This window comes from Umezawaea sp. (genome assembly GCF_036375055.1).
Lineage (GTDB): Bacteria > Actinomycetota > Actinomycetes > Mycobacteriales > Pseudonocardiaceae > Umezawaea.
The window spans coordinates 1-92262 of record NZ_DASUSQ010000037.1 but is presented as its reverse complement, the minus strand read 5'-3'; the positions used below and the strand labels follow the sequence as shown (position 1 = coordinate 92262).

The 92262-nt window shown below is 72.1% G+C and carries 94 protein-coding genes, 4 tRNA genes and 1 pseudogene; 48 read left to right on the top strand and 51 right to left on the bottom strand.

Annotated elements, in window-relative coordinates; genetic code table 11:
* Positions 1-392: 392 nt before the first annotated feature.
* The 6 genes from VFZ92_RS11360 to VFZ92_RS11335 form a co-directional block, all read right to left on the bottom strand.
* Complete coding sequence (locus tag VFZ92_RS11360) at positions 393-1970, bottom strand: 4-coumarate--CoA ligase family protein (RefSeq protein ID WP_330875809.1); 1578 nt, start codon at positions 1968-1970, stop codon at positions 393-395.
* Positions 1971-2368: 398 nt separating this feature from the next.
* The gene (locus VFZ92_RS11355) at positions 2369-3229 is read right to left on the bottom strand and encodes a DUF4349 domain-containing protein (RefSeq protein WP_330875808.1); all 861 of its coding nucleotides are present in this window, start codon (positions 3227-3229) and stop codon (positions 2369-2371) included.
* Positions 3230-3309: 80 nt separating this feature from the next.
* Complete coding sequence (locus VFZ92_RS11350; protein WP_330875807.1) at positions 3310-3789, bottom strand: YbjN domain-containing protein; 480 nt, start codon at positions 3787-3789, stop codon at positions 3310-3312.
* The gene (gene mshA, locus VFZ92_RS11345; RefSeq protein WP_330875806.1) at positions 3786-5039 is read right to left on the bottom strand and encodes a D-inositol-3-phosphate glycosyltransferase; all 1254 of its coding nucleotides are present in this window, start codon (positions 5037-5039) and stop codon (positions 3786-3788) included. Before mshA ends, VFZ92_RS11350 begins: the two co-directional genes overlap by 4 nt.
* Positions 5036-5806 carry an alpha/beta fold hydrolase gene (locus tag VFZ92_RS11340; protein ID WP_330875805.1) on the bottom strand — a complete coding sequence of 257 codons (771 nt, stop codon included), beginning with the start codon at positions 5804-5806 and terminating at the stop codon, positions 5036-5038. Before VFZ92_RS11340 ends, mshA begins: the two co-directional genes overlap by 4 nt.
* Positions 5807-6032: 226 nt before the next feature.
* Positions 6033-7172, bottom strand: a complete 1140-nt coding sequence (locus tag VFZ92_RS11335; protein ID WP_330875804.1) for a L,D-transpeptidase — start codon at positions 7170-7172, stop codon at positions 6033-6035.
* Between the two features lie 183 nt (positions 7173-7355).
* Here VFZ92_RS11335 and VFZ92_RS11330 point away from each other — a divergent pair, with 183 nt between their 5' ends.
* A complete protein-coding gene (locus VFZ92_RS11330) occupies positions 7356-8069 on the top strand; it encodes an SDR family NAD(P)-dependent oxidoreductase (protein WP_330875814.1) in 714 nt (237 codons plus the stop codon).
* An 82-nt stretch (positions 8070-8151) separates the two neighbouring features.
* Here the strand turns inward: VFZ92_RS11330 and VFZ92_RS11325 are convergent, their stop codons facing one another.
* On the bottom strand, positions 8152-9132 hold the full coding sequence (locus VFZ92_RS11325) for a hypothetical protein (protein WP_330875803.1): 981 nt from the start codon (positions 9130-9132) through the stop codon (positions 8152-8154).
* Positions 9133-9224: 92 nt separating this feature from the next.
* On the bottom strand, positions 9225-10358 hold the full coding sequence (locus tag VFZ92_RS11320) for a UDP-N-acetylmuramate dehydrogenase (protein WP_330875802.1): 1134 nt from the start codon (positions 10356-10358) through the stop codon (positions 9225-9227).
* Between VFZ92_RS11320 and VFZ92_RS11315 the strand changes: the two genes are divergently transcribed.
* From VFZ92_RS11315 to VFZ92_RS11280, 8 genes are all read left to right on the top strand, one after another.
* Positions 10345-10839 carry a DUF2505 domain-containing protein gene (locus VFZ92_RS11315; RefSeq protein ID WP_330875801.1) on the top strand — a complete coding sequence of 165 codons (495 nt, stop codon included), beginning with the start codon at positions 10345-10347 and terminating at the stop codon, positions 10837-10839. The two genes, VFZ92_RS11320 and VFZ92_RS11315, sit on opposite strands and share 14 nt — an antisense overlap.
* The gene (locus VFZ92_RS11310) at positions 10818-11636 is read left to right on the top strand and encodes a class I SAM-dependent methyltransferase (RefSeq protein ID WP_330875800.1); all 819 of its coding nucleotides are present in this window, start codon (positions 10818-10820) and stop codon (positions 11634-11636) included. Before VFZ92_RS11315 ends, VFZ92_RS11310 begins: the two co-directional genes overlap by 22 nt.
* A 5-nt stretch (positions 11637-11641) precedes the next feature.
* A complete protein-coding gene (locus tag VFZ92_RS11305; protein WP_330875799.1) occupies positions 11642-12376 on the top strand; it encodes a maleylpyruvate isomerase family mycothiol-dependent enzyme in 735 nt (244 codons plus the stop codon).
* A gap of 19 nt (positions 12377-12395) precedes the next feature.
* On the top strand, positions 12396-13271 hold the full coding sequence (gene purU / locus VFZ92_RS11300) for a formyltetrahydrofolate deformylase (RefSeq protein WP_330875798.1): 876 nt from the start codon (positions 12396-12398) through the stop codon (positions 13269-13271).
* A 137-nt stretch (positions 13272-13408) separates the two neighbouring features.
* Positions 13409-14299, top strand: a complete 891-nt coding sequence (locus VFZ92_RS11295) for a hypothetical protein (RefSeq protein ID WP_330875797.1) — start codon at positions 13409-13411, stop codon at positions 14297-14299.
* A gap of 58 nt (positions 14300-14357) precedes the next feature.
* Positions 14358-14510, top strand: coding sequence for a hypothetical protein (locus VFZ92_RS11290; protein WP_330875796.1), 153 nt, complete (start codon positions 14358-14360; stop codon positions 14508-14510).
* A 40-nt stretch (positions 14511-14550) separates the two neighbouring features.
* A complete protein-coding gene (locus VFZ92_RS11285; RefSeq protein ID WP_330875795.1) occupies positions 14551-15630 on the top strand; it encodes a hypothetical protein in 1080 nt (359 codons plus the stop codon).
* Between the two features lie 78 nt (positions 15631-15708).
* Positions 15709-16365, top strand: coding sequence for a M15 family metallopeptidase (locus VFZ92_RS11280; protein WP_330875794.1), 657 nt, complete (start codon positions 15709-15711; stop codon positions 16363-16365).
* Positions 16366-16368: 3 nt separating this feature from the next.
* Here the strand turns inward: VFZ92_RS11280 and VFZ92_RS11275 are convergent, their stop codons facing one another.
* Positions 16369-16932, bottom strand: a complete 564-nt coding sequence (locus tag VFZ92_RS11275; RefSeq protein WP_330875793.1) for a YbaK/EbsC family protein — start codon at positions 16930-16932, stop codon at positions 16369-16371.
* A gap of 71 nt (positions 16933-17003) precedes the next feature.
* Between VFZ92_RS11275 and VFZ92_RS11270 the strand changes: the two genes are divergently transcribed.
* Entirely contained in the window at positions 17004-17762 is a 759-nt protein-coding gene (locus VFZ92_RS11270) for a MerR family transcriptional regulator (RefSeq protein ID WP_330875792.1), read from the top strand.
* Positions 17763-17794: 32 nt separating this feature from the next.
* On the opposite strand, the gene VFZ92_RS11265 is transcribed toward VFZ92_RS11270, so the two are convergent.
* The 5 genes from VFZ92_RS11265 to VFZ92_RS11245 all read right to left on the bottom strand — a co-directional run bounded on the left by VFZ92_RS11265 (position 17795) and on the right by VFZ92_RS11245 (position 20632).
* Complete coding sequence (locus VFZ92_RS11265; protein ID WP_330875791.1) at positions 17795-18343, bottom strand: type 1 glutamine amidotransferase domain-containing protein; 549 nt, start codon at positions 18341-18343, stop codon at positions 17795-17797.
* A 28-nt stretch (positions 18344-18371) separates the two neighbouring features.
* Positions 18372-19076, bottom strand: a complete 705-nt coding sequence (locus VFZ92_RS11260; RefSeq protein WP_330875790.1) for an alpha/beta hydrolase — start codon at positions 19074-19076, stop codon at positions 18372-18374.
* Positions 19073-19393 (bottom strand): DUF2516 family protein, encoded by a 321-nt coding sequence (locus VFZ92_RS11255; RefSeq protein ID WP_414719865.1) that lies wholly within the window; start codon positions 19391-19393, stop codon positions 19073-19075. The genes VFZ92_RS11260 and VFZ92_RS11255 overlap by 4 nt, the downstream gene beginning before the upstream one ends.
* A 142-nt stretch (positions 19394-19535) precedes the next feature.
* The gene (locus VFZ92_RS11250) at positions 19536-20222 is read right to left on the bottom strand and encodes a hypothetical protein (RefSeq protein WP_330875788.1); all 687 of its coding nucleotides are present in this window, start codon (positions 20220-20222) and stop codon (positions 19536-19538) included.
* A gap of 5 nt (positions 20223-20227) precedes the next feature.
* Positions 20228-20632 carry a helix-turn-helix transcriptional regulator gene (locus tag VFZ92_RS11245; protein WP_330875787.1) on the bottom strand — a complete coding sequence of 135 codons (405 nt, stop codon included), beginning with the start codon at positions 20630-20632 and terminating at the stop codon, positions 20228-20230.
* A 125-nt stretch (positions 20633-20757) separates the two neighbouring features.
* Between VFZ92_RS11245 and tgmC the strand changes: the two genes are divergently transcribed.
* A complete protein-coding gene (tgmC, locus tag VFZ92_RS11240; protein WP_330875786.1) occupies positions 20758-21915 on the top strand; it encodes an ATP-grasp peptide maturase system methyltransferase in 1158 nt (385 codons plus the stop codon).
* Here the strand turns inward: tgmC and VFZ92_RS11235 are convergent.
* Positions 21912-22307 carry a zf-TFIIB domain-containing protein gene (locus VFZ92_RS11235; RefSeq protein WP_330875785.1) on the bottom strand — a complete coding sequence of 132 codons (396 nt, stop codon included), beginning with the start codon at positions 22305-22307 and terminating at the stop codon, positions 21912-21914. The two genes, tgmC and VFZ92_RS11235, sit on opposite strands and share 4 nt — an antisense overlap.
* 85 nt (positions 22308-22392) lie before the next feature.
* On the opposite strand from VFZ92_RS11235, the gene VFZ92_RS11230 reads away from it, so the two are divergent.
* Positions 22393-24408, top strand: coding sequence for an NACHT domain-containing protein (locus tag VFZ92_RS11230; RefSeq protein ID WP_330875784.1), 2016 nt, complete (start codon positions 22393-22395; stop codon positions 24406-24408).
* On the opposite strand, the gene VFZ92_RS11225 is transcribed toward VFZ92_RS11230, so the two are convergent.
* The 3 genes from VFZ92_RS11225 to VFZ92_RS11215 are packed head-to-tail and all read right to left on the bottom strand — an operon-like array spanning position 24377 to position 27866.
* Positions 24377-26674, bottom strand: a complete 2298-nt coding sequence (locus tag VFZ92_RS11225; protein WP_330875783.1) for an ABC transporter permease — start codon at positions 26672-26674, stop codon at positions 24377-24379. The genes VFZ92_RS11230 and VFZ92_RS11225 overlap by 32 nt on opposite strands.
* Positions 26671-27345, bottom strand: coding sequence for an ABC transporter ATP-binding protein (locus VFZ92_RS11220; protein WP_330875782.1), 675 nt, complete (start codon positions 27343-27345; stop codon positions 26671-26673). The genes VFZ92_RS11225 and VFZ92_RS11220 overlap by 4 nt, the downstream gene beginning before the upstream one ends.
* Positions 27342-27866 (bottom strand): PadR family transcriptional regulator, encoded by a 525-nt coding sequence (locus VFZ92_RS11215; protein ID WP_330875781.1) that lies wholly within the window; start codon positions 27864-27866, stop codon positions 27342-27344. Before VFZ92_RS11215 ends, VFZ92_RS11220 begins: the two co-directional genes overlap by 4 nt.
* Before the next feature lie 107 nt (positions 27867-27973).
* On the opposite strand from VFZ92_RS11215, the gene VFZ92_RS11210 reads away from it, so the two are divergent.
* The gene (locus VFZ92_RS11210) at positions 27974-28504 is read left to right on the top strand and encodes a CGNR zinc finger domain-containing protein (RefSeq protein WP_330875780.1); all 531 of its coding nucleotides are present in this window, start codon (positions 27974-27976) and stop codon (positions 28502-28504) included.
* Here the strand turns inward: VFZ92_RS11210 and VFZ92_RS11205 are convergent.
* Positions 28501-29754: a DUF445 domain-containing protein gene (locus VFZ92_RS11205; protein ID WP_414719864.1), complete on the bottom strand. Its 1254-nt coding sequence runs from the start codon at positions 29752-29754 to the stop codon at positions 28501-28503. The two genes, VFZ92_RS11210 and VFZ92_RS11205, sit on opposite strands and share 4 nt — an antisense overlap.
* A gap of 29 nt (positions 29755-29783) precedes the next feature.
* Here VFZ92_RS11205 and VFZ92_RS11200 point away from each other — a divergent pair, with 29 nt between their 5' ends.
* The 4 genes from VFZ92_RS11200 to VFZ92_RS11185 all read left to right on the top strand — a co-directional run bounded on the left by VFZ92_RS11200 (position 29784) and on the right by VFZ92_RS11185 (position 34246).
* Positions 29784-30956 (top strand): pyridoxal phosphate-dependent aminotransferase, encoded by a 1173-nt coding sequence (locus VFZ92_RS11200; protein WP_330875779.1) that lies wholly within the window; start codon positions 29784-29786, stop codon positions 30954-30956.
* Between the two features lie 232 nt (positions 30957-31188).
* Positions 31189-31737: a sigma-70 family RNA polymerase sigma factor gene (locus VFZ92_RS11195; RefSeq protein WP_330875778.1), complete on the top strand. Its 549-nt coding sequence runs from the start codon at positions 31189-31191 to the stop codon at positions 31735-31737.
* On the top strand, positions 31734-32180 hold the full coding sequence (locus tag VFZ92_RS11190) for a hypothetical protein (RefSeq protein WP_330875777.1): 447 nt from the start codon (positions 31734-31736) through the stop codon (positions 32178-32180). The genes VFZ92_RS11195 and VFZ92_RS11190 overlap by 4 nt, the downstream gene beginning before the upstream one ends.
* Positions 32177-34246: a CHAT domain-containing protein gene (locus tag VFZ92_RS11185; RefSeq protein WP_330875776.1), complete on the top strand. Its 2070-nt coding sequence runs from the start codon at positions 32177-32179 to the stop codon at positions 34244-34246. Before VFZ92_RS11190 ends, VFZ92_RS11185 begins: the two co-directional genes overlap by 4 nt.
* On the opposite strand, the gene VFZ92_RS11180 is transcribed toward VFZ92_RS11185, so the two are convergent.
* Entirely contained in the window at positions 34224-35354 is a 1131-nt protein-coding gene (locus tag VFZ92_RS11180) for a S8/S53 family peptidase (RefSeq protein ID WP_330875775.1), read from the bottom strand. The two genes, VFZ92_RS11185 and VFZ92_RS11180, sit on opposite strands and share 23 nt — an antisense overlap.
* A 246-nt stretch (positions 35355-35600) precedes the next feature.
* Here VFZ92_RS11180 and VFZ92_RS11175 point away from each other — a divergent pair, with 246 nt between their 5' ends.
* Positions 35601-36518, top strand: a complete 918-nt coding sequence (locus VFZ92_RS11175; RefSeq protein WP_330875774.1) for a hypothetical protein — start codon at positions 35601-35603, stop codon at positions 36516-36518.
* Between the two features lie 386 nt (positions 36519-36904).
* Here the strand turns inward: VFZ92_RS11175 and VFZ92_RS11170 are convergent, their stop codons facing one another.
* Positions 36905-38365, bottom strand: coding sequence for a PLP-dependent aminotransferase family protein (locus VFZ92_RS11170; protein ID WP_330875773.1), 1461 nt, complete (start codon positions 38363-38365; stop codon positions 36905-36907).
* 53 nt (positions 38366-38418) lie between these two features.
* On the opposite strand from VFZ92_RS11170, the gene VFZ92_RS11165 reads away from it, so the two are divergent.
* Positions 38419-39081, top strand: a complete 663-nt coding sequence (locus VFZ92_RS11165; protein WP_414719863.1) for a YczE/YyaS/YitT family protein — start codon at positions 38419-38421, stop codon at positions 39079-39081.
* Here VFZ92_RS11165 and VFZ92_RS11160 read toward each other — a convergent pair.
* Together VFZ92_RS11160 and VFZ92_RS11155 are read right to left on the bottom strand one after the other, a co-directional pair.
* On the bottom strand, positions 39053-39586 hold the full coding sequence (locus tag VFZ92_RS11160; protein WP_330875771.1) for a Clp protease N-terminal domain-containing protein: 534 nt from the start codon (positions 39584-39586) through the stop codon (positions 39053-39055). The two genes, VFZ92_RS11165 and VFZ92_RS11160, sit on opposite strands and share 29 nt — an antisense overlap.
* Entirely contained in the window at positions 39586-39798 is a 213-nt protein-coding gene (locus VFZ92_RS11155) for a helix-turn-helix domain-containing protein (RefSeq protein WP_330875770.1), read from the bottom strand. The genes VFZ92_RS11160 and VFZ92_RS11155 overlap by 1 nt, the downstream gene beginning before the upstream one ends.
* A gap of 62 nt (positions 39799-39860) precedes the next feature.
* Here VFZ92_RS11155 and VFZ92_RS11150 point away from each other — a divergent pair, with 62 nt between their 5' ends.
* Positions 39861-40586 (top strand): protein phosphatase 2C domain-containing protein, encoded by a 726-nt coding sequence (locus VFZ92_RS11150; protein WP_330875769.1) that lies wholly within the window; start codon positions 39861-39863, stop codon positions 40584-40586.
* Between the two features lie 173 nt (positions 40587-40759).
* Here VFZ92_RS11150 and VFZ92_RS11145 read toward each other — a convergent pair.
* From VFZ92_RS11145 to VFZ92_RS11130, 4 genes are all read right to left on the bottom strand, one after another.
* Positions 40760-40833: transfer RNA gene (locus VFZ92_RS11145), tRNA-Phe, on the bottom strand.
* A 31-nt stretch (positions 40834-40864) separates the two neighbouring features.
* Positions 40865-40938 (bottom strand) — tRNA-Asp (locus VFZ92_RS11140).
* A gap of 54 nt (positions 40939-40992) precedes the next feature.
* Positions 40993-41065: transfer RNA gene (locus tag VFZ92_RS11135), tRNA-Glu, on the bottom strand.
* A gap of 189 nt (positions 41066-41254) precedes the next feature.
* Complete coding sequence (locus tag VFZ92_RS11130; protein WP_330875768.1) at positions 41255-41500, bottom strand: hypothetical protein; 246 nt, start codon at positions 41498-41500, stop codon at positions 41255-41257.
* A 151-nt stretch (positions 41501-41651) separates the two neighbouring features.
* Between VFZ92_RS11130 and VFZ92_RS11125 the strand changes: the two genes are divergently transcribed.
* From VFZ92_RS11125 to VFZ92_RS11110, 4 genes are all read left to right on the top strand, one after another.
* The gene (locus VFZ92_RS11125; RefSeq protein ID WP_330875767.1) at positions 41652-41879 is read left to right on the top strand and encodes a hypothetical protein; all 228 of its coding nucleotides are present in this window, start codon (positions 41652-41654) and stop codon (positions 41877-41879) included.
* Positions 41880-42009: 130 nt separating this feature from the next.
* Complete coding sequence (locus VFZ92_RS11120) at positions 42010-42219, top strand: heavy-metal-associated domain-containing protein (RefSeq protein ID WP_330875766.1); 210 nt, start codon at positions 42010-42012, stop codon at positions 42217-42219.
* A gap of 7 nt (positions 42220-42226) precedes the next feature.
* On the top strand, positions 42227-44467 hold the full coding sequence (locus tag VFZ92_RS11115; protein WP_330875765.1) for a heavy metal translocating P-type ATPase: 2241 nt from the start codon (positions 42227-42229) through the stop codon (positions 44465-44467).
* A gap of 210 nt (positions 44468-44677) precedes the next feature.
* Positions 44678-45007 carry a hypothetical protein gene (locus VFZ92_RS11110; protein ID WP_330875764.1) on the top strand — a complete coding sequence of 110 codons (330 nt, stop codon included), beginning with the start codon at positions 44678-44680 and terminating at the stop codon, positions 45005-45007.
* A gap of 84 nt (positions 45008-45091) precedes the next feature.
* Here the strand turns inward: VFZ92_RS11110 and VFZ92_RS11105 are convergent, their stop codons facing one another.
* Positions 45092-45295, bottom strand: coding sequence for a cold-shock protein (locus VFZ92_RS11105; protein ID WP_106186934.1), 204 nt, complete (start codon positions 45293-45295; stop codon positions 45092-45094).
* Between the two features lie 386 nt (positions 45296-45681).
* Here VFZ92_RS11105 and VFZ92_RS11100 point away from each other — a divergent pair, with 386 nt between their 5' ends.
* The gene (locus VFZ92_RS11100) at positions 45682-46857 is read left to right on the top strand and encodes a L,D-transpeptidase (protein WP_330875763.1); all 1176 of its coding nucleotides are present in this window, start codon (positions 45682-45684) and stop codon (positions 46855-46857) included.
* Positions 46858-47007: 150 nt separating this feature from the next.
* Here the strand turns inward: VFZ92_RS11100 and VFZ92_RS11095 are convergent, their stop codons facing one another.
* Positions 47008-47826 carry a glutamate ABC transporter substrate-binding protein gene (locus VFZ92_RS11095; protein WP_330875762.1) on the bottom strand — a complete coding sequence of 273 codons (819 nt, stop codon included), beginning with the start codon at positions 47824-47826 and terminating at the stop codon, positions 47008-47010.
* Between the two features lie 142 nt (positions 47827-47968).
* On the bottom strand, positions 47969-48850 hold the full coding sequence (locus VFZ92_RS11090; protein WP_330875761.1) for an oxygenase MpaB family protein: 882 nt from the start codon (positions 48848-48850) through the stop codon (positions 47969-47971).
* A 52-nt stretch (positions 48851-48902) separates the two neighbouring features.
* Here VFZ92_RS11090 and VFZ92_RS11085 point away from each other — a divergent pair, with 52 nt between their 5' ends.
* Both VFZ92_RS11085 and VFZ92_RS11080 read left to right on the top strand, forming a co-directional pair.
* On the top strand, positions 48903-49313 hold the full coding sequence (locus VFZ92_RS11085) for a PPOX class F420-dependent oxidoreductase (RefSeq protein ID WP_330875760.1): 411 nt from the start codon (positions 48903-48905) through the stop codon (positions 49311-49313).
* Positions 49313-51175, top strand: coding sequence for a hypothetical protein (locus tag VFZ92_RS11080; protein ID WP_330875759.1), 1863 nt, complete (start codon positions 49313-49315; stop codon positions 51173-51175). The genes VFZ92_RS11085 and VFZ92_RS11080 overlap by 1 nt, the downstream gene beginning before the upstream one ends.
* Before the next feature lie 55 nt (positions 51176-51230).
* Here the strand turns inward: VFZ92_RS11080 and VFZ92_RS11075 are convergent, their stop codons facing one another.
* From VFZ92_RS11075 to VFZ92_RS11065, 3 genes are read right to left on the bottom strand one after another with little or no spacing between them, the layout of a single operon-like run.
* On the bottom strand, positions 51231-52370 hold the full coding sequence (locus VFZ92_RS11075; RefSeq protein WP_330875758.1) for a hypothetical protein: 1140 nt from the start codon (positions 52368-52370) through the stop codon (positions 51231-51233).
* 9 nt (positions 52371-52379) lie between these two features.
* Positions 52380-52691 (bottom strand): WXG100 family type VII secretion target, encoded by a 312-nt coding sequence (locus VFZ92_RS11070; RefSeq protein WP_330875757.1) that lies wholly within the window; start codon positions 52689-52691, stop codon positions 52380-52382.
* Positions 52688-53170, bottom strand: a complete 483-nt coding sequence (locus VFZ92_RS11065) for a YbaB/EbfC family nucleoid-associated protein (RefSeq protein WP_330875756.1) — start codon at positions 53168-53170, stop codon at positions 52688-52690. Before VFZ92_RS11065 ends, VFZ92_RS11070 begins: the two co-directional genes overlap by 4 nt.
* A 157-nt stretch (positions 53171-53327) precedes the next feature.
* On the opposite strand from VFZ92_RS11065, the gene VFZ92_RS11060 reads away from it, so the two are divergent.
* Positions 53328-53864, top strand: a complete 537-nt coding sequence (locus VFZ92_RS11060) for a hypothetical protein (protein ID WP_330875755.1) — start codon at positions 53328-53330, stop codon at positions 53862-53864.
* Positions 53865-53947: 83 nt separating this feature from the next.
* On the opposite strand, the gene VFZ92_RS11055 is transcribed toward VFZ92_RS11060, so the two are convergent.
* Genes VFZ92_RS11055 through VFZ92_RS11045 form a run of 3 tightly spaced genes read right to left on the bottom strand, consistent with a single transcriptional unit; the run spans position 53948 to position 61590 of the window.
* A complete protein-coding gene (locus tag VFZ92_RS11055) occupies positions 53948-58819 on the bottom strand; it encodes a DNA repair ATPase (protein WP_330875754.1) in 4872 nt (1623 codons plus the stop codon).
* A 7-nt stretch (positions 58820-58826) separates the two neighbouring features.
* A complete protein-coding gene (locus VFZ92_RS11050) occupies positions 58827-60962 on the bottom strand; it encodes a flotillin family protein (protein ID WP_330875753.1) in 2136 nt (711 codons plus the stop codon).
* Between the two features lie 16 nt (positions 60963-60978).
* A complete protein-coding gene (locus VFZ92_RS11045; RefSeq protein ID WP_330875752.1) occupies positions 60979-61590 on the bottom strand; it encodes a hypothetical protein in 612 nt (203 codons plus the stop codon).
* A 135-nt stretch (positions 61591-61725) separates the two neighbouring features.
* Here VFZ92_RS11045 and VFZ92_RS11040 point away from each other — a divergent pair, with 135 nt between their 5' ends.
* Positions 61726-62706, top strand: coding sequence for a GTP-binding protein (locus VFZ92_RS11040; protein WP_330875751.1), 981 nt, complete (start codon positions 61726-61728; stop codon positions 62704-62706).
* Here VFZ92_RS11040 and VFZ92_RS11035 read toward each other — a convergent pair.
* The gene (locus VFZ92_RS11035; protein ID WP_330875750.1) at positions 62703-63269 is read right to left on the bottom strand and encodes a DUF4232 domain-containing protein; all 567 of its coding nucleotides are present in this window, start codon (positions 63267-63269) and stop codon (positions 62703-62705) included. The genes VFZ92_RS11040 and VFZ92_RS11035 overlap by 4 nt on opposite strands.
* A 331-nt stretch (positions 63270-63600) precedes the next feature.
* Here VFZ92_RS11035 and VFZ92_RS11030 point away from each other — a divergent pair.
* From VFZ92_RS11030 to phoU, 7 genes are all read left to right on the top strand, one after another.
* A tRNA-Lys gene (locus tag VFZ92_RS11030) sits at positions 63601-63673 on the top strand.
* 340 nt (positions 63674-64013) lie between these two features.
* Complete coding sequence (locus VFZ92_RS11025) at positions 64014-64502, top strand: superoxide dismutase (RefSeq protein ID WP_330875749.1); 489 nt, start codon at positions 64014-64016, stop codon at positions 64500-64502.
* 56 nt (positions 64503-64558) lie between these two features.
* Positions 64559-65710: a tRNA dihydrouridine synthase DusB gene (gene dusB / locus VFZ92_RS11020; protein ID WP_330875812.1), complete on the top strand. Its 1152-nt coding sequence runs from the start codon at positions 64559-64561 to the stop codon at positions 65708-65710.
* Positions 65703-66167, top strand: a complete 465-nt coding sequence (locus VFZ92_RS11015; protein WP_330875748.1) for a hypothetical protein — start codon at positions 65703-65705, stop codon at positions 66165-66167. The genes dusB and VFZ92_RS11015 overlap by 8 nt, the downstream gene beginning before the upstream one ends.
* Before the next feature lie 187 nt (positions 66168-66354).
* The gene (locus VFZ92_RS11010; RefSeq protein WP_330875747.1) at positions 66355-67230 is read left to right on the top strand and encodes a GGDEF domain-containing protein; all 876 of its coding nucleotides are present in this window, start codon (positions 66355-66357) and stop codon (positions 67228-67230) included.
* A gap of 326 nt (positions 67231-67556) precedes the next feature.
* A complete protein-coding gene (locus tag VFZ92_RS11005; protein WP_330875746.1) occupies positions 67557-70601 on the top strand; it encodes an LCP family protein in 3045 nt (1014 codons plus the stop codon).
* A gap of 79 nt (positions 70602-70680) precedes the next feature.
* The gene (gene phoU / locus VFZ92_RS11000) at positions 70681-71346 is read left to right on the top strand and encodes a phosphate signaling complex protein PhoU (protein ID WP_330875745.1); all 666 of its coding nucleotides are present in this window, start codon (positions 70681-70683) and stop codon (positions 71344-71346) included.
* A gap of 45 nt (positions 71347-71391) precedes the next feature.
* On the opposite strand, the gene VFZ92_RS10995 is transcribed toward phoU, so the two are convergent.
* The 11 genes from VFZ92_RS10995 to VFZ92_RS10945 all read right to left on the bottom strand — a co-directional run bounded on the left by VFZ92_RS10995 (position 71392) and on the right by VFZ92_RS10945 (position 81096).
* On the bottom strand, positions 71392-72186 hold the full coding sequence (locus VFZ92_RS10995) for an ESX secretion-associated protein EspG (RefSeq protein ID WP_330875744.1): 795 nt from the start codon (positions 72184-72186) through the stop codon (positions 71392-71394).
* Positions 72183-73709 carry a hypothetical protein gene (locus VFZ92_RS10990; RefSeq protein WP_330875743.1) on the bottom strand — a complete coding sequence of 509 codons (1527 nt, stop codon included), beginning with the start codon at positions 73707-73709 and terminating at the stop codon, positions 72183-72185. The genes VFZ92_RS10995 and VFZ92_RS10990 overlap by 4 nt, the downstream gene beginning before the upstream one ends.
* Positions 73710-73721: 12 nt before the next feature.
* Positions 73722-74279: a DUF3558 family protein gene (locus VFZ92_RS10985; RefSeq protein ID WP_330875742.1), complete on the bottom strand. Its 558-nt coding sequence runs from the start codon at positions 74277-74279 to the stop codon at positions 73722-73724.
* Between the two features lie 14 nt (positions 74280-74293).
* Positions 74294-74647, bottom strand: coding sequence for a hypothetical protein (locus VFZ92_RS10980; RefSeq protein ID WP_330875741.1), 354 nt, complete (start codon positions 74645-74647; stop codon positions 74294-74296).
* A gap of 168 nt (positions 74648-74815) precedes the next feature.
* Entirely contained in the window at positions 74816-75592 is a 777-nt protein-coding gene (gene pstB, locus VFZ92_RS10975) for a phosphate ABC transporter ATP-binding protein PstB (protein WP_259626435.1), read from the bottom strand.
* Positions 75593-75609: 17 nt separating this feature from the next.
* Positions 75610-76524 carry a phosphate ABC transporter permease PstA gene (gene pstA / locus VFZ92_RS10970; RefSeq protein ID WP_330875740.1) on the bottom strand — a complete coding sequence of 305 codons (915 nt, stop codon included), beginning with the start codon at positions 76522-76524 and terminating at the stop codon, positions 75610-75612.
* Positions 76521-77585 carry a phosphate ABC transporter permease subunit PstC gene (pstC, locus tag VFZ92_RS10965; protein WP_330875739.1) on the bottom strand — a complete coding sequence of 355 codons (1065 nt, stop codon included), beginning with the start codon at positions 77583-77585 and terminating at the stop codon, positions 76521-76523. The genes pstA and pstC overlap by 4 nt, the downstream gene beginning before the upstream one ends.
* 38 nt (positions 77586-77623) lie before the next feature.
* Positions 77624-78748, bottom strand: a complete 1125-nt coding sequence (pstS, locus tag VFZ92_RS10960; RefSeq protein ID WP_330875738.1) for a phosphate ABC transporter substrate-binding protein PstS — start codon at positions 78746-78748, stop codon at positions 77624-77626.
* Positions 78749-78946: 198 nt separating this feature from the next.
* A complete protein-coding gene (mshD, locus tag VFZ92_RS10955; protein WP_414719862.1) occupies positions 78947-79834 on the bottom strand; it encodes a mycothiol synthase in 888 nt (295 codons plus the stop codon).
* A 144-nt stretch (positions 79835-79978) separates the two neighbouring features.
* On the bottom strand, positions 79979-80743 hold the full coding sequence (locus VFZ92_RS10950) for a response regulator transcription factor (RefSeq protein ID WP_330875737.1): 765 nt from the start codon (positions 80741-80743) through the stop codon (positions 79979-79981).
* A gap of 176 nt (positions 80744-80919) precedes the next feature.
* The gene (locus tag VFZ92_RS10945; RefSeq protein ID WP_330875815.1) at positions 80920-81096 is read right to left on the bottom strand and encodes a hypothetical protein; all 177 of its coding nucleotides are present in this window, start codon (positions 81094-81096) and stop codon (positions 80920-80922) included.
* Between VFZ92_RS10945 and VFZ92_RS10940 the strand changes: the two genes are divergently transcribed.
* The 8 genes from VFZ92_RS10940 to VFZ92_RS10910 all read left to right on the top strand — a co-directional run bounded on the left by VFZ92_RS10940 (position 81031) and on the right by VFZ92_RS10910 (position 85614).
* Complete coding sequence (locus VFZ92_RS10940) at positions 81031-81654, top strand: alpha/beta hydrolase family protein (protein ID WP_330875810.1); 624 nt, start codon at positions 81031-81033, stop codon at positions 81652-81654. The two genes, VFZ92_RS10945 and VFZ92_RS10940, sit on opposite strands and share 66 nt — an antisense overlap.
* A complete protein-coding gene (locus VFZ92_RS10935; RefSeq protein WP_330875736.1) occupies positions 81651-82460 on the top strand; it encodes a DUF2993 domain-containing protein in 810 nt (269 codons plus the stop codon). Before VFZ92_RS10940 ends, VFZ92_RS10935 begins: the two co-directional genes overlap by 4 nt.
* 1 nt (position 82461) lies before the next feature.
* A complete protein-coding gene (locus VFZ92_RS10930; protein ID WP_330875735.1) occupies positions 82462-82905 on the top strand; it encodes a thioredoxin family protein in 444 nt (147 codons plus the stop codon).
* Between the two features lie 66 nt (positions 82906-82971).
* On the top strand, positions 82972-83049 hold the full coding sequence (locus VFZ92_RS42455; RefSeq protein WP_372506909.1) for a putative leader peptide: 78 nt from the start codon (positions 82972-82974) through the stop codon (positions 83047-83049).
* 103 nt (positions 83050-83152) lie between these two features.
* Entirely contained in the window at positions 83153-83587 is a 435-nt protein-coding gene (locus VFZ92_RS10925) for a DUF4395 domain-containing protein (RefSeq protein ID WP_330875734.1), read from the top strand.
* Positions 83588-83618: 31 nt separating this feature from the next.
* On the top strand, positions 83619-84464 hold the full coding sequence (locus tag VFZ92_RS10920; protein ID WP_330875733.1) for a sulfurtransferase: 846 nt from the start codon (positions 83619-83621) through the stop codon (positions 84462-84464).
* Positions 84465-84466: 2 nt separating this feature from the next.
* Positions 84467-84769 (top strand): DUF1416 domain-containing protein, encoded by a 303-nt coding sequence (locus VFZ92_RS10915; protein ID WP_330875732.1) that lies wholly within the window; start codon positions 84467-84469, stop codon positions 84767-84769.
* Between the two features lie 209 nt (positions 84770-84978).
* On the top strand, positions 84979-85614 hold the full coding sequence (locus VFZ92_RS10910; protein WP_330875731.1) for an FABP family protein: 636 nt from the start codon (positions 84979-84981) through the stop codon (positions 85612-85614).
* On the opposite strand, the gene VFZ92_RS10905 is transcribed toward VFZ92_RS10910, so the two are convergent.
* The 3 genes from VFZ92_RS10905 to VFZ92_RS10895 are packed head-to-tail and all read right to left on the bottom strand — an operon-like array spanning position 85611 to position 87806.
* Complete coding sequence (locus VFZ92_RS10905; protein ID WP_330875730.1) at positions 85611-86063, bottom strand: hypothetical protein; 453 nt, start codon at positions 86061-86063, stop codon at positions 85611-85613. The two genes, VFZ92_RS10910 and VFZ92_RS10905, sit on opposite strands and share 4 nt — an antisense overlap.
* A 40-nt stretch (positions 86064-86103) precedes the next feature.
* Positions 86104-86937: an ABC transporter permease gene (locus VFZ92_RS10900; protein ID WP_330875729.1), complete on the bottom strand. Its 834-nt coding sequence runs from the start codon at positions 86935-86937 to the stop codon at positions 86104-86106.
* Positions 86934-87806, bottom strand: coding sequence for an ABC transporter ATP-binding protein (locus tag VFZ92_RS10895; RefSeq protein ID WP_330875728.1), 873 nt, complete (start codon positions 87804-87806; stop codon positions 86934-86936). The genes VFZ92_RS10900 and VFZ92_RS10895 overlap by 4 nt, the downstream gene beginning before the upstream one ends.
* Before the next feature lie 136 nt (positions 87807-87942).
* On the opposite strand from VFZ92_RS10895, the gene VFZ92_RS10890 reads away from it, so the two are divergent.
* The 4 genes and pseudogenes from VFZ92_RS10890 to VFZ92_RS10870 form a co-directional block, all read left to right on the top strand.
* Positions 87943-88857 carry a GbsR/MarR family transcriptional regulator gene (locus VFZ92_RS10890; RefSeq protein WP_330875727.1) on the top strand — a complete coding sequence of 305 codons (915 nt, stop codon included), beginning with the start codon at positions 87943-87945 and terminating at the stop codon, positions 88855-88857.
* A gap of 17 nt (positions 88858-88874) precedes the next feature.
* Positions 88875-89483, top strand: a complete 609-nt coding sequence (pxpB, locus tag VFZ92_RS10885; protein WP_330875726.1) for a 5-oxoprolinase subunit PxpB — start codon at positions 88875-88877, stop codon at positions 89481-89483.
* Positions 89480-90370, top strand: a complete 891-nt coding sequence (locus tag VFZ92_RS10880) for a biotin-dependent carboxyltransferase family protein (RefSeq protein WP_330875725.1) — start codon at positions 89480-89482, stop codon at positions 90368-90370. Before pxpB ends, VFZ92_RS10880 begins: the two co-directional genes overlap by 4 nt.
* Positions 90371-90431: 61 nt before the next feature.
* A pseudogene (locus tag VFZ92_RS10870) lies at positions 90432-92262 on the top strand (glycosyl hydrolase family 18 protein); the annotation flags it as partial.

The window sequence follows — 92262 nt, the reverse complement described above, 5'->3', positions numbered from 1 at the left end:
CACACGCGACCGTGCGCTGGGACTGCCCCCTTGACGCGTGTGGTTGCCCTCGTGGAGGTCGACGAGATGGTGCGAGGACCCGGCACCCGCTGGTACGCAAGGCGTCGACGCATCCCCACCATCTCGGAGACCTGCCGCCCGGCGAGGGCACGCCCTGAAACCGGCAAGGCTCCTTCGGGACCACTTCGACGACTCCGAACACCTGGCCAGCAGCCAGATGAGCAGGTCTGGGCAGCCGCGACCGCTTCACGGGTCACGGACAGGCACCCACGATCTTGCCCCGCGCCACCGCCGCCGAAGAGCACGATGACCGGTCAGGTCCGGCGACCACCGCGCACAGCGAAGAGGCCCCCGGCGACGCGCACCGGGGGCCTCGTCAGGACTGAATCAGGTCAGGAACCAGCCTTCTCGCGCGCCCGGAGGTCCTTGCGGAGGATCTTGCCCGCCGCCGACTTCGGGATCGCCTCGATGAACTCCACGACCCGCACCTTCTTGTGCGGCGCCACGCGTTCCGCGACGAAGCTCATCACGCCCGCGTCGTCGAGGTCGTCCGCGCCCGCCTGGCGGACGACGAAGGCCTTCGGCACCTCCTCGCCCTCGGCGTCGATGACGCCGACCACCGCGGCGTCGGCGATCTGCGGGTGGGTCAGCAGCACGGCTTCCAGTTCAGCGGGCGGGACCTGGTAGCCCTTGTACTTGATCAGCTCCTTGACCCTGTCGACGATGGTCACGATGCCGTCCGCGTCGATGACCGCCACGTCGCCCGTGTGCAGGTAGCCGTCCGCGTCCAGGGTGGCCTCGGTGGCCTCCGGGTTGTTCAGGTAGCCCTTCATCACGTTCGGGCCGCGGCACCAGAGTTCGCCGCGTTCGCCCACGCCCACGTCCTCGCCGGTGGCGGGGTCGACGAAGCGGTTCTCCATGTTCGGGTAGATGACGCCGACGGTGCCCACGGAGATGTCGTCGCGACCCTCGGGGATGGCGTGGCTGACCGGGCTCATCTCGGTCATCCCGTAGCCCTGGAGGACCTTGCAGCCCAGGCGCTTGCGGACCGCGGCGGCGAGGTCGACGTCGAGGGGGGCTGCGCCGGAGAAGATGGTGTCGAGGGCGGACAGGTCGAACTGGTCCACCAGGGGGTGCTTGGCGAGGGCCACGGCGACCGGTGGGGCGATGTAGACGCGGTCGGTGCGGTGCTCGGCGATGATGCGCAGGAACTCGGGCAGGTCGAACCTGGGCATGGTGACGACGGTGGCGCCGACGAAGAGGCCGTTGTTCATCAGGACCTGCATGCCGTAGATGTGGAAGAACGGCAGCACGGCGAGGATGCGGGTGTGGCCGCCGATCCTGATGATCGGGTCGCTCTGCACGATGTTGGCGACCAGGTTGCGGTGCGTGAGCATCACGCCCTTGGCCTTGCCGGTGGTGCCCGAGGAGTACGGCAGGACGGCGAGGTCCTCGGCCGGGTCGATCACGACCTCCGGCACGGGACCGGTGCTCGCCAGCAGGTGCGGCAGGGCCGGGTGGCCCTCGGCGCCGTCGAGCACGACCACCTGGTCGGCGGTGAGGCCGACCTGCTGGGCCGCGGGCCACGCGTTGGGCAGCAGCACGGAGACCGTGAAGAGCATCTTGGCGCCCGCGTCGGCCAGCTGGCTGGCGACCTCGCTGGGGGTGTAGAGCGCGTTGATCGTCGTCGCGGTGGCGCCCGCGCGCAGGATGCCGTGGAAGACGACCGCGTAGTACGGCGTGTTCGGGCTGAGGATGCCCACCACGTCGCCCTTGCCGATCCCCCTCTCGGCGAGCGCGGCGGCGACCCTGTCGATCGCGCCGACGAGCTGCGCGTAGGTCATCTCGGCGCCGGACGTGCCATCGATGAGCGCCACCCGTTCGGAGTGCTCCGCGACGTTCGCGAACAGCAACTCGTGCAAGGAGACGTCCGGTACCACGACGTCGGGGAACGGACTGCGGAAGACCATGCGGCTTGCCTCATTCGATCGGCGGTCGGCGCTGATCGCGTCATCGTGAGTCACACCACAGCCGAGGTCAAGGTGTACCGAGACGTTACGTTCTCAGATCAATAACACTCGAATGGAGTAGTCGTTGACCTTGTGGTGCGCCCGCCCGATCTGCGAAGTTGGCAGTGCCTGCGCGGCTCGGCTCCCACGCACTCCACGAGCCGCGCGGGGAACCTCGCGGTTCGCAATCCCCCCGTCGAACCGCGGCCCGCTGGACTTCCGGGCTCCCCCCGCCCGATGTCCGCTTCAGCGGGGAATCAACGCGGGGTGGTCCGAGTTGTGACTCCCCCTCTCTCCCGGACCGCCCCGCGCTTCCCCCGCGCATTGCTCTGAGTAGCTTTTCCCTCAGAAAACGTGACTCAATTGGATGACGTCGCTGGTGTGATCTTCACCGTGCGGCGCCGTCGGCGGAGCACCCAGAGCACTCCGACGGGCACCACGACGATCGCGAACGGCAGCGCGGCACCGATCACCACGAGCAGCACCCGCAGTGCCTCCAGCAGCGCGTGCCAGCCCGATTCCAACGCGCCGAGGAAGCCCAGCTTCTCCTCGGCGACGGCGGGCGCGGCCCCCTGGCGGATCGACACGGTGATCGTCGACTGGGCCACCTGGCCCTTGAGCGAGTCGTACCGCCGTTGGAGCGACTCCAGGTCGGACTGCCTCTTGGTCAGCTCCCCCTCGATGTCGACGATCTCGGCGGTCGTCGCGGCCCGCTCCAGCAGCACCCGGACGCGGTCCACGCTGGCCCGCTGGGTCGCGAGCCTGGCCTCGACGTCCACGACCTGGTCGGTCACGTCCTCGGACTTCGTCTCGCGCCGCGCGACGGTCGTGCCCTCGACCTCACCGAGGCCCTTGAGCACGGCGTCCATCCGGTCCACCGGCACGCGCAGGGTCACCGAGCCCGAACTCGTCGTGGAGTTCTCCTGACCGACGAACCCGCCCTCGCGCGCGACGAGGTCCTTGACCTTGACCAGTGCCCCGCTCACGTCGTCGCCGCGGAGTTCGACCTGCGCGGTCCGCACCAGCTGCCGGTTCGGCGCGGTGGAGTCCGGCTGCTTCGCCTCGGCGTTCGCGGTGCCCGCGCTGTCCTTCGCGGGCGCCTGGCCCTGCGCGGGAGCCGCCGCCATCTCGGCGGACCCGCCCGAGTCGGAACTCCCCGCGGAGCACCCCGCCAGCGCCACCAAGGCCAGTGCCGCCACTGCCAGTACCCGTCTGCTCATCGTGCGTCCCCTCCCGTAGCCCCGTGGTCAGGGAGTAGACGGAGGGAGCCCGGCGGGCAGTTGCGCCCGCCGGATCACGATCAGGCCTCGTTCACCAGGTGCCGGAAGGCCTGGAGGTTCGCCAGCGACTCGCCGCGCGAGACGCGCCAGTCCCACTCGCGCTGGATCGCGCCCGCGAACCCGATCTCCAGCAGCGTGTTGAAGTCGCCGTCCGCGGCCTCCACGACCTGGCCGAGCACGCGGTCCAGCTCGTCCGGCGTCACGGCGTGCAGGCCCATCCGGCCGACCAGGTAGATGTCGCCCCCGGTGTCGACGGTGTAGTGCACGCCGTAGAGCTTGGCGTTGCGGCGCAGCAGGAACCGGTACACGGCCTCGTGCGCCTCGTCGGGCTTGCGGCAGACGAACGCCTCCACCAGCACGGCGTGGCGGCCGACGACGAGCCAGCAGTTGGTCTGGAGCTTCTTGGTGCCCGGCAGGGTCACGAAGAACTTGCCGGGCTCCTCGTGCTCGTAGGCGAGTTCCCGTTCGTCCAAGGTGGACTGGATGACCTCGTCGATCACCGGTGGACCTCCCGCTGGAACGCGTTGCGCGCATCGGAGTACGCGGCCAACAGCGTGTCGGTCGTGCGTTCCCAGGAGAATCGTCGCGCGTGGCCGACCGCGTTGCCCGCCAGCTCCGCGCGACGGCCGGGGTCGAGGGCCACGTGACCGAGCACCCGAGCCCACTCCGCGGGGTCGTGGCCGTTGACCAGGCACCCGGACACGCCGTGCCGCACGGCCACCGGCAGACCGCCGACGGCCGCCGCGACGACGGGCGTCCCGCACGCCTGCGCCTCCAGCGCGACCAGCCCGAACGACTCGTTGTAGCTCGGCACCGCGACCACGTCCGCCGCCCGGTACAGCTCGGCCAGCCCGTCCCCCGCGAGCGGCGGGAGGAACCGCACCACGTCGTCGATCCCCAGTTCCCCGGCGAGCGACTGGAGAGCCCTCGGCTGCTCCAGCCCGCTCCCGGACGGACCGCCGACCACGAGCACCACCAGCCGGGACCGCAGCGCCGGATCGCGCACGAGCAGCTCGGCCGCCGCGCGCAGCAGCACGTCCGGGGCCTTCAACGGCTGGATGCGCCCGACGAACGCCAGCACCACCTGGTCCGGCCGCAGCCCCAGTGCGGCGCGGGCGGCCCCCCGGTCGCCGGGCGTGAACCGCTCCAGATCGACACCGGGCGGGATCGTCAGCACCTTCTCGGGTGCCGCGTCGTACAGCTTCACCAGCTCGGCGGCCTCGACGTCGGTGTTCGCGACGAGCCGGTCGGCCTCCTCGACCACCTGCTCCTCGCCGATCACCCGCATCCGCGGCTCGGGTGCGTCGCCGTCGGCCAGCGCGGCGTTCTTCACCTTGGCCAGCGTGTGCGCGGTGTGCACCAGCGGCACGCCCCACCGTTCGCGGGCGAGCCAGCCGACCTGGCCGGACAGCCAGTAGTGCGAGTGGATGGCGTCGTAGTAGCCGGGCTCGTGCCGGGCCTCGGCCCGCAGCACGCCCGCCGTGAACGCGCAGAGCTGACCGGGCAGCTCCTCCTTGCCGAGCCCTTCGAACGGCCCGGCGACGACGTGCCGCACCTTGATGCCCGGCGCCATCTGCACGACCGGCGCCAACCCGGACGACGTCGCCCTGGTGAAGATCTCCACCTCGACGCCCTGCGCGGCCATCCGGGTGGCGGTCTGCACGATGTAGACGTTCATCCCGCCCGCGTCCCCGGTGCCGGGCTGCTCCAGCGGCGACGTGTGCACGGAGAGCACCGCGACCCGCTTCACCGAGCCACCTTCCCCACAGCGGCGGCGAACTCGAAGGGCCGCTCCAGGAACGGCAGGTGACCGGTGTCGGGCAGCAGCACCAACTCGGCTCCGGGGATCGTCGCGGCGGTGTACCGGGCGGCCGAGGGCGAGACCACCTCGTCGTCGAGGCCGTGCACCACCACGGCGGGCACGTCCACCGCGGCCAGCACGGCACCGCTCTCCACGTCCCTGGCGAACAACTCGCCCCGCACCCTCGGGGAAACCCCCAGGGCCGCCGCCGTGAGCTCACCGACGACCTCGGACGGCAAGCGCGGCGCCATCCGCGCGCAGAACCGGGCCAACGCCTCGTCATCGGTCAGCGCGGCGGGCAACGCGTCCCGCATCACCGCCCCGACGGCACCACCGGCCCGCCCACGCCCGATCTCGGTGATCGCCCCCACGAAGACCAGCCCGACAACACCGGCGGTGCCGTGGGCCCGCAGGTAGTCGACGACCACCAACCCCCCGTACGACCACCCGACCACCGTCGCGGGCCGCCCGACGTGCGCCAACACGGCGGCCAGGTCCTCAGCCCACACGGCCGACTCGCGGTACCCGTCGACGGGCGCGTCGGACCCGCCGTGCCCACGCAGGTCGACGGCGAAGGTCCGAAAGCCGTCGAGCCCGGCCCAGGCAGCGCCGGACTGGGCCCACCCGTGCACCAGCACCACAGCCGGACCGTCGACCGGACCCGCTTCGTGGACGGCCAGCCGAACACCACCGGGGGCGAGGAGAGTTCTCTGCACGACTGGACCAACACCGGATCCGGTCGAACACTTCCCACCGCCCCGCGGAAGAACCACTACCCCGTCCCGCCAAGTGGACGAGGGGGCGGGAAAACCACGCCCCACCACGACCGCGCCACACCGGCCCCCGGCCCGAACCCGCCCGCACCGCAACCGGGCGCACCGGCCCCCGGCCCGATCCGAGCAGCACTTCCCCCCGGCCACCCCGACCGGGGTGGGCCGCCCACTAGATGGCCGACATCGTCTGCCACTGGGCCCAGGGGATCTGCCAGTCGTACCAGTCGTACTTGGCGGGCAGGGTGGTGATCGACCCGACCACCTCCACGGGGTCCCCGATCATCGCCGTGTCGTAGTAGGCCTTCGCATCGGCCTCCAGCAGGTTGGCGCAACCGTGGGAGGTGTTGTTGCTCCCGATGTTCGCGGCGTTGTCGTTGTTCTCGTGGATGAACTCACCGTGGTTCGAGAACCGCACGGCCCACTTCTTCAGCACGTTCGTGTACCCGTACTGCGGGTTGTCGAAGCTCCACTGCTCGTCCTTCTGCATCACCACGAACGTCCCGTTGGGCGTGGTCAGCTCAGGATCGGCGTCCCGGCCGAAACTGGCCGGGTAGGTCGCCACGGTCTGCCCGTCCCGCTGCACCACCAGCTGGTGCGTGGGCGTGTCGATCTTCACGACCTGGTTCCGGCCGATGGAGAAGTCACTGGTCACGTCCGCCGCACCGTAGGCACCGCCGCCGTAGGCGACACCGTAGAGCTTCGCCTCCACGTGCACCTTGGTGTTCGCGGGCCAGTAGGCCTCGGGCCGGTAGTGCACCTCTTGATCGCCCAACCAGGCCCAGGCGCCCTTGACGCCCTTGTCGTTCGTGACCGTCAGGGCCTTCTGCACGGCCGCCCGGTCGGTGATCGGCGCGTCGAACTTCACCATGATCGGAACGGCGACACCGACCTGCTGGTCGTCGACGGGGAAGAGCGTCCCGCGGACCTGGGCGGCGGGGGCGACGGTGGTGAACGCCCCCTCCAGCTCGACCTTCTTGCCGTCGGTGCCGGTCGCCCTGCCGCTGTAGGTGTAGGCCTTCCCGTACCCGAGCGGCTCGGTCGTGGCCCACGACTTCTTGTCGTCCGCGAGCTTCCCCGCGACGGGGGCGCCCTCGGGGTTGGACACGGCGACCTCGTCGATCGTCCCGTCGGACACGGTGACGTTCACCGGGACGTTCACCGGGACGTCCTTCGCGTCGACGGCGGGCACCGCGGTGAACTTCGCGATCGAGGGCGACTCGGGCGACCCGGCGCCTTCCCGGCTCGGCTTGCCCGCCTCCGTGCTGGAGCAGCCCGCCAGCAGGGCCGCGCCCAGCAGCAACGCGGTCACGGCTCGAAGCTTCGTCCGCACGATCGACCTCCAGAGCCCTCGCTGTTCGTGTTCCCCCACTAGTCAAGGACGTCCCGACGGCGTCCACGTGCCCAACGATCGGGAGTGATGCTCGTCATAGGCGCTGCGCCGGTCGGACCAGCACGGCACGATCGCACCGTGACAAACGACCGTCGAACCGCCGTGGTGACCGGAGCGAGCGCCGGCATCGGGGAAGCGACCGCCCGCAAGCTCGCGGCACAGGGGTTCCACGTGGTGCTCGGAGCCCGCCGACTCGATCTCCTCCAGGGTATCGCGGATGAGCTGGGCGGCACGGCCGTCGAGCTTGACGTGACGGACGCCGACTCCGTCGCCGCCTTCCTCGACCGCGTGCCCGAAGCGAACGTGCTGGTCAACAACGCGGGCGGCGCTCGCGGCATGGCCGGCGTGATCGACTACCCCGAGGACGACTACCGCTGGATGTGGGAGACGAACGTCCTCGGCACCCTCCGGATGACCAAGGGCCTGCTGCCCAAGCTGATCGCCTCCGGCGACGGCCACGTGGTGACCGTCACCTCGATCGCCGCGTTCGAGGTCTACGACAACGGCTCCGGCTACACCTCGGCCAAGCACGCCCAGGCGGCCCTGCACCGGAGCCTCCGCGGCGAGCTGCTGGGCAGGCCGGTCCGGTTCACCGAGATCCTGCCGGGCATGGTCGAGACCGACTTCTCCGTGCTCCGCTTCAAGGGCGACACCGAGCGCGCGGCGGGCGTCTACCAGGGCATGACCCCGCTCACCGCGGACGACGTGGCCGACACGATCGCCTTCGCCGTGACCCGCCCGTCGCACGTGAACCTGGACCAGATCGTCCTGCGCCCGAGGGACCAGGCGAGCGCGACGCGGGTGCACCGCGCCTGATGGTCGCTGCTCCGCGGGCTCCGGCTCGGCCGCCCCCTAGTCGGCAGGCCGGTCTCGCGACCAGGGCAGGTCCACGTCCGAACTAGAACAGCAGGTCGACGTCCAACTGGTCCAGCACGTGGTCGATCGGGTTGGCGAAGCCGATCGAGCCGCTCGGGTTGCCCGCGCAGTAGAGGCCGACGACGTGGTTGGTGTCGTCGAGCAGGACCGCGCCGGAGTCGCCGTGGTCGGCGAAGCGGTGACCGGGCGCGGCCTGCACGCGCACCTGGTCGCGGAGGGTGCGGACGCCGAGGTCGTTGCCGAAGTCGAGCGACACGGAGGCGTCCGTGGACGCCACCACTGCGCCGGTGAGGCCGGTCGTGCGCCCGCGCTTGCGGACGGCCGTGCCGACGACGGCCGCGGCCCGGCCGCGCACCGGCCCCAGGCCGACGACCTCGGCCCGGCAGTCGAGGTGGCTGCTGAGCAGCAGGGTGGCGCCGTCGACCGAACCGGACAGGGCGGCGCGGGCCAGCGTGCCGATGCGGTCGTCCCACGGGTGGCCGCCGTCGACCACGCTCGGGTGCGCCATCAGGTCGCCGACGGCCCACGCGTCGTCCACGCACGCGACGTGGAACGAGGTCAGGGCCATCACCCTGGGCGTCGTCGCGCGGGGCGTCACGAGCGCGCCGAGGGTGCCGACGACCGAGTAGTCACCGGGCACGGCGACGTCCGGCGGCACGAACCGGATCGACCGGCACGGGCCGACGCCGATGCCGCCCACCAGGCACTGGTGGCGCTCGGCGCCGTGGACGCCGTCCGACGACGCCAGCGCGCGGTGCGGCACGAACGAGTCCTCGACCACGTCGGTGGGCACGCCGCTGTACTGGACCGGGATGGCGTAGCGCTGGCTGTGGTGCTTCAGCCCGACGTAGACCACGATCGCCGCGCGCCCGGTCGGCTTGCCGCCGGTGGTCTTCTCGCCGATGTCGACGCCGACCACACCCGGTCGGGCCAGCAGTTCGTCCTCGACGCGTCTTTTGATCGGCCGGATCGCCGCACGCACGTGCTCGCCCAGGTAGGCCATGTCGACCTCCGTGAAGTGCTCACCTCAATGAAACACGCGTGGTGAGGATCTGGTCACGCAAGGTCACCCGTTCGGCCGTCGGCAGGAGAGCGCTAGAACTCGCAGCCCACCAGCACCGGCTCCGGGTGCAGTTCGACGCCGAAGGCCACCCGGACGCCGTCGCGCACCTCCCTGGCGAGTTCCAGCAGGTCCTCGGTGGTGGCGTTCCCGCGGTTGGTCAGCGCGAGCGTGTGCTTGGTGGACAGGCCGACCCGGCCGCCGGGGCCCGCGTAGCCCTTGCCGAACCCGGCCCGCTCGATCAGCCACGCGGCCGACAGCTTCGAGTAGCCCGCCCCGGCCGGGTAGACCGGCACGTCGACGTGCGGACCCATCCGCTCGGCGATCCTGATCAGGGCACCGGCCAGCGTCGAGTCGTCGACCAGCGGGTTCGTGAAGAACGAGCCCGCGCTCCACGTGTCGTGGTCGGCGGGGTCGAGCACCATGCCCTTGCCGCGCCGCAGCTCCAGGACGGCCTGGCGGGCCGCGTCGACCGGCACCCGGTCACCCTGCGCGACCCCGAGGACCCGCGCCAGCTCGGCGTACCGGATCGGCGCCGACAGACCGCCCGCGGTGAGCGCGAACCGGGCGCGCAGCACGACCGCGCGGTCCGTGCCCTTCAGCACGCTCGTGCGGTACGCGAGGCCCAGCGAGTCGGCGGAGCGGTGGTGGACGCTCCCGTCGCGCTTGCGGTCCATCAGGTCGACCGAGGTCAGCACCTGGGCGATCTCGACGCCGTACGCCCCGACGTTCTGCACCGGGGTGGCACCCGCCTGACCGGGAATTCCGGACAGGCACTCCAGCCCGCCGAGACCCTGCGCGACGGCGTCGGCGACGACGTCGTCCCAGTTCTCGCCCGCCTCGACGGTGAACTGCACCAGACCGTCGCCCAGCGGGTCGGCGCGGCGGCCGGTCGTGGCCACCTGCACCGCGGTGCCCGCGAAGCCCGCGTCGGCGACGACGAGGTTCGAGCCGCCGCCGAGCAGCAGCAGCGGCTCACCGGCGGCGTCGGCCGCGCGCACGGCTTCCACGAGGTCGGCGGCGGTGGTGGCCTGCGAGAACGTCGTGGCCGGGCCACCGAGCCGCAACGTGGTGCGCTCGGCGAGCGGCACAGCGGTGCGCGCCTGGGCACTGGACAGCGGGGTGGTCACAACCGTCAACGGTAACCTCCGCGCCATGGCACGCCGCATCGAGCACCACACCACGTCCACGTGGCCCGTGCAGGACGTCTTCCGGGCGCTGGTCGACGAAACGCACCTGCGCGACCGGCTCGCCGTCCTCGGCGGCACCGACGCGCGGCTCGTGTCGTTCAGCTCCGCGGGCGGGAAGACGTCGTACCAGCTCAAGCAGGGCGTGCCCGCCGAACACCTGCCGTCGGTGGCCAAGAGCCTGCTCGGCGGCGACCTGGTGATCCACCGGGCCGAGGTGTGGACCGAGGCGGGCACGACCGGCACGGTCGAGGTGACGCTGAACGGCGTGCCCGGCAGGCTGGACGGCACGATCGTGCTCGCGGAGGACGCGGGCGGCAGCAGGACGACGCTCACCGGCCAGGTCAAGGTCAGCATCCCGCTCATGGGCGGGAAGCTGGAGGCGATGATCGCCGAACAGGTCGCCGCGCTGCTCGACAAGGAAAACGAGTTCACCACCGAATGGCTCGCAAACCGCGGCTAGCCGCAGGCCGGGCGCGCACGCTCGGCCTCCCCACCAGGGGCACCACCAACCCGAACCGGCTGCGGCGGGTCGACCGCTGGATGGTCGGCACGCCGCTGGTCGTCGACGCCCTGACCGCCGCGCCCGACCCGCTCGTGGTCGACCTCGGCTACGGCGCCACCCCCGTGACCACGGTCGAGATGGCAGCGCGGCTGCGGGCCGTGCGCGCCGACGTGCGGGTGCTCGGCCTCGAACTGGACGCCGACCGCGTCGCCGCCGGGGAGGCCGCGGCCGACCCGCCGCGGCTGGAGTTCCGGCGCGGCGGGTTCGAGCTGGCCGGACGGCGACCGGTGCTGCTGCGCGCGTTCAACGTGCTGCGCCAGTACACCGAGGAGCAGGCGAACGAGGCGTGGACGACGATGCTCGGCCGCCTCGCGCCGGGCGGGCTGCTGGTCGAGGGCACGTGCGACGAGATCGGCAGGCGCTGCTCGTGGGTCGCGCTGAACGCCGACGGGCCGCTGACGTTCACGCTCGCCTGCCTGCCCGCCGACCTGGAGACCCCCGGCGACCTCGCCGAGCGGCTGCCCAAGTCGCTGATCCACCGCAACGTCGACGGCGAGCGGGTGCACCGGCTGCTGGCCGAGCTGGACGCGTGCTGGGCGACCGCGGCCCCGTTCGCCCCGTTCGGCCCCCGCGCCCGCTGGGTCGAGGCCGTGCGGCTGCTGGCCGCGCGCGGCTGGCCGGTGCTCGACACCCGGAAGCGCTGGCGGCTCGGGGAGATCACGCTGCCGTGGGACGCGGTCAGCCCCCTAAGGTGATCGGGGTGGAGCACCGCGAGTTCGTCGACCACTACACCGCCCAAGCCCGTGCCCTGCGCGCGGCGGCCGTGGAGGCCGGGCCGTCGGCCCCGGTCGACACCTGTCCCCTGTGGACCGTCCACGACCTCGTCCGGCACATCGCGGGCGTGAACGCGTGGGCGTTGGCCGCGCTGCGGTCCGAGTCCGTCGACCAGCGGCCCGAGTGGCCCGGCGCGCCGGACGAGTGGGACGGCCTGCTGACCTGGTGGGACGAGCGGGTCGTGGAGCTGGCCGACGAGCTGCGCGCCACCGACCCGGCCACGCCGCGGTGGACGCTCGTCGGCGCCGGGACGGCGGGCTCCTGGGCCCGCAGGCAGGCGCACGAGACGGCGATCCACCGGCTGGACGCGGAACACGCGCGGTCGGGTGCCGACGTGCCGCCGCTGCTGTTCACGCCGGAGTTCGCCGCCGACGGGGTCGACGAGTTCCTGACCCGGATGACGGTCATCGCCGCCCGCCGCAGGCCGGTGGAGCGCGCGGGCGTCCTCGTGCTGCACGCCGCCGACGCGGGCCGGGCCTGGGAGGTGCGGCTCACGCCGGGCGAGGCACCCGCCGTCGGCCCGGTCACCGGCTCCGGCACGGACGCCGACGCGACCGTCGCGGGAACGGCCGACTCGCTGTTCCGCGCGGTGTGGGGCAGGCCGAGCGGCGCGGTCGTGACGGGCGACACCGCACTCCTGGACGCACTGCCCAGGGTGTGATCCTGGATACTCCTACCCCGTGCCCCAGCCTGAGCGCCGCTACGTCATCACCTTCGGGTGCCCCGACCGGACGGGCATCGTCGCCCGGATCTCCTCGTTCCTCGCCGACCACGGCGGCTGGATCGTGGAGGCGGCCTACCACACCGACCCGGACACGGGCTGGTTCTTCACGCGCCAGGAGGTGCGGGCGGACTCGCTGCCGTTCGGCGCGACGGAGCTGCGCGCCCGGTTCACCGAGATCGCGCGGGAGCTGGGCGGGACCACGAGCTGGCGGATCACCGACACCGGCGAGCGCAAGCGCGTCGTCATCCTGGTGTCGAAGGAGGGCCACTGCCTCTACGACCTGCTCGGCCGGGTCGCGGCGGGCGAGCTGGACGCCGACGTGGCCGCGGTCATCGGCAACCACGCCGACCTCGCGGGCATCACCAGGGCGCACGGCATCCCGTTCCACCACGTGCCGTTCCCGGCCAACGACCCCCAGGGCAAGCAGGCCGCGTTCGCCCAGCTGCGGCAGCTGGTGGACGCGAACAGGCCGCACGCCGTCGTGCTGGCGAGGTTCATGCAGATCCTGCCGCCCGAGCTGTGCGCCGACTGGATCGGCAAGGCGATCAACATCCACCACAGCTTCCTGCCGTCGTTCGTCGGTGCCCGCCCGTACCACCAGGCGCACCGCCGCGGCGTGAAGCTGGTCGGGGCGACCTGCCACTACGTGACGGCCGACCTGGACGCGGGGCCGATCATCGAGCAGGACGTGATCAGGGTCGACCACGGCGACGCCATCGGCGACATGGTCCGAAAAGGACGGGACGTGGAGAAGGCCGTGCTGGCGCGGGGTTTGCGCTGGCACCTGGAGGACAGGGTGCTGGTGCACGGCAACCAGACCGTCATCTTCTGATGCCCGCGAGCGCACCCCGCGCCGCCTGAAGGCGCAGACCCCGCCGTCCGGCGAAACTCGGGTGAACCGGTCGCCGCCCGGATGCGTGTACGAGTCGCACACCGAATCCCGGCTCGCCACACCACTCGGAGAACCCCATGCCGCGCAAGCACGTCTGGCCCCTCGCCGCCCTCCTCGCGGTCGGGACGATCGCGCTGTCCGCCTGCGGTGGCACCACCGGCGGCACCGCGGCCCCCGCACCGGCCCCCGCCCAGTCGCGGACCGGGGACGCCGAGGACGCGACGCTGCTCTCGGGCACCGCGCGGTCGAACAAGGCGGACGAGAAGGCCGGTGACACGGCCCCGCCGGAGGCCCCGGTCGAGGTCAAGGAGAAGTGGGTCTCGCTGCGCGCCTCCGCGGCGGGCGACCTGGACCCCGTGGTGGTCAACGGTTCCGGGTTCACGCTGTACCGGTTCGACAAGGACTCCGCGGACCCGTCCAGGGCGACCTGCGACGACGAGTGCGCCAAGACGTGGCCGCCCGTGACGGTCGCCAAGGGCGGCAAGGTCTTCATCGCGGGCGTCGAGCAGGCGGACGTCGGCTTCGTGAAGCGCGAAGACGGCCACGTCCAGGTCACGCTGAAGGGCTGGCCGCTCTACCGGTTCGCCAAGGACGTCAACCCCGGTGACACGCTCGGCCAGGGCGTCGGCGGCACGTGGTTCGGCACCACCCCGAACGGCGCGAAGGCGGGCCCGGCGGAGAAGCCCGTCCCGCCGGTCGCCGCGCCCGACGCGAAGCCCGCCCAGTCCGCGACCCTGTTCAGCGGCAAGAACTTCGACGACACCAGCGGCACCAACTTCGCCACCGGCATCGCCACCCCCGGCTGCAACGACCTGCGCGGCGGCTTCCTCTCGCTGACCGTCAGCGGCTCCATGAAGGTCTGGTCCGAGGTCGGCTGCAAGGGCAAGTCGGCGGTCGTGACCGACGACGTGCCGAACCTGGCCGCGCTCGGGTTCCCGTCGGGCGTCAAGTCCGTCTTCCTGGGCTGAGGCACCGCACCGTGAGGGCGCTGGTGGTCGCGGCGGTCTCCGCCGCGCTGCTCGCCGGGTGCTCGCAGGGCGTGCCCGGCCGGGCGAGCAGGACGGCGACGTCGGCCCCGGCGCGGGCGACGCGAAGGGCGAGACCATTCCGTCCGGTTTCGCACGGGTCGAGGGGTTCCTCACCGGCTCGGCCCGGTCCTGCACGACCCGTTACCGCTGACCGGGGGTGATCCCGGTCCGCGCCGCCGTAGGATTCGGCGGTGCGAACCGAGATCAGCGACCTCGACCAGCTGCGCGCGGCGACCGACCTGCGCGGCGCGGTCCTCACCGGCCTCGACCTGACGGGTGAGGACGTCCGGGGGCCGCTCGACGGCGCGCTGTTCCTCGGCTGCCTGCTGTCCCCGGCGTTGCAGCGGCGGGCGGAAGCCGCGGGGGCGCTGACGTTCCCGGCCATCCCGGACGTGCCGTACGACGTGTACCGGACCAGGCTCTACACGCCCGCCGAGCTGTTCGCGGGCTTCGACCCGACGACACCCGCGTCCTACGCCGACACCCCGGACGCGCGGATCTACCGGCACAGCAGGCGCCTCGGGAAGCACCCCGACCCGCTGCACGCGCTGGCCGAACGGCTGCACGACCACGCCATCACCGAGGCCCTGGACGAGGTGCTGACCGGGAAGCCGGTGGCCGTCATGGGCGGCCACGCGCTGGGCCGCGACTCCGCCGGGTACCGCGCGGCCGTCGACCTCGGCGTCGCGCTGGGCCGGGCGGGCCTCACCGTGCTGACCGGCGGCGGGCCGGGCGCGATGGAGGCCGTGCCGCTCGGCGTCCGGCTGGCCGACGGCGGCGACGTGGCCGACGTGCTCGGCCGGATCTCCGCCGCGCCGGGGTTCGGCGGCGACGACGAGAGCATCGGGCGGTGGCTGGCGGCGTTCCCGACCGACCTGCCGTCCGGCCCCGCGCCCCGCACGATCGGCATCCCGACCTGGTTCTACGGCCACGAGCCGCCCAACCCGGCGTGCGAGCTGCACGCGAAGTACTTCGCGAACTCCGTGCGCGAGGAGGGCCTGCTGACCGTCGCCACCGGCGGGATCGTGTACACGCCGGGCAAGGCCGGGACCGTGCAGGAGGTGTTCCAGGACTTCTGCCAGAACTACTACGGGAGCGTGGGCCCGGCCGCCCCCATGGTCTTCCTCGGCAAGGACTTCTGGCTGAACGAGGTGCCCGCCGCCCCGCTGGTGCAGCAGCTCGCCCGCGGGCGCGACGCCGAGCGGTGGATCGTCGTCACCGACGACGTCGAGGAGGCCCTCGCCATGCTCCAGGAGTACCAGGAGGGGTGAACCCGGCCCGACGCGCGGCCGACCACGGGTTCGTCGGTCACAATCACCGTTTTCCCGACGAGCACCGCAGGTGACACCGTGACCGAACTCGTGCTGCTGTCCAACCCCCGCGTGGCCGACCTGCCCGCGCGGGAGTGCGGGGAGCCCCTCGTGGACCTCCGCACGATCGGGGAGCTGGCGCTCGACGACCGCCAGGCCGACCCGGCCGGGGCGTACGTGCACCTCAGGGCCGGGGTGGTGGAGCGGCTGCTCGTCGCGCAGGGGCACCTGCCCGCGGGCGTGCGGCTGCTGGTCGTGGAGGCGTACCGGCCGCTGTGGCTCCAGGAGCGGTACTTCGAGGAGTACGCCGGGGTGCTGCGCTCGGACAACCCGTCGTGGAGCGAGACCGAGGTCCGGGACCAGGCCAGCAGGTACATCTCGCCGCCGGAGATCGCGCCGCACGTCAGCGGGGCAGCCGTCGACCTGACGCTGTGCACCGAGAGCGGCGAGGAGCTGCCGATGGGCACCGAGGTCAACGCGTCACCGGAGGAGAGCGCGAACGCCTGCTACACCGACGCGCCCGACATCCCGCCGACGGCCAGGGACAACCGGCGGCTGCTGGTGCGCGCCCTGCGCACCGCGGGTCTGGTCAACTACCCCACCGAGTGGTGGCACTGGTCCTACGGCGACCGGTACTGGGCCATGCTCACCGGAGCCCCCGCCGCCCTGTACGGCCCGCGGGACCTGCGGCTCTGACGGTCACCCGACCGGTCGCGACAGCCCCTCCACGACCTCGGCACCCGGCAGCTTCACCAGCACGTCGCCGGGCACCAGCAGCTTGCTGCCCCTGATCCCGCTGCCGATCACCAGTTCCGGGGCGGCGGCGACCTCGGGTGACAGCAGGACCGGCCAGTCCTGCGGCACCCCGACGGGCGTGATGCCGCCGTACTCCATGCCGGTCAGCGACACGGCGTCGTCCATCGGCGCGAAGGACGCCCGCCTGGCGTCCAACCGCCGCCGGACCACCCCGTTCACGTCGGCCCGAGCGGTGGCCAGGACCATGCAGGCCGCGTACCGGGTCACGTCCCCGCGCCGCCCGGCGACGACGACGCAGTTCGCGGACGCGGACAGCGGCGACCCGTAGAACGCGCAGAACTCGGCCGTGTCCGCCAGGGCCGGGTCGATCTCCGACACGGCGCACCGGGCGGCGTCGGACGGGTCCAGCGCGCGGAGCGCGGCCGCCACCGGGGCGGCCACCAGGTCGAGGCGGTCGAGGGCGGGTACGGGCGTCAGGGAGCCTGCGATGGTCCACACCCCGACCATCCTGCCAAACGACGCTTGACGTTGACGCAGCGTCAACGCCTACCGTTGGTCGGGCGAGGGAGGACAGGGACATGGCCTGGTCGACCGCCGAGGTCGCACGGATGTCGGGGGTGACGTCGCGAACGCTGCGGCACTACGACGCCATCGGCCTGCTGGTGCCCGCGCGGGTCGGGACCAACGGCTACCGGTTCTACGAGCGCGAGCAGGTGCTCCGGTTGCAGCAGATCCTGCTGCTGCGCGAGCTGGGGCTGGGGCTCGACACCGTCGGGGAGGTGCTCGACGGGAGGCACCGGGCGGTCGACGTGCTGCGCAACCACGAGCGGTGGTTGCGGGCCGAGCAGGAACGGCTGGGGCTGCTGGCCTCCACCGTGGCGAAGACGATCGAGGAGATGGAAGGAGGTGAGAACGTGAAGATGGAGGAGTTGTTCGAGGGGTTCGACGCCGACAAGCAGGCCCGCTACGAGGAGGAGCTCGTCGAGCGCTACGGCGAGGGCGCCAAGGAGCACATCGCCGAGAGCAAGGCGAAGATGCGGTCCTGGGACAAGGCGGAGGTCGACCGGTTCACGGCCGAGTGGAAGGACGTCGCCGAGCGGTACGCGGCGCTGTTCGACGCGGGGGTGGCGGTCGACGCGCCCGAGGCGCTGGAGCTGACCGACCGCCACTACCGCTGGATCTGCCTGAGCTGGACGCCCAACCGGGAGTCCTACACGGGCCTCGGCCGGCTGTACGTGGACGCGCCGGACTTCAAGTCGCAGTTCGACGCGCACGCCGAGGGCTTCGCGGAGTACGTGCGGGACGCCATCGCCGCCTACGCGCGGGCGCGGCTGTAGGGGACGTCACCGGGAGCTGCAGATCCCGGTGATCAGCCGAGGCCGAAGGCCTTGAGCGACTCCCGGTTGAAGTCCTCCAGGTCGCCGGGGTTCCGGCTCGTGACGAGGGTCCAGCCGTTCATCACGCACACCTGGACCTCGACGTCGTCCCAGCTCCCGCCCGCGTTGCGGATGTCGGTCTTGAGGCTGGGGAACGAGGTCAGCATCTTGCCCCGCACGACGTCCGCCTCCACCAGCAGCCACGGACCGTGGCAGATGGCGGCGACGGGCTTGCCCGCGGCCACGTGCTCCTGCACGATCCGCACCGCGTCGGGCTGCATGCGCAGCAGGTCGGAGTTCGCGACCCCGCCGGGGATCACCAGCGCGTCGTAGTCGCCGTCGACGGCGTCGGCGAACGCCACGTCCACGTCGAACGTGTCGGCGGGCGTGAGGTGGTTGTACCCCTGGACGGTGCCGAGCTTCGGGCCCAACAGCCGCGGCACGCCGCCCGCCTTCTCGACGTGCTGCCACGGGTCGGTGAGCTCGATCTGCTCGATGCCCTCGTCGGCCACCAGGAAAGCGATCTTCTTCTGTTCAGCCATGGCCCTCGGTTACCCGAACGACCTGGCCTCACACACGGGTGAAGTCGACCAGCAGCGCCCGGAGTTCACGCCGATGGGTGACGAGCGGCGTGCGCGACGGGTACACCTCCAGCACACCCGCGGGGAACGCGGCGGCCATCGCCTTCGCGACCGGTTCGGGGTGCAGCGGATCGTCCGTCGCGGCCACGACCAGCACCGGGGCGGTCACGCGGGCCAGCACGCCGGGCTCGGCGACGCTCACCTGGCCGGGCATCGCCGCGACGGCCGCGCTGAGCCGCCGGAACGCCGCCGCGCGAGCCTGGAGGTAGGCGCCCGCGTCGACGCCCTCGGGGAGTTCGACCGCGTTGACCAGGTCTTCCACGGTCTGCCGGGGGCGGGGCCGGTCGAGGGTGGCGGGCAGCAGCAGTGCCACCCGCTCGAACGCGTCGGGCCGGGAGGCGAGCAGCGCCACGAGCGCGCCCGCGCCGAGCGAGACGCCGATGGCGCGGGTGGCCCCGACCTCCTGGGCGACGTCCCACAGGTCGCGGGCGATCCGCGGGTACGTCCAGTAGCCGTCGGGCGCGTCGGCGGCACCGCTGTGCGACGGGAGCGTCACGATGACGCGGGTCCCCGGCAGGCCGGAGGCGGGGATGCGGGCTTCACCGGCGGTGGCGCCCAGCCCGTGGACGATCAGCGTGGTCGGCCCGCCGCTGCCGAACGCCTGCCAGCGCAGACCGCTGGGCAGGGGGTTCACCAGCGCGGACCGCGCTGGATCTCGATCAGCTTCGGCCGGACGTCCACCACGTAGATCATCACCGCGACGACGCCCGCCAGCCAGAACATGCCGCCGGGGCTGCTGAGCTGGAAGACCATGAGCACGAACGCGCCACCGCCGGTGATGCCGAGCCACGCGGGCTTGGTCAGCCTCTCGGCGGCCGTGAAGGCGTCGGCGCGCTGCGTCACGGCGTGCGCGAACGCGTACACACCCATGATCAGCGCGGCCCAGCCCACCCCGTAGAGGATCCAGGCATCCAGGTACAGGGGGTTGAACGGTGGCACCCTCGAGAACAACACGGGACCCAGAGTACGTGCCGTATCAAGGCCGCGACGTCGTCGCGGCGGCTCGGCCGCTCCCGGACGGCAGTTCGGGCCCCGATCGTCGTCGAGGCCCGACCTGCCGACGCGGCCTCGCGGCCCACGTGGTGACCCGGTGCTACTTGGTGGTGCTCGGCGACTTGCGGGCCGGGGTCGTGCGGGTGGTGCTCGACGGCTTGGTCGCCGTGACCGCGGGCTTGCGCGGGGCGGTCCGGTTGGCGGCCTTGCGGGTGGTGCTGCGCACCTCGTGCGCCACCTCGCCGCCGACCTCCTCGACCGTCTCGGCGATGGCCTCGCTGACGTCGTCGATGGCGACGGCGGTCTTCTCGCCGACCGAACGGGTGCGGCGGGTGACCTTGCCGAGGACGTCGTCCGCGATCTCGCGGGCGTCGGCGGCGGCGGACTCGGCGCGCTTCTGCGCGGCCTCCACGGCCTCCTCGACCTGAGCGGTGGCCTTCTTGACCTGGGGCTGCGAGCGCAGCTTCTCCAGCGTCGCCTCGCCCTGCTCGGCCAGGTAGCTGTAGAGGTGCAGCGCGGACTGGGTGTAGGCGTCGACCAGCTTGCGCAGTTCGGCGGGCTCCAGCCTCTCGCGGAGACCGGCGACCTCGCCGGGCAGCTCGTCGACCGCGGTCTTCGCGGCCTCGGCGCGCTCGTCGAGCGTGTGCTTGGCCTTGTTCAGGGCCTCGATGACGGCCTTCGTGGCCAGGTCACCGGCGCCGAGAGCGGCGAGCAGCGGGGTGCGCGCGGCGGCGGCGGCCTGCTCGCCCGCCTTGCGCAGCTCTTCCTGGCTGGGGATGTTCGGCATGGAGATCACTCCTCGGGTTCGTTACCGTCCACATCGGACTTCGACTGCTTGGCGGCGTTCTCCCGCCGGAAGGACTCGTAGACGTCGAGCAGCACCTGCTTCTGCCGCTCGGTCAGCTCTGGTGCGGCGGCGATCGCGTCGGCCAACGCGCCGCCCTCCCGCTGTTGCAGGATCCCGGCCTCGACGTAGAGCGCCTCGGCGGAGATCCGCAGCCCCTTCGCGATCTGCTGGAGGATCTCCGCGCTCGGCTTGCGCAGGCCCCGCTCGATCTGGCTGAGGTACGGGTTCGAGACACCGGCGAGCTTCGACAGCTCCCGCAACGAGATCTTCGCGTTGCTGCGCTGCTGCTTGATGTAGTCGCCGATGTCGCGGCCGAGGTCGGCGACCGCCTTGTCGATGGACTTGTCCACGGCGGGGTCTCCTTCCGTCCGGCTCGACAACGACGTTACGCGCGGGTGCTAGCAGTTGCAAGCAGGCTGCTAGCAAAACCCCCGTGGCCTCCGACACACCGGTAAAGTCGGAGGTGGGAGCCCACGTGCACGAGACCGCGAACGACGCGACCGCACTCCGCACCCGCTTGGTCGACGACCTGCTCGCCGACGGCGCGGTGCGCGATCCGCGCTGGGCACGGGCGTTCCGCGAGGTGGACCGGCACGCGTTCCTGCCCCGGTTCTTCCGCCAGCTGACCGACGGCCGGTGGGGTCCGGTCGACGCGGACGACCCCGACTGGCTCCCGCTCGTCTACCGCGACCGCGTGTGCGTGACCCAGCTCGACGGCGACGACGGGGCGTGGCAGCGGGCGGTCGACGAGGGCGCCGTGCACGGGGTGCCCACGTGCTCGTCGAGCATGCCGACGATCATGGCGATCATGCTGGAGGCGCTGCGCGTCCAGCCGGGCCACGACGTGCTGGAGATCGGCGCGGGCACGGGCTACAACGCGGCGCTGCTGTGCCACGTGCTGGGCGCCGAGCACGTGACGACCGTCGACGTCGACCCCGGCGTGCTCGCCAGGGCCCGCGACCACCTGGCCGCGGTGGGCGGCGAACCGACGTGCGTCGTGGGCGACGGCGAGCTCGGGTGCCCCGAACGGGCGCCGTACGACCGGGTGCTCTGCACGTGCGCGGTGTCGCGGATCCCGACCGCGTGGCTCACCCAGACCAAGCCCGGCGGGCTCGTCGTGACGACGCTCAACCGGTCGATCGGCGCGGGCCTGGTGCGGTTGGTGTCGGACGGCCGCGGCGGTGGCCGGGGCCGGGTGCTGGCCGAGGACGGCCGGTTCATGCCGCTGCGCGCCCACGCCCACGGCTGGGCCGCCGACGTGCTGGAGATCGCCCGCGGCGCCCCCGCGGACGAGCGCGGGCGCACGGCGCTGGACCCGGAACTGGTGGTCGACCCCGGCAGCCCGTTCGAGTTCTTCGCGGGCCTCGTGCTCCCGGACGTCGTGGTGGGGCACGGGGACCGGCACCGCGTCCACCTCGCGCACCCCGACGGCTCGTGGGCCCGGCTGCGCACCGGTTCCCCGCGCGTCGAGCAGGGCGGTCCGCGCAGGCTGTGGCAGCTCGCCGAACGGGGCTACCGGCAGTGGCTCGACCTGGGCAGACCGCGCCGGGACCACTTCGCCTTCACCGTCGGCCCCGAGGGGCAGCGGTTCCACCTCGGCGACCTGGACTGGCCGGTCTGCTCACCGGGCTAGTCGAGCAGCTCCTCCAGGAAGCTGCGCCTGCGCGGCGGCGGGTAGTAGCCCGGTTGCTGGTACCCGTACCCCGGAGCGGGGTAGCCGGGCGGCGGCGTACCGGGCGGCGGCTGGTACGGCGGCGGAACCCCCGCGGGCTGCGAGGAGTGCGTGGGCGGCGCGGGCGGCGGCGGAGGCGGTGGAACCGCTGTGGGGTCTGGGTTCTCGTGCGGCAGCGGCAGCGGGATGTGCGCGGGCGGCGGGGCGTCGGCGTAGTGCTCGCGTTCCGCCGCCACGATCTGCTCCAGCTCGCCGCCGTCGAGGAAGACGCCGCGGCAGCGCTCGCACTGCTCGATGTGGACGCCACCCCGGTTGATGGTCCGCATGAGGTCCTGGCACTTGGGACAGATCACCACACGAGCGTACGCAGGAACGACACAGGTGACACGAGCGTGCCCGTGTCGACACCTGGTGTGACGGGTGAGTCATGATGCCGGGGTGTCCAGACTTCGCCAACGCGCTGTGCTCACGGGGTGCGCTCTCGCCGCTCTGCTCACGCTGGTCGGTCTGCTCGTCACGGGAGCGGGTGTCGACCCGCACGTCTGGCTGGGCGGACTGGCGATCGCGTTCCTGGTGTTCCTCGCCGTGCTCGACCCCTGGCTGCACCGCCGCCGCGCCGCGGGCCTCGCGACCGAGCAGAACCTCGACGCCGCGGCGAAAGCGCTCGCGACCGCGCTGCACCTCCAGTGGGCCGAGGAGTGCACGGCGCGCAAGTTGACCGAGCGCGGCGACCTGCTGGACCTGCACTGGACGGCCACCGAGCTGGACGTGAGCGACCGGCCCGCCGCTCCCCCCGGCCACAGCGACGGCGTGGTCGGCGCGTTCGAACGCCAGCCGCACCACCGGATCGTCGTGATCGGCGAACCCGGCAGCGGCAAGAGCACCGTCGCGATGCTGCTGACGATCGGCCTGCTGGACCGCTACCTCGACGGAGCGGTACCGGTGCTGCTGCCGCTCTCGACGTGGGACCCCGCCGTCGAGGACGTGCGGACGTGGATGACGCGCAGGCTCTACGAGGACCACCCCGCGCTGCGCAACACCGAGCTGTACGGCAGCTACGCGGCGGACCTGCTCGTCGAGCAGCGCCGGGTGTTCCCGATCCTGGACGGGCTGGACGAGATCCCGCAGGCACAGCGGGCGGAGGCGGTGCAGCGGATCAACCGGGCGTTCCCGGTGAAGTCGCCGCTGGTGATCACCAGCCGCATCGACGAGTTCGTGGACACCGTGTCGCGGGTCGGCGCGGTGCCCGGCGCGGACGTGGTGGAGCTGCACCCGCTGGACCTGGAGGAGGTCGCCGCCTACCTGCGCGCGGGCGCCGACCCCGTGAAGGCGGCGGGCTGGGAGCCGATCTTCCTGCACCTGCGCGCCGAACCGGAGGGCCACCTGGCGGAGGTGCTGTCGGTGCCGCTGATGGTGTGGCTGGCGAGCACGGTCTACGGCACGGGGGTCGGCGAGCCGTCCGAACTGCTGGACCGCACGAGGTTCGCCGACCAGAAGGCGATCGAGGACCACCTCGCGGACAGCCTGGTGGAGCGGGTGTTCGGCAACGTCGACACGGCGTACCAGGCGCACGCGAGCCAGGCGTGGCCCCGCGACCAAGCCCGGCGCTGGCTGGGGTTCCTGGCGCGGCAGATGCGCGACCAGGGCGTCCGCGAGCTGGGCTGGTGGGACCTGCGGCGGTCGGTCGGCAACGCGTGGCTCGCACTGCTCGGCGCGCTCGCCGTCGGCTCGATCGGCGGGTTCGGCGTCGGCTGGCTGATGGCGTACGCGGGCACCCCCGGCATCGCCCCGTTGACCGGGCTCATCGCGGGCGCCGTGGTCGCGGTCGCCGCGCTGACGGCGTCCAGCAGGGCGTTCCGCGCCAGGACGGCGAAACCGCGCCTCGGCGTGTGGCGCAGCCTGGTCGTGACGAGCGGGACCATCGGCACGGCGACCGGTCTCGTGTTCGGCGCCCTGTACGGGCTGTCCGCGGGGCTGGTGGTCGGGCTCGGTCTGGCGGTGGCGACCGCGCTGCGGTTCGCCACCGCCAGTTCCACCGAGCTGACCCACCCGTCGAGCCCGCAGTGGACCATGGCGCGCGACCGCATGGCCGTGTGGACCGGTTCCCTCGTGCTGGGTGTGGTCTTCGGTGCGGCCGCGGCCATGGTGTTCGGCGTGCACCAGAGCGGCATGATCGGCCTCGGCCTGTCGTCCGGTCTGCTGCTGGGTTTCGCGCTGTCCGTGCTGCACCTGCGCTGGTGGTGGTTCACCGTGGCGCGGATCTGGCTGGCCGCGCGGATGAGGCTGCCGTGGGAGCTGATGGTGTTCCTCGACGACGCCCGCAAGCTCGGCGTGCTGCGCCAGGCCGGTGCCTGCTACCAGTTCCGCCACGCACTGGTGCAGGACCGCCTGGCCGACAAGCCCGTCGCGCGCGGGATCGGGCTCATTCCGCGCGCAACCCCGTCGCGCCGGTAGCCCTCCGCACCGCGGGCAGGGTGCACAGGGTCACGAGCAGCGCCACGCCCACGACCGTCGCGGTCAGCACCCCGATCCCGGTCAGGTCGAGCCCCAGCGGGAGGAGCGACACCCGCTGGTACAGCAGGCCCGTCCCCGACCCGACCGCCACCGCGACCAGGACGGCGAGCCCCAGCGGCACCGCGTTCTGCCACAGCAGCGACCACAGCAGCGTGCTTCGCGGCACCCCTCCGGCCGCGAGCACCGCCAACGGCCGCCGCCGCGTGCGCACCTGCTCCAGCGCGAGGACCAGCAGGCTCGCTCCGGCGAGCACCACCACGAGCAGCGTCCCGGCGAGGAACACCTGCCGCAGCGTCCGGTAGTCCGAGGCCTTGTCCTCCGGGTCGGGGGGAAGGAACGACCTGGTCAGCGAGTGCCGTCCGACCGGTCCGAAAGCGGTGATCGCACGGTCGAGCGCGTCCGGCACGGACGGGTCCAGCACCACTTCGAGACGACCGCGGGTGCCGGTCACGTCGAGCCCGCCGAGCGCGCCGGGGGTGAGGAGGACCTGGTACAGCGAGCCGTTCTGCGAGGCCTCGACGTCGAGCAGCTCGGGAACGGTCCACTGGCCGCTCACCCGCACCTGGGTCGCGAAGTCGAGGACGTCGACGACCTCACCCGCCTCCGGCCCCTCCTCGGAGGTACCGCGGACCCGGAACCCGTCGCCGTCCTGGCACTGGTCGAACCGCGCGATCGAGCGCAGGGACGCGCACGACCCGACGGACACGCCGAACGGCGTGACCGACCCCGCCCGCCGGACGGTGAACTGCCGCACGGCCACGACCGACCGGACGCCCTCGGTCGCGCGGACGTCCTCGGCGATCGCGTCGATGCGAGCGCTCAGGGTTTCGGGTACGTAGGCCATGAACAGGTTGCGCTCCACGTCCGACACGCCCAGCTGCCGATCCCGGACACCGGCCTCCTGGCCGATCATCATCGTCTGGAGCGCGATGCCGCCCGCGAGCACGACGGCGACCCCGCCCACGACCCTGGCGGCCGAGCCGCTGTCCATCTGGAGCCTGCGCACGGCGAGCTGCCACGACGGTGGCCCGCCCCGGAACCGCCCGACCGACCGCTCGACGACCCACGGCAGCACCAGGGGAATCCCCAGCAGCAGCAGGGCGACCGCCGCGAGCGTCAGCTCGGGGTTCCCCCTGAGGGGGTGCTCCAGGAGCGTCTCGGCCTGGACCGCCAGCAGGCCGACGCCCGCGAGGATCGGCGCGAACCGCCACCACAGCCGCCGCCGCGCGGGTGCGGACTGGCGCACCACGCCGAGCGGGTCGACGACGCTGCCGCGCATGGTGACCAGCGCGGTCGCGACCGACAGCACGGGCACGACGACCACCACCAGCAGGGCCAGCAGCGGGTGCGGGGTCAGGTCGCTCGCGAACGTGCTGACCCCGAACAGCTCGACGCGTTCCACGAACCCCCGCAGGCCGAGGAAGGCGCCCGCGCCGAGCACCAGGCCCACGACGGCGCCCGCCAGCGCGTCCCCGGTGGAGATCCTCCGCACCTGGCGGGCGCTCGCGCCGAGCAGCCGCAGCGCCGCCAGCCTGCGTTCGCGTTCCGGACCGGCGAGCCGGGTGCCGATCGTGACGAAGACCAGCACCGGCAGCAGCAGCACGACCGCGCCGATGAGGCCCAGCGCCCAGTACCAGGGGTTGGTGCCGGCCCGCGGGTGCGCGCGATCGAGCCCGAACGAGTAGAACGCGGTCCGGTCGTTCTTCTCGATGGTCGAGTCACCAGCGATGAACAGCAGGTGGTTCGGACCGATCAGGCCCTCCTGGGAGATGGTCCCGACGACCCGCTGCGGGAACCTGGGCCGCAGCAGTTCGCCCTTGGGCGAGGCCAGCAGGTCGGCGAGCGCGGGCGAGACCACGATCTCCCCGTCACCCGGTATCCGTTGCAGACCAGGGGGGATCGGGGCGCGCGGGCCGCCGGGCCAGACGTAGCTGCCCATGATCTCCTCGCGGCCGAAGTTCTCCGGGGCGTAGGCGCGGTAGAGCGGATCCACGCCGGGAGGCCGCTCCTCACCGGGTTGCACCCTGGACGCGTCCTGCCGGGCCTGCCGCTCCCCGAACGCGGTCGGCGCGGAGGCGCCGACGAACAGCACCGCCACACCAACCCCGACGCTGACACCCGTCAGCGCGAGCCGCCGCCACGACGACCGGCCGCCGCCGAACGCGATGCGGACGCCGAGCGCGAGGTCGTTCACCCAGCCCTTCACCCGGCGTGCTCCACGAGGCGGGACCGGCCGTCGCGGACGACGACCTCGCGGTCGGCGTACGCGGCCACGCGCGGTTCGTGGGTGACCAGGACCACGGCGGCGGCGGTCGCGCGGGCGGCGGCGAGGAACAGGGTCATCACGCGTTCGCCGTTGAGCGAGTCGAGCGCGCCGGTCGGCTCGTCGGCGAAGATCACCTTCGGCGAGGTGACCAGCGCGCGGGCGACCGCCACGCGCTGCCCCTGGCCGCCGGACGTCTCGCCGGGCCGTTTCGCGGCGACGTCGGCGACCTCCAGCTCCTCCAGCCACTCGGTCGCGCGGCGCTCGGCGTCCCGCCGCTTGACCCCGGCCAGGCGGAGCGGCAGCGCGACGTTCTCGACGCAGGACAGCTCGGGCACGAGCCTGCCGAACTGGAAGACGAAGCCGAACTCGGTGCGGCGCAGCTCGCTGCGCCTGCCGTCGGACATGGTGCCGAGGTCGACGCCCCGGTAGTGGACCTCGCCCGCGTCGGGGGTCAGGATGCCCGCGAGGCAGTGCAGCAGCGTGGACTTGCCGGAACCCGACGGCCCCATGATCGCGACGATCTCGCCCTGGTCGACGGAGAGGCCCGCGCCCGCGAGCGCGGGGGTGGGGCCGAAGGCCTTGTGCAGGTCGGTGGCGGACAGCAGGGTCATCGGGCGACCCGCTTCCTCAGCTGGTCGAGGCGGGCGGTGGTGAGTTCGAGCCAGCGCAGGTCGGCTTCGAGGTGGAACAGGGCGTAGTCGCAGATGAGCTGGTCGGCGAGGTCTCCCCCGGTCTTGCGGCGGGTCAGCTCGCGCATGGCGTTCAGGTGGGCGGCGCGCTGGGTGTCGAGCACGTCCGCGGCCTCGCGGCCGGACAGCAGCGCCAGCACGACCTTCGTGTACAGCGTGTTCTGGAGGTACGGCTCGGGCTTCTCCGGCGTGACGAGCCACTTCTCGACGTCGGTGACGCCCGCGTCGGTGATCGCGTACCGCTTCCGGTCCGGCCCCGAGCCGGACTCGACGCCCGCTTCCTGGACGAGTCCGTTGCGCAGCAGGCGGGACAGCGTCGTGTACACCTGCCCGTAGTGCAGGGGCCGGTCCTGGCCGAACCGGTCGTCGTAGGCCTTCTTGAGGTCGTACCCGTGGCCGGGGCCGCGTTCGAGCAGACCGAGCAGGGCGTGTCCGAGTGACATGCCGGCGACTATACACACGAGGTATACACACGGTTCATACCCCTGGAAGACAGGTTGGGTCGGGTGGATGGGCCCCTCACGGCCGGGTTGCCGGCTACAGTGGAGAGGTGACTGGTCTGGCAGCCGGCTGGGATCACGCGAGCTTCGCGCACGATCGAGCCGGCGATGCGGAACACGATGTCGAACTGCTGCTCGCCTTCCTCAACACCCGAGACCTCGAACTCGGCACCGACGTGTTGGACGACGCGGCCTCGTGGCGGGCGTGGGTCACCGAAAGAGGACTGGGCCACGTGGACGACCTCGCGAAGGTCCGTTCGGCCCGCGTGGCGCTCCGGTCCGCCCTCGGTGAGCGCGCCGCGGCGAAGCCGTTCTCCGGCACCGTCCGGATCGAGCTGAGCCAGGGCGTGCCGATGATCGCGACCACGGACGCGCTCGGCGCCGTGCTCGCGGCGGCGGCGCGGGTCGCCCTGCTGGGGTCGTGGGAACGGTTGAAGGTGTGCCAGGCGGAGAGCTGCCAAGCCGCGTTCTTCGACCGATCCCGCAACCGCTCCCGGACGTGGTGCTCGATGCAGGTGTGCGGGAACCGCGAGAAGGCGAGGCTCTGGCGCGAGCGCACCAGAGCCCTGAGCGCCTCCTAGGTGACGAGCTGGCCGACGGTGTAGATCACCAGGCCTGCCAGGGCGCCGACGACGGTGCCGTTGATGCGGATGAACTGGAGATCGCGGCCGACCTGCAACTCGATCTTGCGCGAGGTCTCCACGGCGTCCCACCGCTCGACCGTGTCGGTGATCAGGGTGGTGATCTCGGCCCGGTAGTTCGACACGACGTACGCCGCCGCGCCCTCCAGCCAGCCGTCGACCTTCTCGCGCATGGCGTCGTCGTCCGAGAGCCGCCGCCCGAACGACTCCAGGCCTTCACGCACTCGTCTGCGCAGCTCGCTGGACGGGTCCTCGGCGGCGTCGAGCAGCATCTTCTTCGCCGCGCCCCACGCGGACCCGATGAAGTGCTGCACGTCCGGGTGCTCGACGAGCTGGTTCTTGACCAGCTCGGCCCGCTCCATCGTCGCCGGGTCGTGCTGGAGGTCGTGCGCGAACTCGATCATGAACTGGTCGAGCGCCAGCCGCATCGGGTGGTTGAGGTCGGTCTTCACGGCCCAGGCGAAGTTCAGCAGCTCCGTGTACGCCTTGTCGCCCAGCAGCGAGTCGACGAACTTCGGCGACCACGTCGGCGCCCGCTCGGCCACGACCTGCACGACCTTGTCGTGGTTGTCGTGCACCCAGTCGTAGGTCCGGTCGATCACCAGGTCGACGAACCTGTGGTGCGCCCCGTCGGTCAGCACCTGCCCGAGCAGCTTGCCCAGCGGCGGCCCCCACGGCTTGTCGACCAGCCGCCGCACGATCCCCTGGTCGATCACCGCCTGCACGTCCTCGTCGCGCAGCACGGTCACGGCGCCCTTGACGACGTTCGCCAGCTCGGACGTGACCCGCTCGGCGTTGACCGGCTGCACCAGCCACGTCCCGACCCGCCTGCTGATGTCGACCCGACGCAGCTTGTCGCGCACCACGTCCTCGGCCAGGAAGTTCGTGCCGACGAAGTCGCCGAGCGCGTCGCCGAACGTGTCCTTGCGGGTCGGGATGATCGCCGTGTGCGGGATCGGGAGCCCCAGCGGCCTCCGGAACAGCGCCGTCACCGCGAACCAGTCGGCCAGCGCGCCCACCATGCCCGCCTCGGCGGCGGCGCGCACGTAGCTCCACGCGTCCCCGTCGCCCTCCAGGAACAGCGCGACGAGGAACACCACCGTCGCCGCGACGAAGAACCCCGTGGCGACGAGTTTCATCCTGCGCAGGTCTCGCCGCTTGACCTGGTCGGCTGCCGTCAGTTGCTCCACCGCACCATTGTCCGTGAAGATTCGACGTTGTGCGGGTACCAGCGCTAGTCCCCAGATTGCGGCCGTTCACCTCGACGATCTTCGCGGAGATGACGGCCCTGGCCCAACGAACCGGTGCGGTGAACCTGGGCCAGGGTTTCCCGGACACCGACGGCCCGGTGGGCATGCTCGAAGCGGCCAAGGCGGCGATCGACGGCGGCCTCAACCAGTACCCGCCCGGCCCCGGCACACCGGCGCTGCGGCAGGCCGTCGCCGAGCACCGCACCCGGTACGGGACCACCTACGACCCGGACACGGAAGTGCTGGTCACGGTGGGTGCGACCGAGGCCATCGCGGCCACCCTCCTGGCACTGGTGGAGCCGGGTGACGAGGTGGTCCTGTTCGAGCCGTACTACGACTCCTACGCCGCCTCGGTCGCGCTGGCGGGTGCCACCAGGCGCACCGTCGGCCTGATCGAGGACCCGCTGACCGGCCGCTTCGGCCTGGACGTCGCGGGCCTGCGCGAGGCGATCGGCCCGAAGACCAGGGCTGTGCTCGTCAACACACCCCACAACCCGACCGGCACGGTCTTCACCAGGGCGGAACTCCAGGAGGTGGCCGCCCTCTGCGTGGAGCACGACCTGCTGGCCATCACCGACGAGGTCTACGAGCACCTGGTCTTCGACACCCACGAGCACGTCCCGCTGGCCACCCTGCCGGGCATGGCGGACCGCACCGTGACCATCTCCAGCGCGGGCAAGACGTTCAACTGCACCGGCTGGAAGATCGGCTGGGTCTGCTCGACCCCGGAACTGGTGGCGGCCGTCCGCGCCGCGAAGCAGTTCATCACCTTCGTGGGCGGGGCCCCGTTCCAACCAGCCGTCGCCCACGCCCTGCGGCACGAGATGCCCTGGGTGGAAACCCTCCGCACCGACCTGGCGGCCAAGCGCTCCCGCCTCTCCGAGGGCTTGGCGGAAGCGGGCTTCGCGGTCCGCCCGAGCGAGGGCACCTACTTCATCACCGCCGACGTCCGCCCGCTCGGCTTCACCGACGGCGCCGAACTCTGCCGCGCCCTACCGGAACGCATCGGCGTGGCCGGGGTGCCGGTGCAGGTCTTCACCGACCACCCGGAGCAGTGGCAACACCTGGTCAGGTTCGCGTTCTGCAAGAAGGACGAGGTCCTGGACGAGGCACTGCGCCGCCTGCACAAACTGACCAACTAGCGAACCACCACCAGCAGCACCAAGCCCTTCAGCCGACCGGAAGGCGAGCACCCCGCCACCACCCGAGCGGAAGCGAGCACCCCGCCACCACCTGACCGGAAGCACGCAACCAGGGCGACACCCAGACTCCCCCCGCCACCCACCCACCAACTCAGCCACCCAGCCCCACAAAAACACCACACGATCGAGCGAGTATCGGAGCCGAACTGGACCATCGGTCTTCCAACCCGCCATGCACGACCTGACGAACGCCGAACTGGTGTCCCGAGCCAAGCTCCACGACGAATCCGCCTGGCGGGAGATAGTCGGCCGCCACCTCCCCCTCCTCTGGTCCACCGCCAGGTCCGCGGGCCTCCGCGACGCCGACGCCGCCGACGTCTGCCAGTACACGTGGCTCGCCCTGGCCGAGAACCTCCACCACATCCGCACGCCCGCGAAGCTCTCCGGCTGGCTGATCACCACCGCCAGGCACGAGGCGCTGCGCGTCCGCAAGGTCCGGGGCCGGGAACTCCCGGTGGACCTCTGGGGCCCGCCGGAACCGGACTTCCCCAGCCCCGAGGAGCTCGTCCTGGCCGACGAGCAGGCGGTGAAGCTGTGGCGCGCGTTCTCGGGCCTCACCGACCAGTGCCGCGACATCCTCCGCCTGATCGCCTACGCACCCGACCTGACCTACCAGGACGTGGCCGAGGCGCTGGGGATGCCCGTCAACAGCCTGGGCTCGACCCGCAGCCGCTGCCTCGCCGTCCTGCGCCGCCGCGTCGGCGCGGAGGTGGGCGTGTGAGCACCGACCGCGACCTGCTGGACGCCCTGGCGGCCGTCCTGGACCAGGTGGACCCGGTCCCGCCCCACCTCGCCGAGGCCGCGCTGTTCCGACCTCCCGCCGACCTCGTGCCGCTCACCTGGCTCGCCGACTCCGCCGTGGCGACCCCGCCGAACACCCGCGGCGCCGGACCGTCCCGCACCCTCCACCTCGGCCACGAAGGGGACGGCACCACCGTGGACCTCCGCCTGGACACCGTCGACGACCGCGGCGTCCGAGCGCTGGGCCTGGTCCACCCACCGCGGGGAGGCACGGTCCACGTGACGTGGCCGCACGGCGGAACCGCGGGCGACATCGACGACGTCGGCTGGTTCCAGGCCGACCTGCTCCCCACCGGTCCGCTCCGGTTCGTGATCAGCCAACCCGGCCTGCCGGACCTCAGCACCGGCTGGTTCGTCCAGTGACCCTCCACGCCGAGTGCCTGGAGGAGGTGGAACGCGGCCACCTCCCCCGAGCGCGAGCACTGGCCCGCGAAGGCCTGCGGCGAGCGACCACCGACCACGAGCGGGCCCGGTTCCACCTCACCCTGGCCTGGATCGAACTGGACCGGGGCAGGCCGAAGGCCAGCACGAGCCACCTCACCAGGGCGTTCCCCCACCTCCGCGGCAACGACCTGGCCCGCGCGCGCTGCCTCCAGGGACTGCACCTCTGCCAGACCGCCGATCCGGGGTTGGCCGCCGCGCACCTCACCGGGGTCATCCGCGACCTGAAGCGCCACGACGACCCCCGGTGGCTCGCCAACGCCCTGGTGGGCCGCGGCATCGCCCGCGCCCACTCCCTCCGGCTCGCGGAGGCGGACGCCGACTTCACCGCCGCCCGGAGAACGCTGCTCGCCATCGGCGAACCGGACCGGGCCGCGATGTGCCTGCACAACAGGGGTTTCGTGGCGATGGTGGCAGGCGACCTGCCCACCGCGCTGCGCCACTACGAGCAGGCGGCGCACGACGGGCTCACGGTCGCGCACCGCCCGGAAGCGCTGATCGACCGCGCCGAGGCGCTGCTGGCCGCGGGCCTGGTGCGCGAGGCGAGATCCGTGCTCACCCCGGCGATCAGCCTGCTGGACCGGTGCGACCGGGGTTCCCGGCTCCCGGACGCGGTCCTGCTCGCGGCCCGGTGCGCGTTGGCGGACGGCGACCTCCGGCAGGCTCGGGTGCTGGCCGACCAGGTGGGCGGCTGGGTGGCCAGGTCGGTGTCGCTGCGGGCGCGGCTGGCGGCGGGCGAACGCCCGGCGGTCCGGCGCACGGCCACCGAGTGCGACCGCCGGGGCAGGCACGAGGACGCCGCCGAACTCCGCCTCGCCGCGGGCCTCCCGCTCGACGTCCGGCGCGGCACCGCCCGGCTGCGGGCGCTCGGCCTGCTCGACACCGCCCGTCGAGCCTCCACCCGCCGGGAGGCCGCCACGGCGTGCCGGGCGGGCCTCGCCCTCGTCGACCCGACCACCTGGCCGGGCACCGAACTCCGGGACATCGCCCTGCGCCACGCCCTGATGGGCGGCGACGCCAGGTCCGTGCTCCGCTGGACGCGCCGGGTCGCACCCGTCGCCCCCACCACGGAGCACTCCGCCGAACTCAGGCTGGCCAGGGCGAGGGCCGACCACGACCGCGTGGTCGCTCTGGAGCGGGAGATCCGCAGGCGAGCGCTGACCACCCGCCCGACCCCGCCCAGACCCGCCGCGCGCACCACCCGGCTGGCCTTCACCGAGCACGACGGCGTCCTGCACGCCGTCACGGTGGTCGCAGGCCGCGCCCGCCTCCACCGGCTGGCGCCGCTCGACCACCGCACCAGCGCCCTCCGCCTGGCGCTGGAGTCCGGTCGCGACACCGCGGCGGAGCTGGCCGCCGCCGCGCTCGACGCCCTCCTGCCCCCGACCGGCGACGGGCCGATCACCATCACCGGCTCACCGGCTGGCCTCCCGTGGGCCGCCCTCCCGTCCTACCGGGGCCGCCCGTTCTCCCTGGACGGCGCTCCGGCGAGGTCGGGCGCCCCACCGCGCACGGGTGCGTGGATCGCGGGCCCGGAGCTGACCCACGCGACCGAGGAGGTGTCCACCCTGCACCGCGCCCACGGCGGCACGCTGCTCACCGGCCGATCGGCCACGGTGGACGCCGCGCTGCGGGCGATGGACGGCGTCGACGTCGTCCACGTCGCCGCGCACGGCCGGGCGCGAGGATTGTTCTCCTCGCTGCAACTCGCGGACGGCGACTTGCACATCCACGACCTGGCCAGGCTTCGGCGTCCACCGGGGATCGTCGTCCTGTCCTCGTGCGACTCCGGCCTCGCCACCGCGTTCCTCGACCGCGGCGCCGGAGCCGTCATCGCCAGCACCCTGGCCGTCCCGGACGACCGCACCCCCGCGTTCATGACGACCGTCCACGCCGGACTCCGCGCGGGCCTCGACCCGGCCACCGCGCTGGCCGAGGCCCGACTGCTCCACGACGACCGCTCGTTCAGCTGCTCCGGGCCGGGCTGAACTCCTCGGCCGCCACGGCAGCGGCCTCGCGCGGGGTCCGACCGTCGCGGACCAGGCACGCCACGCGGGCCGCGACGCGCGGTGCCGCGAACGACGTGCCGCTCCACCTCGCGAACCCGTACTCCCTGGTCTCCGTGCCCTCGGGCGCCCCGCGCCCCGGCCGCAGCCGCACGTGGCTGCTGACCACGTCCACGCCGGGCGCGACGGCGTCGACCCACGGCCCTCGGTTGGAGAAGGAGGCGTCCGCGCCCACGGCGAGCACGTCCGGCAGCGCGGCGGGCCAGTGGGGGCGGGACGTGCCGCCGTTGCCCGCCGCAGCCACGACGGCGACGTCGGGGAACGCGCTGATCTCGCTGCGCAGCAGCGGCGGGCACTCGTCACCGGCCGTGTGGCAGCCCGCCGTGAGCACGACGACGTGCAGGCGTTCCCCGTGCTCAGCGGCCTGCGCGCGGAGCCGCCGGAGGCCGGTGGCGACGGTGACGTCGTCGGTCAGGCCGAGCGAGGAGAGCACGCGGTGGTGGCGGACGACGACGCCGGGCGCGTGCTGGAGGAGAACACCCGCGACGAACGTGCCGTGCCCGGCCTGGCGGTCCTGGCCCGCGCGACCGTCGGCGTCGAGCACCTCCGGCGAGTGACCCCACTCGAAGAACCAGCGCCTGCCCGCGAACCACGGGTGCGGGTCGAGACCGGTGTCCAGGACGGCGGCGGTGACGTCCCAGCGCTCGTGGCGCGGCGGCCTCGGCGGCTCCGCCCCGACCGGCACCGGCCGGGCGGTGCCGATCATGATCGGGCTGCCGACGTGGACGTTGTTGGGCGCGCAGCCGTGGTCCCGCGCGATCCGGACGCACTGGCCGCGCTCGGCGGGGCGCAGCCGGACGCGCACCACGCCCAGGCCCGCGGCCTCGTCGACCCGGTCGATCCAGCGGCCGATCCGGTCCACCACGCGTGGCAGTTCGTCCGGGAAGACCACGAGTTCGCCCGAACGGACCAAGCACTCGGCGGGGCCGCCCGCGTCGTGCAGGACGAGGTCCGGCCGTTCGGACCGCCACCCGCCGACCAGCTCCTCAAGCGAAGTGACCTGCGCACTTCCCGAAAGTTCGTAGTCCACGGTGGACACCATCGCCGACGCCGGGACAGTCCACAGCGGACAGCGGAACTCATCACCCGAACTCGTGAACAGCGACGGAAAGTGTTCACCCGCCTCAGCGACTACCCGGACAGCCGCACCGCGCAGCCCTTCCGAGTGGTTCCGCCGGATAACGTTCGAAAACGGCGTCACCAGTGCTAGACATAGCACAGTGCCAGCCCCGAAAGCCGGCGGTGTTCGCGGTGACCCGGAACGGTGGTGATTTCCGTGGCAGGAGCAGATGCGGTGCGCAGCACCGGGTCTCTGCTGGTGCGGGCCCTCGCCGTCGGCGGGCTCACGGCGGCGGCCTGGCTGTTCGGCGGCGCCGTCGCCTCCGCCAGTCCGGTCGACCACGTGCCGGACGCGTCGAGCATCTCCGAGTACGTGCACGCGGTCATCGCCGAGCACCACGAGTCCGCTGAGGACACGCAGGCCGAGGTGGCGGGCATCCGCGAGCAGTGGACGGCGACGCTCACGACCGCGCCCGTCGAACTCCAGTCCCTCTCCCCCGTGCGCGTACCGGTGGAGCACGCGCCGGGTGTCGCCAGACCGGAGCAGGAGCACGGGGCGGAGCACGAGCAGGCGGCGGAGCCGGAGGAGGACGAGGAGTTCTCCGGTGGCGTGTCGCTGGTCTACTCGGGCGGCGTCATCAGCAACCACACCGAGCGCTCGGGCACGGTCTCGAACTCGATGCCGGAGGAGCTGTACACGGCGAAGGTCACCGCCAAGGCGGCCGCGAAGCTCGCCGCCGCCACACCTCCGCCGGTGCCGGTCGAGGTGGTCGCCCCCGTGGCGGCCGAGGTGGTCGCCGCCGCCGTCGTCGACGAGGCACCGCGGTGGGACGTCCCCGAGATCCACGTGTCAGCCCCCGTCGCCGAGGTCGAGGACGTCCCGGCGGCGAGCGGCCTGGAGTGGGAGACGCCGCGGCCCGCCGCGCCCACTCCCACGCCCCAGCCCGCTCAGGCCCCGACGGCGCCCACGGCGTCGTCCAGCGCCCACGACAACTCCGGCGGCGCCCGTGGCGGCCTCGCCGTGACGACCGCCCAGACCGCGCTGCACCGGCCGTCCCTGTGGACCGCCGCGCGGCGCGACGACGGTCGAACCCCCGGCAGCGTCCAGGGTCTGCCGAGTTCCTCACCAGACTGACCAGGGCACGAGTGTGCCCTCAGCACGCCCGTTGACCGGTGCTCGTCCCGGTCCCGTGGCCGTATTCCTCCCCTAGTCGCACCCAGGTCGTGCGTGTCCCCGGCGTTCGCGCCGCAGCGACAGCACGTCCGCCCAGGCTTCCCGACCTGCCGACCGCGCCCCAGCAGGTCGGGATGGCCCAGGTGCCGCACTGCCCCGCGACACCAGGGCCTCACCCCGAACCTGCGGTGGGGGACGTTCCGCCCCGAACGTCCCCCACCGCAGGTCCACGGGAACCTCCACCGGCATCCCGGCACATCGAGGGGCTGTGCTGGAAGCCCGGCTGGCAGGCGCCGGTCGGTCCCCGCCGCCGCTGACGCGGCGGGGACCTCGACCCCGGCCCCTCCTCAGGCCACCGGAACGGCCAGGTCGCCGTCCATCGCCGTCGCGGACCCCGCGACCAGCGCGGCCACCGACCCCAGCCGCCGAGCCGCGTCGCGCAGGACGTCCGTCGGCAGCGCGTACGGCAGCCGCAGCCACCGCTCCAGCCCTCCCTGCGCCGCGAACCTCGCCCCCGGCACCAACCGCATCCCGTGGCTCTGCGCCACGACCGCGATCCGCGTGCTGATCGGCGCGTCCAGCTCGCACCACAGGACGAGCCCGCCGGACGGCCGCCGGAACGTCCACCCCCCGCAGTGCTCGCGCAAGCCGTCGACCAGCGCGTCCCGCTGCACGGCCAGCTCGGCGCGGCGGGCGCGCAGCGCGGGCTCGGGGTCGGCGAGCAGCTCGGCCGTCACCAGTTGCTCGAACACCGGCGTGCCGAGGTCGATCGCGGTGCGCGCCGACACGAGCCGGTGCACGACGTCCGGCCGCGCCCGGATCCACCCGATCCGCAGTCCGCCCCAGAGCGACTTGCTCACCGCACCGACGGTCACCACCAGCTCGTCCGCGAAGGCGGCCATCGGCAGCGGCGCGTCGGCCGGGTCGCCGTCCAGGTCGAGGTCGACCAGCGACTCGTCGACGATCACGGGCGTGCGGGCCCGCCTCAGCAGGGCCCCGAGCCTGGCCCGGCCCAGCTCGTCCAACCGGTGCCCGGTCGGGTTGTGGAAGTCCAGCACCAGGTAGGCGACCCGCGGCGCGGCCTGCCGCACCGCGGCCTCGATGCCCGCGAGGTCCCACCCGTCGGGCAGGAGCGGCACCGGCACGGGGATCGCCGAAGCGGATCGGATGGCGTCCAGCGCGTTGGGGTAGCTGGGCTGCTCGACCAGCACGCGGTCGCCGGGTCCGGTGAACAGCCGCAGGGCCAGCCCGATGGCGTGCTGGGCGCCGCTGGTGACGACGATGTGGTCCGGCGAGGTCGGCAAACCCCGTGCGGTGTACCGGTCCGCGATCACCCGCCGCAGGTCGGGCACCCCGTGCTCGTGGTAGCCGTGACCGGCCAGGTGTTCGGGCATCCGCAGCCGCACGGCCTCCATCGCCGCGGCCACGGCGGGCACGGCCGGTGGCGCGGCCCGCGCCAGGTCGATCAGGCCGCGGCTCGACGGCACCAGGTCCGCCACCGGGTTCAGCGCACCGGTCGGCAGCGTGATCCACGAGCCCGCGCCCCGGCGGCTGGCCACGACGCCCTCCTCTCGGAGCTGGTCCAGCGCCGCCGTGACCATCGTCCGGCTCACCGGCAGCACCTCGGCGATCTCGCGCTCGGCGGGCAGCCGGGTGCCCGCGGGCAACTGGCCCTCCAGCACCAGCATCCGGATCCCCGCGGCCAGGTCTGCGGTGCCCTGCCGGACCCCTCTCCGACGCCAGTCGCCCAGCAACTGGGCTAACCGCTGCCCGGATATGCGTCCACCTAGCGGGATTGCCTGGTCCATGAGGCCAATTATTGTCGATTGGCCCTGGAATACAAGGCCAATCAAGCCGCAGGATGGGCCACATGGCCTCCCCTCGTCTCGCCGCGCTCACGTCCGCACCGGTGACGGTCTCCCCCGCTCGCCGCCTGCCCCAGCTGGCCGTCGGCCTCTGGCTCTACGGCGCGTCGATGGCGCTCCAGATCCGCGGTGCGCTCGGCCTGGCCCCGTGGGACGTCCTGCACGAGGGCCTGACCAAGCGCACCGGCCTCAGCTTCGGCACGGTCACGGTCGTCGTCGGAGCCCTGGTCCTGCTCTGCTGGATCCCGCTCAGACAACGTCCCGGCGTCGGCACCGTCGCCAACGTGGTGCTGATCGGCGTGGCCGTCGACGTCACGCTCGCGGTGCTGCCCGCGCCGGTGGAACCGCTCCCGCGGATCGCGCTGCTGACCTCGGGCATCGTCCTCAACGCGCTGGCCGCCGCGATCTACATCGGCGCCCGCCTCGGCCCCGGCCCGAGGGACGGCCTGACCACGGGGTTCTGCGCCCGCACCGGCACCTCGCTCCGGCTGGTGCGCACCGTGATCGAACTGGGGGTGCTGACCGGCGGCTGGCTGCTGGGCGGCACCCTGGGCATCGGCACCGTCCTCTACGCCGTGGCGATCGGCCCGCTCACCCAGGCGTTCCTGCCCCGGCTGACCTGGGTCGAGGTCAGCCCTGAGCCGCGACCAGCTTCCTGACCTCCGCGTAGGTCACCCCGCGAGCCTCCAACACCTCGGCGACGAGCCCACCGCCCGCCAGCAGCGCGAGCACCAGGTGCTCGTTGCCGAGGTAGTGGTGCCCCAGGTCCCTGGCCTCCACGAGGCTGCGCTCCAGCGTCTTCTTCAACGCGGGCTCGAACGGCCGGTGCTCCCCGAACAGCCACCGCTTCCGGCGCGTCTTCGTGGTCGCCAACGCACCCTCGCCCAACGAGCGCTCGATGCTGTCGACGATCTGGTCGACGTCGATCCCGAGCCCGCGCAACGCCGCCGCGTCGGCCTCGCTCAGCCCGCCCTTGCGCCGAGCGGTGCGGAACGCCCCCTCGATCTCCTCGCGCGACAGGTCGAACCCGGCGAGCACCGGCGACCCCAGCAGCGCCAGCAGCATGTGCGTCCGACCGACCTCGGGGACGGACTCGCGCTCCGCCTCCTTCGCCGCGTCGAGCACCGCTCGCCGGGCCTGTTTCGTGAACCGCTCCCCGAGCATCAGCCCCGCCCTCCGTGCTTCTTGTGCACCGCCTGCCGGGTGACCCCCAGCTCAGCCGCGATCTCCTGCCATGACCAACCCCGCACCCGCGCGTTCCGGACCTGAACGGCTTCGAGCTGCTCCAACAACCGCCGCAACGCGCTGACGGCCCGCAACCCGACCCTCGGATCCTGATCACCCGCTGCCGAGGCCAACTCCGTAGCCTTCGTCATGGCGTCAACCTAAGTTGACATTCGGGCCTTTGTCAACCCAGGTTGACGCATACGGTGTTCGAGTGATCCGCACAGCCGAACGCGCCGCACCCGGCCGACCGACGGAGGACCGCGTCTTCACCACCGCCAACGCGGTGGTCGTCCTGGACGGCGTCACCTCGACCAGACCTCCGGACAACAACGGCGCCTGGTACGCCCAGACGCTCGGCGAAGAACTCGTGGACCTGCTGGCGAGCGGCGGCGACCTGGCGGACCTGCTGGCCGCGGCGATCAACCGCGTCACCACCCGCCACGGCCTGGTCCCCGGCGACTCCCCGGCCAGCACCGTGGCCATCGCCAGGTGGACGGGGACCGAGGTCGACACCCTCGTCCTCGCGGACAGCCCGATCATCACCTTCGGCAGGACCACGGAGGTGATCGCCGACACACGCCTGGCGGCGCTGCGTCCCATCACCGCGAGCCGGGTCCCGCTCCTGCGCAACCGCCCGAACGGCTACTGGGTGGCCGAAGCAGACCCGCGAGCGGCTCACCAGGCAAAACGCAAAACCCTGCCCAGGTCGGCCGTGGAAAAAGTGATCATCGCCACCGACGGCGTCTCGTGCGCGGTGGACGACTACCAAATCTTCGACACCTGGCAATCGGTCCTGGACCTCATCACCGAAAAAGGCCCGGAAGCGGTTCTCGACCGCATCAGGGCCGCAGAACTCTCAGACCCGAACCACACCAGGTGGCCGAGAACCAAAACCCACGACGACCAGGCCCTAGCCCTAATCAACTTCACCGAATAAAACAGCAGTGATCAACACCACAAAGAAACCGGCACGCACGAATCACCGCGAACCACCGGGGGTGCGGGGCGAAGTCCTCCCTGCCTCGGGGCCTGGGACGGGAGCCCCAGGGACGCGCAGAATGAGAAATCCCCGCCTGCGATTTCCGCAGACGGGGATTTTTCGATGTCGAATGGCCAGGGGCGGGGTCGAACCGCCGACCTACCGCTTTTCAGGCGGTCGCTCGTACCAACTGAGCTACCTGGCCATGTAGCGGCCGGGATGACCGAACGCTATAGCGACCCAGACGGGACTCGAACCCGCGACCTTCGCCGTGACAGGGCGACGCGCTAACCAACTGCGCCACTGGGCCTTGCTCTCGTGCATTTCGTGCAGTCTAGCTTGTCACTTTTCCTAGCCTAACACGTGCCCCCAACGGGATTCGAACCCGTGCTACCGCCTTGAAAGGGCGGGGTCCTAGGCCGCTAGACGATGGGGACCCTTGCAACTTCCGGCAGCCCTTGTGTGGGCCACCCTCTGTCTCGGGCCCTCCAACCGCTGTCCGTTGGAAGCTCCGTAAGCATAGGACACGAGTGCCCATTACTCCAAAACGGGGGTCCTACTTTAGGTCTGATCTGCGGAAATCGGCTCCGACGGGTGCCGACACACCCGTCGGAGGTCCGCTTCCACTACCGCTGGACGGGCGTGGGCCCTCCGTCCTCGCCCGGCGACAGGCCGAGCATGTCGAGCAGGAGGCGGCAGTCCTCGGCGCCCGTGGCGCCGCGGGCCACCGCCAGCCGTGCTCGGTGGACTTGATCGTCGGAGATCCTCGACGGCTCTCCGGTTCGTTGGGCGGGGACTCCGCCCGCTGCCTGCCGCGACAAACCGTCGTCCTGCGTCCACAGGAACTGGCGGACTTCAAGGGACCCGCTCATGACACCCTCCCCGACTTGAGGTTGGCGCGAGGCTAAGCGACCTCGGTCGGGCACCGCAGCCCCCCGGAGAGTGATTCGCTCGCGACTGAGTGTCACTCCCAGTAGGTGCCCGCGCGGAACCGACCGTGAACGGGCGAGGAAGGATGGACGTATGACTGAGGTGGAGCCGGACCCCGAGTCCGCGTCGAACTCTTCCCCGATGGACCCGCAGGCGATCTTGGCGAGTCTGTCGATGGCGGACATGGAGGCGGATGTCGAAGCCCTGATGAACGACCGGATGAGCAAGCTCGACGAGATGCTGGACGGGCTGGACCAGCTCGTGTCCCGCATCGAGGGCGAGATGGATCTCTTCGAGGGTCGGGTCGACCCTCCACAGTAGACTCACCCGGTCACGCCGAGCGCTCCCCGAGCACCACGGACACCCCCGCAGTGACCAGCCGCACCCTGTTTCAGGGTTACCCCCTGGGGGTATTCTGGTCTCACTGCCCACGATCGAGAGGACAACGGTCATGTCCGTCACCGCCACCTTCACCGTCTCCGGGATGACCTGCGGCCACTGCGTCAGCTCGGTCACCGAGGAGCTCACCGAGCTGGACGGCGTCACCGACGTCTCGGTCGTCCTCGACAGCGGCGCGGTCACCGTGACCAGCGAGCGCGAGCTGGGCCGGGCCGAGGTGGAGGCCGCGGTGACCGAGGCCGGCTACCAGCTGGCGGGCTGATCGAGCCATGACGACCACGGAGTCCAGGCCCCACGACCGCGTCGAGCTGGCCATCGGCGGCATGACGTGCGCGTCCTGCGCGAACCGGATCGAGCGCAAGCTCAACAAGCTCGACGGCGTGACCGCCTCGGTCAACTACGCCACCGGGAGGGCGAGCGTGGCGTTCCCGGCCGGGATGCGCGTCGAGGACCTGGTCTCCACGGTCGAGGCGGCGGGCTACGAGGCCACGCCGCCGAGCCCCGAGCGGACCGAGGGGGCGAGCGGCGAGCACGGCGACGACCTCGGGCTCCGCCTGGCCGTCGCGGTGTTCCTGGGGCTGCCGGTCGTCGTGCTGTCGATGGTCCCGGCGTTCCAGTTCCCGGCGTGGCAGTGGCTTTCGCTCGCGCTGGCGAGCACGGTGGTGTGGGTGTGCGGCTGGCCGTTCCACCGGGCCGCCGCGGTGAACCTGCGCCACGGCGCGAGCACCATGGACACGCTGGTGTCGATGGGCGTGGCCGTGGCCTACCTGTGGTCGGTCCACGCGCTGGTCCTCGGCTCCGCCGGGGTGATCGGCATGGTCCACGAGTTCAGCCTCGTGCCGCGGCCGTCGACCTCCGGTGACGTCTACCTGGAGGTCGCGGTCGGCGTGACCGTGTTCCTGCTGCTGGGCCGCTGGCTCGAAGCGCGGTCCAAGCGCAGCGCGGGCGCCGCCCTGCGGGCGCTGCTCGCGGTGGGGGCCAAGGAGGTCGCGGTCCTGCGGGGCGGCGTCGAGGTGCGGGTCCCCGTGGAGTCGCTGCGGGTGGACGAGCGCTTCGTGGTCCGGCCAGGCGAGCGGATCGCGACGGACGGCGTGGTCGTCGACGGCAGCTCGGCGGTCGACCGCTCGACGGTGACCGGCGAGTCGGTGCCGGTCGAGGTCGGCGCGGGCGACGACGTCGTCGGCGGGACGGTCAACGCGGGCGGCAGGCTGGTCGTGCGGGCCACGAGGGTCGGGGCGGACACCCAGCTGGCCAGGATGGCGTCGCTCGTGGAGCAGGCGCAGACGGGCAAGGCCGAGGTGCAGCGGCTGGCCGACCGCGTCTCGTCGGTGTTCGTGCCGGTGGTGCTGGGCATCGCGCTGGCGACGCTCGCGACCTGGCTGCTGGTCGGGCGGCCGGTCGAGTTCGCGGTCACGGCCGCGGTGGCCGTGCTGGTCATCGCCTGCCCGTGCGCGCTCGGCCTGGCGACGCCGACGGCGCTGCTGGTCGGCACGGGCCGGGGCGCGCAGCTCGGCATCCTGGTGAGGGGCCCCGAGGTGCTGGAGTCGACCCGGCGCGTCGACACCGTCTTGCTGGACAAGACGGGCACCGTGACCACCGGCAAGCTGACGCTGGTCGACGTGGTCCCGGCCGCCGGGGTCGAGCGGGCGGACCTGCTGCGGGTCGCCGGGGCCGCGGAGCACCCGTCGGAGCACCCGGTCGCCGGTGCGATCGTGCGCGGCGCGGGCGCCGAGGTAGGCGAACCGCCCGCCGTCACCGCCTTCCGCAACCGCGAGGGCCTCGGTGTGACGGCGGAGCTGGACGGCCGCGAGGTCGTCGTCGGCAGGCCCCGGCTGCTGGCCGAACTCGGCGTGGAGCTGCCCGAGGACCTGCGGGGAGCCGCGGCGGCGGCGGAACGGGCGGGTCGCACGGTCGTCGCGGTCGCCGTGGACGGCGAGGCGCACGGGCTGCTGGCGGTGACGGACGCGGTGAAGCCGACCAGCGCCGCCGCGGTCCGCGAGCTGCGGGCGCTCGGCCTGCGGCCGGTGCTGCTGACCGGGGACAACGCCGTGGTGGCCGGGGCGGTCGCGGCGGAGGTCGGCATCGACGCGGCGGACGTGGTCGCCGGCGCGCTGCCGTCGGAGAAGGTCGACGCGGTCCGGGAGCTCCAGGCCCGCGGTCGGGTCGTGGCCGTGGTCGGGGACGGCGTCAACGACGCCCCCGCGCTGGCGGCGGCGGACCTGGGCCTGGCGATGGGGACCGGCAGCGACGCGGCGATCGAGGCGGGCGACCTGACGCTGGTGCGCGGGGACCTCCTGGTGGTCGCCGACGCGATCCGGTTGTCCCGCAGGACCCTCGGCATCGTCAAGGGAAATCTTTTCTGGGCGTTCGCCTACAACGTTGCCGGTTTGCCGTTGGCGGCGCTGGGATTGCTGAACCCCATGCTCGCGGGGGCCGCGATGGCTTTCTCCAGCCTGTTCGTCGTCACGAACAGCTTGAGGCTGAAGCGGTTCCGTTCGCGCGCTCGCTGAAGAATTCGGCTTTACCCCCTCCCCGGAACACAGTGCGCGTGCAACAATCCGATTTGCTGACACACCCCCGGTCAGCACCTGTGGAGATCCCCTCCGGCCCCCGCGTTCCTCCCCCTGGCGCGGGGGCCTCTCCACGCGGACGAGCAGGAGCGCCAGGTGACCGGAGTCACACTTCTGTGGCCGCCGCAATCCAACCGTTACCCTTGTCCGGTGCCCCTACCGTCCCTTGGTCGTTCGAAGTCCGGCCGTCATCGTCCGCCCCAGCAAGAAGTGGCGGAGGGCGACCTGGCTCCCGAGGTCGACACCGATGACGAGCTGACGTCCTACCTCGCCGCCCTGGCGCCGGAGACCGCGGATACCGAGACCACCGCGGGCGGCACCAGCTTCGGCACCGCGCAGGTCTACCAGCTCCGCCTGACGCTGATGGACAACGAGCAGCTCAAGGAACTGGCCGCCGAGCGCCAGACGTCCCCGCAGGCCCTCGCCACCGAGTGGGTCATGCAGCGGTTGCAGTGGGAAGCCCGCCAGCGCGGCTTCTGACCCGCCCGACGACGACCCCGAACAGACGAGAGCGGCCCCACCGGTGCAGAACCCGGTGGGGCCGCTCTCGTTGGTGGGACCGACTCAGATGGCCCGGACGTTCTGGGCCTGCGGGCCCTTCTGCCCCTGACCGACCTCGAACTCGACGCGCTGGTTCTCGTCCAGGGAGCGGAAGCCGTTGCCCTGGATCTCCGAGTAGTGGACGAAGACGTCAGCGCCGCCGTTGTCCTGGGCGATGAAGCCGAAGCCCTTTTCGGAGTTGAACCACTTGACAGTGCCCTGTGCCATGTACCTGCCTCCATCGCAGGAAAGCTTGAGGTTGCACCATGCAACCCCCGGCCGTCCCGGGGGCATCTCCTCCGCTTGCCTCAACGAGAAGAGGGTCCGCCCGCGTGCTGTTCCGCGAGCGTGAGACACGAACACAGAAACCACGGCCTGCGAGGCCAGGGTATCGCTTGGGAGCGCTCAAGACTACAGGTCGGAGCGATCAAACCGGACGCGCTGGAAGCGCTTCCCGAGCCTCCCCGAACGGCCCGGTGAACGCCTCGGGACCGATCTTGCGGTGATCGACACCCCACCAGGACCCCTGTGACCGGTATCACCTTCGACTCGGGACAACGCCCCTGGTCCGCGACACGTCACAGTCCACGTCGAGCGTGGTTCAAGGGGGAGCAGTGGGGTTGAGCAAGGGTTTCGCGGCAGCGGTGGCACTGGCCGTCGGGGTGCTCGTGGCGGGGTGCGGCAGCGGAGGGGAGTCCGCGAGCCCGGCCCCGGTCGAGCAGCAGGCGACGAACGTCGCGGTGCGGGCCCCGATGGCGGTCAGCACGACACCCGCCAACGGCAGCGAGGGCGTGAGCCCGGCCGGACCGGTCCAGGTCGCGGTGACCGAGGGCGAGCTCGTGTCCGTCGCGCTGACCAACGCCGAGGGCAAGCAGGTCGCGGGGGCGCCCTCCGCCGACGGCACGAGCTGGGTCGTCAGCGAGCCGCTCGGGTACGGCAAGACGTACACCTGGACGGGGACCGCCGTCGGCAAGGACGGCGAGGAAGCGACGATCACCGGCGCGTTCACGACCGTGACGCCCGCGCGGCAGATCAGCGGCAGTCTGAACGTCGGCGACGACCAGACCTACGGCGTCGCGATGCCGGTCGCGGTCGAGTTCTCCGCCCCCGTGGCGGACCGGGCGAGCGTGCAGAAGGCGTTGAAGATCGAGACGTCCGTGCCCACCGAGGGCGCGTGGGCGTGGCTGAGCGACACCGAGGTGCACTGGCGGCCCAAGGCGTACTGGACGCCCGGCACCACCGTGGAGGTGAACGCGAACCTCTACGGGGTCCCGCACGGCGACGGCGCCTACGGCAGCCAGGACGTCAGCGTGCACTTCACGATCGGCCGCGCGCTGATCGCGACCGCCGACACGCAGACCCACCGGTTCGTCGTCACCAAGGACGGGCAGCAGCTCTTCGACTTCCCGGCCAGCTACGGCCTGGAGTCCGACCCCGGCCGCGTCAGCCGCAGCGGCATCCACGTGGTCATCTCGAAGTCGCCCGAGGTGTCGATGACCAACCAGCGGTACAACTACGAGAACGTCAAGGTCCCGTGGGGCGTGCAGATCTCCTACAACGGCGAGTACGTGCACGGGTACGAGGGCTCCCGGTACGCGCAGGGCAACGAGAACGTGTCGCACGGCTGCGCGAACCTGGCCCCGGAGAACGCCAAGCTGTACTACGACGAGGTCATCCCCGGCGACCCGGTGAACGTGGTCGGGTCGAGCGTCGCGCTCTCGGAGGAGGACCGCACCTACTTCGACTGGACCCTCGACTGGAACGCGTGGCTGGCGAAGGGGGCTCCGTAGCACTGTCGCTGCTCCGCAGACTCCGGCTCGGCCGCTCTCGGTCGGCACGTCGAAAAAATCGAAGTTCGACGTGCCGACGCGGCCTCGCGTCGTGGCCGGCAGGCAGATCGTGCAGGAGTTCGCCCAGGGCCGTTGATCCTGCTCGTGCGGTTACTGCTCGGTGATCCTCGGCGGGTCCGGGACCTCGATGCCCGACTGGCCGATGTTGCGTTCGAAGGACCTGGTCCACTCGCCTGAGCTGATCATCTTGTCGATGGCGCCGTTGACCTTCGCGCGGCCCTGCACGTCGTCCTTGGGCAGGCCGACGCCGTACTTCTCGGTGCTGAACTTGGGACCGACCACCTTGAGCAGCTCCGGGTTCGCCGCGGCGAAGCCCGCGAGGATGACCTCGTCGGTGGTGACCGCGTCCACGTTGCCCGCCAGCAGCGCGGTGACGCAGTCGGAGTACTGGCCGTACTCCACCAGCCTCACTCCCTGCGCGAACTCGTCCACGACCTTCTGCGCCGACGTGGAGTTCGAGACGGAGCACAGGTTCTTGCCGTTGAGCTTGTCCGGCCCGGTGATCTCGTCGTCGGTGTACCGGACGAGCACGCCCTGGCCGGTCTCGAAGTAGGGGCCCGCGAAGGCCACCTGCTGCTTGCGCTTGTCGGTGATCGAGTAGGTGGCGACGACGAAGTCGACCGCACCTGACATGATCATCTTTTCGCGGTCGGCCGACCGCGCCTCGACCCAGGAGATCCTCTTCTCGTCCACCCCCAGGTCGGCCGCGATGAACTTGGCCACGTCGACGTCGAAGCCGACGAACTTGCCGTCGATCCGCCGCTGGGCGAGTCCCGGCTGGTCGAAGCGGATCCCGATGGTCAGCGAGCCGCTGTCGGCCCTCCCCTCCAGGGAGTCCTCGGCAGGACCTCCGCACCCGGCGAGCAAGGCCACCGAGACGGCGATGGGCAGCATTCGACGCAACAGCATGCGCTGGAGAACCTTTCTTCGAACCGTGCGGGCAGGGCGTCATCCGGGGGTGTGCGGGAGCGGTCGCCATCGACCCGACCTCGGGATTCGCGTTTCCCATGCTACGTACGGGATAAGGCAGCCCTATGCGACGCGCGTCGCACTACGACGTTTCACTAGGCCGTTCGGGTGATGAACGGCTGTGACGTCGGACAAATCCCTGTGGCAGCAGTGCTCGCCGGGGGTACGCGGACCACCCGAGCCGGTGGACGGCCCGGTTCACGTGCCCGCTCGGCACGCGCCACCGCAGCAGCCCCGGCACGGCCTTCGCGGTGCCGCGCAGGACCCGCAGCAGCGCCGTCGCCCTCGCCGCGGAGTAGGGCCGGTGCCCGTACAGCTCCACGGCCCACCCCGGCAGCAGCGAGTACGCCAGGTGGCCGAGGACGGGCTCGTAGACACCCAGTCCCCGGCGCAGCGCGCCGCGCACCGGAGGCCGGTGCAGGAAGCGGTAGACCACGTCGGCGTCCGCGGACCGGCGCAGCTCCGGCCGGACCTCGCGCAGGTAGTCGGCCATGTCCGCCACCGACCCCGGCACCTCGTCGGCGTGCAGCCCGACGAGCGTCGCGCTCGCGCGCTGCTCGGTCAGGTAGAGGTCGGCCTGCTCGTCGGTGAGCCGGTACCCGGCCCGGCGCACGACCGCGAGGAACGAGTGCACCTCGGCGCAGTGCACCCAGCGCAGCAGCTCCGGGTCGTCGACCCGGAACGCCGCGCCGGTCTCCGGGTCGCGCCCCCGCAGCGACCGGTGCACCGAGCGCACCCCGGCCGCGGCGGTCTCGACCTCCTCGGCGGTGCCGTAGGTCGACACGCCCACGAAGCTCGCCGTCCGCGACAACCGGCCCAGCGGGTCCTGCTGGAAGTTCGAGTTCTGCACGACACCAGCGGCCGCGCGCGGGTGCAGCGCCTGGAGGTAGAGGCTGGAGATCCCCGCCACCCACATCGCCGGATCGGCGTGGAGCTGCCAGGTCACCGAATTCGGTGTCGCCACGATTTCATCGTGTCACAGGCGCACGCCTCTGCGTCACGACATGATGTCCCCCATGGATCTGGATCAGGCGCGGGACGTCATCCGCACGCAGCACCGGGCGGTCCTCGCGGCCGTGCGCTCGGACGGCACCCCGCAGATGTCGCCCGTGCTGGTGGCCGTCGACGAGCAGGGGCGCGTGCTGGTGAGCACCCGCGAGACCGCGTACAAGGCGCGGCAGCTCCGCAACGACCCCCGCGTGTGGCTGTGCGTGCTGCCCGACGAGTTCTTCGGCACCTGGATCCAGGTCGACGGCACCGCGGAGGTCGTGCCGCTGCCCGAGGCGATGGACGGACTGGTCGAGTACTACCGGCAGGTCTCGGGCGAACACCCGGACTGGGACGAGTACCGGGCGGCCATGATCGCCGAGCAGCGCGTGCTGGTGCGCGTGGAACTGCACCGCGCCGGACCGGACCGGACGGGCTGATGGCCGCCAGGGTCCTGCTGGGGATCGCGCTCGCGGTCCACCTGCTCTACGCCGCGCTCCCGCTGCCGCTGCTCGCGACGGAGGGGTCGGACGCGCTCGTCCCGGCGGTGGCGGCCGTGGTGCCGCTGCTCGGTCTGGCCTGGGCGGCCTCCAGGTACCGCTACCGGCCGCACCGCTGGTCGGTGGTGTCGCTGGCCGTCGCCGCCGTGCAGGCGCTGGGCGCCACGGCGGCGATCGTGGTGCACCTGCGGCCGACCGAGTTCCACCCGGCGCTGAACCTGGTCGTCTACCTGGCGCTGTGGCTCCCGCCCACGCTGTTCGCGTGGCTCGCCGGGCGCGCGCTGCTCGCTCGACCCGCCGAGGTGCTCGGCACCTCGCCGTACCAGGTGAACTTCCCGCTCCGAGCGGTCGAGAAGGCCTCCGCCAACACCGACTCCGTGGTCGTGACCGACCGGGCCGTGGAGGTCTGGGTCCAGCGGGCCGCGGGCGAGCCGATGCTGCTCGCCCCCGGCCAGAAGCGCGGCCGGGTGCCGTGGAAGACCTTGCCGCTCAACGACATCACGGCCGCCACCGTGCGCTCGGCGGTGCCGGGGGAGGCCCCGTGGGCCGTCCTGCGCAACGGTCCGAGCCAGTCGGTGCCCTCGGGCGAGGTGGCCGTCGTGCGGTTCGGCACCACCGACCAGGTGCTGCCGGTGGAGGATCCAGCGAAGTTCGCCGAGCTGATCCGCGTCCGGACGGGGCGGGCGCCTGCGTCGCGCGTGGCCGGTCCGGAGCGGGAGCTGGACGCCCACGTCCCCGAGGTGCTGCCCGCACCGGAGCCGGTGGGACCGGCGGTCCACCCGACCCGCGGACCGGACGACCCGCTGCCGACCGGACCGGGACTGGTGGCCCGGTGGCTCATCGCCGCGCCGCTGGCCCTCATCGGCACCGCCGGACTCCCGCTCGCGGTGCTGCTGGCGACCGGCGCCACCGCGGGTTTCCTGGCGTGGACGGGGGTGGCGGTCGTGGTGTGGCTGCTCAACCTGCGCGTTCCGCGGGTCTGGGGCCGGGTGGCGTTCCTGCCGGTACCGCTGGCCTTGATGTGGCTGGCCACCCAGCAGGAGTGGCTGCTCGCGCTGCCCCTCGTGCTGTGCCCGGTGCTCGGGCGGCTCGCGGGGGCGGTGTTCACGAACTGGCGCGGCACCGACCTGGGTGGCAGCGCGGTCGAGGTGCCCTTCGCGCTCCGGACCGGTGAGCGGCTGCACGTCCAGCGGGACCGGCTGGTGCGCGAGGCGGACGCCAAGGGCGTGCTGCCGTACGCGCTGTGGCTGGCCGACGTCACGCTGGTGCAGTGCGGTGTGCGAGCGGCGCCGGAGGCCGGGGAGTGGCAGTCCCCCGGCGGGTACCGCACCCCCGTCTTCGACTCGCCCTGGCTGCGGATCGTGGCGGGCCGCCAGCAGTGGCTCATGGCCACCGGCGAGCTGCGGCTCGTCGCGGCGCTGGTCACGGCACGGGCGGCGACCGCCGCGCCCGCTCCACCAGACCACCTGGACCTCGCGGGCTGGTACCGGCTGCGCGCGTGGGCGGTGGCCAAGACCGACGGCGGCATCGTGAAGCTGGGGCTGCGGAAGAACGGCATCGGCTGGCGGCTGGGCCTCGCCGCCGTCGCGGGCGGGTTCGCGTTCCTGCTGCTGCCTCTGGCCGCCGCGCTCGTCCCCGGAGCGGTCTGCGCGGTGATCGCGCTGGCGGCGCTGGGTGACTGGGCACGCCTCCGACCGCGGCTGCGCGAGGCCGAGCACCACTCGTTGCCGCCCGGCAGCCCGAACTGGGGCGAGGTCCGGCCGGACCACGCCCCGGTCTTCGCCTACCAGCCCTGGGCCTAGTGCGGCCGTCCCCCGCCGGGTCTCGTCGTGGGACTCGGCGGGGGCACCGCGCCCACTACGGCCTCGGCGGGTCGGGGAGGTCGAGGTCCCCGACCATCCGGGGCGGGTTCGCCGAGGTCTTGACCTCGTAGTCGTCGTCGTGCGGGTCGTTGACGTTGTTCGGCCCGCCGTCGCCGGGGATGTGCTGGGCGTTGCCCGAACCCCAGCCGCCGGTGTACGGGTTGTCGACGTTCGCCCGCACCGTGGACCCGTCGGGCGTGGTGAACGTGTGCCCCTGCGTGTTGTGGCCGGAGGTCGTGGTGCCGTCCGGCGAGGTGCCGGTGCCCCAGGTGTCCGCCAGGCCGCCGTGCCGGTTCGACATGCCGCCGACCGCGCCGCCGACGCTGCCGGACAGCGCGCCGGACGTGGCCGCGTTGAGCGTGTCCTCCAGGCCGAACTTGCCGTGCGCGAAGTTGTTGAGGATGTTGCCACCGGCGCCGCCGATGGCGCCCTCGACCGCACCCCGGCCCGCGGCCTGGACGAAGTTGCTGGTCGTGGTGCCGATGCCCTTGGACACCGCGCCGACCGTCCCGCCCGCGACACCGGCCGCCACGCCGGCGATGCCCGCGTCGAGGGTCTTGCCCGCGTCCCAGCTCCTCCGGTTGCCCGCAAGCGCTTGCCCGCCCTGGATCGCCAGGTCGACGCCGACGTTGATGGCCACGTTGATGGCGATCTGCTTGATCAGCTCGCGGAAGAACATCTGCACGGTGATCCTGGTCGCCGCCTGGGCGATCGGCACGCCCGCCGTGCTCGCGCCGAACGTGGCGACCGCCGACGCGATCATCGCCGCGATCTGGGCCGCCAGGATGATCAGCGCCGCGATGATGCTGAGCTTCGTGTACTCGATGTTCAGCGCGGCGTCGTCGCAGCCGGACGCGAGGTCCGTGCACAGCTGTTGCAGGTTGACGAGGTACGCGTCGCCCTCGACGAACTGCTTCCAGTACTTCTCGAACGCCTCCGACGTCTCGCCGGACATGCAGCCCAGCACGGCGGTCGAGGCGCCCTCGCCCTCCTGGACCACCTCGCCGACCGCTGTGGCGGCCTGCGTCCACGCCTCGCTGAGCCTGCGCAGGGCGGTCTCGTCGCCCTCCGGCCAGTCGGCGCCCACCACGATCGGGACCAGCCACTCGACCGCGCCCGGAATCTCGATGCCCATGTCGGCCCCCTAGCCCTGTGCGCCGAACGACCGGGCGTTGCCCTGGTCGACCTGTTCCCAGGTCGTGGCGGTGTTGTCCAGCTCGGTGCGGATGCCGTGGATGGCGTCGGTGATGCCGGGGAACGCCGCGCGGGCGGTGTCCGCGGCCGGCGAGTAGCCCTGGGAGAACTTCTGGCCCACCTCGTCGCCGCCCCAGCACGCGCCCTCGGCGTCCATGACCGCGCGGAGCGCCTCCCAGGCGTCGGCGAGCTTGTCGCCGGTCGTGGAGAACTTCGGCGACGCCGACCGCAGCGCGGTGGGGTCGACCTCGAAGCCGCTCACCAGCCGTTCCCGTCCATGAGGGAGTCGCGCGGCTCGTCGTCGTCGGGTTTCCTCGGCGGCGTCAGCGGCGGGGCCGCGGGCGTGGGCAGCAGGTTCTTCAGCGACGGCGCGCCGGGGAACAGGTCGGGCAGGTCCGGCACGTTCTGCTGGAACGGCGCCATGGCCGCGTCGGCCTGGCCGCGGGCGTCGAGCGCGGCCTGCTGGACGACCTGCACGAACGTCTTGCCCAGCTTCTCGGGGGTGTTGCGCTCGAAGGCGTTCGGGGCGAGCCGCACGTCCGTCACGATGCCCGCCGCGTTGACGACCACGTGCACGAGACCGTCTTGCGACGTCGCGGAACCGGTCTTCGCCACCGCTTCCGCCTGCGCCTCGCGCAACGCCGACGTCTGGCGTTCGAGGTTGGCGAGCATGGAGTCGACCTGGGTGCGCAAAGCCGCGTTCCGGGCTTCGAGCGCGGCGCGCTGAGCGGGATCGTTCATGAAGGCCTCTCTCACGGATCGGACGGGCGTTCGTCCGATTGTCACGCAAAGCGAATTCCGCCACACTCCGATTGGCGCAATCGGTAACGCCGTCGGCCTTCAGGACGATTCCACGTGACGCCACGGGCGTGGAATCGGTGGAGCGGGTGCATCTGGGATGATCAGTGGCAGACGCCGCGTCCTCGTCTTGACGGGGGCAGCGCTGGTCGGCGGCGCGATGATCGGCACGCTCGTGCTGTCCGGCGGGCCGAAACCCGTCGACGTGCGGCAGGTGCAGGGCAGCTTCGGCCCGGAACCGGTGCTCAGCGCCACCTACACCACCAGCGTGCTCGGCGTCGGCCCGACGACCGCCGCGCCACCGCCGCCCGCACCGCCCCCCGCGCCACCGCGAGCACCCACGACGACCGGGGCGGACCTGCCCCCCGCACCGACGAGCGCCGCGCAACCACCTCCTCCTCCTCCTCCACCGGACCCGACGCGCACCGACCTCCCCCCGTGGCTGGAGGAACTGGGCGGCTGCGACGACGACTACGACACCCACGGCACCTGCGTGCCGTGGCTGCTCCCGCTGCTGGTGGACGAGTGCGACTGGCTGCACCGGCACGGGTCCCGGCACATCGAGGTCCGCGGGCAGGACCGGCACGACCTGGACGACAACTCCGACGGCATCGCCTGCGGCCACGGCGACCGCTAGGGCGGTGGCCGCGGTCCTCACCGGGTTTCGCGCGGCCGGGGTGGACCCCTCGCGGCCCTGAACGGCGCGAACCCGGCAGGGGGTCAGCGGTTACCGCACCAGCCCCGCTCCTCGGGGCCCGCCAGCCGGTCGATCGCCGTGCCGACGCGGTCCGCGAGCAGGCCGACGGCACCGACCGCGCGGCTCACCGGATCGTCGGTCGAGCCGCCCAGCGCCAGGGCCCGGCGGTACGCGGCCTTCACCTCGGCCCACCTCGCCGCCTGCTCGGCGGTCAGCGTGCCGCGCAGCTCACCCAGCTTCAGCAGGTTCGCCTCGGCCCCGGAGGTGAGGGTCTGCGCCTCCCCGACGTAGTGGTCGTCGATGACGGCGGCCAGCTCCTCGTCGTTCATCACCGGCACGATGCGCTCGGCCAGCTTGTTCATGTTGCGGTAGGACCCCTGGAGCTGGAACGGCGGCTCGGTGCGCGACGCGTCGGCCTGCGCGGCGGAGGCGATGTAGGCCCGGTTGTTGGCCAGCACGACCTCCTGGGCGCGGACCAGCTTGCGCAGCACCGAGAGCACCTGCTCCAGCTCGACCGACGAGTACGGGTGGGAGAGCTGGTCCGGGCGCACGCCGTCGTCGCCGCGGGCCAGCCGCACCAGCAGCTCCACGTCCCCCCGATCCCTTGTGGACAGTTGGGCGAGCACGGGGTTCGAGGTGAGCGAGTTCTCGACGTAGCTCAGCGCGAACAGGTCCTCGCGGCCGGACAGGACGTCGCCGAGGTTCCACACGTCGGCGCGGTTGGCCAGCATGTCGGGGACGCGGAACCGCTTGCCGGACTCGGTGTACGGGTTGCCCGCCATGCAGACCGCGAACCGCTTGCCGCGCAGGTCGTACGTGCGGGTGCCGCCGTCCCACACGCCCTCCATCCGCCGCTGCGCGTCGCACAGGGAGATGAACTTCTGGAGCAGCTCGGGCGAGGTGTGCTGGATGTCGTCCAGGTACAGCAGGACGTTGGTGCCCATCTCCAGCGCGAACGAGATCTTCTCGACCTCCTGCCGCGCGGTGGCGTTGGGCGCCTCGGCCGGGTCGACGGACGTGACGTCGTGGCCGAGCGACGGCCCGTTGACCTTCACGAAGATCAGTCCGAGCCGGTTGGCGACGTACTCCATGAGCGTCGTCTTGCCGTAGCCCGGCGGGGAGATGAGCAGCAGCAGGCCCATCTGGTCGGTGCGCTTGGCGTCGCCGGCCGCGCCGAGCTGCTTGGCGAGGTTGTCGCCGATCAGCGGCAGGTACACCTCGTCCAGCAGCCGGTTGCGGACGAACGCGCTCATCACCTTCGGCTGGAACTCGCCGAGCCGGAGCTCCTTCTTCCTGCGCGCCACGAGTTCGTTGCGCTGCTTGAGGTACGACCGGAACGCCGGGATCCGCTCGGTGCGGAACGCCCTGGTCCTGGCGAGCAGCTCGTCCACGCGGAACTCCAGCCTCCGGTCCACGATCCGGGGGTGGGTGCCCAGCAGGCCGTCCACGACACCGGTCAGCTCGGCCGACGACTCGTAGCGCGGCAGGTCGTGGCACAGCTCCAGCGCGACGGCCTCCGGCAGGTCGGGTGAGACCTCGTCGCCGAGGAACACGCCCAACCAGGCCTCGACGAGCTGGCGGCGGGCGGGCAGGTCGACCGCCCGCAGGTCCTCGTCGAACTCGTGGCGGCTGCCCAGCGCGCGGTGGAACCGCTCCAGCAGCGACCGGGCGGCGGCGCTGGTCGCGAACCCCGCGGGCGCGCGGACCAGCTCCTCGAACAGGTACTCGCCCGCGAGCTCGTCGCCGATGGCGGCGCCCATCTCCTCGGCGAGCACGTCGATCGCCCGCGACCGGCCGAAGACCGTGCGGGCGCGGTCCAGCGACGTCGCGCGGCGGGTCCAGGCGGCCTTCAGGTCGTCGGTCGCCTCGAACGCCCAGAACAGCTGGGCCGCGGCACGGGCGGCCGGCGGGTAGCGCAGCACGCCCGCGCCCGCGTGCAGGCGGAGCAGCACCTCCAGGATCCGGGCGGTGTCGTGGTCGTGGACGCCGCGCTCGTACCCCTCGTCGTAGCGGGACTCCGCGGCGCGGCGCACGACGTCGAGCAGCTCGGTCTCGTGCAGCACGGCCGGGTCGTCGTGGCCCGCGAGGATCGACGCGGCCAGGTGCTCGGCGCGGTAGACCTCGGCCGACTCCGACACCAGCAGCTGGTCCCAGAACGGCTCGGTGGCGGCGAAGGCCGGGTCCGTGACGGGTTCGCGGAAGTCGGTCCCGGTGATGGCGAACGACATCCGGCCGTCCTGCGGCACCAGGGTGAGGTCCACCGCCTGGGTGTTCACCGCGAACCGGTGCTTGCCCAGCTTGATGGTCTCGCCGCCGTCGGTGAACAGGTCGAGCCGGTCGCGCAGCGAGCGCCCCGCCTCCTGGCGGGCGGCGAGGAGCCTGCCCTCCAGCTCCTCCGCGCGCACCTGGTCGCCGAGTTCCCGCAGGTCGGACACGACGCTGCGGAGCTTCGCGACCATCGGGTCGGAGACGAAGTAGGTGTTCACGTCGTCCAGCGACGTGAGCGTGCCGACCCGGCGGGTGACGCTGGCCAGGATGCGGTCGGCGGAGTCGACGAGCCGGTCCGACCGGCGGGCGCGCTCGTCCAGCAGCGCCTGCTTGCGGGAGGAGAACGCCTCGTAGACGTCGGTCCGCTTCGCGCCCAGCTCCGCCAGGAAGTCGTCGAAGTCGCTGAACCGCGACTCCAGGTTCTCCAGTTGGAGCAGCAGCCTGCCGAGCTGCTCGTCGCAGCGCCGCGGCGAGTCCGCGACGGCCAGCGCGCCGGTGATCGCCTGGCCCAGCAGCGCGAACTCGGCGGCGAACTCCGCGCGCCCCTCGGTGTCGAGCAGCCGCCTGCGCCGACCGTCCACGGTGGCCCGTGCGCGGTTGATGCCGCCGAGCACCTCGCCGATGCGCTCCAGGATGCCGGTGCGCACGGTGGCGTCGGCGATGTCCAGCGAGCCGACGACCTCGGTGAGGACCTCCAGGCCCTGCGACTGCTCGGTCAGCCGGTCCACGACCGGCTTGGCCTCGGCGACGGTGGCGATGGCGTCCGCCTTCGCCACCAGGTCGTCGATCTCGGTGTGGTAGCCGGTGAAGGCGTCCTCGCGCTGGAGGTGCGCGACGGCCCGCTGCGCGGACGTGCCCAGCTCCTGGGCGAGGTCGGCGACCAGCACGTCGATCCGCGCCAGGTCGACGTACCGCAGCTCGCGCAGCGTGACGAGCCTGCCCTGCGCCCTGCGGAGGTCCACCAGCCTGCGCACCCACGCGTCGGCCGACGTCGGCGTCTCGCCGCGCTGCTGCCGCACCAGGGACGCGACCTGCGCGCTCGCCTCCTCCAGCGCCGCGGCGGCCTGGTCGGTGAGCGCCTGCACGGTCTCGAACTCGTCCAGCACCTGCTCCGCCGTCGCCCGCACCTGCGACAACGGCGTGCCCAGGTCGTGCAGGTCGGCGTCGCCGAGCCAGTGGTAGTGGTCGAACGCCCGCGCGCACGCGGCGATCAGCCCCTCGAACACCGGGGTGGAGGGGGCCATCTCGCCCACCATCCGGGAGATGGACAGGCAGTCGGAGATGCCGCGCACCAGGTCCGCGTTGCCGACCCGGTCCAGCGGGCCGGTGCCGACGGGCTGCGCGGCGGCGTAGGTGTCCGACAGGTACGGCGTCTGCCACACCTGCATCGGGTGCACCCTGGTCGGCTCCTCCGACGCGGCGCGGAACACGACCAGCGTGCCGTCGTCGAACAGCGAGTAGCCGTGGCACGGGATGGGCGTGGCCACTTCCTTGCGGATGACGTTGTAGGGCAGCAGCAGCGACCGGCCCTCGCTGCGGGCGTGGAAGACGTAGAGCACGTCCTCGCCGTTGGTCGAGCGGATCACCCGCTCGAACTCCAGGCTCTCCACGTCGGTGTCGAAGGTCTTGTTGACCCCGGTCTCCAGGTAGTAGCCGCCGGGGAAGATCACCCCCTGGTCCTCGGGCAGCCGCTGGCACGCCTGGCCGACGCCGTCGAGCCGCACCACGCCCTTGGTGCGGGTGTTGAAGACCAGGTGCCGCCAGGTCTTCTCGTTGTAGGGCAGGATCTTCAGCAGGATCAGCGGCCCGACCCGCGCGTACCGGACGTCCGCGTCGGCGAGGCTCTGGAGCGGCTCGTCCACCGGCTCGTGGTAGACGCCCTCGCCGCTCTCGGTGTTGTTCTCGACCTTGACGGTGAGGTCTCCGCCGACGGCCTCGACGAACACCTCGTCCTCGATCGAGATGTGCGGGTGCCGCCCCAGCACGTGGTTCTCGCGGACCGTCGTGGTCCACTCGAAGTCGTGCGAGGGCGGGAACACGTGGTCGCGCTCGCCCCGGTTGTCCACGTAGGACACCGATCCGTCCGGCGCGACCCGCCAGCGCAGCACGCGGACGTCCTCGGTGCGCGCACCGGTCTGGAAGATCGCCAGCACCTTGCTCTCCACCCGGCGGAGCTGGAGCAGGCGGGTGTCGCGGTAGTACCGGTACAGCTCGGCGAAGTCGCGCAGGAACCGGGGGTCGCGCAGCAGGCCGGGCAGCGCGTCGGGGCCCGCGTCCTCGAACCGGAACGCGTCGCCGTCGCGGGTGAAGCGGTGCAGCGAGAACACGTCGTCCACGGTCGTCTCGGGCTTGAGCCCGATGAACACGTTGTAGCCGAACAGCATCAGGCCGCCGACCGCGCTCGTGCCTCCGGTGCCCGCGGGCACGGAGATGCAGTCCCGCGGCACGCAGTTGTTCGCGGTGCGGATCCGTTCGGTGCCGATGAGCTGGAGTTCGGCGCTGCCGAACACCCGCAGGCGTTCGGCGTTCAGCTCCTCGGCCCGGCTCGCGAGCGCGGCGGCCTGCTCGGCCAGCCGCGCCCGCAGCACCTCGTAGGTGCCCGCGTCCAGCTCCCGCGTCGACGTCACCGCCGCGTCACCTCGCCGCGAGGGCGGCGACCGGTCGCTCGGCCAGCCCCAGCCGCTTCGCGGTGTCCAGCAGTTCCGTCAGCTTGCCCGAGTCCGGGCCGCCGGACGAGATGAGCCGCACGAGCAGCGCGGACACGGTCAGGTTCTGCACGTCGTTCGTGCCGAACGAGCCGAGCACCCTGGTGATGTCCTGGGTGAAGTCCGCGGAGCCGTCGAGCCACGACCCGCCGAGGCTCCGGGCCACGTCGGAGTGCTCGACGAACCCGTCGACGCTCTTGCCCATCGTGATCGCGCCGACCACGCGGTCGAAGAACATGCTCTCGCCGCCGACGATGTCGATGTCGGCCTTCTCCAGGCCCGCGGCCAGCACGGACGCCTGCGACTCCGCGAGCTGGCGCTGCACGTCGAGGCCCGCGAGGCGGACCTCCTTCTCGGTCTCCAGGCGCAGCCGGTACTCCTCGTGGCCGCGGGTCGCGTCGTCGAGCGCGTTCATCGCGGCGGCCTTGTCGGAGAGGCCCTCCGCCTCGCCCTTGAGCTTCTCGCGGATCGCGGTGGCGGCGACCATGGCCTTCTCGCGCTCGACCACGGCCTGGGCCATGCCGACCTTCTCCGCGCCCTCGGCTTCGGCGAGCTGCTTCTCCCGCGACACGACGGCCTCGGCCAGACCGACCTTCTCGGTGCCCTCGGCCTGCGCGAGCTGCTTCTCCCGCGCGACGGCGGCTTCCGCGCGGCCGACCTTCTCGATCGCCTCGGCGTCCCGTTCGCGGACCTGCACCTCGGCCAGGCCCTCGGCCGCGGCGGCGGCCTGCGTGCCCTCGGCGAGGCGGATCTTCGCGCGCGTGTCCAGCTCGGCGGTCTGCTGCCTGGCCTCGGCGAGCGTCAGCTCCTCGCGCGCCCTGTGCTTCGCGGTCAGCTCGGCGGCTTCGGCGGCCTTGATGTCCTTGACCAGGCCCTCCTGGGCCTCGGCCTCGGCGTGGATCACCGTGGTCTGGCGGAAGCGCTCGGCCTCCTCGACCGACCGGAGGCGCTTGATGCTCTCCTCCTGCTCGGCCACGGTCTTCTCGACCGCGATCCGCTCGCGGATCACCTCGGCGATGTCGCGCTTCTCGCCCTCCAGCTCCTTGTCCTTCGAGATGCTGGCCAGCGCGGTCTCCCGCTCGCGGCCGATCACCTCGAGCTGGCGGTCCTTCTCGATCCGCTCGGTCTCGATGGCGATCACGCGCTCGCGGTTCTTCTCCGCCACGGCGATCTCGCGGGCCCGGTTCTGGTCCTGGATGCCGAGCTGCTCCTCGGTGCGGATGTGGGCGGTGCTCGCCTTGAGCCGCTCCTCCGACTGCACCTTCGCGGTCTCGGCCTCCTCGCGGGCGCGCATCGTCTCGATCTCGCGCTTCTGCTTGGTCTCCGCGTCCGCCTGCCTGCGCTCCAGTTCGAGGATGGCCTCCCGCGCGTCGACGTTCTGGCGGGTGATCTCCTTCTCCTCGCTGCGCTGGAACTCGTTGGTGCGCACGTGCTCGATCGCCGTCAGCTCGGTGATCTTGCGGATGCCCTGCGCGTCCAGGATGTTCGCCGGGTCCAACTGGGACATCGGCGTCTGCTCCAGGAAGTCGATCGCCGCGTCCTCCAGGCTGTACCCGTTGAGGTCGGTGCCGATGACGCGGATGATCTGGTCGCGGAACTCGTCGCGCTTGGTGTAGAGGTCGACGAAGTCGAGCTGCTTGCCGACGGTCTTCAACGCCTCGGAGAACTTGGCGTTGAACAGCTCCTGCAACGTCTGCTCGTCGCTCGCCCGCGCGGTGCCGATGGCCTGGGCGACCTTGATGACGTCCTCGACGGTCTTGTTGACCCGCACGAAGAACGTGATGCGGATGTCGGCGCGGATGTTGTCGCGGCAGATCAGCCCCTCGTTGCCCGCGCGCTTGATCTCGATGGTCTTCACCGAGATGTCCATGACCTCGGCGCGGTGCAGCACCGGCAGCACGACGGCGCCGGTGAAGGTCACGTCGACCTTGCGCACCTTGGAGACGATCAGCGCCTTGCCCTGCTCGATCTTGCGGAACAGGCGGCTGATCATGAACAGCAGCACGAGCACGACGAGCACGACGACGGCGATGAGGATGCCGAATCCCGTGGTGATGACGTCCATCAGGGTCTCCCTGCGGTCAGAGGTCGGGGCCGAGCGCGGAATCGACTGGCGCGACCCAGAAGAACTCCCCGTCGACGTCGTAGTCGAAGATCAGAGCGGTGCTGCCCGCGACCAGGACGTCCTGTCCCGCTTGGCGCACCTGCACGACGGCCGACGAGCCGTCGGAGGCGGTGACCTCGGCCTGACCGAAGTCGTGGGTGACGGTGCCCGTGCGGATCACGCACGGCCTGCCGACGAAGTCGTTGCGGGAGGCCTGCCGCGGGTTCGGGAACAGCTTCCGCAGCGGCCACGCCAGCAGCCTGGTGAGCAGCAGGCCGACGACCACGGCCACCACGAGGACGACCAGGCCGAGCGCGATCACGACCGGGGACGACAGGTCGAATCCGTTGAGCAGCACGGAGCCCCCGAGGCAGGCGAACCAGGAGAAAGCGGTCAACAGCGACAGCACGACGGTCACGGGCACGCCGTCGAGGCCGAGCCCGGCCAGCGCGCCCTCGACGCCGAGGACCCCGTCGTCCCCGTCCAGCACCCCGACCGCGGCCAGCGACCAGTACAGGACGACCACGACGAGGAGCACGCTCAGGAACGCCGTCGGGTAGCCGAACGCCGTCCTCGCGAACTCCGCCAACGCGCCCCCCACCTGTGCCGTGTTGGCTGGACACTATCCAGCTGACCTCGAACTTCGTGGCGTTTCGCAATTTTTGCGGTCGACCCTCACCCGCTGCGGCGGGTTCGTCACCCAGCGCCGCTCTAGCATGGAGGCGTGGCCAAGCAGCGGATCCCGGTGATCGTCGTCGCGGGTTTCCTCGGCTCCGGGAAGACGACCCTGCTCAACCACCTGCTGGCGACAGCGGGCGGCACGCGGATCGGCGTCCTGGTCAACGACTTCGGCAGCATCAACGTCGACGCGATGACGGTCGCGAGCCAGGTCGACTCCACCATCTCGCTGAGCAACGGCTGCCTGTGCTGCGCGGTCGACCCGTCCGACATGGACGACATGCTCACCAGGCTCGCCAAGCCGTCCGCGAACGTCGACGTGATCGTCATCGAGGCCAGCGGACTGGCCGAGCCGCAGAGCATGGTGAAGCTGGTGCTGGCCAGCGAGCAGCCGCGCACCACCTACGGCGGCCTCGTGCTCGTCGTGGACGCCGCGGAGTTCCCCACGACCAGCGCCCGCCACCCGGAACTGGCGAAGCACCTGCGCCTGGCCGACCTCGTGGTGCTGAACAAGACCGACCGCGCCACCGACCTGGCCGCGGTGCGCGCCGCGATCACCCCCGGCACGCCCGTCGTGGAGACCACCCACGGCCGCGTGGACCCGGCCCTGCTCTTCGACCCCCGGCCGCGCACGCCGACGGTCGGGCAACTGTCCTTCGAGGACCTGGTCGAGGACCACGGCGACCACGTGCACGCGCTGTACGACAGCGTCGAGCACACGACGGACGCACCGGTGAGCCCGCGCGGGCTGCTGCGCTTCCTGTCGGACCGCCCGGCGGGGCTGTACCGGGTGAAGGGCTTCGTCGACTTCGGCACGGACGACCGCTACGCCCTCCAGGTCGTCGGCGACCACCTGTCGCTGCACCGCACCCCGTGGCCCCGCGCCGTTCCGCGCGGGACCCAGCTCGTCCTGATCGGCACGGACCTGTCCGCGCACGCCCTCACGACGGCCCTCTCCGCCTGCGCCACCACCGAGCCCCCTGGTCCGCGGGAGATGCTCGACGTGGAGCGCTACCTGCGGCCCTAGGCCGCACCGGGGGCCCACGCGCCGACCGGCCCGACGTAGGTGCCGGGGTGCGTGGCCGCGTCCTGCCTGAGCACGGACCCGGCCGGCCAGTCGAAGACCTGAGAGTCGTCGGTGTTCGGCGGCGTCACCGTCACCGTCGTGACGTCCCACCGCTGGTCGCCCGTCTCGGGCAGGTACGTCAGGTAGGCGGTCGTGCTCGCGCCGGGCGTCAGCCGCACGTCCTCCACCTCGGCACCGGACCGCGTCAGGTCCCACGTCTGGCTGTCCTGCCCCTTCAGCCGCGCACCGGGGAACCCGCGCAGCAGGCACGCCGTGCCGCCCGCGTTCGTCATCGTCAGCGGCAGCCGCATCTGCGTCGGGCCGCCCTCGCCGGGCTTCGCCTCGCCGAGCGCCACCCTCACCTCGGCGCACTGCTCCGCCGCCTCCGCGACGCCGCTCGTGAACGTGTCGGGCCCCTTCACGCCGGAGCCGCCGCCGGTCTCGCCGCCACCGCCGGGGCCCTCGGTCTCCCCGACCCTGACGCTGCACGCCGCCAGGAGACCCACCGCGGCCACGACAGCCACCGCCACACCGCCGCGTCGTGCCCGACCGGTGTTCCGGCGCATTTCGACCAACTCCTTTTCGCGTCGTGCGGGACGAACGTAGGTGAGATGTTCGGTTGTGCAATTCGGATGCTTGTTTGTGATGTGCATCACCTGGGTCGGCGGGGGTTCCGAGGACTGTTCCGGCAGGTCGGAGGAGGCCGGGAAGGACTGGTTCCGGTGACCGGTTGAGACGGTGGCGCCGGGGGTGGCATCCACCACCTGCGTGGGAGCACTGGCTGGCAGACCGCTCGGGCGGTGAAGCCGACCACCCTGCACCACGGGGACCGCGGAGTCGGTACGCTGCACACGAGGGCTGCTAGCTCAATTGGCAGAGCAGGAGACTTTTAATCTCTTGGTTCAGGGTTCGAGTCCCTGGCGGCCCACGGAACCCCAGCTTTGTGAAGCTGGGGTTTTGTGTTTTCGGGGTCCCGTGAATTGGTCGAACGGTGTTCGGCCGGTGGTCCGTTCCGGGGCGTCCTCACCGGACGGGCAGGTCTCCGAGGTGGGTGGAGTGCGGTAGGTCGGCGGTTGGTCGGCGACCTCCGCGGTGGGGGTCACCTGGCGTCAAGGCGGCCTTTCCCCCACGGGGCGCGGTGCGCGGCGCGGCTGGTCGGGCGGAGCAGCACGGCGTCGCGACCGTGCTGGTGCGCGGCGACGTCGGGTGATCGCTGGACCGGGTGACGCGGCTGGCCCGCCGCACGCCGGGGCGCTACTGATGGCCTCATGCACCTCGCCGCCGTCGCACTGGCGCTCAGCGCAGCGCTCGCCCCGCCCGTCCACGTCTCGGACACGCTGACGGTCTACGACACCGGGCTCGCGCCGGTCGGCTCGGAGGCGTCCGTGCTCTCGTGGACGACGCCGGGCGGCGGCACGTTCGTGCTGCTGCACACCGAGGGCCTGCTGCCCGACCGGGAGTACGGCGCCCACGCCCACGCGAAGCCGTGCGGGTTGACCCCCGCCGACCCGGGACCGCACTTCCAGCACGTGCCCGGCGGCGCGACCGACCCCGAGCACGCCAACCCGGACAACGAGATCTGGCTCGACTTCACCACCAACCCGCGCGGGTCGGGCATCGCCGTGGCGCGGGTGGACTGGGCGTTCACCGACCGCCGCGCCGCCTCGGTCGTCGTCCACGCCGAGCACACGCACACCGGGCCCGGCCACGCGGGCACGGCGGGGGCGCGCCTGGCCTGCCTGACGGTGCCGTTCTAGCGGCGTGAGCACCGCCTCAGCCATCCGGTGCACGACCACTCCTGCGTCGGGTGACAATGGTCGGGATGTCCACGGCACTCCAGACCACCAAGTCCCTGCGGATCGGCCCCTTCGAGGTCGACCCGCCGGTCGTGCTCGCGCCGATGGCGGGCATCACCAACGTGGCCTTCCGCCGACTGTGCAGGCAGTACGGGGCGGGGCTGTACGTGTGCGAGATGGTGACGGCGCGCGCGCTCGTGGAGCGCGACGCGACGACCCTGCACATGATCACGTTCGACCGCGACGAGCACCCGAGGTCGATGCAGCTCTACGGCGTCGACCCGGTGACCATGGGCGCGGCGGTGCGGATGATCGTCGACGAGGGTCTCGCCGACCACGTCGACATGAACTTCGGCTGCCCCGTCCCGAAGGTGACGCGCAAGGGCGGCGGGGCGGCGCTGCCGTACAAGCGGAGGCTGTTCGGGGAGATCGTGCGGGCCGCGGTGAAGGCCGCCGAGCCCGCCGGGATCCCGGTCACGGTGAAGTTCCGGATCGGGATCACCGACGAGCACCTGACCTACCTGGACGCGGGGCGGATCGCGGAGGCCGAGGGGGCCAGGGCGGTGGCGCTGCACGCGCGCACGGCGGCCCAGCGGTACTCCGGCCAGGCGGACTGGTCGGCCATCGCGCGCCTCAAGGAAGCCGTGACGTCGATCCCGGTCCTGGGCAACGGCGACGTCTTCAGCGCGCAGGACGCGCTGCGGATGGTCGACGAGACCGGGTGCGACGGGGTCGTCGTGGGGCGCGGGTGCCTCGGGCGGCCGTGGCTGTTCCGGGACCTCCAGGCCGCGTTCGCGGGACTGCCGGTCCCCGAGGGGCCGAGCCTGGGCGAGGTGGCGGAGATCCTGCGGACGCACGCGGAGCTGCTGACCGAGCACTACGACGAGGACAAGGGCGTGCGCGACCTGCGCAAGCACATGGCGTGGTACCTGCGCGGCTTCCCGGTGGGCGGCGACCTGCGGCGGAGCTTCGCGATGGTCAGCACGCTGCCCGAGCTGGACGACCTGATCGGACAGCTCGACCACGACGCGCCGTACCCGTCGGAGGCCGAGGGGCCGCGGGGCCGCCAGGGCTCACCGGCCAAGGTGGTCCTGCCGGAGGGGTGGCTGGACGACCCCGAGGACGCCACCGTCCCGATGGGGGCGGAAGTGATGCACTCGGGTGGCTGACCGCCACCTGCTGGTGGGCGCGCTGGCCACGGCCTGCGCGGTGCTGCTCGGCGGCTGCGGGTCGTCGGTGGCGGGCACGGCCCGGCCCCTGCGGATCACCGAAGTCGAACGCGACCAGGTGTCCGGCTACTTCACCCGGCTCAACGAAGCGGGCGGCAGGGGCAACCCGGAGCAGCGGAAGCTGTTCCAGGACACCCAGCACCCGGACTTCCGCTCGCGGACCTGCGAGCTGCGGGCGGGCACGCTGCGGATGGAACCGGCGATGTCGACCCTGCGCACGGACCCCGACTGGGAGCCGCCGGGCGGCGACACGCACCCGCGCGGCGTGGTCTACGTGGTCGCGGCGACCGTCACGCTGCTGGAGGACGACGCCCCCGTCGGCGTCCAGATCGGCTCGCTGCACGTCGTGCTGCTCGACGGCGCGCCGTACGGGTTCGCCCCCTGCGTCGGCGGCTGACCACCCCACCCGGTGGTGCGCGGCGTCGCGGCCAGGAGGGCACGCAGAGCCAAGTTGATCACCGATCGTCACTAGTTCGGAGCAGCAAGCGGTCAACCAGACGGGGGAAATAAGGCTCCCACGCGTCCCGCCGGCTCAAGCGCCGCCTCTCAAGAGTCGACACCAGGCAGGTAGGGAGGTGAGAGCGATGACCGCTTTGCGACCCGAAGTCGCCGAATCAGACCCGAGCAGGAAGTCCGACGACCACCCGCTCGCGGTCGACACCACCCCCTCCGAGAGCACCGGTCTGGTCGAGCTCCACGAGTCCATCGCGACGCTGCTGGCGTCCCGCGGCCAGTGGCGCCAGGCGTACCAGCACCTGCGGTCGGCGCTCGACCTCGTGTACGCGGACCAGGAGGAGCAGCCGCGCGTGCCGGAGCAGCTGCGCCGCGAGGTGGACCGGCTGCGCAAGGAGCACGCCGAGGCGCGCGAGCAGAGCCTGCGGGACAGCCTGACCGACAGCTACAACCGCCGCTACCTCGACCAGCGGCTGCTGGCGATCCTCGCGGAGCGCGGCACGTCGCGGCACGGGATGGCGATAGCGCTGCTGGACCTCGACTGGTTCAAGCGGGTCAACGACACGTTCGGCCACCTGCTGGGCGACCGGGTGCTCCAGAGGGTCGTGGACCTCTTGCAGACGGACCTGCCCGCGGACGCGTTCTGCGCCCGCTACGGCGGTGAGGAGTTCGTCCTCGTCCTGCCGAGTGTGACGGCAACCACGTCGGTGGAGATCGTCGAGGCGGCACGTGAACGTGTCGAGCGTCACGACTGGTCCCGTGTCGCTCCGGGGCTTCGGGTGACGGTCAGCGGGGGTGTGGCCTACGAGCCCCCCGCGGAGGCCACACCGACACGCCCTCCCGTGAGCGCTGAACAGCAGTTGCTGCGCGCCGACAGCCTGCTCTACACGGCCAAGCAGTCGGGCCGGAACGCGGTCGCCTACCGCGAGAACGGGCGGGCGAAGCTCGCCGGACCGGCTTCCGGGCGCCGGGCGGTGTCCGATTCCAGGGTTCTCGGTTACTACTGAGGCACCTGTTTCGCCTAGTCGTTCACCCGTTCGGTCGTGCCAGACTGCGCGTTACCGACTACTTGTCCCACCGGTATCACCGGGAGTGGTCGTCAGGAGTCGCCGTCATCCGTACTATCGACCGCACTGACACGCCGGTGGTGCAACCACTGTGTCCTCGCCGTCGTCAACTTGTGATGACAACCCAGTAGTGGACTTACCTGAAGGGAGACCGGGTGCCCGACGAGCCCCGCCGTGGCGGCCCCGGTTCCCGAGGTGCCGAAGAGCCCGAGGAAGAGCAGCAGTCAGGACGTCGCCGCCGCGCTGAGGGCGGTGGCGGTCTGAGCGTGTCGGACCTGGTGGAGCGGCACAGCCGCACCAACATCCCCCGCCCCGTCCCCCCCGCTCCGACGCCTCCTCCCGCGACCGGCCGTCGGGCCGCGCCGCCCCCCGCCCCGGTCCGCCAGCCGCCTCCGGGTCGGCCGAGCGGCGCGGAGCAGCCCGTGCGGCCCGCCGACACCGGCCGCAGGGCCGCACCTCCCCCTCCGCCGCCGCCCACGGGCCGCCGGGCCGCGCCCCCGGTCGAACAACCGACCGGTCGCAGGGCCGCACCCGCCGACCCGACCGGGCACCGGTCCGCGCCCCCCGTGGAGCCCACCGGTCGCCGCGCGGCGCCCCCGGTCGAGCCCACCAACCGCCGGACCGTGCCCGACGCGCTGCTCGGCGAGGTCACGGGCCGCAGGGCCGCGCCGGAACCGCCCCCGGCCGAGCCCACGGGCCGCCGCGCCGCCCCCGAACCCCCCGTCGAGCCCACGGGCCGCCGATCGGCAGAGTCGACCGGCCGCCGGGCCGCTCCCGAATCCCCCGTGGAGCCGACCGGTCGCCGCGCCGCGCCGGAGCGCGGTGAGCCCACCGGACGCCGTGCCGCGCCCGAACCCGCGTTCGGCGAGCCCACGGGCCGCCGTGCCGCCCCCGACCCCCCCGTCGAGCCCACGGGCCGCCGGTCCGCCGAGTCGACCGGCCGCCGGGCCGCGCCCCCCGTCGAGCCGACGGGTCGCCGCGCCGCTCCCGAGCAGCCGACCGGCCAGCGCCCGCTGCCCCCCGGCGCCGGGCGCCCCCCGCTGCCCCCGGAGGGCCACCGCACCGCACCCCCGCCCGCAGAGGCGACCGGACGGCGCGCGGCACCGCTCGCGCCCCCCGCCGGACCTCCCGCGGGTGAGCACACGGGCCAGCGCCCGCGTCCCGCCGTCCCGCCGCCTGTGCCGTCCGCTGAGGGCACGGGCCGCCGTCCCCGGCCTGTTCCGCCCCCGCTCCCCGGTGCGGCTCCCCTGCCGCCCCGTGGGGACGTCACCGGGTCCCGTCCGATCCCGGCGCGCGGCGATTCGAGCGGTCCTCGGCCGATGCCGCCGCGGGTGCCCACGACCGGCGCCCACCCGATCCCGCCCGGCGCGGACCTCGGCGACCCCCGGCGGACGTCGCCCGGCCCCGACTCCAGCGGCCCCCGGCCGCTGCCCGGCGACGACCCCAGCGGGTCCCGCCGCATCCCCGTGGACCCGACCCGCAGGCCCCCCGTCGAGAGCAGGCTGAACCCCGCCGCGAACGACGTCGTCGAGCCGCCGAGGCCGCCGGGCCCCGAGCGCCGCGAGGAGATCGACCCGGCGAGCCTCACCACCGAGATGGAGGCGATCGGCGACGACGTCAAGAAGCGTCGCGAGGTCGACCACACGCTCGCGCGGTTCTCCGCCGTGCACGACGAGCTGGCCGAGCAGGAGCGCAAGCGCAAGGAGCGCAAGCAGAAGCTCATGCCGTGGAAGGCCGAGGAGGACGAGGACAAGACCGAGTACGCCGAACCGGTCGTCCTCGACGAGGACGGTGAGGTCCTGCCGCCGCGCGGCCGGACGCCGAAGCACTCGAAGATCGTCCGGATCCTCAAGATCATCTCGTTGACGTCGGCCGTCCTGGTCTTCGTGTCGACCGGCCTCGGCTGGGGCGCGCTGATGTGGGTGGACAGCAAGTTCACCGAGATCGACGCGCTGGGCTCCAACTCCGCCGCCGTGCAGGACGCCGAGAAGCAGTACGGCGACGAGAACTTCCTGATCGTCGGGTCCGACACCCGTGCGAACGCCAAGCCCGAGGACGGCGTCGGCGACGCCGACCAGGAGCAGGGCGCCCGCTCGGACGTGCTGATGCTGGCGCACGTGCCCGCCGACCGGAAGCGCGTCGTCGTGCTGTCGCTGCCGCGCGACGTGCAGGTCGACCGGCCCGCGTGCGAGGGCTGGGACCCCGCCACCGGTCAGTACAACGGCGAGCAGATCGAGGCCGCGAAGAGCGTGCTGGCCAACGAGGCCTACGCGGTCGGCGGCCCGAAGTGCGTGACCGCGATGATGAGCCAGATCACCCACCTCAACATCAACCACTTCATCAGCGTCGACTTCAACGGCTTCAAGAGCATGGTCGACGCGGTCGGCAGCGTGAACGTGTGCGTGCCCAAGCCGATGAAGGACGGCGAGCTGGGCGTGCTGTTCGACAAGGCGGGCAAGTACGACATCTCCGGGGACCAGGCGCTCAACTACGTGCGGGCCCGCAAGGTCGTCGGCGAGGTGGCGGGCGACTACGACCGGATCACCCGGCAGCAGAAGTTCCTGTCCTCGCTGCTGCGCAAGGCGCTGTCCAACGAGATCCTGCTCAGCCCGAGCAAGCTGAACTCGTTCATCAACGCCTTCGCGGCCTCCACGCAGGGCCAGAACGTGGGCGCCTCCCAGCTCCTCACCCTCGGGCAGTCGTTGCAGGGCCTCGAAGCGGGGCGCGTCAGCTTCGTGACGATGCCGCACCGCACCGAGGAGGGGCCGACGCTCAGCACCGACGACAACATCGAGAAGTTCGTCCCCGAAGAGGCGGACCGGCTCTTCAAGGCGATCATCGAGGGCACCCCGCTGCCGGGCGAGACGCCGGACAAGAGCGAGACGTCGTCCGCGCCGCCGCCGCCCGCGCAACCGGGCGCGGGCAAGATCATCGACCCGAAGGACGTGCACCTCCAGGTGCTCAACGGCGACCCCGACGCGGGTGGCGCCGCGGGCAGGCTCGAGGAGGCGTTGAGCGAGCAGGGCTTCGACGTCGTCAAGACCGACGACGCCCCGCGCGTCGACAAGACCGTCATCAAGTACGGCGTGGGCGGTGAGGACGCCGCGGCGACCCTCGGCGCCGCCGTGCCGGGCGCGACCCTCCAGTTCGACGCGGTCATGGGCAGCGCGGTCGCGATCGTCATCGGTCCGAACTTCGACGCGAAGGTTGTTTCACCGCAAGGCGGAACCGCGCAGAACACGGCCGCCGGCGAGAACTCGGCGCCCTCCGACCTGTCCATTGTGAACGGTGGCGCCGACCCCTGCGCCTAGGGGAGCTGGACACCATCGGTTCATCCGGGGTTCATTCGACGATGTCGCTGCCGCGACACGGTCGACGTACGCTGTCGGCATGCGTGAGGCCTACCATGACCAGCTCGGACAGCTCGCCGACCAGCTCGCCGACATGTGCGGCATGGTCGGTGACGCGATGGAGCGCGCGACCACCGCGCTGCTCGACGCGGACCTGGCGCTCGCCGAACAGGTGATCGGCGACGACGTGAAGGTCGACGACGTGCGCGCCAGCATCGAGGAGCAGTCGTACGCGCTGCTCGCGTTGCAGGCCCCCGTCGCGACGGACCTGCGCACGGTGCTCGCGGTCATCCACGCCGCGGAGAGCGTCGAACGCATGGGAGACCTGGCGCTGCACGTGGCGAAGGCAGCTCGGCGCAGGCACCCGCAGCAGGTGCTCGGCGAGGACGTCAAGCCGTACTTCTCCGAGATGGGCCGCATCGCGGTCGAGCTGGCGCGCGAGGCCACCGTCGTCATCCGCACGCAGGACGTCGCCCGCGCGCGGTCGATCGAGGACGCGGACGACGCGATGGACGACCTGCACCGCCACCTGTTCACGGTGATCATGGACAAGGACTGGCCGTACGGCGTCGCCTCCGCCGTCGACACGACGCTGCTGGGCCGCTTCTACGAGCGCTTCGCCGACCACGCGGTCTCGGTGGCCAAGCGCACCGTCTTCGTCGTCACCGGCCGGATGCCCGGCTACGGCGACGACTCGGACATCTGACCACTCCACCCACCGAGGGGCCCCGTCGTCGACGGGGTCCCTTCTTCACGTCCGGAGCACGGCCAGTTCCTGCACCAGCTGCGCCGCGATGCGGGCGTTGTCGGCCGGTGCCTGGGTGAGCCAGTCCCGACCGTCCTGGCCGGGGCGCTTCACCGTGACGTAGCGGCCCTGGTCGTTGTCGAACCAGGCGATCTGGGGCGACCGCGCCTCCCTGCCGTGACGCCCCCGGACCGCGACGCCGAATTGCCCGGCGCGCAACCTCGGCCGCTCGAAAACCGCGGTGAGCGCCCGATTCCGCGCCGACTCGGCCGAACGGGACGTCATCGTGCTGGTGAACCTCGTGTTGGCGAAGTCGTCCTGCCGCGGTGGTGGCGGCGGCGCGCTCGTCGGCATCGGCACGGCGACCGACTGGCCCGGCCCCGGCCGGTAGGGCGGGACGAGGTTGACGACCGCGTGGACGAGGGCGCTCGACCGGAGCACCTCGATCCGCATCATCCGCTCGTCGAGCACGGCCAGCACGGCCGTCTCGCCCACCGCGCCGCCGCGGGCGAGCAGCTGGCGCTCGACCGCCCTGGCGTCCAGCGAGGCGATGGCCGTGACGCCGAACTCGAAGCGCACCAACGTGGTCAGCGCTCGTTCGACCTCCGCGTCGACCCGGCCCCTGGCGGCCAGGCCGCGCGACTGGAGGTCGTCGTAGACGGCCGCGCGGATGGCGCGCCGCTCGTCCACGGTCCGGCCCGCGTAGGGCAGGTCGAACGGGTAGGGCCTGCTGCCGAGGGCGAGGTCCTCCCACAGGACGTCGACGGCCGGGTGCGACAGGGAGAACGAGTGCACGCTCACCCGCCGATGACGGGCGGGGCGACCAGCGTGCCGTCCCCGAACACGTCCTCGGTCTCGACGAGGTACGACGGCGCCTTGTGCTCCGCGTCCTCGCCGCCCTGGCCCCTGGCTCCGCCGCCGCCCATGGCACCGGCGCCCGCGGCACCCGCACCACCGCGACCCGCGCCGCCCACGCCCGCGACGCCACCGCCGGACCCGGACGGCCCGAAGCCGCCCGCGCGGTCGCCGAACGCGCCCGCCGAGCCTCCGGGACCGAAGCCCTTCGCCGCCGCGGCACCACCGATGCCGCTGCCCGCGCCGCCGCCGAGTCCGCCTCGACCACCACCGGCTCCGCCGCCCGCGCCACCACCGCCCGCGCCGCCGCCGCGGCCCGCGCCGGGGGTGTTCGGTCCGCCGCGGCCCGCGCCGGGAACGTTCGGTCCGCCGCGGCCGGGGCCCGTGCCCGGACGGCCGCCCGGCGGGAAGCCGCCGGGACCGGGGATGAAACCGGGACCGGGGTACGGGCCGCCGGTTCCGCCACCGCCGCCACCGCCGCCACCGGGACCCGGCGTCGTCCCACCACCGCCCGGCGGGACGAAACCCGCGGTCGTGGTGGTGCCGCTCGGGCCGACGACGCCCGTGCCGGTGCCGGTGCCGGTACCCGTGCCGGGCAGGGTGGGGACACCGGGCGTGCCGGGGACGGTGGGCGTGCCGGGGGGCTGGCTGTCGTCGCCACCGCCGGTGCCGCTCATGGGAGGCGGAGGTGCGAACGCGGGCATGGTCGAACCGGCCTCCTGGAACCCGGCCGACATCGTGTTCATGACCTCGGCGGCCCGCTCGTGGGCCTGCTGCTTCTCCTCGAACTTGGCCTCGATCTCGTCGATCGTCTCGGCCCACTTGAACGGGTTCGGCTCGGAGAAGAACATCTTGTAGGCGTCGGCGGTGCTGAAGTTCACCGGTTCCGGCATGGAGTTCTTGGCCGTCTCGGCGGCGTTCTGCTGGGCGGACAGCCTGTTCCCGGTCAGCTGCGCGGCCTGCGCGGCGTCACCGGACCACTGCGCGACACCGGTGAAGTAGCCCTGCGCCGCGCCCGCGGCCTCACCCCGCCACGCGCCCTTGCTCGCCTCGGTCGCCGCCGTCAGCCCGCTCTGCAACTCGGCCAGGGTGTTGCCGATCTTCGTCCAGGCCTCGCCCTGCTCGTCGGCCGTGCCGGGGTCCATGTCGTCGTTGACCATCGACTTGAGCGCCGCGTGGTCGTAGCCCAGGTAGTACGAGCCGACCGACGACATCGGCGGCCGGTACGACTCCACGACCTGTTCGAGCTGCTCCTGCTGCTGGGTCTGGTTCCGCGCCGCGCCCGCCTGGTACCGCAGGTAGTCGTCGATCGTGGCGAACTGTCCGAAGAAGCCGGGGTTCTCCGCCACCGCCCGCTCGTACTCGGCCCGCAGCTCGGCCTCGGTCTGCCCGGCGTAGGTGACCTTGCCCGCCTGGCTGTTCGGCGCGGGAGCGCCACCGGGGCCGGCCTGGGTGGTGGGCGGTGCCATGACGGGTCGTCCTTACTTCGGCAGGGAGGGTTCGACGGCGGTGGCGACGGCCGTGGCAGCGGCGCAGGCGTCGTCGAGGGACGCGTTCGCGGACGACATGAAGTCCACTCGAGAGGTGCTGGTGACCTCCACGGCGACCAGGCAGGAAGAACTGGAGAAGGCCTTCTTCACCAGCTTGGCCTTGCGCGAACCGACGGTCGTGTTCGTGAGCTCCGCGTTGGGCCCGCCCTGCGCTTCTTCGTAGCCGAGGTCCGGCCGAGCCCTGAGCGAGACCGACACCCCCGGGACGGCTCCGTACTTGGCACCGCACTGCTCCTTGGCGATCTCCTCGATGTCGGTCAGGCTGAACTGCCCGGCGACCGCGGTGAGCACCTTGCACCCGTCGAAGGTCGCCAGGGCGTTGCCCGCACCGGACGAGGACGAGGTCGGCGTGGTCGGTTCAGCCGCGGAGGTGCTCGACATCCCCGTGGTCGTGGCTGGAGCGGGGTTGCCGCCCTCCTGCTGCGAGCACCCCGCCAGGACGAGAACGAGCGCCACGATCGAGACGACGGACCGCGATACGAGAGACATGGTCGACTGCATCCTCACTTCATCTGCGATTCATCGATTTCGCGGTAGTTGTCGACCGCCTTCTGCATCGCAAGCCTGGCATCCTCGAGCGCGGCCTTCAGCTGCTCCACCGCGGGGATGATCCCCTCGGTTCCCGCGCCGCCGGTGGCGCTCTCCAGGTTGTACCGGCTCAGGGTCTGCCCATCGGGGCTGGTCCCGAGTTTGGTCGGTTGCTGAAGCGCGATCATCACCTGGTCGACGTCACGCAAATCGGCCTGAGCCGCCTCGATCGCCTTCACGTACGCCTCGGCGCCCTCGGGGCTGATGGCGAAGCCGCCTGATTCCGCCGCCTGCTTCAGGCTCCGCATGTTGGTCGTCATGGTCTGCATCGACCCGACACTCATCGCCACCGTTCCCCCACTCGTCAGCCCAGCACGCTACCGGTTGGACCAGCCCGTGTCCCGGCTATGACGGACGTGCGGAACCCTCAGTTCCACACCGGGTGAAAACGCGGAAGGCCCGCCCTGGCGGGCGGGCCTTCCGGGGTGGTGCGGGCCTCAGCCGAAGCGGCCCGAGATGTAGTCCTCGGTGGCCTTCTGGGTCGGGTTGGAGAAGATCTTCTCCGTGTCGTCGACCTCGATGAGCTGGCCGGGCTGGCCGACGCCCAGGAGGTTGAAGAACGCCGTCTGGTCGCTGACGCGGGCGGCCTGCTGCATGTTGTGGGTCACGATGACGATCGTGTAGTCCTTCTTCAGCTCGGTGATCAGGTCTTCGATCGCCAAGGTGGAGATGGGGTCCAGTGCGGAGCACGGCTCGTCCATGAGCAGGACGTCCGGCTGCACGGCGATGGCCCGCGCGATGCACAGGCGCTGCTGCTGGCCACCGGACAGGCCGCCGCCGGGGCGGTCCATGCGGTCCTTGACCTCGTTCCAGAGGTTGGCCCCGCGCAGCGAGCGCTCGGCCACCTCGTCGAGCTGCTTCTTGTTCTTGACGCCCGCCAGCTTCAGGCCCGCCACCACGTTGTCGCGGATGGACATCGTGGGGAACGGGTTGGGGCGCTGGAACACCATGCCGATGGTGCGCCGCACCTGCACCGGGTCCACCGTGGACGCGTAGATGTCCTCGCCGTCCAGCTGCACCGTGCCCTCGACCCGTGCGCCGGGGGCGACCTCGTGCATGCGGTTCAGCGACCGCAGCACGGTGGACTTGCCGCAGCCCGACGGACCGATGAACGCGGTCACGTTGCGCGGCGGCACGGAGAGCGAAACCTGCTGCACGGCGTGGAACTTGCCGTAGAAGAGGTTGAGGTCCTTGACGTCGATGCGCTTCGCCATCGCTACTTACCGCCCGCTCACTTGGTCTTCGGCGCGAGCCACCGCGAGATCACGGTCGCCAGCAGGTTGAACAGCGTGATGATCAGGACAAGGGTGATCGCCGCGCCCCAGATGCGGTCGAAGCCCGCCTCCGTGGGGTTGTTGCGCTCCGACGTCATCAGCAACGGCAACGAGGCCATCGGGCCGTCGAAGAGGTTGTAGTTGATGTACGGGGCGTACGCGGCGAGCACCAGCACCGGCGCGGTCTCGCCCATGACCCTGGCGAGGGCCAGCATGATGCCGGTGAGGATGCCGGACAGGGCGGTCGGGATGACGATCTTGACGATCGTCTTCCACTTGGGGATGCCCAGCGCGTAGGACGCCTCGCGCAGCTCGTCCGGGACGATCTTGAGCATCTCCTCGGTGGTGCGCACGATCACCGGCACCATCAGCAGCACCAGGGCGAGCGACACCGCGAACCCGCTGCGGCCGAAGCCGAACGTGGTGATCCACAGCGAGTAGACGAACAGCGCCGCGACGATCGACGGGACACCGGTGAGGATGTCGACCATGAACGTGGTCGCCTTCGACAGCCGCGAACGGCCGCCGTACTCCACCAGGTAGACCGCCACGAACAGTCCGATGGGGACGGAGATCAGGCCGCAGACCAAGCCCTGCACCAGGGTGCCGTAGATCGCGTGGTAGACACCGCCACCGGACTGCCGGGACAGCAGGCCGGACAACGACTTCTGCCACCAGTCGGCGTTGAGCACGACCGGGAAGCCGCGCTGCACCACGGTGTAGAGCACCCACACCAGCGGCACGACGGCGATCAGGAACGCCAGGCTCACCAGGACGGTCGCGGCGAGGTTCTTCGCCTTCCGCCCGGTGCTGACGCTCTGGAACGTCGGCGGGGTCGCCAACCGCGAGAGGTCGGCCGTGTCGGTGCTCATTCGTACTCCTTGTGACCGGCGACGATCGACCTCGCGATCGCGTTGACCACGAAGGTCAGCACGAACAGGACGAGGCCCGCGGCGATGTAGGCGCCCGCGGACCTGGGGTCGTTGAACTCCGGCGCCGCCAGCGCGATCTTCGAGGCGAACGTCGCGCCGCCGTCGAAGAGGCTCCAGCCGAACGACGAGCCGGTCGCGCTCAGGATGATCGTCAGCGCGATGGTCTCGCCGAGCGCGCGGCCGAGGCCGAGCATCGACGCGCTCACGTAACCGGCCTTGCCGAACGGCAGGACGGTGGTGCGGACGACCTCCCACTTGGTGGCGCCCAGCGCGATGGCGCCCTCGACGTGGGGGCCGGGCGTCCGGTCGAACACCTCGCGGCTGACGGCGGTGATGATCGGCAGGATCATCACGGCGAGGACGATGCCCGCGGTGAAGATGGTGCCGCCGAGGGCGATGCTCACGTTGCCCTTGGCGAACAGCGGGATGAAGCCGAGGCTGGAGATCAGCCACTCGCCGATGGGCGTGAGCACCGGGCCGAGGACGAACAGGCCCCACAGGCCGAAGATGATCGACGGGACGGCCGCGAGCAGGTCGATCACGTAGGCGAACGGCCTGGCGAGCCTGCGCGGCGCGTACTGGGTCAGGAAGAGCGCGATGCCCAGCGCGATCGGCATGGCGATGACCAGCGCGAACGCGGCCGACACCACGGTGACCAGGAACAGGTCGAGGATGCCGAACCGCATGTCGGCGACGTCGCCGGTGGACCACTCGCGGCTGAAGAGGAAGTTGACGTTGTCCAGCGCGAGCGACGGGATCGCCTGCACGAGCAGGAACACGCCGATGGCCCCGATGAGGGCCACGATGAACACGCCGGATCCGGTCGCCAGACCCTTGAAGATCCGGTCTCCCGGTCGGACGTGGGGTGACTTCGGTTCGACTTCCGTTTGGGGCGGAATCGGAGCCTCCGGGGGTGGCACTGGGGTGTGGGCCGCTGCCCCCCTGGGGGCACCGGCGGAACCGGTGCCCCCGGGGGGCTTGACCACGACAGGGTCGCTCATCGCGTTGACGGCGTCGACTCGGGAGTCTGCCGGCTACCTCAGGCGATGGCCTTGATGGCGGTCAGGATCTTCTCCTGGAACGCCTTGGGCAGCGGCGCGTAGCCCGCGTCGCTCAGGCCTGCCTGGCCGTCGGTCGCGGCGACCGTGAGGAACGCCTTGACGGCCTTCGCGGTGTCGGCGTCGTAGCCCTTGGAGCAGACGATCTCGTAGGTCGCGAGGATCAGCGGGTAGGTGCCCGCGGCGGTGGAGGCGTAGATGGAGTTCAGGTCGAGGACGAGGTCGTTGCCCTCACCCTTGATCTTCGCGCCGTCGATGGCCTTGCCCACGGTCTCGGGGGTCAGCTCGACCGCGCCGCCACCGTTGTCGATCTTCGCCACGGACAGCTTGTTGTCCTGCGCGAACGACCACTCGACGTAGGTCACCGCACCGTCGACCGAGGCCACGGCCTGCGCGACACCGGCGGACTTCTCCTTGCCCTCGCCGAGGCCACCCTTGAACGCCTTGCCGTCGCCCTGGGTCCACGCGCCCTTGGAGGCGGCGGTCAGGTACTTCTGGAAGTTGTCCGTGGTGCCGGACTCGTCGGAGCGGTAGACGACCGTGATGTCCTTGTCCGGCAGCTTCGCGCCGCTGTTCAGGGCGGCGATGGCCGGGTCGTTCCACTTCTTGACCGTGCCGTTGAAGATCTTGGCCGCGACCTCGCCGTTGACCGTGAGGTCGGTGACGCCGTCGAGCTTGTAGCTGATCGCCACGGGGCCGAACACCAGCGGCAGGTTCCACGCCGGGTTGGACTTGCAGCGGGTGGCGGCGGCGTCGACCTCGCCCTTGTCCTTGGAGAGGGGCGAGTCGGAGCCGCCGAAGTCGACCTGCGCGGCGTTGAACTGCTTCACGCCCGCGCCGGAGCCGGACGCGTTGTACGCGACGTCGGCGCCCTGGCACTTCTGCTGGTAGACCTGCACGAAGGACTCGATCGCGGTCTTCTGCGCGGACGAGCCCTCGGCGTTCAGCTTCGCCTTGCCGGTGCAGTCGACCTGCTCGGTCGAGGCGGCCGCCGAGGCGCCACCCGTCGACCCCGCAGGGGCGTTGTTGTCGCTGCCACACGCGGTGAGCAGGAGCGCGCCGGCCGCGATGAGGCCGAGCGTTGCGCCGTGCCGCTGGATCTTCACCTGAGGGTCCTCCACCTACCGAAGCTTTCGCGGTTTCGCGACGGACGTCGCCGCTCGCTACGGAAGGTAGGCAGCGAGAGTGGACGGATTCCCTAGTCGAGATGAACGGCGGGTGAACAGGACAAGGGCAGTCAGCAGGACAGGCTCATCGATACACGTCCGTGACCTGCACGTTCGCCTGGAGTGACGGCCCGGCTACTACCGGCCGTACTGGACGTCGGCATCCCACAGCGTGAACCCCAACCGGGTGTACACCCGAACAGCGGCTGCGTTGTCGGATTCCACGTAGAGCATCACTTGGCGTAGTCCCTGGTCCTTCAGGTAGCGCAGTCCGGCGACCGTCAGGGCCTTGCCGAGACCGCCGCCCTGGGCGTCGGGGTCGACCCCGACCACGTACACCTCGCCGAGGGGCTCGTCGAGGTCGTGGACCTTGGTCCAGTGGAAGCCCAGCAGCGTGCCTCCGGGGTCGACCGCCAGCAGGAAGCCCTTCGGGTCGAACCAGTCCTCGGCTTCCTTGTGGGCGACGTCCTCGATGCTCATGGCGCCCTGCTCGGGGTGCCAGTCGAACGCCCGGTGGTTGACGTAGACGACCGCGGCCTCGTCCTGGCCGGGGACGAACGAGCGGAGGGAGACGCCCTCGGGGAGTTCGGCGACGGGCAGGTCCGCGTCCAGCCGCAGGCGCATCCGCAGGAGTTCGCGGACCTTGCGGAAGCCGTGCTTGGTCGCCAGCGCCTCGGCGTCCGGGTGGCCGCCGTGGGCCCACACGCGCAGCCCGTCGGCCTTCTCGACCACGGCTTCGCCCAGCTCGGCGCCCAGACCCCGCTTGCGGTGGTCGGGGTGCACCACGAACTCGGCGACCTGGTTGCCCGCGGAGTCGCCCAGCAGGTCCAGGTGCGCGTACCCCACCACGGCACCGTCCACGCGGGCCAGGAGGTGGGCGCTGCCGTGGGCGCCGGGCCTCATCCTGAGGCGGACGTGCTCGCCGACCGGGGCCACGCCGTCGGTGTGCTCGGCCGCTTCCAGGACCACGGTGACCTCGTCGGCCTGGGCCTCGGACAACTCGGTGAACCAGCTCAGTTCCGCCACGTCCGCGACGGTACCGGGTCGGGGGTCGCCCGCGATCGAGAAGCGGATCTCCCGACGTCTTGGTTGGCCGGGACGGAGGACGCACGACGAGCCCGGTCCGACGCGGGTGGGGGTGTCGGACCGGGCTCGCCGCGCCTGCGGCGGCTAGACCCGGAAGAACTCCGCGTCCTCGATCGAGGACGTGGTGTCGGCTGAGTCGGCGTGCTGGTCAACACCGCCCCGGCGGACGGCTCCCGGACGCGGGGGGCGGACGAACTTGTAGCCCACGTTGCGCACGGTGCCGATGAGGGACTCGTGCTCGGGGCCGAGCTTCGCGCGGAGGCGCCGGACGTGGACGTCCACCGTGCGGGTGCCGCCGAAGAAGTCGTAGCCCCAGACCTCCTGGAGCAGCTGGGCGCGGGTGAAGACCCGGCCCGCGTGCTGCGCGAGGTACTTCAGGAGCTCGAACTCCTTGTAGGTCAGGTCGAGCGGACGGCCCTTGAGGCGGGCCGTGTAGGTGGCCTCGTCGATGACGAGCTCACCGAGCTGGATGGAGCCGTCGCCCCCGGTCTGCGCCGTGCCGCGCCGGGAGCGCACCAGGCGCAGGCGGGCGTCGACCTCGGCGGGGCCGGAGGTCGGCAGCAGGATCTCGTCGACGCTCCAGTCGGACGTGACGGCCACCAGGCCGCCCTCCGTCACGACGGCGACGACCGGGACGTCGACACCGCTGCTGTCGAGCAGGCGGCAGAGGCTGCGGGCGCCCGCCAGGTCGGTCCTGGCGTCGACCAGGACGACGTCGTGCGGCCCGGCCTCCAGGAGCGCGGAGACCTCGGGCCGGAGCGGCCGGACCTCGTGGGGCAGCAGGGACAGCGCGGGCAGCACCGCCTCGGGGTCTGAGTCGGTGGTCAGCAGCAGCACGTCGATGCTCATCGCGGGCCCTCCTAAGTGGCTGGTGACTGGTCACCGAACCAGCCCAGCAGCGTACGGTGACCGGGCCCCGTTGCCTGCGGATGACGGAGACAATACCGGTGCGATCCACGAAAGACCCAGGTCAACAGGTCAGGGTCACAGTTGTTTCCACAAGCGTCACGCTTGTTACATCCATGTCACACGACGGCGTGCTCCTGCACGGTGTGCACATAACCCCTGCACACGGCGCTACCGATCTCGCGTTCGTGATCGGCCACGGCTTCACGAACCACGTTCGGAAGCCCGCCGTGAGCCGTGTGCTGAATCGATTTGCCCGGCGCGGAGGCGTCGTCGCGCTGGACTTCCGGGGCCATGGACGGTCCGGCGGGCGTTCCACGGTGGGCGCGGACGAGGTGCACGACATCGCCGCGGGGGTTTCGCTGGCCCGGTCCCTGGGGTACCGGCGGGTCGTGGCGGTGGGCTTCTCGATGGGCGCGTCGATCGTGCTCCGGCACGCGGCGCTGGCGTCCGACAAACCCGACGCGGTGGCCGCCGTCAGCGGGCCGTCGCGGTGGTGGGTGCGCGAGACCACGGCCATGCGCCGGGTGCACTGGCTGCTGGAGCAGCCGCACGGCCGCCTGGCGGCCCGCGCGCTCGGCGTGCGGCTGGGCGACCGGTGGACGACGCCCCCGGAGAGCCCGCTGGAGGTCGTGCACCGGATCACGCCCACCCCACTGCTGGTGGTCCATGGTGAGGACGACCACTACTTCAGCCCGGACCACGCCGTCGCGCTGCACAGGGCGACGAACGGGCACTCCGAACTCTGGCTGGAACCCGCCACCCGGCACGCGGAGACGGCCATGACCCCGGTCCTGGTGGACCGGATCGCCGCTTGGCTCGACCGAGCGTCCACACGAGAAGGAAAGACATGACGACCGCCCCGACCCGCAGGACCGCCCCGAAACGCCGCCCGTCCAGGGGCCGGAGGTGGATCATCGCCGTGCTGGTGCTGATCGCCCTGTTCGTCGGCGCCGACTTCGCGCTCGCGGCGGCGGGCGAGTACCAGGTCGCGCAGAAGATGCGGACGAAGCTGGAGCTGACCGAGGACCCGTCGGTGCGGATCAACGGGTTCCCGTTCATCACGCAGGCGCTCAACGGCGACTACCAGGACATCGAGATCAGCGCGACGGGCGTGCCGGTGCGCGACCAGCTGCGCGACCTGGAGATCCAGGCGAACCTGCTGCACACCCGCATCGAGCTGTCGAACCTGCTGGCGGGCGACACCAAGGGCGCGAAGATCGACCGGGTGCAGGGTCGGGTCAAGATCAAGGCGAACGACCTGAACCGGCTGGTCAACCAGGTCACGCCGTTCACCGACATGGCGATCGAGCCGGACACGCGCGCCGGGCAGCCCGCCGCGGCCACCGCCGCGGCGCGCACCACCGCCGCGGTGAAGCTCACCGGCAACACGACGCTGGCGGGCCGCAAGATCTCGCTCACCGCGTACGGGACGGTGACGCTGGTCAGCGGGCAGGTCGAGCTGGCGATGAACGAGCTCAAGATCGACGACGTGTCGCTGGAGCCGTTCATCCAGCAGCTCAAGCAGGCGCTCAGCATCAAGATCGACCCCGGTGTGCTGCCGTTCACCGTGACGCCGACGGCCGTGCAGGTGGAGAGTGGTGCGTTCACGGTGGAGGGCACCGTGGACAACATCCCCCTCGACCAGGGCAACGGGTGACATGACCGGTGTGTGGGCATTGACGGCGGTGCTGGTCGCGGTCGGCGCGATCGGCCTGCTGCTGCGCGCCCGCGAGGGCCGGATCAGGGCCGCGAAGCCGACCGGGCCCGCGCTGCCGGGCCCGGTCCGCGCGCTGCTGCACCCCGTCGACCCGGTGACGCTGGTCCAGCTGTCGACGACGTTCTGCACGCCGTGCAGGCAGACGCGCGTGCTGCTGGCCGACCTGGCCGACCGGACCGCCGGGCTGCACCACGTGGACCTGGACGTGACGAACCTGCCCGAGGTGGCCGCCGGGCTGGGCGTGATGCGGACGCCGACGACCCTGGCGCTGACGTCGGCGGGGGTCGAGATCCTGCGGGTCGGCGGCGTGCCGAAGCGGGACGCGCTGCTGGCGGCTCTGAGCGGTCACCTGCCCGAGGAGCAGCCGCCTGCCGCGGACGGGTGAGATCCGCCTGTTCCAAGTAGTGGACACCACTCCCGACATGGGAGAACTGCGGTTACCCTCGAAGGCATGTACGTGCTGCTGACCAAGCGACTCGCGGTGGACCTCTGCCGCGTGCACAGCAGCCTGTGTCGAACGATGCGCTGACCGGGCGGTTCCCGGTGGTCCCCCGCTAGCCGACGCGGTGGGCGGCTGCCCCTGAACCGCCTGACGGACACCCCTGTCCAGGTTCCCAGTCAGGAGATGCATCGTGGTCGAGGACGCCCCGGTAGACCCGCGCGGTCCGCGCTTCACCGCGTCCGCGACGGCCGCCGTGCTGGCGCTGGTGCTGCTCACCGGCTGGTGGCCGGTCCTCGCCGTCCAAGCGCTCGTCTTCGCCGCGTCCGGCTTCGTCTCGCTGAGCCTCAACCCGTGGAGCCTGCTGTACCGGTTCCTCGTCGCACCCCGGCTCGCGCCGACGGCCGAGCGGGAGGACGCGGCTCCGCTGCGCTTCGCGCAGGGCGTCGGGTTCGCGTTCACGCTCGTCGGCACGATCGGCTACGCCACCGGCCTCACCGGCGTCGGCGTCGTCGCCACGTCCTTCGCGCTGGTCGCGGCACTCCTGAACGCGGTGTTCAACTTCTGCCTCGGGTGCGAGGCGTACCTGCTCCTGCGCCGCCTCGCGCCCGCCCCCGCCCGCCAGTGACAACAGATCAAAGAACCTAGGAGCCACTCCGATGAGCCGTGAGAACGTCCTGGTCTCGGCCGCATGGTCAGAGGAAAACCTCGCAACGCCCGGCGTGGTGTTCGTGGAGGTCGACGAGGACACCACCGCGTACGAGGGCGGCCACATCCCCGGCGCCGTCCGCATCGACTGGAGGACGGAGTTGCAGGACCAGGTCCGCCGCGACTTCGTGGACCGCGCGGGCTTCGAGAAGCTCCTGTCCGCCAAGGGGATCTCCAACGACGACACCGTGATCCTCTACGGTGGCAACAACAACTGGTTCGCGGCCTACGCGTACTGGTACTTCAAGCTCTACGGCCACGACGCGGTCAAGCTGCTCGACGGCGGCCGCAAGAAGTGGGAGCTGGACGGGCGTCCGCTGGACAAGGACGTCGTCGAGCGCGCGGAGACGAACTACTCCGCCAAGGAGCAGGACCTGTCGATCCGCGCGTTCCGCGACGAGGTCGTGGCGGCGATCGGCACGAAGAACCTGGTCGACGTGCGCTCCCCCGACGAGTTCTCCGGCAAGCTGCTGGCCCCGGCGCACCTCCCGCAGGAGCAGGCGCAGCGCGGCGGCCACATCCCGTCGGCGATCAACGTGCCGTGGAGCAAGGCGGCCAACGAGGACGGCACGTTCCGCTCCGACGAGGAGCTGAGGGCGATCTACGGCGAGGCGGGCCTCGACGGCTCGAAGAACACCATCGCGTACTGCCGCATCGGCGAGCGCTCTTCGCACACCTGGTTCGCCCTGCACGAGCTGCTGGGCCACGAGGACGTGAAGAACTACGACGGTTCCTGGACCGAGTACGGCTCGCTCGTCGGCGTGCCGGTCGAGCTCGGCAGCGGCAAGGAGGGCTGAACATGAGCGGATGCGGTGCCCCGGACCAGTCAGTGGTCATCACGGGCGTGGACACGACGACCGAGACGGTGCTCAGCGGCAAGGTGTTCGCCGAGGGCGCGCCCGTCGGCGGCGCGTACGTGCGGCTGCTCGACTCGACCGGCGAGTTCACCGCCGAGGTCGTGTCGTCGCCGGAGGGCGACTTCCGGTTCTTCGCCGCCCCCGGCGACTGGACGATCCGGGCGCTGCACCGCTCGGGCAACGGCCAGGCGCTCGTGAGCGCGCAGGGCCCCGGCGTGCACGCGGTCGAGGTCGCGGTCGCCTGACACCTCCGGGGCGCACGGGGTCGCACCCGGCGCCACCGGCTGGAGGGGACGGTGGGTGGCCTTGGCCACCGCCGTCCCCTTCGTTCCGCGCGGGGGAGATAAACTCGCCGGGTGGAACACTTCTTCACGGGGCTGCTGGTCCTCGTCTCGCTGCTGATCACGTGGTTCGCCGCGTACGTGGTCTACCGGCTCTACTCCGACCAGCGCTGATGACGACGACCAACCCCGAACCGGGCAGCGGCGACGCCGCGGTGCAGGCCGCCGCCGAACGCGCCGAGGTGACCCGTGCCCGCAACCTGCCGCAGTTCGCCGACCTGCCGGTGCCCGGCGACACGGCCAACCTGCGCGAGGGCCCGAACCTGCACGACCGCTGCCTGTCGCTGCTGCCGCTGATCGGCGTGTGGCGGGGCGAGGGCGAGGTCGTGTACCCGAGCATCGACGGGCCGTACCGCTTCGGCCAGCAGATCACGTTCGCCCACGACGGCAGGCCGTTCCTCTTCTACGAGGCGCGCTCGTGGCTGCTGTCGGAGTCGGGCGAGGTGATCCGGCCCGCCGCGCGCGAGACCGGGTTCTGGCGTCCGCAGGAGGACGACACGATCGAGGTCCTCCTGACGCACAACACCGGCATCATGGAGCTGTACTACGGCAAGCCGCGCAACCAGACGTCGTGGGAGTTCTCCACGGACGCGGTCGTGCGCACCTCCACCGCCAAGGACGTCACGGCGTCGCAGCGGCTGTACGGCGTGGTCAACAACGGCGACCTCGCGTACGTGGAGGAGCGGGCCATGGTCGGCTACCCCCTCCAGCCGCACACGTCGGCGCACCTGACCCGGTACGCGGGCTAGCCGCCCTCGTTGGCCACCTCGCGCAGGTGGAGCGCGAGGAACAGGGCCATCAGGTCGTCGTCCGACAACGCCGCGGACCCGTCGGGGAGTTCCACCCCGGCGGGCCTGCTGCCGAGCAGGTCGTAGCGCAGCACCAGCGGCCCCACCGAGCGCAGGCGGGTGCCGAGCTGGTCGTGGACCAGCTCGTACGGCCCGATCCGGCGCAGCCGGGTGCCCAGGCGCTCGTACTCCAGCTCCCACGTCCCCGCTGAGCGGCAGCGCCCGCTCCAGCGCTCGTACTCGACCGCGTGGCCCGCGATGGACCGCAGCCTGCTCCCGAGGTAGTCGTAGGTCAGGGCCCAGGAGCCGATCGACCGGGGTCTGCTGCCCCACCGGCCGTAGGTCAACTCGACCTCCCCGATGCGGCGCAGGCGGCTGCCGAGGTGGTCGTACGCCAGTTCCATCTCCACCCCACGAGTACAGCAAACCGGTGGGTCGGGCGCGGGCGGTTCAGCCGATCCGCTGGAGCGCCTTCTCCCGCCGCCCCGCGACGCTGGAACCGGACTCGCGACGGGCCGTGCGCCTCAGCACCACCGGTGCCACCAGCAGACCCGCGACGGTCCACGCGCCGAGCACCCCGACGGTCTCCAGGTGCCGCCAGGACTCGCCGATCTCGACCACGACGGCGCTGTCCGGCAGCAGCGCGGAGCGCATCCCGAGGCCCATCCAGTAGACCGGGAACGCCTGCGCGACGCCCTGGACCCACTCGGGCAGGGCCGTGACCGGGTAGAAGATGCCGGAGACGCCGATCAGGCCGAGGATCGGCAGGGTCAGCAGGCTCTGGCCGCGCGTGCTGGTGAACACCGAGCCGAGCACGGCTCCGATGGGCAGGGCGGCGGCCAGCCCCAGCAGCAGCACCCAGGCCAGCGTGGGCCACGAGGCCGCCTCGACGGACAGGCCCGGTACGAGCAGCAGCGCGGGGACCAGGAAGATCGCCAGGTCCGCGACCAGTCCGCCCGACACCGAGATGATCTTGCCGACGAGGTGGACCACCAGTCCGTTCGGCGTCGCCCTGGCCCGCAGCAGCGTGCCGTCCTCGCGGTCGGCGGTGAGCTGCTGGCTCATGCTGACCATCGCCATCGACGCGTTCATGCCGAGGACGCTCGGCAGCACCAGCGCGCCGAGCCCGAACCCGGCGAACGTCCGGTCCCGCAGGTAGAACGTGACCCCCACCATCAGCAGCGGCCAGAAGAGGTGGGCCCACAGGTCGGCGCCGTTGGTGAACGACTGCCGCAGCTCGACGATCCCGCGGTGCCAGCCCGCGCGCAGTGCGGTCGTGGTCATCGGGACGCCTCCTCGGCACGGCGCACCAGCGCCAGGTACGTGTCCTCCAGCGACGCGCGCCGGACCTCCAGCTCGGTGATCTCCTCGCCGTGCAGGCGGAACAGGTCGAACGCGAAGCGGGTCGACCCGGTGGTCGACCGGGTGTGGCGCCGCCCGTCGTGCGTCCAGCTCACCTGGTCCTCGCCGGTGATCAGCTTCGCCAGCTCGTCGGCCGTGCCGTCGGCGATGATCCGCCCGCCGTCCAGCACGACGATGCGGTCCGCCAGCGCCTCGGCCTCGTGCAGGTCGTGGGTGGTGAGCAGGACCGTCGTGCCGTCCAGCGCCCGGACCAGCTCGTGGAACTCGCGCCTGGCCTCCGGGTCGAACCCGGCCGTCGGCTCGTCGAGGAACAGCAGCTCCGGGTGGCCGACGATGCCGATCGCCACGTCCAGCCGACGCCGCTGCCCTCCGGAGAGGGTGCGGATCCTCCGGTCGGCGTGGGAGGTGAGCCCGACCGCGGCGACGAGTTCGTCGGCGTCCCACGGCTCGGCGTAGCCGGTGTAGCAGGACCCGAGGTGGGCCAGCAGCTCCCGCACCCGCCACTTGCCGTGGTCGCGCCACGACTGGAGCACGACGCCGACCCGTGCTCGCCACGACTCGTCGGCGTGCTCCGGGTCCGCGCCCAGCACCTCGACCCGGCCCGCCGACCGCGCCCGGAACCCCTCCAGCACCTCGATCGTGGTGGTCTTCCCCGCGCCGTTCGGCCCCAGCAGCGCCAGCACCTCGCCGCGGCGGGCCCGGAACGTCACGTCGTGCAGGACGTCGGTCGTGCCGTAGCGCATCCGCAGGCCCTCGACGTCGAGCACCAGCTCTTCCCCAACCTTCACCATGTCGCGAACGCTACGACCACAGAAAAGGTACGTCAATCTACATTGACGCCACCCACCTGGGATTTGGTGCAATGACGATGCCGGTGAACGCAATTCTTTCGTTGCAATCAACTGGCGGCTAATGCACACTGCGGACATGCCGGGTGGAAGGTTGACGAGCCAGGAGCGCAGGCGCATCGCGGCCGGTCTGGCCGACGGGCTGGGCTACGCCGAGATCGCCAGGAAGCTCGGCAGGCCGACGTCGACCGTGAGCCGCGAGGTGTCCCGCAACGGCGGCGGCGCGGACTACCGGGCGGATCGGGCGCACCGGGCGACCGGGCGGCGGGCCCGCCGCAGGCCGTCGATGGCGGTGCCCGCGGCCACGACGCCCGCCGCGGCGCGGCGCTTCGCGGAGGAGTTCGCGGCGGTGCTGGTCGGCACCGGGGTGCCGAGGATGGCCGCACGGGTGTTCGCCGCGCTGGTGACGACCGACGCGGGCGCCCTGACGGTGGCCGACCTCGTCGGCGGGCTGCGGGTGAGCCCGGCGTCGGTGTCGAAGGCGGTCGGCTACCTCGAAGGCCTCGACCTGGTGCGACGGGAGCGGGAGGGGCGTCATGAGCGGTACCTCATCGACGAGGACCTGTGGCTGCGGACGTGGCTGACGAGCGCCAGGACGAACACGGCGCTCGCGGAGACGGCCCGGCGCGGGGTGGAGGTCTTCGACGTCGCCACGCCCACCGGCGCGCGGCTCGACCACATGCGCCAGTTCTTCGCGCGCCTCGGCGAGGACATGGCGGGCGGCCCCGAGGGCGCGGAGGACGCGCTGACGGTCGCCGCCGCGCTCGTCCACGCAGCCGGGCCGTGCACCGCGGAGCGGGTGGCCCGCGCGCTCGGGTGGCCGGTCGACCGGGTCGCCGGGGCGCTGCGCGACGCCGAGGCGCGGCCGGACGTCACGGATCCGGTCGCCGTGCGCCACGTCGGGTCCGGCGAGTACGCGGCCACCGCGAGACCCGAGCGGCTCACGGCGGCGCAGCGAGAAGCCTTGAGAGATTGTTCAACAATCCTCATGTAGGCCGTACGATGGAGGACATGCGCCTGCGGAGATGCGGTCCGGACGCCGTGCTGGTCGAGGTCGACTCGCTCGACGAGGTGTCGGCCGTGCGCGCGGCGGTGCGGGCGGCCGACCTCCCGGACCTGGTGGAACTGGTGCCCGCGGCGCGCACGGTGCTCGTCTCGGTCCGGCCGGGCACGGACCTCGCCCCGGTGCGGCGGGTGCTGGACGAGGTCGACCTGAGCCGTCCGGCCGAGGTCGGGTCGCGGGAGGTGCGGATCCCCGTGCACTACGACGGACCGGACCTGGAACTGGTCGCGCGCACGGCCGGGATGAGCGAGGCCGAGGTCGTGGCGCTGCACTCGGGCACGGAGTACGAGGTCGCGTTCTGCGGGTTCGCCCCCGGCTTCGGGTACCTCGTCGGACTGCCGGAAGCGTTGCGGCAGCCCAGGTTGGACAGCCCGCGCACGAAGGTGCCCGCCGGTTCGGTGGCCATCGCGGGCGAGTTCACCGCCGCCTACCCCCGTGCCACGCCCGGCGGCTGGCGGCTGCTCGGCCGCACCGACACCACCCTGTTCGACGCCCGCCGCGACGTGCCCGCGCTGCTCGCCCCCGGCGACCGCGTGCGGTTCGAGGTGGCCGGGTGAGGCGGCTGACCGTGCTGCGCACCGGGCCGCAGGCGCTGGTGCAGGACCTCGGCAGGCCGGGGTACGCGCACCTGGGCGTGCCGCCGTCCGGAGCGCTCGACGAGCCAGCGCTGCGGCTGGCGAACCGGCTCGTCGGCAACCCGGAATCGGCGGCGGGCCTGGAGGTCCTGCTCGGCGGCCTCGCGGTGCGGGCCGGGTCGTCGTGCACCGTCGCGGTGACCGGGCCGCGGGTTCCCGTGCTGCGCAACGGTTCCGCGGTCGGCTCGCACGCACCGGTGCACCTCGCGGACGGCGACGTGCTGGAGGTCGGCACGCCCGAGCGGGGCCTGCGGTGCTACCTCGGCGTGTCCGGCGGCGTGGACGTGGCGGCCGAGCTGGGCAGCCGGTCCACCGACCTGCTGTCCGGGATCGGGCCCGACCCGGTGCGGGACGGCGACGACCTGCCGCTCGGCCCGGTGACGGCTCCCGCGGTCGGCGCGGACGTGCTGGTGCCGACGCGGGTGCCGGACGCGCTGGTGGTGCCCGTGCTGCTCGGGCCGCGCGACGACTGGTTCGGCGACCCGGCGGGGCAGCTGCGGGCCGGGCGGTGGACGGTGTCGGAGAAGAGCAACCGCGTCGGCGTGCGGCTCACCGGCACGGCCCTGGAGCGCACGGAGGCCTTCCTCGGCGAGGAGCTGCCCAGCGAGGGCATCCCGACCGGCGGCGTGCAGGTCCCCGCGGACGGCCAGCCGGTGGTGTTCCTCGCCGACCACCCGACCACGGGCGGCTACCCGGTGATCGGCGTCGTGCCCGCCGGGGTGCTCCCGCTGCTGGCGCAGGCAAGACCAGGCGTCCCGCTGGAGTTCCGCCCTCAGGCCCAACTTGGTCTAGACCCATTGTTCCGGTGACGCGGGTCACCTACCGTCGGGGACGGGCCGCCGTGGTTCTCGAAGGTCGAGGAGCACACCCGTGCGTCGTCTCGTCATCGCGCTGGTGGCGTCAGCCACCTCCGCGACCGCTGTCGTCCCACCCGCCCAGGCCGCACCCGGCCTCACCGCCGCGGTCACCCGCACCGGCACCCAGGCGAAGGTCGTCGTCACCAACTCCGCCACCACCGCCGTCACCGGGTGGTCGATCACGGTCGAACTGCCCGCCGGGGTCACCGTCAGCGGCGCCCAGAACGCCACGACGACGCAAGCGGGCACCAGGGTCACGCAGACCCCCGCCCACTACATCAACACCGTCGGCGCGGGGAAGAACACCGACGCGGCGCTGGCCTCGTGGTCGATCGTCTTCGACCTGCCCCCAGGGTCACGGCCACCGGCGCCCAGCACTCGACGATCAGCCAGAGCGGCCGGACCGTCACGCTGATCCCGCTGCACCACAACAAGAGCGTCGCGGCCCGCGGGTCGACCGAGCCGTACAGCCCGACGTTCACCCTCAGCTCCGCGGTCGAACCGACGGGCTGCCGGGTCAACGACGTCCGCCGCGACGGCGGCGCGGACACCCCGCCCACCGCGCCCGCGAACCTGCGGTCGCCGGTGAGGACCACGCGGACCGTGTCGCTGGCGTGGGACGCGGCGACGCCGGGATCGCTGCCGCTGGGCGGGTACGAGGTCTACCGGGGCACGTCGCTGGTCGCCGCGGTCACCGGCACGAGCGCGACCGCGACCGGCCTCAGCCCGGACACCGCGTACTCGTTCACGGTGCGCGCCAAGGACAGCAGGGGCAACCGCGGTCCCGCGAGCGCCGCGCTGACCGTCACCACCAACAACCCTGGCGACGACACCCAGGCGCCGAGCGCGCCCGGCGGGCTGCGCGGCACGGCCGTCGACTCGACGAGCGTGTCGCTGGCGTGGACCGCGTCGACCGACAACCGCGGGGTAGCCGGGTACGACGTCTTCGTCGACGGCGTGCTGAACTCGACGGTGGCGGGCACGTCCGCCACCGTCACCGGGCTCTCCCCGTCCACGGCCTACACGTTCACCGTCCGGGCCCGCGACCTGCACGACAACACCTCCGCGGTCACGGCGGGCCTGCGGGTGTCCACGGCCGACGTGGTCGGCAGCGGCTACGCCAGGGTCGGCTACTTCGTGCGGTGGGGGATCTACGGCCGCCAGTTCTTCGTGAAGAACCTGGACACCAGCGGTTCCGCGGCGAAGATGACCCACCTGAACTACGCGTTCGGCAACATCGACCCGGTGAACCTGACGTGCCTCCAGGACGTCACGAAGGGCACCAGCGCCAACCCGCAGGACCCGAACCAGGGCGACGGGGCCGGTGACGCCGAGGCCGACCGCAGCAGGCCGTTCGCCGCGGCCCAGTCCGTCGACGGCGTCGCCGACACGGGCTGGGAGTCGTTGCGCGGCAACTACAACCAGCTCCGCGAGCTCAAGGCCGAGCACCCGAACCTCAAGGTGCTGATCTCACTGGGCGGCTGGACGTACGCGAAGTGCTTCTCCGACGTGGCCGCCACCGACGCGTCGCGGAAGAAGTTCGTCGCCTCCTGCCTGGACGTCTACATCAAGGGCAACCTGCCGGTGCACAACGCGGCCGGCGGGCCGGGCAGCGCGGCCGGGATCTTCGACGGCATCGACCTGGACCGGGAGTGGCCCGCGCGGAGGGGCACGCGGGCAACCACGTCAGCCCGGCCGACAAGGTCAACAACACGCTGCTGATCGCCGAGTTCCGCAAGCAGCTCGACGCGCTGTCCACGACGACGGGCAAGCGCTACCAGATCACCGCGTTCACCCCGGCCGACCCGGCGAAGATCGCGGCGGGCTGGGAGCTGGCGGAGGTC

Bases quoted from the DNA above. Each gene is read 5' to 3' on its own strand.
- VFZ92_RS11120 (WP_330875766.1), top strand. From the start codon at position 42,010: ATGTCCGTCACCGCCACCTTCACCGTCTCCGGGATGACCTGCGGCCAC.
- VFZ92_RS10930 (WP_330875735.1), top strand. From the start codon at position 82,462: ATGACCGGTGTGTGGGCATTGACGGCGGTGCTGGTCGCGGTCGGCGCG.
- VFZ92_RS11325 (WP_330875803.1), bottom strand. From the start codon at position 9,132: ATGGCCTACCTGGGCGAGCACGTGCGTGCGGCGATCCGGCCGATCAAA.
- VFZ92_RS11050 (WP_330875753.1), bottom strand. From the start codon at position 60,962: ATGGACGTCATCACCACGGGATTCGGCATCCTCATCGCCGTCGTCGTG.
- VFZ92_RS11220 (WP_330875782.1), bottom strand. From the start codon at position 27,345: ATGACCCTGCTGTCCGCCACCGACCTGCACAAGGCCTTCGGCCCCACC.
- VFZ92_RS10890 (WP_330875727.1), top strand. From the start codon at position 87,943: ATGCCGGGTGGAAGGTTGACGAGCCAGGAGCGCAGGCGCATCGCGGCC.
- pstA (WP_330875740.1), bottom strand. From the start codon at position 76,524: ATGAGCACCGACACGGCCGACCTCTCGCGGTTGGCGACCCCGCCGACG.
- VFZ92_RS10990 (WP_330875743.1), bottom strand. From the start codon at position 73,709: ATGGCACCGCCCACCACCCAGGCCGGCCCCGGTGGCGCTCCCGCGCCG.
- VFZ92_RS11360 (WP_330875809.1), bottom strand. From the start codon at position 1,970: ATGGTCTTCCGCAGTCCGTTCCCCGACGTCGTGGTACCGGACGTCTCC.
- VFZ92_RS10900 (WP_330875729.1), bottom strand. From the start codon at position 86,937: ATGACCACGACCGCACTGCGCGCGGGCTGGCACCGCGGGATCGTCGAG.
- dusB (WP_330875812.1), top strand. From the start codon at position 64,559: ATGGTCGGGATGTCCACGGCACTCCAGACCACCAAGTCCCTGCGGATC.
- VFZ92_RS11095 (WP_330875762.1), bottom strand. From the start codon at position 47,826: ATGCTGTTGCGTCGAATGCTGCCCATCGCCGTCTCGGTGGCCTTGCTC.
- VFZ92_RS11025 (WP_330875749.1), top strand. From the start codon at position 64,014: ATGCACCTCGCCGCCGTCGCACTGGCGCTCAGCGCAGCGCTCGCCCCG.
- VFZ92_RS10910 (WP_330875731.1), top strand. From the start codon at position 84,979: ATGACGACGACCAACCCCGAACCGGGCAGCGGCGACGCCGCGGTGCAG.
- VFZ92_RS11265 (WP_330875791.1), bottom strand. From the start codon at position 18,343: ATGGCTGAACAGAAGAAGATCGCTTTCCTGGTGGCCGACGAGGGCATC.
- VFZ92_RS10945 (WP_330875815.1), bottom strand. From the start codon at position 81,096: ATGGCCCCGGAAGTCCAGCGCGACGACGCCTCCGCGCCGGGCAAATCG.
- VFZ92_RS11065 (WP_330875756.1), bottom strand. From the start codon at position 53,170: ATGAACGATCCCGCTCAGCGCGCCGCGCTCGAAGCCCGGAACGCGGCT.
- VFZ92_RS11085 (WP_330875760.1), top strand. From the start codon at position 48,903: ATGGATCTGGATCAGGCGCGGGACGTCATCCGCACGCAGCACCGGGCG.
- VFZ92_RS11315 (WP_330875801.1), top strand. From the start codon at position 10,345: ATGGCACGCCGCATCGAGCACCACACCACGTCCACGTGGCCCGTGCAG.
- VFZ92_RS11355 (WP_330875808.1), bottom strand. From the start codon at position 3,229: ATGAGCAGACGGGTACTGGCAGTGGCGGCACTGGCCTTGGTGGCGCTG.
- VFZ92_RS10935 (WP_330875736.1), top strand. From the start codon at position 81,651: ATGACGACCGCCCCGACCCGCAGGACCGCCCCGAAACGCCGCCCGTCC.
- VFZ92_RS11130 (WP_330875768.1), bottom strand. From the start codon at position 41,500: ATGAGCGGGTCCCTTGAAGTCCGCCAGTTCCTGTGGACGCAGGACGAC.
- VFZ92_RS11105 (WP_106186934.1), bottom strand. From the start codon at position 45,295: ATGGCACAGGGCACTGTCAAGTGGTTCAACTCCGAAAAGGGCTTCGGC.
- pstC (WP_330875739.1), bottom strand. From the start codon at position 77,585: ATGAGCGACCCTGTCGTGGTCAAGCCCCCCGGGGGCACCGGTTCCGCC.
- VFZ92_RS11195 (WP_330875778.1), top strand. From the start codon at position 31,189: ATGCACGACCTGACGAACGCCGAACTGGTGTCCCGAGCCAAGCTCCAC.
- VFZ92_RS10920 (WP_330875733.1), top strand. From the start codon at position 83,619: ATGAGCCGTGAGAACGTCCTGGTCTCGGCCGCATGGTCAGAGGAAAAC.
- pxpB (WP_330875726.1), top strand. From the start codon at position 88,875: ATGCGCCTGCGGAGATGCGGTCCGGACGCCGTGCTGGTCGAGGTCGAC.
- VFZ92_RS11295 (WP_330875797.1), top strand. From the start codon at position 13,409: ATGCCGCGCAAGCACGTCTGGCCCCTCGCCGCCCTCCTCGCGGTCGGG.
- VFZ92_RS42455 (WP_372506909.1), top strand. From the start codon at position 82,972: ATGTACGTGCTGCTGACCAAGCGACTCGCGGTGGACCTCTGCCGCGTG.
- VFZ92_RS11010 (WP_330875747.1), top strand. From the start codon at position 66,355: ATGACCGCTTTGCGACCCGAAGTCGCCGAATCAGACCCGAGCAGGAAG.
- VFZ92_RS10895 (WP_330875728.1), bottom strand. From the start codon at position 87,806: ATGGTGAAGGTTGGGGAAGAGCTGGTGCTCGACGTCGAGGGCCTGCGG.
- VFZ92_RS11060 (WP_330875755.1), top strand. From the start codon at position 53,328: ATGATCAGTGGCAGACGCCGCGTCCTCGTCTTGACGGGGGCAGCGCTG.
- VFZ92_RS11075 (WP_330875758.1), bottom strand. From the start codon at position 52,370: ATGGGCATCGAGATTCCGGGCGCGGTCGAGTGGCTGGTCCCGATCGTG.
- VFZ92_RS11270 (WP_330875792.1), top strand. From the start codon at position 17,004: ATGGCCTGGTCGACCGCCGAGGTCGCACGGATGTCGGGGGTGACGTCG.
- VFZ92_RS10915 (WP_330875732.1), top strand. From the start codon at position 84,467: ATGAGCGGATGCGGTGCCCCGGACCAGTCAGTGGTCATCACGGGCGTG.
- VFZ92_RS11115 (WP_330875765.1), top strand. From the start codon at position 42,227: ATGACGACCACGGAGTCCAGGCCCCACGACCGCGTCGAGCTGGCCATC.
- VFZ92_RS11275 (WP_330875793.1), bottom strand. From the start codon at position 16,932: ATGGTCGGGGTGTGGACCATCGCAGGCTCCCTGACGCCCGTACCCGCC.
- VFZ92_RS10950 (WP_330875737.1), bottom strand. From the start codon at position 80,743: ATGAGCATCGACGTGCTGCTGCTGACCACCGACTCAGACCCCGAGGCG.
- VFZ92_RS11170 (WP_330875773.1), bottom strand. From the start codon at position 38,365: ATGGACCAGGCAATCCCGCTAGGTGGACGCATATCCGGGCAGCGGTTA.
- pstB (WP_259626435.1), bottom strand. From the start codon at position 75,592: ATGGCGAAGCGCATCGACGTCAAGGACCTCAACCTCTTCTACGGCAAG.
- VFZ92_RS11310 (WP_330875800.1), top strand. From the start codon at position 10,818: ATGGCTCGCAAACCGCGGCTAGCCGCAGGCCGGGCGCGCACGCTCGGC.
- VFZ92_RS11250 (WP_330875788.1), bottom strand. From the start codon at position 20,222: ATGCCGAACATCCCCAGCCAGGAAGAGCTGCGCAAGGCGGGCGAGCAG.
- phoU (WP_330875745.1), top strand. From the start codon at position 70,681: ATGCGTGAGGCCTACCATGACCAGCTCGGACAGCTCGCCGACCAGCTC.
- VFZ92_RS10985 (WP_330875742.1), bottom strand. From the start codon at position 74,279: ATGTCTCTCGTATCGCGGTCCGTCGTCTCGATCGTGGCGCTCGTTCTC.
- VFZ92_RS11160 (WP_330875771.1), bottom strand. From the start codon at position 39,586: ATGCTCGGGGAGCGGTTCACGAAACAGGCCCGGCGAGCGGTGCTCGAC.
- VFZ92_RS11215 (WP_330875781.1), bottom strand. From the start codon at position 27,866: ATGTCACTCGGACACGCCCTGCTCGGTCTGCTCGAACGCGGCCCCGGC.
- VFZ92_RS11155 (WP_330875770.1), bottom strand. From the start codon at position 39,798: ATGACGAAGGCTACGGAGTTGGCCTCGGCAGCGGGTGATCAGGATCCG.
- VFZ92_RS11320 (WP_330875802.1), bottom strand. From the start codon at position 10,358: ATGCGGCGTGCCATGGCGCGGAGGTTACCGTTGACGGTTGTGACCACC.
- VFZ92_RS11080 (WP_330875759.1), top strand. From the start codon at position 49,313: ATGGCCGCCAGGGTCCTGCTGGGGATCGCGCTCGCGGTCCACCTGCTC.
- VFZ92_RS11165 (WP_414719863.1), top strand. From the start codon at position 38,419: ATGGGCCACATGGCCTCCCCTCGTCTCGCCGCGCTCACGTCCGCACCG.
- VFZ92_RS11125 (WP_330875767.1), top strand. From the start codon at position 41,652: ATGACTGAGGTGGAGCCGGACCCCGAGTCCGCGTCGAACTCTTCCCCG.
- VFZ92_RS10980 (WP_330875741.1), bottom strand. From the start codon at position 74,647: ATGCAGACCATGACGACCAACATGCGGAGCCTGAAGCAGGCGGCGGAA.